Annotated in this window: 87 protein-coding genes and 1 pseudogene; 42 read left to right on the top strand and 46 right to left on the bottom strand. The window is 69.2% G+C overall.

Features of this window, described 5'->3' with window-relative positions:
* Window positions 1-180 precede the first annotated feature (180 nt).
* Both IEZ09_RS29245 and IEZ09_RS29240 read left to right on the top strand, forming a co-directional pair.
* On the top strand, window positions 181-1119 hold the full coding sequence (locus tag IEZ09_RS29245) for a C40 family peptidase (protein WP_189257006.1): 939 nt from the start codon (window positions 181-183) through the stop codon (window positions 1117-1119).
* Window positions 1120-1342: 223 nt separating this feature from the next.
* A complete protein-coding gene (locus IEZ09_RS29240) occupies window positions 1343-2329 on the top strand; it encodes a C40 family peptidase (protein ID WP_189257005.1) in 987 nt (328 codons plus the stop codon).
* A gap of 296 nt (window positions 2330-2625) precedes the next feature.
* Here the strand turns inward: IEZ09_RS29240 and IEZ09_RS29235 are convergent, their stop codons facing one another.
* From IEZ09_RS29235 to IEZ09_RS29225, 3 genes are all read right to left on the bottom strand, one after another.
* Entirely contained in the window at window positions 2626-2928 is a 303-nt protein-coding gene (locus IEZ09_RS29235; protein WP_189257004.1) for an iron-sulfur cluster biosynthesis protein, read from the bottom strand.
* A 93-nt stretch (window positions 2929-3021) separates the two neighbouring features.
* The gene (locus IEZ09_RS29230; RefSeq protein WP_189257003.1) at window positions 3022-3666 is read right to left on the bottom strand and encodes a hypothetical protein; all 645 of its coding nucleotides are present in this window, start codon (window positions 3664-3666) and stop codon (window positions 3022-3024) included.
* 93 nt (window positions 3667-3759) lie between these two features.
* Entirely contained in the window at window positions 3760-4719 is a 960-nt protein-coding gene (locus IEZ09_RS29225; protein WP_189257002.1) for a zinc-binding alcohol dehydrogenase family protein, read from the bottom strand.
* A 23-nt stretch (window positions 4720-4742) separates the two neighbouring features.
* Between IEZ09_RS29225 and IEZ09_RS29220 the strand changes: the two genes are divergently transcribed.
* From IEZ09_RS29220 to IEZ09_RS29205, 4 genes are read left to right on the top strand one after another with little or no spacing between them, the layout of a single operon-like run.
* Window positions 4743-5444: a VIT1/CCC1 transporter family protein gene (locus IEZ09_RS29220; protein WP_189257001.1), complete on the top strand. Its 702-nt coding sequence runs from the start codon at window positions 4743-4745 to the stop codon at window positions 5442-5444.
* Window positions 5445-5469: 25 nt separating this feature from the next.
* Window positions 5470-5697, top strand: a complete 228-nt coding sequence (locus IEZ09_RS29215; protein WP_189257000.1) for a hypothetical protein — start codon at window positions 5470-5472, stop codon at window positions 5695-5697.
* Between the two features lie 7 nt (window positions 5698-5704).
* On the top strand, window positions 5705-6382 hold the full coding sequence (locus tag IEZ09_RS29210) for an HAD family hydrolase (RefSeq protein WP_189256999.1): 678 nt from the start codon (window positions 5705-5707) through the stop codon (window positions 6380-6382).
* Complete coding sequence (locus IEZ09_RS29205; RefSeq protein ID WP_189256998.1) at window positions 6379-8703, top strand: glycoside hydrolase family 65 protein; 2325 nt, start codon at window positions 6379-6381, stop codon at window positions 8701-8703. The genes IEZ09_RS29210 and IEZ09_RS29205 overlap by 4 nt, the downstream gene beginning before the upstream one ends.
* On the opposite strand, the gene IEZ09_RS29200 is transcribed toward IEZ09_RS29205, so the two are convergent.
* From IEZ09_RS29200 to IEZ09_RS29185, 4 genes are all read right to left on the bottom strand, one after another.
* Window positions 8700-9035: a nuclear transport factor 2 family protein gene (locus IEZ09_RS29200; RefSeq protein WP_189256997.1), complete on the bottom strand. Its 336-nt coding sequence runs from the start codon at window positions 9033-9035 to the stop codon at window positions 8700-8702. The two genes, IEZ09_RS29205 and IEZ09_RS29200, sit on opposite strands and share 4 nt — an antisense overlap.
* A gap of 1 nt (window position 9036) precedes the next feature.
* Window positions 9037-9738 (bottom strand): SDR family NAD(P)-dependent oxidoreductase, encoded by a 702-nt coding sequence (locus IEZ09_RS29195; RefSeq protein ID WP_189256996.1) that lies wholly within the window; start codon window positions 9736-9738, stop codon window positions 9037-9039.
* Between the two features lie 108 nt (window positions 9739-9846).
* Window positions 9847-10770 (bottom strand): LysR family transcriptional regulator, encoded by a 924-nt coding sequence (locus IEZ09_RS29190; protein WP_189256995.1) that lies wholly within the window; start codon window positions 10768-10770, stop codon window positions 9847-9849.
* Window positions 10771-10808: 38 nt separating this feature from the next.
* Window positions 10809-11780, bottom strand: a complete 972-nt coding sequence (locus IEZ09_RS29185; RefSeq protein WP_189256994.1) for an alcohol dehydrogenase catalytic domain-containing protein — start codon at window positions 11778-11780, stop codon at window positions 10809-10811.
* An 85-nt stretch (window positions 11781-11865) separates the two neighbouring features.
* Here IEZ09_RS29185 and IEZ09_RS29180 point away from each other — a divergent pair, with 85 nt between their 5' ends.
* The 4 genes from IEZ09_RS29180 (at window position 11866) to IEZ09_RS29165 (ending at window position 16202) form a co-directional block, all read left to right on the top strand.
* On the top strand, window positions 11866-13032 hold the full coding sequence (locus IEZ09_RS29180; protein ID WP_189256993.1) for a beta-1,3-glucanase family protein: 1167 nt from the start codon (window positions 11866-11868) through the stop codon (window positions 13030-13032).
* Window positions 13033-13114: 82 nt separating this feature from the next.
* Window positions 13115-13786: a response regulator transcription factor gene (locus tag IEZ09_RS29175; protein ID WP_189256992.1), complete on the top strand. Its 672-nt coding sequence runs from the start codon at window positions 13115-13117 to the stop codon at window positions 13784-13786.
* The gene (locus IEZ09_RS29170) at window positions 13783-15108 is read left to right on the top strand and encodes a sensor histidine kinase (RefSeq protein WP_189256991.1); all 1326 of its coding nucleotides are present in this window, start codon (window positions 13783-13785) and stop codon (window positions 15106-15108) included. Before IEZ09_RS29175 ends, IEZ09_RS29170 begins: the two co-directional genes overlap by 4 nt.
* A gap of 53 nt (window positions 15109-15161) precedes the next feature.
* A complete protein-coding gene (locus tag IEZ09_RS29165; RefSeq protein WP_189256990.1) occupies window positions 15162-16202 on the top strand; it encodes an NAD-dependent epimerase/dehydratase family protein in 1041 nt (346 codons plus the stop codon).
* Here IEZ09_RS29165 and IEZ09_RS29160 read toward each other — a convergent pair.
* The gene (locus tag IEZ09_RS29160; RefSeq protein WP_189257015.1) at window positions 16189-17391 is read right to left on the bottom strand and encodes a hypothetical protein; all 1203 of its coding nucleotides are present in this window, start codon (window positions 17389-17391) and stop codon (window positions 16189-16191) included. The genes IEZ09_RS29165 and IEZ09_RS29160 overlap by 14 nt on opposite strands.
* A gap of 127 nt (window positions 17392-17518) precedes the next feature.
* Between IEZ09_RS29160 and IEZ09_RS29155 the strand changes: the two genes are divergently transcribed.
* The 4 genes from IEZ09_RS29155 to IEZ09_RS29140 all read left to right on the top strand — a co-directional run bounded on the left by IEZ09_RS29155 (window position 17519) and on the right by IEZ09_RS29140 (window position 20532).
* Entirely contained in the window at window positions 17519-18157 is a 639-nt protein-coding gene (locus IEZ09_RS29155; protein ID WP_189256989.1) for a glycosyltransferase family 2 protein, read from the top strand.
* Window positions 18154-18789 carry a TIGR04282 family arsenosugar biosynthesis glycosyltransferase gene (locus IEZ09_RS29150; RefSeq protein ID WP_189256988.1) on the top strand — a complete coding sequence of 212 codons (636 nt, stop codon included), beginning with the start codon at window positions 18154-18156 and terminating at the stop codon, window positions 18787-18789. The genes IEZ09_RS29155 and IEZ09_RS29150 overlap by 4 nt, the downstream gene beginning before the upstream one ends.
* A 109-nt stretch (window positions 18790-18898) precedes the next feature.
* A complete protein-coding gene (locus IEZ09_RS29145) occupies window positions 18899-19498 on the top strand; it encodes a class I SAM-dependent methyltransferase (RefSeq protein ID WP_189256987.1) in 600 nt (199 codons plus the stop codon).
* Entirely contained in the window at window positions 19495-20532 is a 1038-nt protein-coding gene (locus tag IEZ09_RS29140; protein WP_229813050.1) for a molybdopterin-dependent oxidoreductase, read from the top strand. The genes IEZ09_RS29145 and IEZ09_RS29140 overlap by 4 nt, the downstream gene beginning before the upstream one ends.
* 326 nt (window positions 20533-20858) lie before the next feature.
* On the opposite strand, the gene IEZ09_RS29135 is transcribed toward IEZ09_RS29140, so the two are convergent.
* Window positions 20859-21674 (bottom strand): ABC transporter permease subunit, encoded by an 816-nt coding sequence (locus tag IEZ09_RS29135; protein WP_189256986.1) that lies wholly within the window; start codon window positions 21672-21674, stop codon window positions 20859-20861.
* A complete protein-coding gene (locus IEZ09_RS29130; protein WP_229813049.1) occupies window positions 21674-22534 on the bottom strand; it encodes an ABC transporter ATP-binding protein in 861 nt (286 codons plus the stop codon). The genes IEZ09_RS29135 and IEZ09_RS29130 overlap by 1 nt, the downstream gene beginning before the upstream one ends.
* 99 nt (window positions 22535-22633) lie before the next feature.
* Between IEZ09_RS29130 and IEZ09_RS29125 the strand changes: the two genes are divergently transcribed.
* Both IEZ09_RS29125 and IEZ09_RS29120 read left to right on the top strand, forming a co-directional pair.
* Complete coding sequence (locus IEZ09_RS29125) at window positions 22634-23683, top strand: sensor histidine kinase (protein ID WP_189256985.1); 1050 nt, start codon at window positions 22634-22636, stop codon at window positions 23681-23683.
* Window positions 23680-24324 (top strand): response regulator, encoded by a 645-nt coding sequence (locus IEZ09_RS29120; protein ID WP_189256984.1) that lies wholly within the window; start codon window positions 23680-23682, stop codon window positions 24322-24324. Before IEZ09_RS29125 ends, IEZ09_RS29120 begins: the two co-directional genes overlap by 4 nt.
* On the opposite strand, the gene IEZ09_RS29115 is transcribed toward IEZ09_RS29120, so the two are convergent.
* A complete protein-coding gene (locus IEZ09_RS29115; protein ID WP_189256983.1) occupies window positions 24310-24930 on the bottom strand; it encodes a DJ-1/PfpI family protein in 621 nt (206 codons plus the stop codon). The genes IEZ09_RS29120 and IEZ09_RS29115 overlap by 15 nt on opposite strands.
* Window positions 24930-25892 carry a GlxA family transcriptional regulator gene (locus IEZ09_RS29110; protein ID WP_229813048.1) on the bottom strand — a complete coding sequence of 321 codons (963 nt, stop codon included), beginning with the start codon at window positions 25890-25892 and terminating at the stop codon, window positions 24930-24932. Before IEZ09_RS29110 ends, IEZ09_RS29115 begins: the two co-directional genes overlap by 1 nt.
* A 141-nt stretch (window positions 25893-26033) precedes the next feature.
* Between IEZ09_RS29110 and IEZ09_RS29105 the strand changes: the two genes are divergently transcribed.
* Window positions 26034-27032: a GDSL-type esterase/lipase family protein gene (locus tag IEZ09_RS29105; RefSeq protein ID WP_189256982.1), complete on the top strand. Its 999-nt coding sequence runs from the start codon at window positions 26034-26036 to the stop codon at window positions 27030-27032.
* An 86-nt stretch (window positions 27033-27118) separates the two neighbouring features.
* Here the strand turns inward: IEZ09_RS29105 and IEZ09_RS29100 are convergent, their stop codons facing one another.
* From IEZ09_RS29100 to IEZ09_RS29090, 3 genes are all read right to left on the bottom strand, one after another.
* Window positions 27119-29533, bottom strand: a complete 2415-nt coding sequence (locus tag IEZ09_RS29100; RefSeq protein ID WP_189256981.1) for a hypothetical protein — start codon at window positions 29531-29533, stop codon at window positions 27119-27121.
* A 119-nt stretch (window positions 29534-29652) separates the two neighbouring features.
* The gene (locus IEZ09_RS29095) at window positions 29653-30321 is read right to left on the bottom strand and encodes a hypothetical protein (RefSeq protein ID WP_189256980.1); all 669 of its coding nucleotides are present in this window, start codon (window positions 30319-30321) and stop codon (window positions 29653-29655) included.
* Window positions 30318-30683 carry a YchJ family protein gene (locus IEZ09_RS29090; protein WP_229813047.1) on the bottom strand — a complete coding sequence of 122 codons (366 nt, stop codon included), beginning with the start codon at window positions 30681-30683 and terminating at the stop codon, window positions 30318-30320. The genes IEZ09_RS29095 and IEZ09_RS29090 overlap by 4 nt, the downstream gene beginning before the upstream one ends.
* Window positions 30684-30779: 96 nt before the next feature.
* On the opposite strand from IEZ09_RS29090, the gene IEZ09_RS29085 reads away from it, so the two are divergent.
* Window positions 30780-31331, top strand: coding sequence for a DivIVA domain-containing protein (locus tag IEZ09_RS29085; RefSeq protein ID WP_189256979.1), 552 nt, complete (start codon window positions 30780-30782; stop codon window positions 31329-31331).
* A 103-nt stretch (window positions 31332-31434) separates the two neighbouring features.
* Here IEZ09_RS29085 and purU read toward each other — a convergent pair whose 3' ends face one another.
* Genes purU through IEZ09_RS29060 form a run of 5 tightly spaced genes read right to left on the bottom strand, consistent with a single transcriptional unit; the run spans window position 31435 to window position 37231 of the window.
* Window positions 31435-32313, bottom strand: a complete 879-nt coding sequence (gene purU / locus IEZ09_RS29080; protein WP_189256978.1) for a formyltetrahydrofolate deformylase — start codon at window positions 32311-32313, stop codon at window positions 31435-31437.
* A 7-nt stretch (window positions 32314-32320) separates the two neighbouring features.
* A complete protein-coding gene (locus IEZ09_RS29075; protein WP_189256977.1) occupies window positions 32321-32890 on the bottom strand; it encodes a sarcosine oxidase subunit gamma in 570 nt (189 codons plus the stop codon).
* On the bottom strand, window positions 32880-35696 hold the full coding sequence (locus tag IEZ09_RS29070) for a 2Fe-2S iron-sulfur cluster-binding protein (RefSeq protein WP_189256976.1): 2817 nt from the start codon (window positions 35694-35696) through the stop codon (window positions 32880-32882). The genes IEZ09_RS29075 and IEZ09_RS29070 overlap by 11 nt, the downstream gene beginning before the upstream one ends.
* The gene (locus IEZ09_RS29065) at window positions 35693-35974 is read right to left on the bottom strand and encodes a sarcosine oxidase subunit delta (protein ID WP_189256975.1); all 282 of its coding nucleotides are present in this window, start codon (window positions 35972-35974) and stop codon (window positions 35693-35695) included. Before IEZ09_RS29065 ends, IEZ09_RS29070 begins: the two co-directional genes overlap by 4 nt.
* Window positions 35975-36001: 27 nt before the next feature.
* Window positions 36002-37231, bottom strand: a complete 1230-nt coding sequence (locus IEZ09_RS29060) for a sarcosine oxidase subunit beta family protein (protein WP_189256974.1) — start codon at window positions 37229-37231, stop codon at window positions 36002-36004.
* 68 nt (window positions 37232-37299) lie between these two features.
* Between IEZ09_RS29060 and IEZ09_RS29055 the strand changes: the two genes are divergently transcribed.
* Window positions 37300-37959, top strand: a complete 660-nt coding sequence (locus IEZ09_RS29055) for a GntR family transcriptional regulator (protein ID WP_189256973.1) — start codon at window positions 37300-37302, stop codon at window positions 37957-37959.
* Window positions 37960-38049: 90 nt separating this feature from the next.
* On the opposite strand, the gene IEZ09_RS29050 is transcribed toward IEZ09_RS29055, so the two are convergent.
* From IEZ09_RS29050 to glyA, 4 genes are all read right to left on the bottom strand, one after another.
* Complete coding sequence (locus tag IEZ09_RS29050; protein WP_189256972.1) at window positions 38050-39180, bottom strand: aromatic ring-hydroxylating oxygenase subunit alpha; 1131 nt, start codon at window positions 39178-39180, stop codon at window positions 38050-38052.
* Between the two features lie 46 nt (window positions 39181-39226).
* On the bottom strand, window positions 39227-41677 hold the full coding sequence (locus tag IEZ09_RS29045) for a GcvT family protein (RefSeq protein WP_189256971.1): 2451 nt from the start codon (window positions 41675-41677) through the stop codon (window positions 39227-39229).
* A 115-nt stretch (window positions 41678-41792) separates the two neighbouring features.
* The gene (locus tag IEZ09_RS29040) at window positions 41793-42878 is read right to left on the bottom strand and encodes an S-(hydroxymethyl)mycothiol dehydrogenase (RefSeq protein ID WP_189256970.1); all 1086 of its coding nucleotides are present in this window, start codon (window positions 42876-42878) and stop codon (window positions 41793-41795) included.
* Between the two features lie 18 nt (window positions 42879-42896).
* A complete protein-coding gene (gene glyA, locus IEZ09_RS29035; RefSeq protein ID WP_301325897.1) occupies window positions 42897-44174 on the bottom strand; it encodes a serine hydroxymethyltransferase in 1278 nt (425 codons plus the stop codon).
* 172 nt (window positions 44175-44346) lie between these two features.
* Here glyA and IEZ09_RS29030 point away from each other — a divergent pair.
* Window positions 44347-44564: pseudogene (locus tag IEZ09_RS29030) on the top strand (bifunctional 3-phenylpropionate/cinnamic acid dioxygenase ferredoxin subunit); the annotation flags it as partial.
* Between the two features lie 220 nt (window positions 44565-44784).
* Here IEZ09_RS29030 and IEZ09_RS29025 read toward each other — a convergent pair.
* The 3 genes from IEZ09_RS29025 to IEZ09_RS29015 form a co-directional block, all read right to left on the bottom strand.
* Window positions 44785-46449, bottom strand: coding sequence for a pentapeptide repeat-containing protein (locus IEZ09_RS29025; RefSeq protein ID WP_189256969.1), 1665 nt, complete (start codon window positions 46447-46449; stop codon window positions 44785-44787).
* Window positions 46450-46596: 147 nt separating this feature from the next.
* The gene (locus tag IEZ09_RS29020) at window positions 46597-50373 is read right to left on the bottom strand and encodes a DNA topoisomerase (ATP-hydrolyzing) (RefSeq protein ID WP_189256968.1); all 3777 of its coding nucleotides are present in this window, start codon (window positions 50371-50373) and stop codon (window positions 46597-46599) included.
* Window positions 50374-50392: 19 nt separating this feature from the next.
* Window positions 50393-52444 carry a DNA gyrase/topoisomerase IV subunit B gene (locus tag IEZ09_RS29015; RefSeq protein ID WP_189256967.1) on the bottom strand — a complete coding sequence of 684 codons (2052 nt, stop codon included), beginning with the start codon at window positions 52442-52444 and terminating at the stop codon, window positions 50393-50395.
* 401 nt (window positions 52445-52845) lie between these two features.
* Between IEZ09_RS29015 and IEZ09_RS29010 the strand changes: the two genes are divergently transcribed.
* The 4 genes from IEZ09_RS29010 to IEZ09_RS28995 are packed head-to-tail and all read left to right on the top strand — an operon-like array spanning window position 52846 to window position 58356.
* The gene (locus IEZ09_RS29010; protein ID WP_189256966.1) at window positions 52846-54015 is read left to right on the top strand and encodes a pyridoxal phosphate-dependent aminotransferase; all 1170 of its coding nucleotides are present in this window, start codon (window positions 52846-52848) and stop codon (window positions 54013-54015) included.
* Between the two features lie 29 nt (window positions 54016-54044).
* Window positions 54045-55643, top strand: coding sequence for a DUF4331 domain-containing protein (locus IEZ09_RS29005; RefSeq protein ID WP_189256965.1), 1599 nt, complete (start codon window positions 54045-54047; stop codon window positions 55641-55643).
* A gap of 8 nt (window positions 55644-55651) precedes the next feature.
* Window positions 55652-56932, top strand: a complete 1281-nt coding sequence (locus IEZ09_RS29000; protein ID WP_189256964.1) for a tetratricopeptide repeat protein — start codon at window positions 55652-55654, stop codon at window positions 56930-56932.
* Window positions 56929-58356 carry a nickel/cobalt transporter gene (locus tag IEZ09_RS28995; RefSeq protein ID WP_229813046.1) on the top strand — a complete coding sequence of 476 codons (1428 nt, stop codon included), beginning with the start codon at window positions 56929-56931 and terminating at the stop codon, window positions 58354-58356. Before IEZ09_RS29000 ends, IEZ09_RS28995 begins: the two co-directional genes overlap by 4 nt.
* Window positions 58357-58423: 67 nt before the next feature.
* Here the strand turns inward: IEZ09_RS28995 and IEZ09_RS28990 are convergent, their stop codons facing one another.
* Window positions 58424-59194 (bottom strand): anti-sigma factor family protein, encoded by a 771-nt coding sequence (locus IEZ09_RS28990; protein ID WP_189256963.1) that lies wholly within the window; start codon window positions 59192-59194, stop codon window positions 58424-58426.
* A 206-nt stretch (window positions 59195-59400) separates the two neighbouring features.
* Window positions 59401-60153 (bottom strand): TetR/AcrR family transcriptional regulator, encoded by a 753-nt coding sequence (locus tag IEZ09_RS28985; RefSeq protein WP_189256962.1) that lies wholly within the window; start codon window positions 60151-60153, stop codon window positions 59401-59403.
* A 92-nt stretch (window positions 60154-60245) separates the two neighbouring features.
* On the opposite strand from IEZ09_RS28985, the gene IEZ09_RS28980 reads away from it, so the two are divergent.
* Both IEZ09_RS28980 and IEZ09_RS28975 read left to right on the top strand, forming a co-directional pair.
* On the top strand, window positions 60246-61184 hold the full coding sequence (locus IEZ09_RS28980) for an ATP-binding cassette domain-containing protein (RefSeq protein ID WP_189256961.1): 939 nt from the start codon (window positions 60246-60248) through the stop codon (window positions 61182-61184).
* Window positions 61181-61960: an ABC transporter permease gene (locus tag IEZ09_RS28975; protein WP_189256960.1), complete on the top strand. Its 780-nt coding sequence runs from the start codon at window positions 61181-61183 to the stop codon at window positions 61958-61960. The genes IEZ09_RS28980 and IEZ09_RS28975 overlap by 4 nt, the downstream gene beginning before the upstream one ends.
* Here the strand turns inward: IEZ09_RS28975 and IEZ09_RS28970 are convergent.
* Together IEZ09_RS28970 and IEZ09_RS28965 are read right to left on the bottom strand one after the other, a co-directional pair.
* Window positions 61877-62629: a lipopolysaccharide kinase InaA family protein gene (locus IEZ09_RS28970; RefSeq protein WP_189256959.1), complete on the bottom strand. Its 753-nt coding sequence runs from the start codon at window positions 62627-62629 to the stop codon at window positions 61877-61879. The genes IEZ09_RS28975 and IEZ09_RS28970 overlap by 84 nt on opposite strands.
* Window positions 62630-62657: 28 nt before the next feature.
* Window positions 62658-64100: a carboxylesterase/lipase family protein gene (locus IEZ09_RS28965; RefSeq protein WP_189256958.1), complete on the bottom strand. Its 1443-nt coding sequence runs from the start codon at window positions 64098-64100 to the stop codon at window positions 62658-62660.
* 83 nt (window positions 64101-64183) lie between these two features.
* On the opposite strand from IEZ09_RS28965, the gene IEZ09_RS28960 reads away from it, so the two are divergent.
* Both IEZ09_RS28960 and IEZ09_RS28955 read left to right on the top strand, forming a co-directional pair.
* A complete protein-coding gene (locus tag IEZ09_RS28960; RefSeq protein WP_189256957.1) occupies window positions 64184-65293 on the top strand; it encodes an MFS transporter in 1110 nt (369 codons plus the stop codon).
* A gap of 5 nt (window positions 65294-65298) precedes the next feature.
* Window positions 65299-65997: an LLM class flavin-dependent oxidoreductase gene (locus tag IEZ09_RS28955; protein WP_229813045.1), complete on the top strand. Its 699-nt coding sequence runs from the start codon at window positions 65299-65301 to the stop codon at window positions 65995-65997.
* Between the two features lie 27 nt (window positions 65998-66024).
* Here IEZ09_RS28955 and IEZ09_RS28950 read toward each other — a convergent pair whose 3' ends face one another.
* The 9 genes from IEZ09_RS28950 to IEZ09_RS28910 all read right to left on the bottom strand — a co-directional run bounded on the left by IEZ09_RS28950 (window position 66025) and on the right by IEZ09_RS28910 (window position 75686).
* Window positions 66025-67059: an MFS transporter gene (locus IEZ09_RS28950; RefSeq protein ID WP_189256955.1), complete on the bottom strand. Its 1035-nt coding sequence runs from the start codon at window positions 67057-67059 to the stop codon at window positions 66025-66027.
* Between the two features lie 129 nt (window positions 67060-67188).
* Entirely contained in the window at window positions 67189-68523 is a 1335-nt protein-coding gene (locus tag IEZ09_RS28945) for a cellulose binding domain-containing protein (RefSeq protein WP_189256954.1), read from the bottom strand.
* A gap of 112 nt (window positions 68524-68635) precedes the next feature.
* Complete coding sequence (locus IEZ09_RS28940) at window positions 68636-68944, bottom strand: hypothetical protein (RefSeq protein WP_189256953.1); 309 nt, start codon at window positions 68942-68944, stop codon at window positions 68636-68638.
* 4 nt (window positions 68945-68948) lie between these two features.
* A complete protein-coding gene (locus IEZ09_RS28935) occupies window positions 68949-70202 on the bottom strand; it encodes a choice-of-anchor P family protein (protein ID WP_189256952.1) in 1254 nt (417 codons plus the stop codon).
* Complete coding sequence (locus IEZ09_RS28930) at window positions 70199-70852, bottom strand: ABC transporter ATP-binding protein (RefSeq protein WP_189256951.1); 654 nt, start codon at window positions 70850-70852, stop codon at window positions 70199-70201. The genes IEZ09_RS28935 and IEZ09_RS28930 overlap by 4 nt, the downstream gene beginning before the upstream one ends.
* On the bottom strand, window positions 70849-71541 hold the full coding sequence (locus IEZ09_RS28925; protein ID WP_189256950.1) for an ABC transporter ATP-binding protein: 693 nt from the start codon (window positions 71539-71541) through the stop codon (window positions 70849-70851). Before IEZ09_RS28925 ends, IEZ09_RS28930 begins: the two co-directional genes overlap by 4 nt.
* On the bottom strand, window positions 71538-73355 hold the full coding sequence (locus IEZ09_RS28920; protein WP_189256949.1) for a branched-chain amino acid ABC transporter permease: 1818 nt from the start codon (window positions 73353-73355) through the stop codon (window positions 71538-71540). Before IEZ09_RS28920 ends, IEZ09_RS28925 begins: the two co-directional genes overlap by 4 nt.
* Window positions 73352-74752 carry an ABC transporter substrate-binding protein gene (locus IEZ09_RS28915; protein WP_189256948.1) on the bottom strand — a complete coding sequence of 467 codons (1401 nt, stop codon included), beginning with the start codon at window positions 74750-74752 and terminating at the stop codon, window positions 73352-73354. Before IEZ09_RS28915 ends, IEZ09_RS28920 begins: the two co-directional genes overlap by 4 nt.
* Before the next feature lie 175 nt (window positions 74753-74927).
* Complete coding sequence (locus IEZ09_RS28910) at window positions 74928-75686, bottom strand: SGNH/GDSL hydrolase family protein (RefSeq protein ID WP_189256947.1); 759 nt, start codon at window positions 75684-75686, stop codon at window positions 74928-74930.
* A 127-nt stretch (window positions 75687-75813) separates the two neighbouring features.
* Between IEZ09_RS28910 and IEZ09_RS28905 the strand changes: the two genes are divergently transcribed.
* From IEZ09_RS28905 to IEZ09_RS28880, 6 genes are all read left to right on the top strand, one after another.
* Complete coding sequence (locus IEZ09_RS28905; RefSeq protein ID WP_189256946.1) at window positions 75814-76716, top strand: DUF4142 domain-containing protein; 903 nt, start codon at window positions 75814-75816, stop codon at window positions 76714-76716.
* An 85-nt stretch (window positions 76717-76801) separates the two neighbouring features.
* Window positions 76802-78253 (top strand): DUF1996 domain-containing protein, encoded by a 1452-nt coding sequence (locus IEZ09_RS28900; protein WP_189256945.1) that lies wholly within the window; start codon window positions 76802-76804, stop codon window positions 78251-78253.
* 87 nt (window positions 78254-78340) lie between these two features.
* Window positions 78341-78937: a DUF7638 domain-containing protein gene (locus IEZ09_RS28895; RefSeq protein WP_189256944.1), complete on the top strand. Its 597-nt coding sequence runs from the start codon at window positions 78341-78343 to the stop codon at window positions 78935-78937.
* A 52-nt stretch (window positions 78938-78989) separates the two neighbouring features.
* Window positions 78990-80159 (top strand): alginate lyase family protein, encoded by a 1170-nt coding sequence (locus IEZ09_RS28890; RefSeq protein ID WP_189256943.1) that lies wholly within the window; start codon window positions 78990-78992, stop codon window positions 80157-80159.
* A 20-nt stretch (window positions 80160-80179) separates the two neighbouring features.
* Window positions 80180-81859, top strand: a complete 1680-nt coding sequence (ilvD, locus tag IEZ09_RS28885; RefSeq protein ID WP_189256942.1) for a dihydroxy-acid dehydratase — start codon at window positions 80180-80182, stop codon at window positions 81857-81859.
* A gap of 127 nt (window positions 81860-81986) precedes the next feature.
* Entirely contained in the window at window positions 81987-82712 is a 726-nt protein-coding gene (locus IEZ09_RS28880; protein WP_189256941.1) for a DUF2382 domain-containing protein, read from the top strand.
* Window positions 82713-82873: 161 nt separating this feature from the next.
* Here IEZ09_RS28880 and IEZ09_RS28875 read toward each other — a convergent pair whose 3' ends face one another.
* Window positions 82874-84472: an AMP-dependent synthetase/ligase gene (locus tag IEZ09_RS28875; protein WP_189256940.1), complete on the bottom strand. Its 1599-nt coding sequence runs from the start codon at window positions 84470-84472 to the stop codon at window positions 82874-82876.
* A gap of 50 nt (window positions 84473-84522) precedes the next feature.
* Between IEZ09_RS28875 and IEZ09_RS28870 the strand changes: the two genes are divergently transcribed.
* Window positions 84523-85062 (top strand): TetR/AcrR family transcriptional regulator, encoded by a 540-nt coding sequence (locus IEZ09_RS28870; protein WP_189256939.1) that lies wholly within the window; start codon window positions 84523-84525, stop codon window positions 85060-85062.
* Window positions 85063-85228: 166 nt separating this feature from the next.
* Complete coding sequence (locus IEZ09_RS28865) at window positions 85229-85837, top strand: alpha-ketoglutarate-dependent dioxygenase AlkB (RefSeq protein ID WP_229813044.1); 609 nt, start codon at window positions 85229-85231, stop codon at window positions 85835-85837.
* On the opposite strand, the gene IEZ09_RS28860 is transcribed toward IEZ09_RS28865, so the two are convergent.
* A complete protein-coding gene (locus tag IEZ09_RS28860) occupies window positions 85834-87399 on the bottom strand; it encodes a PHP domain-containing protein (RefSeq protein WP_189256937.1) in 1566 nt (521 codons plus the stop codon). The two genes, IEZ09_RS28865 and IEZ09_RS28860, sit on opposite strands and share 4 nt — an antisense overlap.
* 72 nt (window positions 87400-87471) lie before the next feature.
* A complete protein-coding gene (locus tag IEZ09_RS28855) occupies window positions 87472-88857 on the bottom strand; it encodes a PP2C family protein-serine/threonine phosphatase (protein WP_189256936.1) in 1386 nt (461 codons plus the stop codon).
* A gap of 191 nt (window positions 88858-89048) precedes the next feature.
* Here IEZ09_RS28855 and IEZ09_RS28850 point away from each other — a divergent pair, with 191 nt between their 5' ends.
* Entirely contained in the window at window positions 89049-93143 is a 4095-nt protein-coding gene (locus tag IEZ09_RS28850) for a hybrid sensor histidine kinase/response regulator (protein WP_229813043.1), read from the top strand.
* Between the two features lie 17 nt (window positions 93144-93160).
* Here IEZ09_RS28850 and IEZ09_RS28845 read toward each other — a convergent pair whose 3' ends face one another.
* Complete coding sequence (locus tag IEZ09_RS28845; RefSeq protein WP_229813042.1) at window positions 93161-93529, bottom strand: STAS domain-containing protein; 369 nt, start codon at window positions 93527-93529, stop codon at window positions 93161-93163.
* A 95-nt stretch (window positions 93530-93624) separates the two neighbouring features.
* On the opposite strand from IEZ09_RS28845, the gene IEZ09_RS28840 reads away from it, so the two are divergent.
* Together IEZ09_RS28840 and IEZ09_RS28835 are read left to right on the top strand one after the other, a co-directional pair.
* Window positions 93625-94020, top strand: a complete 396-nt coding sequence (locus IEZ09_RS28840) for an ATP-binding protein (protein WP_229813041.1) — start codon at window positions 93625-93627, stop codon at window positions 94018-94020.
* 19 nt (window positions 94021-94039) lie between these two features.
* Entirely contained in the window at window positions 94040-94270 is a 231-nt protein-coding gene (locus IEZ09_RS28835) for a DUF6480 family protein (protein ID WP_189256934.1), read from the top strand.
* 4 nt (window positions 94271-94274) lie between these two features.
* Here the strand turns inward: IEZ09_RS28835 and IEZ09_RS28830 are convergent, their stop codons facing one another.
* Window positions 94275-94505, bottom strand: coding sequence for a hypothetical protein (locus tag IEZ09_RS28830; RefSeq protein WP_189256933.1), 231 nt, complete (start codon window positions 94503-94505; stop codon window positions 94275-94277).
* Window positions 94506-94632: 127 nt separating this feature from the next.
* Here IEZ09_RS28830 and IEZ09_RS28825 point away from each other — a divergent pair, with 127 nt between their 5' ends.
* Complete coding sequence (locus tag IEZ09_RS28825) at window positions 94633-94983, top strand: STAS domain-containing protein (protein WP_189256932.1); 351 nt, start codon at window positions 94633-94635, stop codon at window positions 94981-94983.
* On the opposite strand, the gene IEZ09_RS28820 is transcribed toward IEZ09_RS28825, so the two are convergent.
* A complete protein-coding gene (locus tag IEZ09_RS28820) occupies window positions 94980-95864 on the bottom strand; it encodes a Ppx/GppA phosphatase family protein (protein WP_189256931.1) in 885 nt (294 codons plus the stop codon). The genes IEZ09_RS28825 and IEZ09_RS28820 overlap by 4 nt on opposite strands.
* A gap of 109 nt (window positions 95865-95973) precedes the next feature.
* On the opposite strand from IEZ09_RS28820, the gene IEZ09_RS28815 reads away from it, so the two are divergent.
* Together IEZ09_RS28815 and IEZ09_RS28810 are read left to right on the top strand one after the other, a co-directional pair.
* A complete protein-coding gene (locus tag IEZ09_RS28815) occupies window positions 95974-96948 on the top strand; it encodes a hypothetical protein (protein WP_189256930.1) in 975 nt (324 codons plus the stop codon).
* 131 nt (window positions 96949-97079) lie between these two features.
* Window positions 97080-98279: a YyaL domain-containing protein gene (locus IEZ09_RS28810; protein WP_189256929.1), complete on the top strand. Its 1200-nt coding sequence runs from the start codon at window positions 97080-97082 to the stop codon at window positions 98277-98279.
* Window positions 98280-98373: the final 94 nt, after the last annotated feature.

The following is a 98373-nucleotide window of genomic DNA, read 5'->3' as shown; positions in this document are numbered from 1 at the left end:
ATCAGGTGTTGCGAGGACCCCTAGAAACCGCCCCTGCCGCACGAAAGGGCCCCGCGTGCCGTCGAACAGGGTGGTTGGGCTGAACCCCGTCGGCTGTTCGGCCGTACGCCTCCTCAGAAGCTGTTCCCGACTCTCCGAGGAGGCCGCGTGCCCGGCCGACGTGCTGCAAGGACAACCGCTATGGCCGCCGTGGTCGCCGCGACCGTGGTGTCAATGCCAACGGCGCACGCGCAACCGGTCGACGAGGCCCTCAAGACCTACACCGAGCTCACGCACCACGCCGAGAAGCTCACCCAGGACCACCTCAAGGCCCAGGGAGACCTCGCGAAGGCCAAGGCGATCGTGGGCATCGCGACGGAGGCGGAGAAGAAGGCGCTCGCCGAGTCCGAGCAGTACCGCGGCCAGGTCGACGTGCTGACCACGGCGTCGTTCGAGGGTGCCAGGCTGAACAACCTGTCGGCGTTCCTGACGTCGACCTCCCAGCAGGACTTCCTGGAGCGGATGCAGGCGATGAACATCATCGCCACCGACCAGAACGAGGCCGTGGCGCGGATGAACGCCACCCTGAACGCCGCCCAGAAGGCCCGTGCCGACGCCACCGCCGCGGCCGCCGCGGCGGAGAAGCTCGTCGCGGACGTGTCCGCCCGCAAGGCGGAGATGGACCAGCAGGTGTCGGCCGCGCGCACCAAGTACCAGTCGTTGTCGGCGCCGCAGAAGCAGACGCTGGCCGCCACGGGCCCCAAGGTCACCGTGACGGCACCCGCGGGCGCGGCGGGCAAGGCGTTGGAGTTCGCGCTGAGCCAGCAGGGCAAGCCGTACGTGTTCGGTTCGAACGGGCCCGACTCGTGGGACTGCTCGTCGCTGACGCAGGCCTCCTACCGGGCCGCCGGCGTGTCCATCCCGCGCGTCACCTACGACCAGGCGAAGATCGGCCGGGCGGTGGGCCGCAACGAGGTCGCGCCGGGCGACCTGATCATCTACTACTCCGGCCAGTCGCACGTCGCAATGGCCGTGGACAGCGTCCGCGCGGTGCACGCGTCCACCGAGGGCATCCCGGTGAAAGTCGCGAACATCGACTCCATCGGTCCCATTTCGGTGATTCGCCGGGTCGTCGGGTGACGTTTCTCTCCCACCCCGCGATAAAGCGACGTAGACGACTGTGAGAGCGTGCGTGCCGGTGAACTGTTGAGGACCCGGTGGTGGACGAACACAAGGTCGTTCCGTAACCTGTCCGAGACCTTCGGCCCAGCAGTTAACCCACTCGGGGCACACGCCAAGGTTGCCGCCTCACGCGCAGTAGTTCTCGCGGAGGCAGCTGCCAGGAAGAAGGAGGACCCGCGACGTGGTGTCGCAACCCTCGCGCCGTACCGTGCGTGGAGCGTTCGTCGCGACGGCTGCTGTCGTCGCCGCCGCGCTGCCCACGACCCCGGCCACCGCACAGCCTTCTGCCGCCGACGCGCTCAAGAAGTACAACGAGCTGTCCGAGCAGGCATCCAAGCTCAACCAGGACCACCTGAAGGCCCAGGGCGACCTCGCGGCCAAGCAGGCTGAACTGGACAAGGCCAAGGCCGACCTGGCCAACGCCAAGAAGGCCGAGGAGTCCCTCCGCGGCCAGGTGGACGTCCTCACCGAGTCCACGTTCCAGGGCGCGCGCTTCAACCAGATCTCCGCGCTGCTCGTGAGCGACTCGCAGCAGGACTTCCTCAACCGCATGTCGGCCATCAACATCCTGGCGACCGACAACGCCGAGGCCCTGAAGGGCCTCACCGACGCCGTCAACGCCGCGGACGCCGCGACGAAGACCGCCAACGAGGCCACCGAGGCGTCCAAGAAGCTGCTCGACGAGATCCAGCAGAAGAAGGCCGACCTCGACAAGCAGCTCGCCGAGGCCAAGGCCCAGTACAACTCGCTGAGCCAGTCGGTGCGCAACCAGCTGGCGCAGAACGGCGACATGTCGAACATCTCGGTCCCGCCCGGCACCGCCGGCAAGGCCCTGGAGTTCGCCCTGGCGCAGCGCGGCAAGCCGTACGTCTACGGCTCCAACGGCCCGGACAGCTGGGACTGCTCGTCGCTGATCCAGGCCGCGTACCGCTACGCGGGCGTGTCCATCGGCCGCACGAGCTACGCCCAGGCGGCCGCCGGTCGCCAGGTGAGCCCGAGCGAGATCAAGGCCGGCGACATCATCGTCTACTACTCGAGCCAGTCCCACGTGGCGATGGCGGTGGACGGCATCCGCGCCGTGCACGCGTCGACCGAAGGTGTGCCGGTGAGGATCGCCGACATCACGTCGATCGGTCCGATCAGCGTCGTTCGTCGCATCGAGGGCTGATCACGCCGCTTTGCAGCGCCCTCTCCCCGGTTCGGGGAGGGGGCGTTTTGCGTGCCGCGGCCCGGCTCGGGAGGGGCTTTGCGTCCCGCAGTCCGGCTCGGGAGGCGTCATGCCTACCCCGCCCGGCTCGCGACAAGGCCGTCTTGCGTACGCCGGTCCGGTTCGGGGAGAAGGCCGTCCTGCGTCACACACACCACGGCCAACCCTTCCGGCGCGACCACACAGCCCGATAACCCGCGCGAACCACACAGGCAGGCAGGCGGAGGCGAAGGCCGCGCCGGAAGCGGCGCGGTGGGTTACGTCGTCGGGTCCTGGCGAGCGATCGCGAAGGCCGGGTTGCCCTCCGCGTCCTGGCGCACGTCGAGGACCTTGTCGTCCAGGTACTGCGCTGCGGCCGGTTCCATGATGACCTTGGCACCCGCGTCGGCCGTGACCACCTGGTCGCCGTCGACGGCTTCGCTGAGGGACAGTTCCAGGGCGGCCTGGCTGTTGTGGTCGGCGGCGAGTGCGAAGCGCAGGCCGACGCCGTCGTCGGTGGCGGCTGACTGCGACGTCAGCTCGTTGATGACCTCGGCAGCCATCGGCGTCACTTCGAGCATGTCGGGCCCTTCATCAGGCAACGGGAAACTCGTCTCGTGTTCCCAACCTGTGCCCGGTTCAATCACCGTTCACCGAAGATGCAGGTGAGAGCCCTATGCGACGCGATGAGCCGGACGCGCCACCTCGTTGCGCACGTGCCCGCACGCCGAACACACCCGCGGCACCGGGATCAGCTCGGCCACCAGCCGCCACGAGTCGGCGAACGACGGCGCCTCCTGCCCCGGCACCAGCAGGCTGTCGAGCACCTCCTGGCGGCGGCGGCCCTTCTCGCGGCTGCGTTCCACCGGGTCGCGGCGGTGGGCCAGGGCGCGCGACTCCGCCCGTGCACGCTCGCCCTCCGTGCCGAGGGCGCCGCCGCGGCGCGGGGCGTTCAGGGCGGCGTTGCGGCGGTTCACGCGGAACCACTCGCCCAGCGACATGCCCGTCAGGGGTGGGCGGGCGAGGCGGGCGCCGTCCGCCGTCCACACCATCAGGCGGGCCCGCAGGAACTCGTGGGCCACCTGAGCGCGGGAGCGCGGCCTGCCCTGGCGGGTGCCGTCCGGGCGGGTGTCGACGGCCACCAGCAGGGCGTCAACGCTCCAGCCCGCCTTGAACCACGGCTCGAGCAGGCGGCGGATCCACCGGCGGTCGGCGTCCGGCCACGAGGCTCGCACGCACAGGGATTCGACCGCGGTGTCCACGTCGGAGTCGGTCGACGGCACCACGCGGCCCGGCCAGCGACTCGGATCGATCTGCATCGGAACTGACCTCCCACAGCACGCACACGAACATCTGTTCGACATGGTGCCACGCAGGTCTGACAAAAACTGAGCATCTGGCCTCTGACCAGGTCAAACCACAAGAACCGCCGCGCCGGTCACGCGTCCGGAGCGGAGGTCCGACAGGGCCAGGTTCGCCTCGGCCAGCGGGTACGGCCGCACGGCCACCGACAGCCGGTGCGAGTCGCAGAACGACAGGAACTCGTGAGCGTCGGCCCGCGTGTTCGCCGTGACCGACCGGACCTGCCGCTCCTGGAACAGGTGCCGCGAGTACGACAGCCCCGGCACGTCGGACAGGTGGATCCCGGCGATCGCCAGCGTCCCGCCCCGTTCCAGCGCCTCCAGAGCAGCCGGCACCAGCGTCCCGGCCGGCGCGAACAGCACCGCCGAGTCCAGCGGCACCGGAGGGACGTCAGCGGAGGCCGAGGCCGCCCCCAGCGACAGGGCCAGCTCACGAGCGGCGGCAGAACGGGTCACCACGTGCACCTCGTACCCACGCGCGACCGCCACCTGCGCCGCCAGATGCGCAGACCCGCCGAACCCGTAGATCCCCAATCGCCCGCCGTCAGGAACACAGGCGCGCTTCAGCGCCCGATATCCGATGATCCCCGCGCACAACAACGGCGCCAGAGTCTCGTTCGAATACCCGGCCGGCAGCCGAAGCGCATAAGCAGCAGGTACGACCGCATAAGACGCATAACCACCGTCAGCGTCCCACCCGGTGTACAACGACGACGGGCACAGGTTCTCGTCACCGCGCAAACAGAACCGGCAAGACCCGCACGTGTGCCGCAACCAGGCGATTCCCACGCGCTCACCGACGACGAAGTCACCGGCGGCGATCACGACCTCCCCCACGACCTGATGGCCAGGTACGACCGATGGCCGGTGCACGGGCAGATCCCCGTCCACGACGTGCAGATCGGTCCGGCACACCCCGCAGGCGAGCACCCGCACGAGCAGCTCCCCCGGCGCCGGCGACGGCACCGGGACATCCACCAACCGCAGCGGCGTGGTCTGCCACGAAAGCATGATCTCCAGGTTAGCCTGCGGAAATGACGCACGACGAGCCCCACGACGAGGTCACCGGCGACCGGATGAACTGGCTGCGCGCGGGGGTTCTCGGCGCGAACGACGGCATCGTCTCCACGGCCAGCCTCGTCGTGGGTGTCGCCGGTGCCACCACGGACAAGGCCCAGATCCTCGTCGCGGGCCTCGCCGGGCTCTTCGCGGGCGCGATGTCCATGGCGTCGGGCGAGTACGTCTCCGTCAGCAGCCAGCGCGACGCCGAACGCGCCCTGCTCGCCAGGGAGCGCCGGGAGCTCAAGGAGATGCCGGAGGAGGAACTGGAGGAGCTCGCCGACATCTACCAGGAGAAGGGGCTCGACCCGGAAACCGCGCACGAGGTCGCCCAGCAGCTCACCCGGCACGACGCCCTGGCCGCCCACGCCGAGGCGGAGCTCGGCATCGACCCGGACGAGCTCACCAACCCGTGGGGTGCGGCCATCGCGAGCTTCATCTCGTTCACCGTCGGCGCCCTGCTGCCCCTCGCCGCGATCATCCTCAGCCCGACCAGCCTCCGCGTCCCGATCACCGTCGTGGCCGCGGTCGCCACCCTCGCGCTGACCGGTTACGTCAGCGCCAGGCTGAGCGGGGCGCCGCGGCAGCGCGCGATCGTCCGCAACGTCGTGGGTGGACTGATCGCCATGGGTGTCACGTACGGCATCGGCTCGCTCGTCGGCCAAAGCATCGGATAGGGCCGAACTGGGTATTGCCCAGGACATGAGCGAAGAACGTGGTGCGTACATCTCCGAGGACACCGAGGACTTCGAGGCCCTGGACGAGGACAACATCAAGCACGACCCGCTGGAGACCGAGCCGGAGGAGGGCTGGGCGGAGTCCGACAAGTACGGGATGACCGAGTACGAGCAGGCCCACCCGCGCCCCCTCGACGAGCGTCTCGCGGAGGAACGGCCGGAGAGCGGCGAGGACGACGAGACGGGTGCATGATCGAAGCATGAGCCTCGGCATCCCGGAGAAGATCACGGCGTTGCTGTTCGACCTCGACGGCGTGCTCACCAGCACGGCGGTCCTGCACCGCAAGGCGTGGAAGCAGACGTTCGAGAGCATGGGCCAGCCGTTCAGCGAGCAGGACTACCTCGCCTACGTCGACGGCAAGCCGCGCTACGACGGCGTCCGCAGCTTCCTCGCCTCCCGCGGCCTCACCCCGCAGGAGGACGAGATCCGCCGGATCGGCGACCAGAAGAACGACCTGGTCAACCAGATCATCGACGAGGAGGGCATCACGCCCTACCCCGGTTCGGTCCGTTACCTCCAGGCCGCGCGCGAGGCCGGTGTGCCCATCGGCGTGGTCACGTCGTCGGCCAACGCCATGCGCGTGCTGCGCGCGGGCAACCTTTTGGACTACGTCGACGCTTTGGTGGACGGCAACGTGATCGTCGCGTCGAACCTGCACGGCAAACCGGAACCGGACTCGTTCCTCGAAGGCGCCAGAAGGCTCAAAACGCCGCCGGAGAACGCCGCCGTCTACGAGGACGCGCTCGCCGGTGTCGCGGCGGGCCACAAGGGCGGCTTCGGGTTCGTCGTCGGCGTGAACCGCGGCAACCAGGCGGAGGCGCTCAAGACCAACGGCGCCGACGTGGTCGTCAACGAGCTCGACGAGCTGCTGTCATGAGCTACGCCATCGAACCGTGGCAGCTGCGCTGGCAGGGCCTCGCCGTGGACCAGCTGCACCGCACCGAGTCGACGTTCGCGTTGTCCAACGGCCACATCGGCATGCGCGGCACCCTCGACGAGGGCGAGCCGCGCGGCCTTCCCGGCACGTACCTCAACGGCTTCTACGAGGAACACCAGCTGCCGTACGGGGAAGCGGGCTACGGCTATCCCGAGGCCGGCCAGACCGTCGTGAACGTGACCGACGGCAAGATCATCCGGTTGCTGGTCGAGGACGAGCCGCTGGACATGCGCTACGGCAACGCGATCGAGCACGAACGCGTCCTCGACTTCCGCACCGGCACGCTGCGCCGCCGCACGCTCTGGGAGTCGCCGACCGGTCGCCGTGTGATCGTGCGCAGCGAACGGCTCGTGTCGTTCACGCAGCGCGCGGTCGCCGCCATCCGGTACGAGGTCGAGCCGATGGACGACGTGCAGCTCGTCGTGCAGTCCGACCTGCTGGCCAACGAGCCGACCATCCACCGGACCAACGATCCCCGCGTCGCGGCCGCGCTGGAGTCGCCGCTGGTCAACGACTTCACGATGGCCGAGAAGACGCGGGCGGTGCTGTGCCACCACACCAAGGTGTCCGGCCTGCGCATGGCCGCCGCGATGGACCACGAGATCGACGTCGCGGGAGGCGTCGACGTCCGCACGGACATCCGCGCCGAAGCCGATCTCGCCCGCTTCACCGCGGCCGTCGACGTCGCGGGGGGCTCCTGCCTGAAGCTGGCCAAGTACCTGGGCTACGGCTGGTCCGGCAAGCGCTCCACGCCCGCGCTGCGCGCGCAGGTCGAAGCGGCGCTCGCCGGGGCGCTGCAGACCGGCTGGGAGGGGCTTCTCCAGGAGCAGCGGGACTTCCTCGACGACTTCTGGCAGGTCGCCGACATCGAGATCGAGGGCGACGACGAGCTGCAGCAGGCGATCAGGTTCGCGCTGTTCCACATCCTGCAGGCCGGTGCCCGCGGTGAAACCCGTGCCATTCCCGGAAAAGGTCTCACCGGCCCCGGCTACGACGGCCACGCGTTCTGGGACACCGAGATGTTCGTGCTCCCGGTGCTCACCTACACGTTGCCCGACGCCGCCCGCGACGCGCTGCGGTGGCGTCACTCCACATTGGACAAGGCCCGCGACCGCGCGAAAGTGCTGGGGCTCAAGGGCGCCGCGTTCCCGTGGCGTTCGATCAACGGCGCCGAGTGCAGCGCGTACTGGCCGGCGGGGACGGCCGCGTTCCACGTCTCCGGTGACGTCGCCTACGCCACCCAGCAGTACCTCAACGCCACGAACGACGAGTGCTTCGACCGCGACGAGGCCACCGAGATCCTCACGGAGACCGCACGGCTGTGGTTGTCGCTCGGCCACCACGACCGGCACGACGGCTTCCGCATCGACGGCGTCACGGGCCCGGACGAGTACTCGGCGATCGTGGACAACAACGTCTACACCAACCTGATCGCCCAGCAGAACCTGCGCGCAGCCGCCGACGCCGCGGAACGCCACCCGGACAAGGCCAACGCCACCGAGGACGAGATCGCGGCCTGGCGCCGCGCCGCCGACGAGATGGCGGTTCCCTACGACGAGATGCTCGAGGTGCACCCGCAGGCGGACAACTGGACCAAGCACGCGGAGTGGGACTTCGAGAACACGCCGGAGGACAAGTATCCGCTGCTGCTGCATTACCCGTACTTCGACCTGTACCGCCGCCAGGTGGTGAAGCAGGCGGACCTCGTGCTCGCGATGCACGTGCGCGGCGACGTGTTCACGCCGGAGGAGAAGGCCCGCAACTTCGCCTACTACGAGGCCAGGACCGTGCGGGACTCGTCGTTGTCGGCGGGCACCCAGGCCGTGCTGGCCGCGGAGGTCGGCCACCTCGGGCTGGCGTTCGACTACCTCGTCGAGGCCGCGTTCACCGACCTGCACGACCTGCACGACAACGTCAACAACGGCCTGCACATGGCGTCGCTGGCGGGCGCCTGGATGGCGCTGGTGGCCGGGTTCGGCGGCATGCGCGACCACGGCGGCGAACTGACCTTCGCGCCCCGGCTCCCGGAGGCGCTCACCCGGTTCTCGTTCCGGATGGCGTTCCGGGGCACCAGGATCGCCATCGACGTGTGCGCGACCGAGGCCACCTACCGGATCGTGGACGGCACCGAGCTCAGGACGAAGCACCACGGCGAGCCGATCACCATCACGGCGGGCAACCCGGTGACCATGCCGATCCCGGCGGCTCCCGAACTCGAACGGCCGAGGTCGCCGTTCGGCCGGGAGCCGCGCAGGCACTAGCCGAGACGGGAGACCTGGTAGTGCGCTATCAGGTCTCCCTTGATCAGCACGCTCAGGTTCACGGTGATCGTCGGCCGGTCGACGAACGAGAAATCGACTTCCAGGTAGCCGAGGACCAAATCCTCGGCGAGCTGCCGCGTTTCGAGAACCTCGTACTCCGCTTTCAGTCCAAAAGGCTGAGAATCGTAGTACCGGGCGATTGCTTCCCGCCCGACTCCGTAGGGCTTGAGTCCCTGGAAAATCGCGTCCTCGGTGAAGTTCGCGGCCACGCGCTCCGGTTCGTGCGCGTCCACGGCGTCCTTCCACCGGTCCATGACGTCGGTGACGGCCATGTCAGTGCCCCGCGCTCTGGCCGCCGTCGACGTGCAGGATCTCGCCCGTCACGAAGCCGGCCTGCTCGAGGAACGTGATCGCGTCGACGACGTCGGAGATGTCGCCGATCCGCCCGACCGGGTGCAGCCCGGCCAGCGCCTCGTGGGTCTCCGGCGCGTGCATCGGGGTGCGGATGATGCCGAGCGCGACCGCGTTGAAGCGGATGTTCCTGGTGGCGTACTCGACCGCCAGCGACCTGGTGACGGCGTTCAGACCGCCCTTGGTCAGCGACGCCAGCGCGGACGGGACGGCCGACAACGCGTGGTCGACCAGTGCCGTGGACACGTTCACCACGTGCCCGCCGCTCTCCTGCATCGCCGCGACGGCGCTGCGGGTGATGTCGAAGAAGCCGACCAGGTTCGTGCCGGTGACGGCGGCGAAGTCCTCGTCGGTGTACTCGGTGAACGGCTTCGCGACGAAGATCCCCGCGTTGTTGACGAGCGTGTCGACCCGGCCGAACCGCGCGAGCGCCGCACGGACGACCCGCGCACCCTCCCCCGGCTGGGCCAGATCGGCCCGGATCGCCAGCACTTCCGGATCGTCGGAGGAATCGATGGACCTCGACACCGCCACGACCGAATACCCGAGCTTGCGATAGGCCGGGACGAGCGCCGCGCCGATTCCCTGCGACGCACCCGTGACGACGGCCACCTTGTTGCTCATTTCCTTGCTCGCTTTCGAAGGAGAAGTTGTGGAACTGACAGCCACAACCGCTCGCACTCCCGAGTTCATTTCACGGAATTGCGACCTGTTTTCTCCTTCGTGGGAGGCTCAGCCTCCCAGCGCGCGGTGCGGGTCGTCGGCGGGCAGCCAGACCCCGTCGCGGTGCAGCCCGAGATCGCCGACGTCCCGCGTGATCGCCTCGGCGGCCGCGATCACGTCCGCCCGACTCTCGTCCTTGCGCCACACCAGCGACCACGTCCACAGCACCTCGGGGTCGACGACGGGCCGCTGCACGAGATCGGGCGGCAACGGCGTCGTCTGGCCCTTCGGCGAGTTGAGCACCGGCGTCGTGCACACCCGCACGTGGTCGAAGAACGCCGGACCGGTGATGGCGCCGTTGTGGATGCGCCGGACGCGAGCGCCGGTGTCCGCGGCGAACTCCTCGGCGTAGTCGTTCCAGGACTGCCACGACGTGATGTCGTCGTCCACGAGCACCGCGATGTCCGCGGCCCGCACCGGGCTCGTGTCCGTGCCCACCGCCACCGCGTACAGCCGATCGACCCCGAGCAACCGCGTCGTCAGCCCCAGCTGGGCGGCGTCGGCCCTGCGGATCCAGCACACGGCCAGGTCGAGGCTGCCGTCGGCGACCCGCGCCGCCTGCTGGTGCGAGGGCACGACCCACGCGTCCACGTAGAGCTGCGCGATCCCGGCCGTGCGCGCGCTCAGGTCCGACGGCAGCCAGTTCACGTACCCGATCCGCACCGGCCGTGACCCGGACAGCTGGCGTGCGTGCCGTTGCAGCTCATCGGCCCGTTCCAGCAACGCCCGCACCTCGGGCACCAGCGCGGCACCGGCGGCGGTGAGGGCGACGGTGCGGCGGTCGCGGGCGAACAGCGCCACGCCGAGGTCCCGTTCGAGCGCCTTGATCTGCTGCGACAACGACGGTCCCGCGATCAGCAGGCGTGCCGCCGCCCGGCCGAAGTGCAGCTCGTCCGCGACCGCGAGGAAGTACCGGAGCTGGCGCAGTTCCACGCCTCGCATCCTAGGAGGCTGAGGCTCTCACGCCGTGCTCACAGCTCCAGCACCACTTTCACATCTCCCGGCCGCTGCTCGAAAGCCTCCACACAGGACTCCAGCGGAACTCGCCGAGTGATCATCGCCGACAGCCAGGCGTCGTCCGCCCGGTCCAGCACGGCCGACGCCTCCCGGTAGTGCCGCACGTTCGAGTTGACCGTCCCGAACACGATCCCGTTGCGCAGCACCAGATCCCGGTTCGCCTGCCCGAGATCCACCGGCACGACCTCGGTGGACGGAACGCCGGTGAGACACACCAGGTCCCGCCCGAGCAGCTGCGCGACCAGCGAGGGCGCGCCGGTCGCCTCGATCACCACCGGGTGATCGGGGAGCTTCCGGTGGTAGGTCGCGCCCAGCGACTCCACGAGGTCCGGCTTCGGGCCGGACTCGGCCAGGTCGAACACGTGCACGTCCAGCCCGCGCTGCACCCCGATCAACGCCGCCAGCAGCCCGATCGGCCCGGCACCGGTGACCAGCACGCTCTCGAACGGGAACAGCGCCAGCTGATCCAGCCGCTCCCACGCCTTGACGACCACCGAAGCCGGCTCCACGAGCACACCTGTCGCAGAGCTGACACCGACGGCATAAGCGGCAGGCACTGTCCACAACGTCGAGGCGTAGCCGTCGAGGCCGGTGATCCCTCGCTCGGTGTACTGACCGTTGCGGCACATGTCGAACTCCCCGCGCGCACACGCCACGCACGGCACCGGGTCCGGCCGCCGCACCACCCCTGCCACCAGCGAGCCGGGCTCGAACCCCGGTCCGCTGATCACCCTGCCCAGCGACTCGTGTCCGATCACGAGAGTCCCACCGGTACCGAACTCACCGCGCACGATCTCGCGGTCGGTTCCGCAGATACCGATGGCCAGTCCTTCCACCAGCAGCTCGTCCGGACCCGGCACGGGGTCGGGCAGTTCGGTCAACGACAAAGACCCGGCTCGTGCAAGATCCACCGTAAGCGCGCGCATGAGAACCATTCTTGACATATCTACGCGATCACGCTGACCATGGGAGCGCTCTCACGAACACCCTGTCTCAGTGAGGAGATAGTCGATGCGCAAGCTCCTGCTGCTCGCGACATCGGCCCTACTTGGGCTGACAACGTTGTCCCCACCAGTACAAGCCGCTCCACCCAGCCTGCTCCCGCTCACCGTCACGAACAACTCGGGCCGTGGCGACGCCGTCTACCTGTACATCACCGGCGAGATGAACGGCAGGCTCGGCTACGTCAACGCGAGCGGTCAGTTCACCCCCTGGTCCGGCGGGACGGTTCCTCCGTCACCCGCGCCGGACGTCTCGATCCCCGGCCCCGGCAACGGCGGCAGCCGGACCCTGCAGATCCCGATCAACCTCGCCGGCGGCCGGCTCTACATGTCCTTCCGGGACAAGCTGAAGTTCGGCCTGGTGCCGAACGGACTGGTGCAGCCCGCACCGTGGGCTGCGGGCGACCCCAACCGCGACATCCTGTTCGACTGGAGCGAGTTCACCTACAACGGCGGCGGGTTGTGGTTGAACAGCTCCCAGGTCGACATGTTCTCGGTCCCGCACGCGGTCGAGGCGACGTCCCAGGCGGGCGCCACCAAACGGACCGGCCAGCTCGTCGCGGGTGGCCGCAACCGCATCTTCGACCAGCACCAGCAGCTCGGCGGCGACTGGGCACGGCTGATCCACACGCGGTCCGACGGCACGAGGCTGCGCGTCCTGAACCCCAGCAAGGGGCTCGACGCGGGCGTGTTCTCGAGCACGTACTTCCAGAACTACGTCAGCAGCGCGTGGTCGACGTACGCGAACACGCCGCTGACCGTGGTCCCGTACCAGAACGAGCCGAACCGCAAGTTCACCGGCCGCACCAGCGGTGGGGTCCTCACCTTCACCAACACGGCGGGCCAGCAGGTCGCGTCGTTCCAGCAGCCGTCGACGCGGGACGTCTTCAACTGCGACGGCAGGCTCGCGGCCCCGAACAACGACGTCGGCGCGATCTCCCGGTCGCTGTGCGCCGCGCTCAACCGCTCGACGCTCGGGTACCTGCACACCCAGCCGACCTACGACGCGAGCCAGTTCTACACCCGCTCGACCACCAACCACTACTCGAAGATCGTGCACGCCAACATGGTCGACGGGAAGGCGTACGGGTTCGCGTTCGATGACGTCGGCGCCTTCGAGTCACTTGTCCACGAACCCAACCCGCGTTCGGCCAAAATCACGCTGACCGCATTCTGAACCGAAGCAATCTTGCTTTTGATCGACTTTCACTCCACTGTGTGAGGCGTCGTCGCCGCGGCTCTCACACAGTGGAGTCGTTGTGTGCGTACAGGTCCTGCTGGTCGAAGACGACGAGCGAATCCGGCAGGCGCTGAGCCTCGCGTTGTCCGACGAGGATTTCACCGTTGACGAGGCGGGTTCGGGTGAAGAGGCGTTGCGGCGTCTGGCGACCGAGCGGTTCGACGTGGTCCTGGTCGACCTCACGCTGCCCGGTATCGACGGGCTGGAGGTCGTGCGGACCCTCCGGTCCCGCGGTGACCTGCCCATCATCGTCGTGACAGCGCGGACGGACGCGCACGACGTGATCGCCGGGCTCGAGGCGGGAGCGGACGACTACGTCACGAAACCGTTGATGGCGAGCGTTCTCGCGGCACGGATCCGCGCGTTGTTGCGCAGGCGCGGTCCCGGCAGGGAGGCGGTTCGGATAGGCGATCTGGAAATCCGTCCGCAGGAAGGGCTCGTGCACCGAGCGGGCGAACGCGTTCATCTCACCCGCACCGAATTCCGGCTGCTGCTGGAACTCGCTGGTGCGGGCGGCCGAATCGTCACCAGGGAACAGTTGCTGCAAAAGGTTTGGGGATATGACTACTTTGGTGACACCCGGCTGCTCGACGTGCACATAAGGAGACTGCGCCGCAAGATAGAGGCCAATCCGGACGACCCGGCTCTGGTGCTCACCGTGCGCGGCACCGGGTATCGGATCCGCTCGTGAGACTCACGTTGCGCTGCCGGGTGACGCTGTCGTTCGGCTTCGGGCTGCTGGTCGTGACGAGCGTGCTGGCGATCGCGACGTGGAACCTCGCCTCCGGCTACATGCTGCGGCAGCGGGAGGCGAGCGCGACCCGGCAGGCCGAGGTCAACGTGCGGCTGGTCGAGAAGTCGCTGTCCTCGCCGGGACTCGACGAGCTGCTGACCGGTCTCACCACCGGCCCCGACTCGTCGATCCTCGTGCTGAGCCCCGCGGGCATGGTGACGGCGGGCCGTGCGGTCGAGCCGTCCCAGCTGCCGTCCGGCCTCGTGCAGCACCCACCTGGCCGGGAACGGATCACCGTGGACGGCCAGCCCGTCATCGCCGTGTCGCGGCCCGTGGTGGGTGATGCCGTCTACGTGGAGCTGTTCCCGTTGCAGCAGCTCGATCGCGCGTTCGGGTTCCTCAGCGGGGTGCTGATCGCGGGCACGATCGCGTCGGCGCTGCTCGGGGCCGCGCTGGGCTCGTGGGCGTCGAAACGCGCGCTGAAACCCCTGGCGGAGCTCAACTGCGCCGCGGGCAGGATCGCCGGCGGTGATCTCGGAGCACGGCTGCCCGACCAGGACGATCCGGACCTGGCCGCACTCGCGGCGAAGTTCAACTCGACGGCGCACGCCCTGGAGCAACGGGCGTTGCGGGACGCCCGGTTCGCCTCGGACGTGTCGCACGAGCTGCGCTCGCCGTTGACGACGATGGTCAACGCGGGTGCGGTGCTCCGCCGGCGTCGCGAGCACCTGCCGGGAACCGCCGGTACCGCCCTGGAACTGCTCACCTCGGAGGTCGACAGGTTCGCGCGGATGGTCGTGGACCTGCTGGAGATCTCCCGGGCCGACCAGACCGACGACTACGAACCCGAGGAGCTCGAGCTGAGCGCGTTGGTGCGCAACGTGATCGCCACGCGCTGGCGGGCGGTGCCGGTGTCGGCGACCCCGGTGCGGGTGCGCGGCGACCGCAGGCGGCTGGACCGGGTGCTCGCGAACCTGATGGAGAACGCCGAACGGCACGCGGGCGGCGCGATCTCCGTCGCGGTGCGCCAGGACGGCGACGTGGCGCGCGTCGAGGTCGAGGACAACGGGCCGGGCGTGCCGGAGGCGTTGCGGGAGCAGATCTTCGAACGGTTCGCGCGAGGCAAGCCCGGCAGCCGCGGTGACGACACGGGCAGCGGGCTCGGGCTCGCGCTCGTCCGCGAGCACGTGCACCGCCACCGCGGCCGGGTGTGGGTGGAGGACCGCTTCCCGCGCGGGGCGCGGTTCGTGGTCGAGCTGCCGGCTATTACGAAGTCCTGACGTCATCGGCCGCAGGAGCGCGCGGTCACGACGCGCGGCCCTACGGTCGAGAGATGCGAGTACTGATCACCGGCGGGGCCGGGTTCATCGGGTCGCACGTCGCGGACGAGCTGGCCGCGCAGGGCCACGACTGCGTGCTGCTCGACGCGTTGCTGCCCGAGGCGCACGGCATCGCACCGACGCTGGACCACGAACTTGTCATCGGCGACGTCACCTCTCCGGACGTGCTGCGCCCGCTGCTGTCCACTGTGGACGCGGTGTGTCATCAGGCCGCGATGGTCGGGCACGGCGTCGATCCGTTCGACGCGCCTTCCTACGCGCGGCACAACGACCTCGGGACGGCGGTGCTGCTGGCGGAGATGTACCGGGCAGGAGTGACCCGGCTGGTCCTGGCGTCGTCGATGGTCGTCTACGGCGAAGGGCGGTACCGGTGCCTCTCGCACGGCGTCGTGCGGGCCGAGCGGTCCGCGGGCGACCTGGCCGAGGGCATCTACGAGCCGCGGTGCTTCTGCGGCGACTTCGTCGTGCCGGAACTGGTGCCGGAGGACGCTCCGCTGGAGCCGCGCAGCACCTACGCCGCGACGAAGCTGGCGCAGGAGCACCTGGCGGCGGCCTGGGCGCGGCAGACCGGCGGCAGCGTGTGGGCGTTGCGGTACCACAACGTCTACGGCCCGCGGATGCCCCGCGACACCCCGTACGCCGGTGTCGCGTCGATCTTCCGCTCGGCGCTGCAGAACGGCGTGGCTCCACGCGTGATGGAGGACGGCAGGCAGCGGCGCGACTTCGTCCACGTGACGGACGTGGCGCGGGCCAACGTGCTGGCGCTCGCGTCACCGCGGCCGGGGTTCGAGGCGGTGAACGTGTGCTCCGGCTCGCCGCACACGATCGGCGAGCTGGCCTTCGCGCTGGCCGACGCGTGCGACGGGCCGACGCCGGAGATCGTCGGCGGGGCCCGGCCCGGCGACGTGCGGCACGTGGTCGCGTCACCGGCGAAAGCGTTGGACGTGCTGGGTTTCGAGGCTCAGGTCGGGTTCGCCGCGGGTGTGCGGGAGTTCGCCTTCTCCGCGCAGCGGGAGCCGGTCACCAGTTCGTGAGCACCAGGTGGTTCACCGCCAGGGCCGTGACGGCCTGGGCGGTGAGCCACCGCTTGTCGAGCCTGGCGGTGCCGGCGAGGAGCCAGACGGCGAACGGCAGCCAGATCCGTTCGGTCTCGGCCTTGCTGAGGCCGGACAGGTCGGCCGCGAGGATCGCGATCGCCGCCGCGACCACCCACTTGTCCTTGCGCAGGCCCCTGAGCCCGGCCGGGCCGATGACGAGCGCCAGTGCCGCGAGGTTCGCCCACACCCAGTACCAGTACGGCCTGATGTCGCCGATGCCCTGGTAGTAGCGCACTTTGACGAGCTCGTAGCCGTCGAGCCACCAGAACCCGCTCAGCGCGAACGCCACCACGACCGCGAGGGCGCCCGCGACCGCCCAGCCGATCCTCCTGCCCGCCGCGACGATCGCGAGCGGGGCGAGCAGCACCAGGCCGTACGACAGGAAGACGCACCAGCCCAGCACGACACCGCCCAGCAGCGGCCACCTGGTGAGCAGGTAGATCCCGACGGCCGCGACGCCCATGAACATGCCGTCCGCCGACGCCCCGACCCAGATCGCGCCGGGGAACAGCACGAGGAACGGCAGCACCGCGTTGGTGTTGACGGCCTTGGGGATCGCGACGACGGCGAGCGACCCGACCAGGACGCAGAAGATCGACGCCGCCGCTCCTCCGCCGAGCCCGATGCGGTCCAGCGCGACGAACGTGAGCAGCGCGCCCGGCGGATGCCCTGAGACGTGCGTCGTCCACGAGTCGGGCTGGAAGTCCAGGATGCGGTCGCTGAACCCGCGGAGCATCGCGGGGACGTCGGTGACGCCGGGAACCTCGTGCAGGTACTCGTCCACGGTCGTGAGCCTGGTGACGAACCTGTCCCAGCCGTCGATCATCGCAAGCGAGAACGTCCACAGCGTCGCCGTCACGTAGGCGATCGGCAGCGCGAACCGGTGCTGGGCGAGCTCGGGTCCCTTGGCGACGACGAGGAAGGCGATCAGGAGTGCCGCAGGTGTGCCGGGGCCGAAGTGCGGTTTCCAGTCGCCGAAGAGCGGTGCCGCGGAGGCGAACAGGAGGCCTGGGTGGTGGGCGTTGACGAGCAACCCCACGACGACGGCGGCCGTGACGAGCAGCCCCGCGACGGTCAGCGCCGCGACAGGGCGTCTCACGGCGGACTGCGGGGCAAGCGGCACCATGCGCACCGCGCCCAACCTAGGGGGTCTCGCGCTCGCCCGCAGACCACGCAAGACAATCGTAAGAACTCTTTCGTGCGTCACAATTCCGTAAGCACCACAACACTTTCCGATGGTCCAGGGTGGACGCATGGATGTCGTGCTCCCCTGCCTGGACGAGGCCGCCGCACTGCCGGCGGTCCTCGCTTCCCTGCCTCCCGGCTGTCGCGCGATCGTCGTGGACAACGGGTCCGTCGATGGTTCCCCCGGCGTGGCCGAGGCCTGCGGCGCCCTGGTCGTGCACGAGCCACGCCGCGGCTACGGTGCCGCCGTGCACACCGGCCTGCTCGCGGCCACGTCCGAGCTCGTGGCGTTCGCGGACGCCGACGGCTCGCTGAGCCTGGCCGAGCTGCCCGCGATGGTGGAGCTGCTGGCCGATGCCGATCTGGTGGTGGGCCGCCGGGTGCCGGTGAGGTCCGAGGTGTGGCCGTGGCACGCGCGGGCGGGCAACGCCGTGATCGCGCGTCTGTTGCGGCGCCGGGGCCTCGACGTGCACGACATCGCGCCCCTGCGGGTGTGCCGTCGCTCGGACCTGCTGGCGCTGGACGTGCGGGACCGCGCGTTCGGCTATCCGCTGGAGCTGCTCGTCCGCGCCGCGGCGGCGGGCTGGCGGGTGCGCGAGGTCGACGTGGCCTACGGGCCGCGGGCGGCGGGGACGCGGTCCAAGGTGTCGGGCTCGGTGCGCGGCACGCTGCGGGCGGCGCGCGACATGGCGGGAGTGCTGCGATGAGGTTCTGTCTGCTGATCATGGCCAAGTCACCGGTTCCCGGCCAGGTGAAGACGCGCCTGTGCCCGCCGCTGACGCCGGAGGAGGCCGCGGACGTGGCGGCGGCGTCGCTGCTCGACACGATCTCGGCCGCGGCGGCCACACCCGGTGCCGTGCCGGTGGTGGCGCTGGCCGGGGTGGTGCGGCGCGACGACGTGCGGGACGCGCTGGCGGAGTGCGTGGTGATCCCGCAGCGCGGCGAGACGTTCGCGGACCGGCTGGCGCACGCGCACGCCGATGTCGCGGGCTTCGGGATGCCGGTGCTGCAGATCGGGATGGACACGCCGCAGGTGACGCCGTCGCTGCTGGCGTCGTGCGCGCAGTTCGAGGAGGCGGCGCTCGGTCTCGCGCTCGACGGCGGGTGGTGGGCTTTGGGCTTGCGGGATCCGTTGCGCGCCGAGGTGTTGCGGGACGTGCCGATGTCGCGGGCGGACACGGGTGCGCGGACGTTGAACGCGTTGCAGGGCCTGAACGTGCGGAGGCTGCCGGTTCTGTCCGATGTGGACACGATGACGGACGCGCGCACGGTGGCGGCCCAGGTGCCGTGTGGCAGGTTCGCCGCGACGCTGACCGAGATCGCGGCGGTGCCCCGATGACGCCGGCACCGCACGCTCGCGCAAGGGTCCCCTCCGTAGGGGTCCCCTGGTTCTATTCTCCCAGACAGCACCGACAATTTTCGGCGCTCGGCTGCCGGGCGGTGGCCCGATGATGTTCGACCAGGCTCTCCAGGGCACCCCCAGCTGGCTCGACCTCTCCGGCACGACCCCGCGCGAGCTCTCCGTCGCTCGCTGGCAGGCCGACGCCGGCGGAGGCGACGAGATCCTCCTCGACGCCTGCACCGGCCCCACCCTCGACGTCGGCTGCGGCCCTGGCCGGCTCGTCGCCGCCCTCCTCGCCCGCGGCGTCCAGGCACTCGGCGTCGACGTCTCCCCGGTCGCGATCCGGCGCACCACCGAACGCGGCGGCGTCGCGATCCGGCGCAGTGTGTTCGACCTGCTGCCCGGCGAAGGTCGCTGGCACCACGTGCTGCTCGCCGACGGCAACATCGGCATCGGCGGCGACCCGGCCGCACTCCTGCGCCGCGTCCGGCAGCTGTTGCGCCCCAGCGGAACCGTCGTCGTCGAGGTCGAACAGCCGGGCTCCGGGCTCACCGTCGGCCAGGCCCGCGTGCGCACGGAAGGCACGTTGGGCACGTGGTTCCCGTGGGCGTGGAGCGACGCGGAGTCCGTGCCCGCGGACGGGTTCTTCCTGCTGTGGCAGGCCGAACGCGCCGGTCGCTGGTTCGCCTGCTGGGAGCGGCTGTGAGGACGTTCAGGGCGCCCGCCCATCACACGGGTGTGACCAGCCGGGTCGGCACGTGGCTCGGCATCGCGTTCGGCCTGTGCTTCGTCACCGGGCTGCTCAGCCACGGCGTGCAGCACGACTGGCCGTGGCCGACCCGCCCGGTCGACCTCTACCGCGTCACGCAGGGGGTGCACGTGATCTCCGGGGTCGCGTCGATCCCGTTGCTGCTGGCCAAGTTGTGGACCGTCTACCCCAAGCTGTTCGAGCGGCCGTTGGTCAAGAACGTGCCGCACGCGCTGGAACGCGGCTCGATCTTCGTGCTGATCGCGGCGTCGTTCTTCGAGCTCGTCACCGGGCTGTTCAACGCGGCGCAGAACTACCCGTGGTCGTTCTACTTCCCCACCGCGCACTACGCCGTGGCGTGGATCGCCATCGGTGCCCTGCTGCTGCACATCGCGGTGAAGATCCCGCTCATCCGGCGCTCGCTCGAACCCGAGTCGACCGAGAAGACCATCCTGTCGCGCCGGGCTTTCCTGCGCACGACCGCGTTGACGACGGGTGTCGCGATCGTCGCCACAGCGGGTGTCACGGTGCCGTGGCTGCGCAAGATCTCGGTGCTGGCGTGGCGATCGGACGGCGAGCTTCCGGTGAACCGGACGGCGAAAGCCGCGAACGTCGTGGTGCCACCGGACTGGCGGCTGAAGGTCGGAGCGAAGAGCTATTCGCTGGCAGAGCTCAGAGCCATGCCGCAGACGACCGTCGAGCTGCCCATCGCGTGCGTCGAGGGGTGGAGCCAGAACGCCACCTGGACCGGCGTGCGGATCTCCGAGCTGGTGACCGGAGGCGACGTGCGGGTCGAGTCGCTGGAGAAGGACGGGCTGTACCGGGCGACCACGCTGCCAGAGGCCTTCGCGCGGGATCCGCTGACGTTGCTCGCGTTGCGGCTCAACGGTGAGGAGCTCACCCCGGACCACGGGTATCCGTGCCGGCTGATCGCGCCGAACCGGCCGGGTGTGCTGCAGACCAAGTGGGTCACGTCCCTGGAGGTCCGGTGAGGATCCTGATCGGCATCGCGGGCGTGGCCCTCGCGGCGTGGGGCGCCTGGCTGCTCCTCCCCCAGATCACCATCGAGCTGCTGGCCTGGCTCGGCGGCGGTGTCGTCCTGCACGACTTCCTCATCGCGCCGCTCGTCGGAGCGTCCGGCCTCGTCGTCAAACGGGCCTCGATCGGCATCGGCCTGACGGTCTCCGGCATCGTCGTGCTGCTCGCGGTTCCGTTGCTGTGGCGCGCGCACAGCGGCCCGGTCAACCCGGGGCTGCACGACCGCGACTACCCCACCGGAGTCGCGGTCGTGCTCGCCCTCACCTGGGCCGCCGTGGCCCTATACGAGGTCGCGACGCACCTTCAGCGCCGTGGCCGCCCCCACGAACACCACGACGTAACCAACGAGGAACAGGGCGGCGGTGGTTCCGCTGAGGTCGGTCAGGACGCCGGGAGCACCGGATCCGCCGACCGCACCGGCCAAGTTGCCCGCCGAGCCGCCGGGCAGGACCTTGGTGAGGTCCTCCACCGGCCCGAGCAGCGAACCGACGCCGCGCAACAGGTTCTCGGTGACGATCGCCCACATCAGCCCGAGGCCGACGGAGAGCGCGGGACCCTTGGTGATCACGCCGAGGAACACGCCGAACGCCGTCCACATGGCGGCGATCAGCAGTGACGCGGAGAGCGGCTTCAGCACGCCGATGCCCGGCAGGCGGAAGGCCCAGCCCTCCAGCGACGCCACCGTGATCGCCGCGCCGAGGTTCACCACGAACGTCAGCGCGACCAGCAACACCACGACGACCGCGAGCGCCCCCAGCGTTCCCGCCATCGCGGAGATCCGGCGCGGGCCCGCGGTGAGCGTGGTCTTCCAGGTGCCCCAGCCGTAGCCGCTGCCGACCGCCAGCGCGGCCAGCACCAGGATGATCGCGCCACCGAACATCGGCAGGCCGCGCACGACGGCCGCGCCGACGTTCTCCGGCTGCATAGCGCTGATCAGCTGCTGCTGCGACGCGCCACGCGTGTTGGTGCCGCCGTTCAGCGCCAGGTAGTTGAACACGTAGCCGAACGTCAGCGTCATCACCAGCCAGACGCCGATCAGCACCCACGTCGCCGGCCACTTCCACAGCCGCAGGAGCTCCGCCTTGACGCTGCCCATCACGCCACTCCCGTCATCTCGAAGAAGACCTCTTCCAACGTCCGGCGCAGCGGCCGGACCTCCTGCACGTCCACGTCGGCGTGGACCAGCGTCCGCACCAACGACCCCGCGTCCGTCTCACGCACGTGCAGCACGTCGCCGTGCAACGAACTGCCCTCGATGAGCACGTGCGCCTTCTCGATCGGGTCGGCGCGAATCAGCAGCACGGTGTCGCCGCGCAGCTGCTCGACGGTGCTCTCCGCGACCAGCCGCCCCTGCGAGATCACACCGACCCGGTCGCAGATCTCCTCGACCTCGCCGAGCAGGTGGCTCGACAGCAGCACCGTCTGCCCCTGCGCCGCGAGCGCCCGCACCAGGTCGCGCATGTCGGCCATGCCCGCCGGGTCGAGGCCGTTGGTCGGCTCGTCCAGGATCAGCAGCTCCGGCTGGCCGAGCAGGGCCGCCGCGACACCAAGCCGCTGCTTCATGCCGAGCGAGTACCGGCGGAACTTCTCGTTCGCGGCGCCCGTGAGGTCGACCTGCTCCAGCGCGGCCTCGACGTGCGTCTTGCCCACACCGCGGCGGGCGGCGTGCACGCGCAGGTTGTCGCGGCCGGACAGGTACGGGTAGAAACCAGGCCCCTCGATCAGGGAACCGACCTTCAGCAACGCCCTGGGGGTGCCCGGTGCCTCACCGAGCACCCTGGCCGAGCCGCTCGTGGGCTGCACGAGCCCCAGCAGCATGCGGATCGTGGTCGTCTTGCCCGCGCCGTTGGGACCGAGGAACCCGTAGACCTCGCCCCGCCGCACGGACAGACTGACCTCGTCCACCACGGCGCGGTCGCCGTAGCGCTTCGTCAGCTTCTCCGTCGTCACGATCATGGGTCCAATCGTGTTCCCGCCGACCGGCCCGGTCGTCCGCCTCGGAGCGTCATGAAGATACGCACATCTGCGTACGTCCACGGTCGTATCGTCAGCAGCATGCGGATGAAATGGCAGGACGTGGCGCTGACGGTGGCGCTGCTGTTCTTCGGCCTCGTGGGCACGCGGTTCGCCGCACGCCTGCAAGGAGCGGAAGCCCTCGACGTGTTCGCCTACCTGCTCATCACGGTGGCGGCCGCCGGCCTGCTGTTCCGCTCGGTCCGTCCGCTGTGGACGTTCGGGATCACCACCGCCGCCATCGCCGTGTACCTGGCGATGGGCTATCCGTTCGGGCCGATCCTGATGAGCGGCGTCGCGGCCATGTACGCGATGGCCGTCTACTCGACCATCGAGCTGACCGCCGGGTGCGCCCTGCTGTACGCGCTGGCGATCCTGCCGTGGTGGAACGACTCGGTGACCTCGTGGATCACCTGGTCGGCCGGCTGGATCCTGCTGCCCGCCGCAGCCGGTGTGCTGATGAAGCTGCGCCGGCGGTCCGCTGTGGACGCTCGCGAGCACGCCGTCGTCTCCGAACGGCTGCGGCTCGCCCAGGAGGTGCACGACGTCGTGGGCCACGGCCTGTCCGTGATCGCGATGCAGGCGGGCGTCGCTCTCTACGTCCTGGAGAAGGACCCCGCCAAAGCGCGTGCTTCCCTGGAGGCGATCCGGGACACCAGCAAGGAGGCCCTGGAGGGTCTTCGGTCCGAATTGGACACTCTGCGCGGATCGGCGCCTCTGCGGCCGTCGATCTCGCTCGCCGACATCCCGGCGCTGGCGACGCGGATGCGCGAGGCGGGGCTGGAGGTGTCGGTCGAGGTCGACGAGGTGCAGCTGCCGGACAACTACCAGCTCGCCGTCTACCGGATCGTGCAGGAGTCGCTGACCAACGTGCTGCGCCACTCCTCCCCCGGCGTCACGGCGTCGGTCCGTGTCTACGCCGTGCGCGGTTCCCTGGTCGTCGAGGTCGCCGACACCGGCACACCAGGACGGTTCACCGAGGGCCACGGCATCACGGGCATGCGCTCACGGGCCGAGGCACTGGGCGGCACGCTCGAAGTCGACGGATCGCGCGGCTTCCACGTGATCGCCCGGATACCGTTGCCGGCATGATTCGCGTGGTGGTGGCCGACGACCAGCCGCTGGTCCGGATGGGGCTGCGGACGTTGATCGAGACCGAGGACGGCGTGCAGTTCGCCGGCGAGGCCGCCGACGGACGCGAGGCCCTGTCGCTGATCCAGTCCGTGAAGCCGGACGTGGTGTTCCTCGACATCCGCATGCCGCTGCTGGACGGCCTCGAGGTGCTGCGCCGCGTCTCGGCCGACCCCGCCTGCGCCGAGGTGAAGATCGTCATGCTCACGACGTTCGACCTCGACGAGTACGTGTTCGAGGCGCTGCGGACCGGCGCGTCCGGGTTCCTGGTGAAGGACTCCGACCCGACCGATCTGCTGCGCGCCGTGCACGTGGTCGCCGACGGCGGTTCGCTGCTCTCGCCGTCCGTGACGCGCCGGGTGATCGACCGGTTCGCGTCCGGGGCGTCGGCGAGGCCCGTGCCGCACCTGGACAAGCTCACCGAACGCGAGCGGGAGATCATGCGGCACGTCGCGTCCGGGGCGTCGAACGACGAGATCGCCGCGACGCTGGTGATCTCGCCCGCGACGGTGCGCACGCACGTGTCGCGGGCGATGGTGAAGCTGGGCGCCCGGGATCGCGCCCAGCTCGTCGTGTTCGCCGTCCAGTCAGGCCTGACGTGAGTCGAACGCGGCCTTGAGGCCCTGCGCGATCTCCGGCGGGATCGTGTCGTAGGACCGCGGCGGCTGCGGGTCGTACTCGATGCCGACCTGCACCGCCTGCGCGACCATCTCGCCGAACTCGGCCTCGACCAGCCGCAACGCCATGTCGATGCCCGCCGACACACCGGCCCCGCTGACGACCTTGCCGTCGAACACGACCCGGTCGGCCGACACCTCGACCCCGCGCACCTCCAGGTCCTCGCGCGCCGCCCAGTGCGTCGTCGCCTTCGAGACCAGCCCGGCCTCCGCGAGCAGCGTCGAGCCGGTGCACACCGACGTCGTCCACTTCGTCGTCGGGTGCACCTCCCGCAGCCACTCGACGACGCCGCCGGAGTCCTTCAGCAGCTCGCGCCAGTGCCCTGAGCCCGGCACCACCACGATGTCGGTCGACTTCAGCGTCGCGAACGTGTCGGTCGGCACCACGGACAGCCCGTTGTCCGACTTGACCGGGTCGAGCGTCGCGGCGACGAACCTCGTCGACACCACCGGCACCGAGCCGAGCACCTCGAACGGGCCGACGAAGTCGAGCGCCGTCATGTTCGGGTAGAGCACGAAAGTGGCTTCCATCAGGCAACCCCAGTTGTCCGGAATCGGGCGCGATAACTGCCCGGCGACACGCCGAGCACGCGCAGGAAGGCCCGCCGCAGGGTCTCGGCGGAGCCGAACCCCGACTGGCGGGCCACGAGGTCCAACGAGTCGCCGGTGCTCGCCAGCCGGTCGGCTGCGGCCTCGACGCGGGCTCGTTCGACGTACTGAGCGGGTGAGACGCCCACGTTGCGCGAGAAGACGCGGGCGAAGTGGCGCACGCTCATCATCGCCTTGCGCGCCATCACGGGCACCGTCCACTCACGGGCCGGATCGGCGTGGATGTCGTCCAGCAACGCGCGCAGCGAGCCGTCGGTGACCGGCTTCGACCGGGTGTGCACGCTGAACTGCGACTGACCGCCCGACCGCTGCAGGAAGACGACCAGGTACTGCGCGATCCTGCGGGCGAGCGCCGGACCGTGGTCCTGCTCGACCATCGCGAGCGAGAGGTCGATGCCCGCCGTCACGCCCGCGGACGTGGCGACCTGCCCGTCGCACACGAAGATCGCGTCCGGTTCGACCTCGACCCCGCGGTTCTCCAGCTCGCCGGTGAACGCCCAGTGCGTGGTCGCCTTCTTGCCCTCCAGCAACCCGGCGCCCGCCAGCACCACGGCACCCGTGCAGACGCCCGCGACGCGCCGCGACCGCAGTGCGAGCCGCCGCAGGTTGGTCGTGAGCACCGCGTCGGCCGCGGCCTCGTCGTACCCCCAGCCGCCGACGACCAGCAGTGTGTCGATCTCGCGGTCGAGCGTGCGCAGGTCCGCTCCTGCCTCGATCCGCACCCCAGCGGTCGCGGTGAACGGGCCGCCCCCGAGCGTGGCCAGCGTGACCCGGTACCGCTCCTGGCCGTAGTTCGCTGCCTGGAACACCTCGATCGGTCCCGCCAGATCCAGCAACGCCGTGCGGTCGTAACCGACCACAACTACTTCCCTCAGATTCCCCACACCTCCACTTTCCTCATCCGCGCTGGTGGCGGCAACGCCATATCCCCCTCGGATTCGGCCACCCGGTAGCAGCTCGCGTTGTGTGTGAGCGCCCACGCACGGGCCGCGAGCAGCATGGCCACCTCGGTAAACTGGCCCGCGATGCGAAAAGTGCTGCCCCTCGCGGTGATCGGACTGCTCGCGATCCTGCTGATCGTGAGCGACCACCCGTTCCCGCCACCGGCAGAGCCGGATCGGGAGACCAGGACCGCGGTCGTGGCGCTCGGCGACAGCACGATGTCCGGCGAGGGCGCCGGCAGCTACGAGCCCGGCACCAACGGCGAGGACGGCGGCAACTGGTGCCACCGCTCGACCGTGGCGTCGATCACGAAGACCCGGATCGAGGCCGACCAGAAGATCAACCTGGCGTGCTCTGGCGCGAACTCCGACAAGCTGCGCAACGAGCAGCTGCCCCAGCTGCGCAGGATCGCCGGGTCGAACCGGATCACGGCGGTCGTCGTGGCGATCGGCGCGAACGACGACCCGCGCTTCTCCGAGATCCTCAACAAGTGCTTCGAGGCGTGGGGCAGGCGCAACGACTGCACGTCGTCCGTCGCTCCCGAGTGGACCAAGCGCGTGCGGCGGATGATCCCCAAGGTCGAGAACACCCTCAACGCCATCCGCCAGACCATGCGCGACTCGAACTACCTCGACTCCGACTACCAGCTCGTCGTGCAGTCGTACGCGGCACCGGTCACGCCGAAGATGCCGCGCTCGCTGCAGAACCTCTCCGGCTGCCCGCTGCGCTCCACCGACCTGGAATGGGTCGTCGAGGAGGCGGTACCCGAGCTGTCGAACGGTCTTCGCACCGCGGCGGACAAGGTCAACGCCCGGTTCCTCGACCTGTCCCGCGCCGGTGAGGGCCACGAGGCGTGCGCGGGCAAGCCGGAGACCGAGTGGTTCACCCGGCTGACGGTCGACTGGGACGGCCTGCGGAACGAGAAGCGGTCCTCGCACGCGTTGCAGGAGTCGTTCCACCCCAACGCCCTCGGTCACGAGCAGATCGGGCGGTGCCTCACCGAGTTCCTGGCGACGGACGAGCGGGACGGCGCGTGCGTGCCGCGGCTGGACGGCACGCTGGGCCTCACGACGGAGAACTGACCCGGCGCCTCGCCTCGCCGCCGCCGTGGATCCACAGCGGAACCGGAGCACCGGATTCCACTGTGGACCACGCGTTCAGAGACAGCTCAAGCCTCGACCGTCACCTGGTGCGACGGCAGCACCCGCAGGTTCGCCGCCGCCCGTTCGAGCTGCGAGAGGACGCTCGGCCGCAACCCCGCGAGCTCCTGGTCCGCCGCGGCACCGGCCATCTCCTGCAGCAGCACCTGCTGCGGGTGATCACCCTCGGCCTCGGCGACCGCCAGCACGCGGAACGCCGTGCCGGGCGGGAAGACCACGCGTTCCTCGGTGGCCACGGCGACGCGGTCGGCCACCTCGACCCGGCGGCCGGTGACCGACCACAGCACGTACTCGGTGGCGCCCTCGACGCGCTGGGCCGGGTTGGCGACGGCGTCGAGCAGGCCGTGCTCCACCAGCACGTCGCCCGAGCGGTAGCGACGCGGACCCGTCGGGCCGCTGGCACCCCACACCGTGGCCACGCCGCTGTGCACGGGCAGGCGGTTCAGGCCCGACACGATGCACGCGACGTACGGGCGCAGGCGGCCGAGGCGGCCCATGCGCAGCGTTTCGACGACCATCTCCTCGTCCTGCGACACGCACGCCAGCAACGCCGTCAGGTCGGTGACCATGGCCTCGAACGCGGCCGGGTCCTCCTCGGCGTCGGGGCGCTGCGCGAGCAGGCGGCAGACGGTCGCCGCGTGCACGCCGTAGCGCTCGCCCAGTGCCCTGCGGACGGCGTCGCGTTCCAGGTCCGTGCTGCTGTGGTCCGGCAGGACGGTCTCGCGCTCGCCGTTGTTCTGAGCGGGGACCTCCCACGAGGCCAGCGGCTGCGCCGGCAACGGGCCGTCCACGCGGAACCGCACGGCCGCCGCGTCCGGGTCCGACGACGGGAACGCCGCCTCTTCTGCCTCCGCCACGACACTCGCGGACACCGTGACGGTGGCGGTCTCGGACGGCGGGATGGCGGTGTAGGCGGGCTCGGGCTCGACCGGGGTGACGGCGGTGAAGAAGCCGGTGCCGTTGTCGGACGAGTCGCGCGCCGACAACGCCTGCGCCGCCGCGCCCAGAGCGGCCGCGATCGCCGCCGGCTGGGTGCCGAACGACCCAGCGGCGGGCGCGGCGTGGGCGGGTGCCGCGTGCTGAGGAGCAGGAGGGGCGGGCGGCGCCACCTTGGCGTCGCAGAACACCACGCGCAGCAGCTTGCGCACCTCGGGCTCAAGGCGTTCCACGAGAGCAGCGCCGTGCACCGCGACCGCACCGGGTGTGGTGCGCCCAGGCGTGCCCACGGTCAGACGTGCCCATTCGGGGTCAACGGGCTGAGAGCGGACCTCGGCCGCGTTGTACGGCTCGTCGCGCTCGCGAACCCACAGACCTGAGGGCACGACCTCGAGCACAACACCGTCGCCGAGAGAGAACACACCGGGCTCGACCTCGGAAAGTCCCTGCACAGGCGCGCGATAGCCGGACACCGCGGGCACGGGTTCGTGCGGCGTGCACAGCACCTCGGTGACGAACGGCCGCCATGTCTGCTGCCCGCGCGGGTCGACGGCGACCACCGCGGGACCGCCGGAGCGCAGGTTGCCGACCGGCAGGCCGGTGAACATCGCGATGGGCTCGTTGAGCTCGTCGGCGACCAACCGGCCGAGAGCGGTGTCGATGCCGTAGGGCACGAGCCGCACCCGCGATCTGGCCGCCTGGGGCAGCGCCGTCAGCAGGCGGCACACCTCTTCGGTCGGGATCGCCGACTGGCCGGGGCCACCGACGACGACGGTCAGCACGTTCTCGCGGCACGGCAGCGCCACGATCGGACGCGCGTCCTGGGCGGCCGGGTCGAACGGCGGCTGCTGAGCCCGCAGCCACAACCCCGCCGGGATGGGCTCGGAGATGCCGATCTCGCCGGTCGGCCACGGCGAGTTCGGGTCCATCGCCTCCCACTGCGGCACCGGGAAGCGGCGGCCGAACGGCATCGGCGACGCGTTCGGCTGGAACCGCACCCAGCTGCCGTAACCCTGGGTGCCCACCACGAACGCGGCACCGGGCACGGTGGTCAGCACACCGTCCGGCGCGACGACCTCGGCCTGGAGCTGCTCGGCGAGCCACTGCGCGGGCGCGGTGGGACGCATGGTGCCCGCGTGCGACACCGCGAGCCGGATCGGGCCGCGGCCGCTCAGCGCGGTCACGACGTGCGGCCAGAAAGTGCTCTGGTCTCCGCCGGGGAAGTCGACCACGACCACGGTCCGGCCTCGGTCGACCGGAAGGGTGCGGGCGAGACCGGACGCGGCCTGGCTCGGCCCCTCCGGTGCGGACACAACGAGCGTCGCGCCGACGAAGTTCGCCGCGAACGGCGTCCTCTGCGGCAATGGCTCCGGCGGCGGCGCTGCTGCCGGGGGCTGCTCGACGGGGTACAGATCCGTGTTCGTGCCCTGGCTCGAACTGGGGGTCTGTGTTTGCTGGTCGCCATGGGCGGCGGCACGTCGGCCCATCAAGCGCCTGATCACCTCCGTGCCATCCCGTTCACTCGCCCTTTCGGCTTAATCGGGCAACGGTCGTGCACGCTATCAAGACGCGACGCACTCGTGTCACCCAGTCGGGTTATTTGGTCTCATCCGATCGATACCCACACGGCCTGCGCTCGTCCGCACACACCGTGAGGGCCGATGATCGCTGATGCCGAGTAGGCCTTGCGACCTTCCCGGCCAAGTTCCCACGCGAGGAGCAAGTGGTCCACGCCCAGTTCCACCGGCTGCTCCACTCGGGCGACAGAAGTGCCGAGCACGAACGCCGGACCGCCGTCGGGGGCTACGGGCTGTGCCGACGGGCAGTCCAGCGCCGCCCAGACGATCTCCGGCAGGACGTTCGTCCCGTCGTTCGGCAGCACGTCCGCCGGCCGCCAGACGCCCGCCCACTCCTTCCTGCCGGGAAGCGGGCCGAGCAGCGCCGCGATGCCGTCCTCACGGCCGGGACCGCACCCGAAGCACGTGGGGAACGGGTGCTTGTCGCGCCACGGCACCTTCGCGGCGGCCTTGCGCGCCTCGTCCAGCGTCGGAGCGGCGGGAACGTCGAGGTCGAGCGTGGCGGGCTCGGCGGACGCGATCAGCGTGTCGCCGTCGTAGAGGTCACCGCCGCGGACCTCCATCTCGCGGTCGAGCGGCACCGGCTTGCGCAAACGGACACTCACGACCGGCGAGTCGACGTGCGCGGCGAGCAGACCGGCCGAGTAGCCGCCGTTGCCCATCCCGGGCGGACCGTTGAACCGGCTCTCGACCTTCACAGCGCCTCCGCGTAGACCCATTGACCGTTCTCCCTGATGAACCGGCTCCGTTCGTGCACGACGCCCCCGACGTAGTGCGCGCGGAACTCCACGACGCCCTCGTTCTGGAGCAGCCCGCCGTTCTCGGTTGCCAGTATTTCGAGCTTCAACCAGCGGTCGGTCGCGTCGATTCCCGCGCTCGCGGGACGGTGTTTCGCGGCCCACGTCCGCAGCAGGTAGTCCTCATCGGACACGACGAAAGCGCTGTAGCGCGACCGCATCAGCTGCTCGGCGGTCGCCGCGGTGCGGGCGCCGGAGTGCAGCGCACCGCAACAGTCCACATAGGACTGACCGGTGCCACAGGGGCACAGTTTGTTGTTCACGCACACATTGTGCCTGGTGAACCCGTTAGAACCGATGCCGCACCTGGTACGTACACCCAGTCAAGACTGACTCGCGGGAGGCAGAGGAGACGGCAAGTGAGTGTCGAGAGCAGGACTGAGCTCGTACCGCTGCGCACGTGGTTCGGGTTGAGGTGGCGCGGCTACGACCGCGACGAGGTGGACGACTACGTCGCCGAACTGGAGGCCGAGCTTCGCCTGGTGACTGCGGACCGGGACGCGTCAGAAGCCCGTGCCGACGCCCTGGCCAGCAGATTGATGTCGGTCCAGGAGGAGAACGCCGCCCTGCAGGACGGCCTGCACCGCATCTGCCTGACCCCGATCGACCCCAAGGGCCTGCCAGAACGGCTCGCCCGCATGGTCGCCCTGGCCGAGGAGGAGCGCCGAGAGGTCATCAGGGACGCCCAGCTCAAGGCGTTGATGATCGTCGGCGAGGCGGAGCAGCGCGCCCGCAGGCTGGACGAGGAGGCGGCGGCCAAGCGCGAGGAGATCCGCGAGGACTTCCGGCTCGCCATGTCGGCCCGCCGCGCGGAGGCGATGCGAGCGCTCGCGGAACTGCGCAACGTCGCACTGGACGAGGCCGAGCGGATCATCGCGGAGGCCAAGGTGCAGGGCGCGAAAGTCGACTAGGACCACTGGGCAGCCACGTGGATGAAGGGTTCCTTCATCCACGCCAGGTGGAAGAAGGAGCCCTTCATCCCGCCCGCCGAACGCAGGCCCACGTGGTGAGTGGTCATCGGAACACGACGGTGCTGTTGCCGTTGAGGAGCACCCGGTGCTCGCAGTGCCAGCGCACGGCACGGGACAGGGCAAGCGCCTCGGCGTCACGCCCGGCGGCGGTGAGCGCACGCGGGTCGAACGAGTGGTCGACCCGCAGCACCTCCTGTTCGATGATCGGCCCCTCGTCGAGGTCGGGCGTGACGTAGTGCGCCGTGGCGCCCACGTACTTCACGCCGCGGTCGTAGGCCTGGTGGTACGGCTTCGCGCCCTTGAAGCCGGGCAGGAACGAGTGGTGGATGTTGATCACCCGGCCGGCGAGCTTGGCGCACAGGTCGTTGGAGAGCACCTGCATGTAGCGCGCCAGGACCACCAGGTCGGCCTGGTACTCCTCGACGAGTTCCAGCAGGCGCTGCTCGGCGATGTGCTTGGTGTCGGCGGTGTTGGGCACGTGCACGAAGTCGAGCCCGGCCGCTTCCGCCATCGGGCGCAGGTCCTCGTGGTTGGACACGACCGCGGTGATCTCCCCGCCCAGGCTTCCGGCGCGCCACCGGAAAAGCAGGTCGTTCAGGCAGTGCCCGGCCTTCGACACCATGACGAGGACGCGCGGCTGCCGCTCGTCCCACAGGTCGAAGTCCATCTCGAACTCGCTCGCCACGGCGGCGAACTCACGCTTCAGGTCGTCGACGTCGGCGGAGCCGCATTTGAAGGCGGTGCGCAGGAACAACCTGCTGCGCTCGGCGTCGTCGAACTGCTGGTGCTCCACGATGTCGCAGCCGTGGCCGACCAGGAACGAGGTCACCGCGTGCACGATGCCCGTCCTCTCCGGACAGTGCAGGGTCAGGGTGAAGTGTCGCGCCACGACGGTCTCCTCGTCCTGGTAGCCAACTGACATGGTGAACTCACTGCGTCCGGTACTCCACGCACGCGTCGCTCAGCCAGGCCGCGAGGTACTCGGCGAACGACGACCGCACCAGCAGCGTGACGCGGTCCGCGCCCGTCACCAGCAGAATGATTCCCGTCCTCGCGAGCAGCGTCTGCACGCAAGTGCCGGTGGGAGCCGCAGACGGGTGCAGGTCCACGGAACATCCGTGAGCGAGAACGTCCCGGACGTGCGGCCCTTCCAGGACCACGGTCGTCCGCTGAGCCGAAGTGTCCACAACGGACCCACGAGCAGAGCCGAGCGCGCCACGCAACGCCTCCTCGATCGGGATCTGCAGATCGGGAGCCGCCACGACGAGGAACTCGTCCGGCCCCAGCCACAACACCTGAACCTCCCCGAACGAGCCGGTGCCCGTGGTGAAGGTGCACGGAACTGAGGGGAACACGACACCGAGTGCCGCACCCATCGCCGCGATCGCCGCCGGGTCCGACGCGCGCACGGTGAGCTGCGAGAGGAACGGCCGCTCCGAGGCGTTCACCGGGAGCGCCGCCAGCCGGTCGGTCCAGGCGGACAGGGGGCTAACCGTCACGACGGGCTCCTTCCTTGTCGTACAGCACGGAGTCGGTGACGGTGACCGGCACGAGCTCGTCCTCGACCGGCACGTACAGGGTCTCGCCGATGCGTTCGCGTCCCGACCGCACCAGGGCGAGGGCGAACGTGCGGCCCAGCGCCGCGCTGGGGTAGCTGGACGTCACGTGGCCGAGCATCCGGACCGGCGGTTCGGGCAGGCGGTCGGTCTCGACGATCTGCGAACCTTCCGGCAGCAGCACGGTCGGGTCCACGGGCAGAAGTCCCACCAGCTGCTTGCGGTCCGTCCGCAGGTTTTCCACGCGGGCGAACGAGCGCTTGCCGATGAAGTCGGGCTTCTTCTTCGACACCGCCCACGCCATGCCGAGGTCCTGCGGCGTCACCGTGGCGTCGGTCTCCTGGCCGATGATCGGATAGCCCTTCTCGGCGCGGAGCACGTGCATGGTCTCGGTGCCGTACGGCGTGATCCCGTACGGCGATCCCGCCTCCATCAACGCCTCCCACACGGCGAGACCGTGCCAGGCGGTCACGTTGATCTCGTACGCCAGCTCACCGGAGAAGCTGATCCGGCAGACACGTGCGGGAACACCGGCGACGACCGCGTCCTGCCACGTCATGAACTCGAACGCCTCGTTGCTGACGTCGAGCGAGGGTGCGACCGCGGCGAGCACGTCGCGGGACTTCGGGCCCACCAGCGGAATCGTGGCCCAGTGCTCGGTGACCGAGGTGCAGTGCACGTCGAGGTGCGGCCACTCCGTCTGCAGCCACTCCTCCATCCAGTCGAGGATCCTGGCGGCGTTGCCGGTGGTCGTGGTGACCAGGAACCGCTCCTCACCGACCCGGATCACGGTGCCGTCGTCGATCACCATGCCGTCGACGCCGCACATCACGCCGTACCGGATCCGGCCGACCTTCACCGTGCTCATCATGTTGGTGTAGAGCATGTCCAGGAACTTGCCGGCATCGCCGCCCTGCACGTCGATCTTGCCCAGCGTCGAGCCGTCCATCATGCCGACGCTCTCCCGCGCGGCGCGGCATTCCCGCAGCACGGCCGCGTGCAGGTCCTCGCCGTCCCGCGGGTAGTACCAGGGCCGCTTCCACTGGCCGACGTTCTCGAACAACGCCCCGTGCGCCACGTGCCACGGGTGGATCGCCGTGACGCGCACCGGGTCGTGCAGCTCGCCGCGGTTCCGCCCGGCCAGCGCCGCGAACGACACCGACGTGTACGGCGGGCGGAACGTCGTGGGCCGCTGATCGGCCAGTTCGACGCCCAGAGCCTCGGCGACGATGCCCGCCGCGATCATGCCGGACGTCTTGCCCTGGTCGTGCGCGGTGCCGATGGTCGTGTAGCGCTTGATGTGCTCCAACGACCGCAGGCCCGCCCCCGTGGCTCGCAGCACGTCGGTGACGGTCGCATCCCGTTGCAGGTCGACGAAACTGACGTCCTCGTCACCCGGCACGCGCCACAGCACGAGGCCGGTTCGCTGGGTGCACCGCGAGTCGGACACCGGCAGCGGCACCTGACCGCCCGGCGTGAACCCGGCCGCGACGGCAGCGGCGGCACCGGCGTCCCGTCCCTGCCGCGCGCACGCGTTCAGGTCGAGCTCACCGGTGGCGGATCCGGCGACCCGGACCGACGCGAGCTCCTCGCCCGGCACGAACGCGCCGAGTTCCGAGTCGTAGCGCAGCTTTCCGCGTGCCTGGCTGAACAGGTTCACCACGGGGTTCCAGCCGCCCGACACCAGCAGGGTGTCGCACGGGACGGTCTGGCCCGCGACGTGCACTCCGGTCACGCGTGCGGACCCCTCGGTCCCGGTCACGACGTGCCCGGCGCGGACCTCGATGCCGCGAGCAGCGCACTCGGTCGCGAGCCTGGCGGGTGCCTCTAGCCGGGCGTCGACGATCAGCGGAATGTCCACACCGGACTCGGCGAGGTCGATCGCCGCGCAGTACGCGCTGTCGTTGGTGGTGAACACAACGGCCCGCCAGCCGGGCAGCACGCCGTAGCGGTGCAGGAACGTGCGAGCCGAGGACGCCAGCATGATCCCTGGCCGGTCGTTGTCCGCGAAGACCACGGGCCGTTCGTGCGCACCGGTGGCCAGCACCGTCTGCTTGGTCCTGATCCGCCAGACCCGCTGCCGGGCAACCGAAGCAGGCGCCGCGAAGCCCAGGTGGTCGGTGCGCTTCTGCAGCGCGAGCACGAACCCGTCCTGGTACATGCCGAACGCCGTGGTCCGTTCCAGCACCAGCACCCCCGGCGTGGTCCTGAGCTCCGCCACGATGTCGGCCACCCACTCCGCCGACGGCCGGTCGTCGAGGTACTCGTCCACGCCGAGCAACGCGCCGCCGGCCTGGTTCTGCTCGTCCACCAGCACGACGCGCGCACCGCTGCGAGCGGCCGTCAACGCGGCCACCAGACCAGCCGGCCCCGCACCGACGACCAGCACGTCGCAGTGCTCGTGCTTGGCGTCGTAGCGCGCCGGGTCCGGCTCGGGCGACAGCCGCCCCTGGCCGGCCAGGCCACGTGCCTGGAGACCGTCGAACAGCTCGACGGTCGTCGCGAGCAGCATGGGCTCGGAGAACGGCGTCTCGACCTGCACCAGCGACGTCGGGTCCTCGGAGCCCGCCGCGACGATGCCGCGCGGCCTGCCGAGCTTCACGCTGCTGCCGACCTCGTGAACCCCGTTGGCGAGCAACGCCGACGCGAGCGTGTCGCCGGGGTGCCCGGTCAGCGCCTGACCGTTGAAGGTGAAGCGCAGCACGGTGTTCCGGTCGATCGCGCCACCGGTGGGCGTGCGGAAGTTCACGAGATCACCTCGGGCATCGGCTCATCCGTGCGATAAACGGCGAGCAGGTCGTGGGTGCGGGTGTCGCGGACGGCGTTGAACCACCGCCGGCACCCGGCGCTGTGGCTCCAGCGCTCGGCGAACGGGCCGCTCGGGTTCTCCCGGAAGAACACGTACTGCGCCCATTCCTCGTCCGACAACGCCGACGGGTCCTGCGGGTACGCGACGTGGGCCTGGCCGCCGTAGTGGAACTCCGCTTCCTCGCGCGGCCCGCACCACGGACACGGGATGAGTTGCATCGCTGCTCCTACCCAGAACTCGAAATGTCAGTGGGCCACGGCGGCGGCGCCGTGCTCGTCGACGAGAGCGCCCGTGGTGAAGCGCTCGAGGGTGAACGGCTCGTTGAACGGGTGCGGTTTGTCGTGGGCGATCGTGTGCGCGAAGCAGTCCCCGACACCGGGCGTGGCCTTGAACCCGCCGGTTCCCCAGCCGCAGTTCAGGTACAGCCCGCCCACGGGGGTGAGGCCGACGATCGGCGAGGCGTCGGGGCTGACGTCGACGATGCCCGCCCACGTCCGCAGCAGGTGCGCCCGCGCGAAGATCGGGAACAGCTCCAGCGCCGCCGCCATCTGCTGCTCGATGATGTGGAACGAACCGCGCTGGCCGTAACCGTTGTAGCTGTCGATCCCGGCGCCCATCACGAGTTCTCCCTTGTGCGCCTGGGAGACGTAGACGTGCACGGCGTTGGACATCACGACGGTCGGGTGCACGGGCTCCAGCAGCTCGGAGACCAACGCCTGCAACGGGTGCGAGGCCAGAGGCAACCTGAGCCCGACCATCTTCGCGAGCACCGAGCTGTGCCCGGCCGCGCACAACGCGACCTTCCCCGCGGCGATGCGGCCGCGCGACGTCTCGACGGCCGTGATCCGGCCGCCGGACGTCTCCAGACCGGTGACCTCGCAGTTCTGGATCAGGTCGACGCCCATCGCGTGCGCGGCCCGCGCGTAGCCCCACGCCACGTAGTCGTGCTTGGCGATGCCCGCGCGCGGCTGGTACGTCGCCCCCAGCACGGGATAGCGGACGTCCGGCGAGATGTTGACGATCGGGCAGATCTCCTTGACACCGGCGGGATCCACCCATTCCGCGTCGATGCCGTTGAGCCGGTTGGCGTTGACCCGACGCACGCTGTCGCGCACGTCCTGCAGGCTGTGCGCGAGGTTCAGCACACCGCGCTGGTCGAACAGGATCGGGTAGCCGAGGTCCTCCTCCAGGCCCTCCCAGAGCTTCAGCGAGTGCTCGTAGATGCCTGAGCTCTCGTCCCACAGGTAGTTGGATCGGATGATCGTGGTGTTGCGCGCCATGTTGCCGCCGGCCAGCCAGCCCTTCTCCAGCACCGCGACGTTCGTGATGCCGTGGACCTTGGCGAGGTAGTAGGCGGTGGCGAGGCCGTGCCCGCCACCGCCGACGACCACGACGTCGTAGGAGGCCTTCGGTTCCGGGTTCTCCCAGAGGAAGTCCGGGTGCTCGGGCAGATGTGCTCCGGGCGGGCTGCTCATTGCGACGCCTCCAGCGAAATCACCTGGTCGACTACTGGTATATCAGTCTGCGTTGTACCGTAGGTCACATGAACACTCGGGTCAACGACGAGCCCGCGGCAGCCTCACTCACGGAGCGGGCGTACGCCGTGCTGCGGGATCGCCTGGTGATGCTGGAGATCAAGCCGGGCGAACCGATCAACGAGGACCGGCTGCGCACCGAGCTCGGCGTCGGCCGCACCCCGATCCGCGAGGCGTTGAAACGACTGGAGCAGGAACGGCTCGTCGTCGCCTTCCCGCGCCGCGGCACGTTCGCCACCGACGTGAACATCTCCGACCTCTCGCACATCTCCGAGGTGCGCAGGACCCTGGAGCCGCTCGCCGCCTCCGCGGCCGCCGAGCGGGCCACGGCAGAAGACCGCGCCGCGCTCACCGAGCTGCGCACCCGGCTCGACACGACGACGCCGTCGGGCGACAACACGGAACTGCTCCGCGTCGACGTCGGTGTGCACCGCGCGATCTACCGGTGCGTGCACAACCCGTTCCTCCAGGACACGCTGGTCTCCTACGACAACCTCGCCACGCGCATCTGGTGTGTGTTCCTGCCACGACTGTCCGGGATGGCCGGTCACGTCGACGAACACGTGCCCCTCCTGACCGCGATCATCGAAGGTGACGGCAAGAAGGCGAGCGAACTCGCCTCCCAGCACGTCATCGGGTTCGAACGGGCGATTCGGGCGCTGATCTGACCTGCCCGTTGCCCTCGGCGGACAGGGCGAACACGACGCGGTCCGTGCCCGTCCTCGTGGTGGGGAGGAACTTCGGTTCGGGCACGGCTGCTACCACCCCTTTGCCGATGTGACTTCCCGGACCCAGCGGTGGAACTCCCCGATGTGGTGCTCGGAGGGAACCAGCACACCCCCTTGCGCGTAGGCCCGCGACGACATCGCGGGCTGGCACCGTTCACACGCCTCGAAGTCCTGCTCGTTCACGCGGTGGAAGAGCTCGACGGACCGCGAGACGTCCTTGCCCGTCGCGACGACGTCCTTGGCGTAGAGCCAGTCGCACTCGACGATCGTGCGGTCGGCCGCCAGCGGGAACATCCGGTGGATGATCACGTGGTCCGGCACGAGGTTGATGAACACCTGCGGCCGCACGGTGATCGCGTAATAGCGGCGCTCTTGGTCAGCGCCCACTCCGGACAACGTGTCGAAGCCTTCGCTGCCGTCGATCGTGAAGCCCTTGATCTCCTCGCCGAACACCGCGCCGTGCCCGACGTAGTACTGCGCCGCGTAGCCGTCCGCGAACTCAGGCAGGACCTCGGTCAGCTCGGGGTGGATCGTCGCGCAGTGGTAGCACTCCATGAAGTTCTCGATGATGAGCTTCCAGTTGGCCTTCACGTCGTAGGTGATCCGCCTGCCGAGGTCGAGCTCGCTCACCTGGTAGTTGCCGATGGCGTCGAGGTTGCCGAGCCGCTCTCGGACGTCGCGCTGCACGGTCTCCTCGAACGACGGCGGCTCGTCGGCCAGGCACAGCCACGCGTAGCCGAGCCACTCGCGCAGGTGCACGGTCTTCAGGCCGTACTCGACGCGGTCGACGTCCGGCATCGAGGTGAGGTTCGGCGCGGCGACCAGCTTGCCGTCCAGGCCGTAGGTCCAGGCGTGGTACGGGCACTGGAAGTTGCGCTTGACCGTGCCGGTCTCCTCGACGCACAGCTTCGCGCCGCGGTGCCGGCAGATGTTGAGGAACGCGCGCAGCGCTCCGTCGCGCGAGCGGGCCACGAGCACGCTCTCGCGTCCGATTTGGACGGTGCGGAAGTTGCCCGCCTCGGGGAGGTCCGCGCTGCGGACGGCGCAGAACCACATCACCTCGAAGATCTTCTCCTGCTCCAGCTCGAAGATCGTCGGGTCGGTGTAGGTGTGGCCGGGCAGGGTGGGGATCAGGCTGGACGGGAGTTCAGTCGCAGTCATGGTCGCTCCGTGGTGGCGAGAAAGTCGGAGAGGCGGGGTTCGCGCGTCATGATCGGATTCGCTTCATCTCGGGGTCGAAGAGCGGTTCGGCGGCCACGACGGCCTGCACGCGCTCACCGAAGTACTCGATCTCGACCGGTGTTCCCACCACCGCGACCTCGGCGGGCAGCCAGGCGTAGGCGATGTTCTTGCCGATCGAGTACCCGCGCCCCGCACTCGTGACGTAGCCGACCGCGTTGCCACCGAAGAACACCGGCTCGGAACCCATCACGACCTGGTGGTCGTCGTCGATGGTCAGGCAGGTGAGCTTGCGCGTGGCCGTGTCCTCCGAGCGTCCCTCCAAAGCCTTGTGACCGTGGAAGTAGCCCTTGTTCATGCGGACCGCGAAGCCGAGCCCCGCCTCGAACGGGTCGTGCTCGGTGGTGACGTCGGCGCCCCACGAGCGGTAACCCTTCTCCAGCCGCATGCTGGTGAAGGCGCTGCGGCCGGCGGCGATGACGCCGTGCTGCTGCCCCGCTTCCCACAGCGTGTCCCACAACCGGCGACCCATGTCCGCCGTGGTGTAGAGCTCCCAGCCGAGTTCACCGACGTACGACAGGCGCATCGCGGTCACCGGCACGTCGCCGATGAAGGTCTGCTTGGCCTTGAAGTAGCCCATGGCCTCGTGCGAGAAGTCGTCCTTCGTGAGCGGCTGCAGCAGATTGCGCGCTTCCGGTCCCCACAGGCCGATGCAGCACGTGCCGGGCGTGATGTCCGCGATGTGCACACCACCGTTGGGCGGGAGGTGTCTGCGCAGCCAGTCGAGGTCGAGCGGGCCGTTAGCGCCGACCTGGAAGCGGTTCTCGCCGAGCCGGGCGATCGTGAGGTCGCTGCGCACTCCCCCGTCCTCGTTGAGCAGCAACGTGTAGACCACGGCGCCCGGCTTGCGGTCGAGCTGGTTGGTGGTCATGGTCTGCAGGAACGTCAACGCCTCCGGGCCGCTGACCTCCAGCCGCTTCAACGGGGTCATGTCGAACATGGCGACGCGCTTGCGGGCCACGAGCGCCTCGGCACCGGCGATCGGCGACCAGAACCGCGACGCCCACTCGTTGCGCTGCGGGATCTCCGCGACCTCCGGCAGATTCGCGTTGGCCTCGTACCAATGCGGCCGCTCCCAGCCCGACGCCTCCAGGAACACCGCGCCGAGTTCCTGCTGCCGCTCGTGGAACGGGCTGGTGCGCAACGGCCGGGGCCGTTCCGCGGGCTGCAACGGGTGCAGGATGTCGTAGACCTCGACGAAGCTCTGGCAGCTGCGCTCGTGGACGTAACCGGGCGAGCGCTGCACGTCCTCGAACCGGTTCAGGTCGCAGCCGTGCAGGTCGACGGCCGGCTGCCCGTTCACCAGCCACTCGGCCATCGCCTTGGCCACACCGGCGGAGTGCGTGATCCACACGGCTTCCGCCACCCAGAACCCGTCCAGTCCGGGATGTTCGCCGAGCAGCGGATTTCCGTCCGGGGTGAAGGAGAACAGGCCGTTGATGCCCTCCTCGACCTTCGAGTCGCCGAGCGCGGGCAACAGGTCGACGGCGGCCTCCCACGACGTCTCGAAGTCCTCAGGGGTGAACGCGATCTCGGACGGCATGGTCGGCGCCACGTCGAAGTCGAGGATGTCGTCCGCGGAGATCGGCATCGGCCGGTGGCCGTACGCGCCGATGCCGATGCGGTCGACGTGCTCGCGGAAGTAGAGGTCGGCGTCCTGGTGCCGCAGCAACGGCTTCGACATCTCGGACAGGTCGTCGTTGACGCCCTTGAGCGCTGGCAACGGCGCCGTCTTCGCGTACTGGTGCGCCATCGGGACCAGCGGGATGTCGAGGTCGACCATCCGCCCGATGCGCGGACCCCACATGCCGACGCACGACACGACGATGTCCGCGGCGAACGTGTCGTGCTCGGTGACGACGGCCTTCACCCGGCGGCCGGTGCGTTCGATGCCGGTGACCTTGTGGTGTGCCAGGAACTTCGCTCCGCGGTCCATCGCCCGGCGGGCCTGCGCCTCGGCCGCGCGCAACGGCTTGGCGAGGCCGTCGCCCGGGATGTGGAAACCGCCGACGATCTTGGCCGGGTCGAGCAGCGGGTGCAGCTCGGCGCACTCCTCCGGGTCGCGCAGGAAGGCCTCGACACCCCACGACGTCGCCCAGCCGTGCCGGCGCTTGAGGTCGGTCCAACGTTCCGGGGTGGTGGCGACCTCCAGGCCGCCGAGCTGCTGGAAGCACCACTTGTCGTCGAGCGTCAGGGCCGTGTACTTCTCGACGGTGTACTTGGCGAACGAGGTCATGGTCTTGCAGCCGGTGGTCTGGAAGACCAGGCCCGGTGCGTGCGAACTGGAGCCACCGGTCGCGAACAGCGGTCCCTGTTCGAGGACGGTGATGTCGGTCCACCCGCGCGCGGTCAGTTCGTCGGCCAGCGCACACCCGACGATGCCCGCTCCGATGAGCACAACGCGTGGTTGCGTTGCCATGGAAGTTCTCCTGCCGTGTGGTGGGGTGGGCTGTCAGTGACCGCGCTTGGCCCAGTCGTCGAGCCGGGGCGCCTCCGCGCCGTCCCGGACGTGACGAGGTGCTCGATCCGCGCGCTCACAGGACGACCACCGAACGCAGCACGCGGCCGTGGTGCATGTCGGCGAACGCCTTCTCGACGTCGCCCAGGCCGATCGTCTCCGAGACGAACGCCCCGAGGTCGAGCCTGCCCTGCAGGTAGAGGTCGATGAGCATCGGGAAGTCGCGGCTGGGCAGGCAGTCGCCGTACCAGGACGACTTCACCGCGCCACCGCGCGAGAACACGTCGATCAACGGCAGTTCGAGCAGCATGTCCGGCGTCGGCACGCCCACCAGCACGGCGGTTCCGGCGTGGTCGCGCGCGTAGAAGGCCTGCTTGAAGGTCTCCGGGCGGCCGACCGCGTCGATCACGACGTCGGCGCCGTTGCCCTCGGTGAGCTCGCGGATCGTCTCCACTACGTCCTGCTCGCGGGCGTTGACCGTGTGCGTGGCTCCGAACCGTTCCGCCCACTCGAGTTTCGCGGGGTCGAGGTCGACGGCGATGATCGTCCGCGCACCGGCCAGCCGCGCGCCCGCGACGGCCGCGTCACCGACACCACCGCAGCCGAGCACCGCCACGCTGTCGCCGCGGGTGACCCCGCCGGTGTTGATCGCGGCGCCGATGCCCGCCATGACACCGCAGCCGAGCAGGCCCGCGACCTCCGCCGGTGCCTTCGGGTCGACCTTGGTGCACTGTCCGCTGTGGACGAGCGTCTTCTCCGCGAACGCGCCGATGCCGAGCGCCGGGGACAGCGGGGTGCCGTCGGCCAGCGTCATGGGCTGGGAGGCGTTGTGGGTGTTGAAGCAGTACTGCGGCCGGCCGCGCAGGCACGAGCGGCACGAACCGCACACGGCGCGCCAGTTGAGGATCACGAAGTCACCGGGCTCCAGGTCGGTCACGCCGTCACCGACCGCCTCGACGATCCCCGCGGCCTCGTGCCCGAGCAGGAACGGGAACTCGTCGTTGATCCCGCCCTCCCGGTAGTGCAGGTCGGTGTGGCAGACCCCGCAGGCCTGCACTTTCACCAGCGCCTCGCCGGGTCCGGGGTCCGGCACGAGGACGGTCTCGACCGAGACCTCGGCTCCGCGCCCCGCCGCCACGACACCGTTCACCGCGTGTGCCACTCGCTTCTCCTGACTCGTTCAGAGGTGGGGGTAGAGGGGGTGCTTCTCGGCCAGCACCGCGACGCGCGCGGCCAGCTCGGTCTCGTCGAACACCGGCTTGAGCGCGGCGGCGATGATGTCGGCGACCTCGGTGAAGTCCTCGGCCGTGAAACCGCGGGCGGCCAGTGCGGGCGTGCCGACACGCAGGCCGGAGGTGACCATCGGCGGCCGCGGGTCGAACGGGACGGCGTTGCGGTTGACCGTGATCCCGATGCGGTGCAGGCGGTCCTCGGCCTGCTGTCCGTCCAATGAGGACTCGACCAGGTCGACCAGCACGAGGTGCACGTCGGTGCCTCCGGAGAGCACCTTCACCCCGGCTTCTGCGCAGTCGGGCCGCGTGAGCCGTTCGGCCAGAATCCGGGCGCCGTCGAGCACCCGCCGCTGCCGTTCGCGGAACTCCTCGCCGGCCGCGATCTTGAACGCCACCGCCTTGGCCGCGATGACGTGCTGCAACGGCCCGCCCTGCTGACCGGGGAACACCGTGGAGTCGATCTTCTTGGCCAGTTCCCGCGTGCAGAAGACCACTCCGCCGCGCGGGCCGCCGAGGGTCTTGTGCGTCGTGGTGGTGACGAGGTCGGCGTGCGGGATCGGGCTCGGGTGCAGGCCTGTCGCCACCAGCCCGGCGAAGTGCGCCATGTCCACCATGAGCTTCGCGCCGACCGCGTCGGCGACCCGGCGGAACGCGGCGAAGTCGAGCTGCCGCGGGTAGGCCGACCAGCCCGCGATGATCAGCTTCGGGTTGCTCTCGCGGGCCAGCCGCTCGACCTCGGCCATGTCGACGCGCCCGGACTCGCGGTCCACGTGGTAGGCGACGACGTTGTAGAGCCGGCCGGAGAAGTTGATCCGCATGCCGTGCGTCAGGTGACCGCCGTGCGCGAGGTCCAGCCCCATGATCGTGTCGCCGGGCTGGAGCACCGCCGCCATCGCCGCGGCGTTGGCCTGCGCACCCGAGTGGGGCTGCACGTTGGCGTGCTCGGCGCCGAACAGGGCCTTCACCCGCTCGATCGCGAGCGTCTCGATCACGTCAACGTGTTCGCACCCGCCGTAGTACCGGCGTCCCGGATAGCCCTCGGCGTACTTGTTCGTCAGCACCGAGCCCTGGGCCTGCAGCACGGAGACCGGCGCGAAGTTCTCGGACGCGATCATCTCGAGCGTCGACTGCTGGCGGAGCAGTTCGGCGCGGATCGCGGTGGCGACCTCGGGGTCGAGATCGTCGAGGTGCTGATCCAGGACAGAGGCGGAAACGGAGAGCGACAACGGGCCAACCCTTCCGAGCGAGTTCCGTAATACGCAACCTTGTTCGCATTATGCAACTGCGGCGCATCACAGTGAGTCTCGCGGCGAACCGTTGTCAAGCCCTTGTCGCACGGACGGAGTCATCCGAAACCGCCGAGTTCCGCGTGGTCACAGCCCTGAAACAGCGGCGAGCCTCTACGCCATCGACGACACCTGCAGCCACCAGGACGCTCCCTGTCCGAGGGCTGGCTGGAGGGCTGCTTCGTCGAATGCCCGCTGCACGCCGCGAGCTTCGACCTCCGCACCGGCATGCCGACGTGCCTGCCCGCCAAGAAGCCCGTCCGCACGTACCCGGTCGTGGTGCGGGACGGCATGATCTACGTCGACACCAGCCACGAGGCCGTCGCATGAGAACCGTCGTCGTGACAGGCGCCTCGCTGGCCGGGCTCCACTCCGTGCAGCAGGTCCGCAAAGGTCCGGCACCCTCGTCGGCGTCCTCGCCATGAACAACGCCAAGCTCTTCGGCCGGATGCGCCGGCAGCTCACGATCGCGTCCTAACTGACAACATGTGCAAGCCGCCCGCATTTGGCGTCTGCCTCGAAGAACGCAACCGGCACTGCTGACATCAGCTCAAGACCCTGCATCTTCCCCGGCTCGGGCGAGCCGATCATGGTCCACCGGTTCGTCACGTTCGATCCGCTCGAGGGCACGCCAGGAACCATCTGACCCCTCGACGGCGACGGGCTCGTCTGAGAGACGCCAACCCGGCGGCCACGTCGAAGGCCGTCCCCACGTTCGTTCGGACCACTTGGCCAGCGCACCGTCGAACCACGGTTCGCGGTCGAACGTCGCATCCCGGAACCACGTCGTCACCGCGAACCTGGTCTCATCGAACCGGGTTTCGCCGGAGAACCTCGCGCTGTCGAAGCTGGTCACGCCCTCGAACGTGGCCCGTTCAAACCCGGCGTGCCCGGCGAAGCTCGAGCGCGCGAAGACCGCTCCCTCGAACCTCGCTCCACTGAACGTGGTCGTCCAGCTGAACCTCGCTCCGAAGAACTTCGGAATCCCCGCGAAAACCACGTTCTCAAAGCTGGTGGCCCCAGTGAACGTTGCGTTGCTGAAGGTGGCCTCCGCAGTGAACCTCGCGTTCCGGAAACCGACGTCGAAGGGATGAAAGCGGTAGTCCCGGTTGAAGGTCGCGGGAGCGTTGGCGCCGAAGGTCACCCCGTCGAAATGGGCGGGGCCTGCGAATGTTGCGCCCTCGAAGTCGACGGGTCCGGTGAACGTCGCACCGGGAAACGTCACAAAGCCGGCGAACGCGGTTCCAGCGAAGCTGGTGGGTCCGATGAACCGAGCGCGATCAGCTTGGAAGGTCCGGACCGCACAACCGCTCAGGACGAAATCGATGAGGGTGGCGCCGGAGAGGTCGAGGTCGATGTCCGGCCAGAACGTGGCCAATGACCAGGTCGAACCGTTGTTCACGACCTGGGGAATCAGATGGGTTGCGAGCAGACGTTGAGCCGTGAGCCGTACCTCCCGCTCTTGAAGCTCCTCGTCGGCTCCTGGACGCGGTGTCGAGGCCGGCGCGATCGCCGAGAAACCGCGTGGCGAGGATTTGAACGGGGCTCGGAGCCCTCCGATTCGCCGAAGCGCCGGCCTGTCACCGGGCGCGGAGTAAGGCATGCGGAGGTAGGCGCACAGCACGTTGACCACCGTCTGCCGCTGGTGAGGGTTGTCTTGGGCGAGGCGTTCCAGGGCATACATTCCGCCCAACCGGACGGCTGCGCGGTCTGAGCCGAGCTGCCCGACCGACGTGCTGTAGAGCTCGGTCACGCGACGCGCGGCGGCGTCCCACTCCGTGTTGGTCGCGACGCGTTCGGCATGCAGGCGATTGGTCTCTGCGACTTGCTCGGTGTGAGCCTGGATCCGATCACGCTGATCCAGCTCGGACTGCCGGTGGCGGAGTTCGGCGTGGCGAGCTTCCAGCTCCAATTCCTGTGTTCGCTGCCGCCGCACCGCCAAATACAACGCGAACAGACCACCCCCAGCCACCACGATCGACGCGGCGATCTTCACCACGTCCAACTGTGCGGTGGCCTTCTTCTCCGGATCAGCCAAGGCCAATGTGTCGACCCAGTGCCACAACAGCCATCCCGCCACTCCTGCCGCGGCGAGCACGACCACCGCAACCGCCGGCACGATCCACTTCGGCAACAACGGCCGCGACGTGTGCGGAGGCGACACCAGCGATGATGCGGACCTCCGTGCGGAAGAATCAGACACGCTCTCGATCATCGCGCTGGACCGCGGGCTTGCCCCTGATATCAGCCAAGTTCAGCCATTCGGAGACGCCGCGTGCCGAGACGCCTACCGCTGGTCGACAGGGCCGACCGGCGAGGAAGGCTGTCAACGCCTCACCCTCGCCGGTCTCGAACCCGCGAACTAGTCCCGCTCGATCAAGTGCCCGATGACGTCCGGACCGGGATGCGCGTGACCGGAGCCGTCGCGCCGGTGGTCGACGTCGGGCAGCTCGACCGGCGAGCCCTTGTCGTCCGCGCCCGCGGGCCTGCTGCCGATCCACGCCAGCACCAGGTGCGACTCGCCCTTGAGGAACCGCTGCGACCGCACACCACCCGTGGCGCGGCCCTTCGCCGGGTACTCGCTGAACGGGGTGACCTTGACGCTCTGCCCCGAGGAGGTGACGACCATCGGCTCGCCGTGCTCGTCGTCGTCCGTGCGAATCGCCCCGAAGAACACCACGTGCGCGTCGCCGGACAGGTTGATGCCCGCCATGCCACCGCCCTTGAGACCCTGCGGCCGCACCAGCTTCGCGTCGTAGCGCAGCAACGACGAGTCGCTGCTGATGAACGCGAGCGTCTCGGTGCCGTCCGTGAGCCACGTGGCGCCGACGATCTCGTCGCCGTCCTTGAGCGTGATGACCTCGAACTCGTCCGACCGCACCGGCCACTCCGGCGCGCACACCTTCACGGTGCCCTGTCGCGTGCCCAGTGCGAGACCCGGCGAGTCCTTCGGGTCGAGCGGCGCGATGCCGACGACCTTCTCGCCCTTCTCCAGCGGCACCAGCTCACTCGCCGCCATACCACCGCGAAGGCTGACCGTTCCGCTCTGCTCCGGCAGCACCGGCAACGGCAACACGTCGGTCTTGAACGCCCGCCCGAGGTTCGTGATGAGCACGACCTGGCCGCGCGCGGTCGAGTGGACCACCGCCGCGACCGCGTCGTGCTTCACCCGACCGGCCCGGCGCTTGCCCTCCGACACCTCCTCCGACTCGGCCGCGGTGCGCGCGACCAGCCCGGTGGCGCTGAGGATGACCTGGCACGGGTCGTCCGCGACCTCCAGCGGACCGGCGGGCTTGGACGCCGCCAGCACCTCCTTGAGGTCACCGTCGATGAGGCTGGTCCTGCGGTCGCCACCCAGCTCCTTGGCGACGTTCGCGAGCTCGGTCGAGACGAGCTTCTTCAGCACGTCCTCGTCCTCGAGGATCGCGGTCAGCTCCGCGATCTCCTTGTTCAGCTTGTCCTGCTCGTTCTCGAGCTCGAGCTTGTCGTACTTGGTGAGACGGCGCAGCGGCGTGTCGAGGATGTAGGAGGCCTGGATCTCCGACAGCTTGAACTGCTTCATCAGGCCGTCCTTGGCGGCAGCGGCGTTCTCACTGCCCCGGATCAGCTTGATGACCTTGTCGATGTCGAGCAGGGCCTTGAGCAGACCCTCGACCAGGTGCAACCGCTCCTCGCGCTTGCGGCGGCGGAACTTCGTGCGCCGCGTGACGACCTCGTACCGGTGCTTGAGGAAGACCTCCAGCAACTCCTTGAGGCCGAGCGTCTGCGGCTGCCCGTCCACCAGCACCAGGTTGTTGATGCCGAACGACTGCTCCATCGGCGTGAGCCGGTAGAGGTCCGCGAGCAACGCCTGCGGGTTCACCCCGACCTTGCACTCGATGACGAGCCGGATGCCGTTCTCGCGGTCGGTGAGGTCCTTGACGTCGGCGATGCCGGTGAGCCGCTTGGACTTGTTGACCTCGTCGGTGATCTTCTCGACGATCCGCTCGGCCCCCACGCCGTACGGCAGCTCGGTGACCGTGATGGCCTGACGTCCCCTGCTGCCCTCCAGCGGGCCGATCTCGACCTTCGCCCGCATCCGGACCACGCCGCGGCCGGTCTCGTAGGCCTTCCTGACCTCGTCGAGGCCCAGCAGGATGCCGCCGGTCGGCAGGTCCGGGCCGGGCACGAACTCCATGAGCTTGTCCAGGCCGGCGTTGGGGTGCGTGATCAGCCACCGCGCCGCCCCGATCACCTCGCGCAGGTTGTGCGGGATCATGTTCGTCGCCATGCCGACCGCGATGCCCGACGTGCCGTTGACCAGCAGGTTCGGAAACGCCGCGGGGAGCACCGACGGCTCTTCGAGCGAGCCGTCGTAGTTCGGCCGGAAGTCGACCGTCTCCTCGTTCAGCTCGCTGACCAGCTGCATGGCGACCGGGGACATGCGGCACTCGGTGTACCGGCTCGCCGCCGGGCCGTCGTCAGGGGAACCGAAGTTGCCGTGACCGTCGATGAGCGGCTCGTTGAGGCTGAAGTCCTGCGCGAGGCGGACCAACGCGTCGTAGATCGCCGTGTCACCGTGCGGGTGGTACTTGCCCATGCAGTTGTGCACGACCTGGCCGTCGACCACGAACGCGTGTTCCTCGGTCGCGACCTGGATGTCGTAGGTCGTGTCGGGCGCGACCCGTTCAACCGACGTCACTTCGAGGAAGCTGAAGCCCGACAACGCTTCCAGGTGTGCGGCCAGCGGGGAGCCGATTCGGCGCAGCTTCTCGATCCAACCGTCCTCATGCGCGCGCCCGAGTTGGAAAAAGCGCTCGGCGAGCTCCTTGCCGTGGCGGTCCTTGCCATAGCGGACATCCGGGCCCAACGACGCCCGGAACGCCACGCCTTCGGTGTCGCGGAACCAGCCACCTCCCCGGTGAGCAGCGGAGAACTCCGCCATCACCGGTGCGCACGGCAGCCGGTCGTTGCCCTGCTTGCCGCCGTAGCGATAGCCGATGGACAGAACCTGACGCAGGCCGTCCTGCTTGTGGCCGATCTTCGTCCAGGGCAGCAACGCCAGAGCCAGAGCCGCAGCGTCACGCCCGGAGACCGAAAGCCCCAGCAGTGTCTTGTGACCGGTCGTGCTGGCCCGCGACCAGTGGTGCCCGTGGATGCCGGCGTCCGCGAGCATGCCGTGCAGCTGCCCGATCAACCTCTGGCTCGTGCTGACCAGCACGATCTCGCGGTTCTGCTTGCGCACGTAACCGTCGCCGTCGAAGAAGCCCGCGATGAACGGGGCCCACGCGGACCGGTCAGCCAGCACGCTCGGCGGCACGACCTTCTGGTCGCTGAGCGGCGTTCCGGCCTCCAGCAACGTCTCATGGCGCGCGAAGGTGAGGATGTGCTGATCCTTGTGCTTCGGGTTCTTCGCGACACGCTTGCCACGCGTGACGTTGACGCCGTTGAGGATCGCCCAACCGTGTGCGACGTCGAGCGGCTCGGCATCGCACATGTGAATGCGCACTCGCCCGTCGGCGGCACGCTTCCGATCGACGGCGAATCCCTCGGCGACGATGAGCCCTTGGACATACGCGGTGACGTCACCGGCGTCCGACGCAAGACCTGCCTGCCGGGCAGCGCCGTACCCGATCGTCTGCCGACCGGCCAGGTCCGTCGCCGCGGTCCAGCCGATCGACAGGTCGGACTCGACGGTCCGGAAACGCTGCCCGGGGGTGACGAGCATCGTGCGACCGTTCGACCAGGTGATCCGCACGAGATCGGAAACAGGGTTCTCGTAGACCTCGCTCACCCGCACCGGCGTACCGCCGCCGTCGAGCACGAGATCACCGACCTCGATCTGTTCGATCGGCCTCAGCCCCTCCGGTGTCGACACCAGAGCGCCCCGTACGAAGCAGTCACCGACCACGCGGGACGACTTCACGTACGGGGTGTTGGGGCGCTGACCGTTCTCCTGCATCGAGAACAGGATGCGGCGGTGCACCGGCTTGAGGCCGTCCCGCGCGTCCGGCAGTGCCCGCGAGTGGATGACCGAGTACGCGTACTCCAGGTACGAATCCTCGATCTCCGTCTTCAGCGAGTTGTCGAGAACCTTCGCGCCGGCCCGGTCGAACGCGGCGGGGTCGACCTTGGTCGTGGGTCCCTTGCGGCGTGCCACTGTCGTTGCTCTTTCTGTCTCAGAGGTCGATGGCCGACTGGTCGACCCGTGCGGCGGACTCGACGAGCCAGTTGCGGCGCGGCTCGACCTTCTCACCCATCAGCAGTTCCAGCGCCTCTTCCGCCGCTTCGGCGTCGTCCATGGTGATGCGCCGGACGCTGCGGGTCGCCGGGTTCATCGTGGTCTCCCACAACTCGTCCGCGTCCATCTCGCCCAGACCCTTGAACCGCGGCACCGGCGTGACGACCTGCTTGCCCGCCTTCTCCAGCTGCGCGACCTTCTGCTCCATCTCGCGCTGGGTGAAGGTGAAGTGCGTCTCGGGGTTGCGACCCCTCGTCATCACCTTGTGCAACGGGGGCATCGCGGCGTAGAGCCGGCCGTCCTCGATCACCGGGCGCATGTACTTGGCGAACAACGTGATCAGCAACGTCCGGATGTGGCTGCCGTCGACGTCCGCGTCGGCCATCAGGATGACGCGGCCGTACCGCATCTGCGAGATGTCGAACGTGCGGCCCGTGCCGGCGCCCAGGACCTGGACGATGGAAGCGATCTCGGCGTTGCGCAGTGTGTCGGCGAGCGAGGCCTTCTGGACGTTCAAGATCTTGCCGCGCAAGGGAAGCAGCGCCTGGTACTCGGAGACGCGCGCCATTCTGGCCGAGCCCAATGCGCTGTCGCCTTCCACGAGAAACAGCTCGCTGCGCGAAACACCGGTGGTCCGGCAGTCGACCAGCTTGGCGGGCATCGCCGCGCCTTCCAGTGCCGTCTTCCGCCGCGCCGCGTCCTTCTGCTGCTTCTGCGTCAGCCGGACGCGGGAGGCGTCGACGACCTTCTGCAGCACGGTCTTGGCCTCGACCTTGGTCTTGCGGTCCTCGGTCCAGGCTCGGATCTGCTGGTCGACGATGCCCTGCAGAACCTTGGTGATGCCCGCGGTGGACAGCTCGTCCTTGGTCTGCGAGGTGAACTGCGGCTCCGGGATGCGGACGTGGATGACGGCCGTCATGCCTTCGAGCACGTCGTCCAGGGTCGGCATCTCCTCCTTGGGCTTCAGCAGCCCTCGCGTCTTGGAGATCGCGTCCTGGATCGCCTTCAGCACCGCGCGGTCGAAGCCGCGGCGGTGGGTGCCGCCGTGCATGTTGCGGATGGTGTTGGTGAAGCACTCGACGGTGCGCTCGTAGCCGGTGCCCCAGCGGAGGGCCACCTCGACCTCGGCCTGACGCTCCACTTTGGACCGCATCACGCCGTTCTCGTCGGCGGCGTTCTCGAAGTAGGTGCCGGAGCCGGTGATCACGAGGGTGCCCGAGACGGCGCGGTCGCCAGAGGGCGCCAGGAACTCGACCATGTCGGTCAGGCCGTTGGGGTAGTGGAAGACCTCTTCGGAGATCGTGTCTTCCAGGGCCGTCCGCAGCACGTACGTGACGCCGGGCACGAGGAACGCCGTGTTGCGCAACTTCATGCGGACGGCTTCGACGTCCAGGGACGCGCCGTTCTCGAAGTAGCGGGCGTCGTACCAGTAGCGGATCGAGGTGCCGGTCGACTCGTTGCGCTTCATCTTGCCGACGACGTTCAAGCCGCCCTGGCGGGTGAACTTCGCCTTCGGGCCGGGGCCGTCGAAGACGCCGGGCACGCCGTGGGCGAACGACATCTCGTGCACCTTGCCGCCACGCCGCACTGTGACGTCGAAACGGTGGGAGAGCGCGTTCACGGCCGAGGCGCCGACGCCGTGCAGGCCGCCGGAGGTCTTGTAGCCGGAGCCGCCGAACTTGCCGCCGGCGTGCAGTTTGGTGAGGACGAGCTCCACACCGGACAGACCGGACTTCGCGTGCACGTCGGTCGGGATGCCCCTGCCGTCGTCGTCGACCTGGACGCTGCCGTCGGCGTGCAGCGTGACCACGATCTTCGAGGCGTGGCCGGCCACGCCCTCGTCGGTGGAGTTGTCGACGATCTCGCTGAAGAGGTGGTTGATGCCCCGGCTGTCGGTCGACCCGATGTACATGCCTGGCCGCTTGCGGACGGCCTCGAGACCCTCGAGATGCGTCAGGTCGTCGGCCCCGTACAGGGTCTCTGCGGTCACGGGTCTTTCTCCCTGGTTGTGTGCGGACTGCCTGCAGGGTATCCGGCCGCACCGACAATTATTTGCAGGACGCCGCTGTGGCGGCCGTCTCGAATCGCCCATTCGACCTTCACACCCCCGCTGACCAGCGGCAGCGTCCGAAAACAGGTGTTGAGGGCGAATTCACGTGTCCGGGCACCCCGCGGTGCCGTTCGACCGTGAACGACCGGCCGGGACCTGCGGAGGGGCCGTCCCGCCCAAAGAATCCTTTGTGGACAGTCGGGGTGCGGCGACGGGCGGACGAGCCCGAGGTTGCGCGCGTGACCTCGTCGAGACCTTCCCGAAATTGACCCGTGAACCGTGACGAACACCGGCACGTATGCCCCGTTGTCAACAACGGACCGAGGGGACGGAGTGATCGCGTGCGCCATGGTGTGGACTCGGCGGGTCTTTTCCAGCAGACCGCGCACAGCCCGTCCTACTTCGAGCTGACGCGGACCGGTGCCGGGGAACTCGTCGACTTCTGCATCCCGTGCAACCCGTACTTCCCGACCCCTGAGATGTTCGAGGAGCTCTCGAAGAACCTCGAATCGGTCCTCAAGTTCTACCCCAGCGACTCGTCCAAGATCGCGCAGCAGCTCTCGAACGTGCTCGGGCTCAACCCGGCCACGATCGCCATGTCGAACGGATCGACCGAGCTCATCACGTGGATGGACCACCTGTGGATCCACGAGAGCGTCGCCATCCCGATCCCCACTTTCGGCAGGTGGACCGACCAGCCGATGGAGAGCAACAAGCGCGTCGACATGTTCCTGCTCCAGGAGAGCAACAACTTCGAGCTCGACGTCGACGAGTACATCAAGTTCATCCGCACCCGCGGATCGCGCACGGCCGTGATCTGCAATCCGAACAACCCCGACGGCGGCTACCTGCCGCGCCGGGAGATCGTCCGGTTCATGGACGAGCTCTCCGACCTGGACCTGGTCGTGATCGACGAGTCGTTCATCGACTTCGTCGAGGTCGAGCGCAACCCGTCGGTCGCGGCAGAGGCGTCCATCCGGCCCAACGTGGTCGTGCTGAAGAGCCTCGGCAAGAACTTCGGCCTGCACGGCATCCGGTTCGGCTACCTGGTCGCGAACCCCGGTCTCGCCGGGAAGATGCGGCAGGCACTGCCGAAGTGGAATCTCAACTCTCTCGCGGAAACCGTCGTGTTCATGCTGGCCGAGCACGAGGCGGAGTACGCGGAGAGCCTGCGACTGCTCAGCCGCGACCGCTACCGCATGGGCATGGAGCTCTCGCGCATCCCGGATCTGACCGTGTACTCGTCGCAGGCCAACTTCCTGCTGGTCAAGCTCGGCGGCGGCACGGACGGCCGCGAGCTGCGCGACCACCTGCTGTCCCGGCACCAGGTCTTCATCCGCGAGTGCGGCAACAAGCTCGGCATGAGCAGCCGCTTCGCGCGCCTGGTGGTGCGGCCCGAGCGGGACGTCGACCGGCTGGTCGAGGGCATCCGCGACTTCACCCAAGCGAGGTGGACGACAGAACAACCAAGCCACTCCAGCGAACCGTCGCTGTTGATGCACAGCGCCTGAGTCCAAGAAACCGAAAGGCAGATCCGGAAATGTCATCACCGCACGTCCTCAGCGGTCGGCGCGGCCAGGTGGCTGCGGCCGCGCTGGTGGCCGCCACACTGCTCAACGCGGCCATGTTCGGCGGTACGAACGCCACCGCCTCGTCACACCGCGAGGCTCCGCTCATCGCGGGCGATCCGGCCGTGGACAACACGGACCTCTACGCGTTCGTCAGTCCTGACCACAAGGACACCGTGACGCTGGTCGGCAACTGGTCCGGGTTCCAGGAACCCAACGGCGGCCCCAACTTCTTCCCGTGGGCCGAGGACGCGCAGTACGACTTCAACGTCGACAACGACGGCGACGCGAAGCCTGACGTCATCCTGCGCTGGCAGTTCCGCAACGACGACCGGCGCAAGAACAACACGTTCCTCTACACCAACGGTGTCGTGGACTCGCTGGACGACGAGAACCTGTTGTTCCGCCAGCGCTACGACCTGGAGGCGATCTACCAGAACGGCCAGAAGGTCAAGCTGGTCAACAACGCCCCGGTCGCGCCGTCGCCCAACGGGCCCGCGTCGATGCCGGACTTCAGGAAGCTGCGGGACCAGGCGGTCGTGCAGATCCCAGGTGGCGGCAAGGTCTACGTCGGCCCGTCCGAGGACGCGTTCTTCGCGGACCTGCGGGTGTTCGACCTGCTCTACGGCGGCAACCTGAGCGAGGTCGGCCAGGACACGCTGCGCGGCTACAACGTCAACACCATCGCGATCCAGCTGCCCAAGCACGCGCTGGCGTTGCGCAACGACGTGCACCGCAACCCGAACATCGGCATCTGGAGCACCACGCAGCGCCGCAGCCTGAAGCTCTCGCCGGGCAAGGCGGAGCCGCAGGGCGACTTCGTGCAGGTCTCCCGCCTGGGCAACCCGCTGGTGAACGAGGTCGTGGCCCCGGCAGGTCTCAAGGACGCGTTCAACGGCCTGCGCCCCGACCAGGACGCCGGCGTGAAGGAGCTCGTCGACCGGGTGGTGAACCCGGAGCTGCCGAAGCTGATCGAGGCCATCTACAAGATCCCGGCGCCGAAGGGCCAGCGCGACGACCTGGCCGAGATCTTCCTGACCGGTGTCACGAAGAAGCTGGGCGGCCAGATCAACGCCGACCTGAACTCGCAGGTCAACAACGCCGACGTCGACCAGCGGCGGTTCCGCCCGGCGGAGATGCTGCGGCTGAACCTGATGATCGACCCGAACCCCAACCCGAACCGTCTCGGCCTGCTCGCCGGTGACACCCAGGGCTTCCCGAACGGCCGCCGGCTCGCCGACGACGTGGTCGACATCGCCGTGCAGGCGGTGGAGGGTGCCGCGGCGTCCGGCAAGATCGTCGAGGCGCTCGCCACAGGTGACAAGGTCGACGCGAACGACCAGCCGTTCGAGGCGAACTTCCCGTACGTGGCACTGCCCCGCAACGGCACCGCGGTCAACGCGTCCGGCACCACGGCGAACGTCGCGGTCAACCCGGTCGGCAAGATCGGCAGCCTGGACCCGATGGCGATGACCACCGCGGTGGGTTCGGCGTTCGTGTTCGGTGCGGGCTTCTGGTTGTGGCGCAAGCGTCAGCAGCAGATCCGCAAGTACGGGTCGCACTCGAAGTGAAGTACCAAATGAGGCAAGCGGTCGCGGTGGGTCTCCTGGCCACCGCGGCGCTTGTCCACCTCGCCGCCTCCGGTCCTGCCGACAGCAGGGCCGGAGGCGAGCAACCTGTTCCGGCCGTGGCGCAGCAGAACCGGATGCACCGCGTGGTGCACCAGCTGCAGCAGCGGCTGCACACCCTGCCGGAGGACAAGGCGTCCTGGGCCCAGCTCGGTGCGTCCTATGTGGAGCTGGCGCGCGTCACGGCCGATCCCGCGTACTACGCGAAGGCCGAGGGCGCGCTGAAGAACGCGGGCGACACGGGCCTCGCCGCCATCGGCATGGGCACGCTGGCCAATGCCCGCCACGACTTCCACACCGCCCGTGACTGGGCTTTGAAGGCACTCGCCGCCCTGCCCTCCTCCGCGGAGGCGTACGGCGTGCTGGCCGACGCGTTGACGCAGCTCGGCGACGACGCGGGCGCCCAGGACGCGGTGCAGAAGATGCTGGACCTCAAGCCCAGCACGGCATCGTTCGCCCGCGCTTCCTTCCACCTCGAGCTCCACGGCGACGTCAACGGCGCGCGCGACGCGATGACGCGCGCGCTGACCGCTGCCACGACCCCCGAGGAAATCGCGTTCTGCCGCTACCGGCTGGGCGAACTCGCGTTCGACCACAACCGGCTCGACGAAGCCGCGCAGCACTACGAGCAGGGACTGGCGGCGAGAGGAGACGACATGACTCTCACTCAGGGAATGGCGAAGGTCGCGGCGGCACGGGGTGACGCCCCGGTGGCGCTCGACTCCTACCGCAGGCTCGTGGCCCGCGCGCCGCTGCCCCAGTACCTGCAGGAGTACGCGGAGCTGCTGGAGGCCAACGGCAGGACCGAGGAAGCAGCCAGGCAGTACGACGTGCTGTCCGAGCAGCAACGGCTGATGGAGTCGCAGGGCGCCTCCGACGACCTCGCCGCGGCACTCGTGGCCGCCGACCGGGGTGACGGCATGCAGGCCCTGCGCCGGGCGGAGGCCGAGTGGAGCCGCAGGCAGAGCGTGTTCGTGGCCGACGCGATGGCGTGGGCGCTGCACATGAACGGCCGCGACGCCGAAGCGCTGGAGTACTCGGACAAGGCCAACGCGCTGGGCTGGCAGAACGCCACGTTCTCCTACCACCGCGGCATGATCCTCGCCGCGCTCGGCAGGGTCGCCGAGGCGCAGGAGGCGCTGGTGCAGGCGTTGCGGCTGAACGCGAACTTCTCCCCGCTGCACGCGCTGAAGGCGGGTCGCAAGCTCGCCGAGCTGCGAGGCGGCCGGTGAGCCTGTCGGGCTGGGTCGTGCGGCCCGTCCTGGTCGTCGCCCTGCTGCTGGCGGGCATCTTCTTCCTCAACGGCGAGGCGTCCGCGCACCCGCTGGGCAACTTCAGCGTCAACCACTACCACGGCCTGCACCTGCACCCGGACCGCGTCGACCTCAGATCCGTGGTCGACGTGGCGGAGATCCCGACGTTGCAGGAGAACCTGAAGACGCGGGACGCGAAGCAGTGGTGCGACGAGGTCTCCAGGACCGATCGATCCACAGTGGACGGCCGGCAGATCACCTGGACGCTCGCCGGCGCCACCAAGGAACACCCGACCGGCCAGGCCGACCTCAGCACGACCAGGCTGGTCTGCGAGTTCACCGCCAAGGTCGACCTCGGCCGCCCGGCCAGGCTGGAGTTCCGCGACGAGTCGAACGTCGACCGGGTCGGCTGGCGCGAGATCACCGCGGCAGGCACGGGCATCAGGCTGACCGGCTCGACGGTACCGACCGAGAGCATCAGCAACGAGCTCCGCACGTACCCGGAAGACCTGCTCAGCAACCCGATGGACGTCCGGTCGGTCACGTTCACCGCCGAGCCGGGCAGCGGCTCCGAACCGAAGCAGGCCTCCGGCTCCCCCGTCCAGTCGTTGAGCGTCACGGCATCCGCCCTGAACGACATCCTGGGCAGCGACGAGCTCACGCCGTGGCTGGGGTTCCTGGCTCTGCTGCTGTCGCTGGTGCTCGGCGCGTCGCACGCGGCGTTGCCCGGCCACGGCAAGACACTCATCGCCGCGTACCTCGCCGGTCGTCAGGGCAGGCCGAGGGACGCGTTCGTCGTCGGCGCCTCGGTGACCGCCACGCACACCGGTGGTGTGCTGGTGCTCGGCCTGGTCATCAGTGCTTCGTCCGCGCTGGCGGGCGAGCAGGTGCTGCGCTGGCTCGGACTGGTCAGCGGCGTGCTGATCACGGTGATCGGCGTGATGCTGCTGCGCTCGGCCACGACGAAGGAGCCCGCGCTCGCGGGCGTCGGTCACGGCCACGGTCATGGGCACGGCCACGGTCATGGGCATGGCCACGGTCATGGGCATGGCCACGGGCACGGACATGGGCACGAAACCGGGCACGGTCACGGGTACAGCCGGGCAAGCCTGATCGGCATGGGAGCGGCCAACGGGCTGGTTCCGTCACCCTCCGCGCTCGTCGTCCTCCTCGGGGCCATGGCGCTGGGCAGGACGTGGTTCGGTGTCCTGCTGGTCCTCGGTTACGGATTCGGCATGGCCGCGACCCTCACCGCCGTGGGATTGCTGCTGGTGAAAGCCAGGGAACGCGTCGAGAAAATCCTGGACGGCCGTGCCACCCGCGCTCTATCTCATTACGCGCCCGTCGGCACAGCCGCGATGGTGATCGTGGTGGGAGCATGGCTCACATTGCAGGCCGTCTGAATTACATCAATGTAAGCAAGGGGCCCGGATTCCAGTGGAATCCGGGCCCCTTTGTCCGTTCTGCCCCCTACTTCTTCTGCAGGTTCGCCGCCACGAACGTCTTGCCCTCGGCGTTCTCGACCACGACCGACTTCACCTTCTCCGGCGGGACACTCACCATGCCCGACCTGTTGGCGCCCTCGACCTTCGCCTTCTCGGACGAGATCCAGGAGTCGGCCTCGGTCTTCGAGCCGTCCACCCCGACCACGATCAGCTTGCACTTCTGCGCGGCCGGCAGGCCGATGACCTCGGCCTTGACCAGGTAGCGGTCCTGCGACGACTGCGTCATCTCCGCCACCATCCTGATCCCCCCGCTTGCCGTCGCCTCACCCGTGTAGGGAGTGGCCGTCGTGCTCGATCCAGGTGACTGGTTCTGCATGAACACGGCACCACCCCCGAACGCGACCACCGCGGCGACTGCCGCGGCGGCGAGGTAGCCCGGCCAGCGCCGGGACTTGGCGTGCTGCGGTTCGGGAAGCTCCTCCACCGCCGGCGGGCTGGCTCTCGGCTGCGGAGCCGCCACCCGCGGCTGCGGAATGGCGGACTCGTGCCGGATCTGCCGCAGCGCACGCTGCAGCACCAGGTCCGACGGCTTGGGCAGGTCGGCTTCGAGCTCGTGCAGGAACGCCTCGCGAGGCACCTCGTCGAGCACCATGCGGATCCGGTGGAAGTCGGCGACCTGCGCACGGCAGGGCGGACAGCCCTTCAGGTGCTGCTCCACGCCGAGACTCTCGTGCGCGTCCAGAACGCCGAGCGCGTAGCAGCCAAGGGTGACCGCGTCGTGCGCGCCAGCTGTCATACGACCTCCTCGTCGTCCCGATTCGACCCCCGCGGCGAAACGGTGTCATACGGGAAAACGCGGAGATAGGAGTGGTCGGTTCAGCTCGCGAACGAGTTCATTCTGTCCGCTCATAACAATGGCATTACGTAACCGCGCAACTACCGTTCATGGGCTGTCTGAGCTGGGCATTTCACTCGATCGGCGGCTCAAGTCGTCTCGTATGGCTACAGGCACGTCTCTCGACGAACTACCGGCCGATCCTCTGCGGAGATGAACACCTCGAGACCGTCCAGCACCCGAGCAAGGCCGAACTCGAACTCGTCCAACGGCCGTTCGTACCCGCCGGTGGTCCAGATGTGCGTCATCATCGGCAGCCGTTCCGGGGTGAAGTGCTCCCAGAGCTCGTCCCGGTCGTTCCACCAGTCCTCCTCGCTCACCCCGGTCTCCCGTTCGGCGAGGACCCGGTCGGCCATCGTCCTGCCGACGCCGGCGACGAACTGGCCGACCGTCGTCACGACGGCCACGATCTCCTCCGGCTTCAGCCCCAGCTCGGAAACCACCGCGAACGCCGCGTCCTGGCGGGTCATGGCGTTCGGGCCCGGCATCCGCCGCGCGTTGGTGAGCTGCAGCAACCACGGGTGAGCGCGGTACATCGACCACATCTGCCGCGCGTAGAACTCCAGGCCCGCGCGCCACGGACCCTTCGGCGTGTGCTCGGTCTCGCCCCACACGGCGTCGACCATGAGGTCGAGCAGCTCGGACTTGCCGGGGACGTGCCGGTACAGCGACATGGTGGTGAAGCCCAGGGTCTCGGCGACGCGGCGCATGGTCAGCGCCCCGATGCCCTCGGCGTCGGCGACCTTGATGGCGGCCTCGACCACGCGCGCCCTGCTCAGGGCGGCTTTCGGCTCCCGCGTCACCTGTGCGTCCGGCTCCCACAACAGGCGCACGCTGCGGTTCCGGTCGTCCTGCTTCACCCAGCCCCCTCGTTCACAGCTGCCTTGCGTGTGAATCCTAGTGCCGTGTACAACGTACACTCTGCTTACTTTGTACACACGGGGGTGAAGTCGTGGGGCACGCGGTGTTCGCGGAAGGCCTGCGCAAGAGGTTCGACCAGAAGGCGGCGCTGGACGGGTTCGACCTGGCCGTGCCGGCGGGAACGGTGTGCGGGCTGCTCGGCCCGAACGGCGCCGGCAAGACGACGGCGGTCCGCATCCTGGCCACGTTGCTGCGCCTGGACGGCGGCCGCGCGGAGGTGGCGGGCTTCGACGTGGCCCGCGAGGCGCCTCAGGTGCGCAGTCAGGTTGCGTTGAACGGACAGCAGTCCACCGTCGACGACGTGCTGACCGGCAAGGAGAACCTGGTGATGTGGGGGCGGCTCTACCACCTCTCGCGCCGCCAGGCCGAGGCGCGGGCGGACGAGCTGCTGGAGCAGTTCGGGCTCACCGACGCGGCGGACAAGCGCGCCAAGCACTACTCGGGCGGCATGCGGCGGCGCCTGGACCTGGCGTCGAGCTTCATCATGCGGCCGTCGGTGCTGTTCCTGGACGAGCCGACGACGGGCCTCGACCCGCGCAACCGCGGCGAGGTCTGGCGGGAGGTGAAGCGGGTCGTCGCCGAGGGCACCACGGTCCTGCTCACCACGCAGTACCTGGACGAGGCCGACCAGCTGGCGGACCAGATCGTCGTGCTGGACACCGGCCGCGTGGCCGCGCAGGGAACGCCGGACCAGCTCAAGTCCAGGCTCGGCGGCGACCGGATCGAGGTCGTGGTCAGAACGTCCGAGGAACTGCCGGTCGTGCGCGAGGTGCTCGGGCACGACGCCGAGGTGGACCCGGACGGCTTCCGGGTTAGCGCGGCGGTGACCGACCGGGTGGCCGCGCTGACGCGGGTGACGTCGGGGCTGGCGTCGCGGGGTGTCGAGGCGGAGGACATCGCGTTGCGCAGGCCCACTTTGGACGAGGTCTTCCTGGCCATCACCGGACACCGGGCGGAGGTGCGCGCATGAGGTACGCCGTGATCGACTCGTGGGTGGTCGCCAAGCGGGACCTCATCCACTGGCTGCGCGAACCGGTCAGGGTGTTCGCGAACCTCGCCTACCCGATCATCTCGGTGCTGATCTTCGGGCTGGTGTTCGGCAGCGCGATGAACGTCTTCGGCGGCGGTGACTACATCGAGTTCCTGCTGCCGGGCATGTTCGGCCAGACCATCGCGTTCGGCGTCGGCACCACGCTGATGATGGTCTCGATGGACGCCGACCGGGGCGTGACGGACCGGTTCCGCGCCTCGCCGATGTCGCAGACCGGGGTGGTGGCCGGGCGCAGCATCGCCGACCTGGTCAACTCGTCGCTCGAACTGCTGGTGCTCGCGTTGTGCGGCCTGGTGATCGGCTGGTCGTTCCACGACGGACTGCTCAATGCGCTGGCGGCGTTCGCGCTGTTCCTCTGGCTGCGGTTCGCGCTGGTGTGGGTCGGCATCTACCTGGGCCTGCTGGTCAAGCCGGAGGCGGCGCAGGCGTCGTGGATGTTCCTGTTCCCGCTGACGATGTTCGCGAACACGTTCGTCTCGCCGGAGCTGATGCCGGGCTGGCTGCGGGCCGTCTCCGAGTGGAACCCGCTGTCGTCGACGGTCGCGGCCGCACGGGAGCTGTTCGGCAACCCCGGCGTCGGCGGCGACTCGTGGGCGGCGCAGCACTCGCTGCTACTGGCCGTGCTGTGGCCCGCCGTGTTCGTGGCGATCTTCTGGCCGCTGTCGGTGCTGAAGTACCGCAACCTCAGCCGCTAGCCCGCTTTCCACGAAATCGGTCCGGAACTGGTCGGCGAGCCACCGCGCGAGCAGCTTCCGCCAGTTCCGGACCATCTCCTTCTTGCGCTCCGGCAACGTGCCGTCGTCCTCCCACTCCTGCCAGTCCTCGCTCGCGAGCCAGCCGATGCAGCCCGCGATGCGGTGGGTCCTCAGCAGGTTCAGGTCCGGCGTGTGGCCGTAGCCGGTCCAGAACGCCTGCGGCAGTGCGGTTCCGTGCAGGTAGAGGTGCTCCTCGAACGCGGCGAGCTCGTCGAGCGGGTTGCCCTGGCCAGGGTTGTCCCAGTCGATCAGCGTGGCCGTGTGCTCACCGACGATGATGTTGTGGAGGTTCACGTCGTTGTGCAGCAGGCCGATCTGGTGGATCACCCGGAACGCCCTGCCGATCCGCGCCCACACCTCGTCGGACACCGGTAACGCCTCGGCGAGCGTCCTGCCCTCGACGTACTCGACGAGCACGTCGCCGCGTGCGTTCTGGGCGAGGATCGCGGGCGCGCCGGGCACCACGAACTTCGGCAGGTCGCGGGCCACCTTCGGTCGCCGCAGCACGGCTTTGCGCCCGTCCGCCAGCGTCACGAGGTGCAGGACGTTGGTGAGCCCGGCGCCCTCCAGGGGCTCGATGCGGACGGCGGTCTCCAGCAACCGGAACAAACAACCACCTCCAGGAGCTCCAAATTACCTAGGAGCCCCAGAGGTCGCACCGGTGGTCCGCCGGTGCGACCGGCTCGCTCGCGAACAGCCGGACGTCGCGCCGTGCCCAGCCGGGATGTCCGGTCTGCGCGAACCGGGTCCACGCCCGCACCATCTCGTCCGACAGCGTCCGCTGCGCGTCGTTGAGCGTGACGTCGCCGTATCGCAGCACGAACGGCAGCTCCGACCCGTGGTACGCGCCGTAGTCGAACTCCGGCATGCCCGGAAAGATCATCGGCGGTTCGGGCTCGGCGAACTCGTAGCCGAACGCCCCGGTCAGGGTCCTGAGCTCGTCGGTCGTGCACGTCGACGTCATCGCGGTGAGGACGTTCGAGAGCTGTTTCCTCTCGTCGCCGCCCTTCGGCGGGTAGACGCCGAGGATCTGCTTCGCCTTGGCGGCCCCGAAGCTCTGCGTGAGAGCTTGCTCGTACCCTGCTGCGTCGAGCGGTGGGTAGAACATCGCCACGAACACCGTCAGCTCGTCACGCGTGGTGCCGGCGAGCACCGGGACGTGGTGGAAGCGGCCTTCCCTGAGCGCCATGATCGGGTTCTCCGGCAACGCCTCCGTGCCGTAGGCGGGAGAGGAGAACAGCGGTGTCAACGCCTTGACCTGCTGCACGCTCAGCTGCCGCAGACACTGCACGTCGGCGCACCCGTGCGGCGCCTTCGCCCCGGCCTGCTCGACGTCGGCGCGGCTCGCCCAGACGTGCTGGACCTGGTTCTCCCCCGCGGGCAGACCGAGCTGGCACGGTCCACTTTGGATGATCGCGCGGTGGAAGAGGTTCCTGGTGCGCGGCGAGGTCAGCTGCGCGCACGTCGACAGGCCGCCCGCGGACGCGCCGAACAACGTGACGTTGTGCGGGTTGCCGCCGAACTGCCTGATGTTGCGCCGCACCCACTCCAGCGCCTGCTGCTGGTCCTTCAGCCCGAACGCGCCGGAGCCCGGCAGCCCGGGGAACCCGAAGTACCCGAACGCGCCGAGCCGGTAGTTGACGGTGACGACGACAGAACCGTTGCGCACCAACTGGTCCACGCCGTAGTCCGACCCGGCGCCGCTGGTGAAGCTGCCGCCGTGGAGCCAGACCATGACCGGTCGGTTGACGGCACCCGCCGGTGTGGTGACGTTGAGGTACAGGCAGTCCTCGGCGTCGCTCGCCGGACTGCCGAGCCCGGCGTCCTGCGCGCAGCGGGGCCCTGGCCGTGTCGCGTCGCGAACGCCCTGCCAGGGCTGCACGGGCTGCGGGTCGCGCCAGCGGTTCTGCCCGGCCGGCGGCGCGGCGAACGGGATGCCCTGGAAGCTGCGCTGGGCGTGGATGACGGTTCCCGACACGAATCCGGTGTCGGTGCGGACGGTGGTTCCCGCGGCCTGGGCGGGAACAGCATTTGCGGCGACGAGAACGGCCGCGATCAGAATTGTCGAGGGTGAACGCATGTCGCCGATCAACCTAACGACGGGCGCAACCCCTTTTGGACAGTCGCCTGGCGAGACCGGCGGTCCGGGCGCACCCTGGTGCGATGGCGCGCCTGCTGACCCCGCGCTTCGCCCTGCTCACCGCCGCTGACCTGGGCTACTTCACCGCGATCGGCATCGCGGTCTACGCACTGCCCCTGTACGTCACGGGCCCGCTGCACGAGTCCGAAGCCGCGGCGGGCCTCGCGTTCGGCGCCTTCGCCGTCTCCGCGCTGCTGCTCCGCCCGTTCGCGGGTCGCCTGGCCGACCGCATCGGACGAAGACCGCTCCTGGTGGGCGGCGCCGCGCTGGCCGCACTCAGCCTCGCCCTCACCGCACTGGCGACCGGCCTCCCGATGATCATCGCGCTCAGACTCCTGCTGGGTGTCGCCGAGGCCGCGTTCTTCGTGGCCGGGTTCGCCGCCCTCGTCGACATCGCACCGCCCGACCGCCTCGGCGAGGCCCTCAGCCTCAACTCGCTCGGCCTCTACCTGGGCCTGGCCGCGGGCCCGCCGCTCGGCGAAGTCCTCGCGCAGCGGTCGTTCCCCACCGCCTGGCTCACCGCCGGGGCCCTCTGCGTGGCAGCCGCCGTCGCCTCGGTGTTCATCGGCGAAACCGGCACACCCACCACCACGAACACCAAGCTGATCCACCGCCCGGCCGTTCCGCCGAGCATCGCGCTGTGCACGTCGCTGGCGGCGATCGGCGGCTTTCTCGCGTTCGCGGCACTCAGAGCCCAGGACGAGGGGTTCGAGAACACCAGCCTGCCGCTGTTCCTCTACGGCGCCACGGTCGTCGTGTCGAGGGTGGTGTTCGCCAAGATCCCGGACCGCCTGCCACCGCTCACCCTCGGCGCGGCCGCCCTGGCGGTCATCGCGCTCGGCATGATCCTCACCGCCCTGCCGCACACCCTCGTCGCGGGCAGCGTCGTGCTGGGCATCGGCGTCACGTTCAGCACCCCGGCGTTCTTCGCCGCCGTCTTCGCCACCGCCGCACCACACCAGCGGGGCGCGGCGTCCGGCACCGCCAGCGCGTTCATCGACATCGGCCTCGGCGGCGGCCCGATCCTGCTCGGCCTGGTCGCGAACGCGAGCATCCCGGCCGCTCTCGTCACCGGCGGCGCGCTGGCCGCGGCGGGGTGCCTCTGGACGCTCGCGCTCAGACGAGCACACTGACCGTCGTGCAGATCGGCGTGTTCACCGCGGGAGACCTGGAACCGCTGGAGATCGTCGACCTGGCGGTGGCGGCCGAGCACGCGGGCTTCGACGTCTTCGCGGTCGGCGAGCACCACAACCCGCCCTACAACTCGTCCTCCCCCGCCACGCTGCTGGCCCACATCGCCGCGAGGACGACCCACCTGTGGCTGTCCACCGCCACCACGCTGATCACCACGAACGACCCGCGCCGGATCGCCGCCGAGTACGCGACGCTCGACCTGCTCGCCCCCGGCAGGACCGATCTGGTGCTCGGGCGCGGCACCACGGCGAGAGTGTTCGGCTGGTTCGGCAAGGAGATCGAGTACGGCCTGCCGCTGACCATCGAGAACTACGCGACCCTCAGAGCGTTGTGGCCCACCAGGCCCTACCTCTGGCACGCCTGCAGCCACTCCCCCGAGATCGCCGATCTCGCGGCGGAACACGACGACGGCCTGTTCGTGTTCGCCGACCGGACCGACCACGTCGCCAGGTACCGCGACCAGGCGGAGAACCCGAGGCTCGGCGTGCTCGCGACCAGTCTCGACGACGGGCTCGCGCTCGATCCCGACCGCCTGCTCGTGAAAGCCGGCAGCCCCGCGGACGTCGAAAAGCTGCTGTCGGACGTGTGTTCAGCCTTGCCCGACCGCCGCTCTTCGCGAGACTCCACAGTGCACGGAACGTGAGGCTGGCCCGCAACGTCCACTACCTGCTCACTGACGCCGGACCACGAACGCCACCACCAGGATCAGCGCACCGACCGCGAACGCGGACCCGAGCACCCACAGTCCGTAGAGCGCGAACGCCACGAACTCCGAGCCGATCGCGGCGACCGAGGTCACCGTGGCACGGGCCTCGGACTCGATCCGGTGCTGCAGCTCCGTCTCGATCTGCACCAGCACGAACCGGTACAGCCCGTAGAACAGTCCCAGCAGAACGATCGCCACCGGCACCGCCAGCGCGGCGGCGAGGATCAGCACGGCACCCGAGGCGAACAGCACCCAGCCGCGGAACGGCAACCGCCCGCCGAGCGACGCACCGGCCGCCCCCAGCAACGGCACCCCGATCGTCGCGAGCGGCACCCACACCGTCGGCACGGCCCAGTCCTTGGCCAGCAGTGTGAAGTACTCCTCGAACGCGTCGATCGCGTACACCAGCGCCACCGCGATCACAGCGCGTTTGATCGGCACCGCCTCGCGCAGACCCGTCCGCAGGGTCGCGAAGTAGCTCTGGTGCTCCGCGGATTCGCGCGGAGGTTCCGGGAACCGCAACGCGATCACCGACGACAGCAGGCACATCGCGACGGAGATCCAGCCGGCCAGCTGGTAGCCGCCGAACGAGAACAGCACCGTGGCCACCACGGCCACCGGAACCTGCGAGACCAGCTCGATGGTGTCGACACGGGCGTTGAGCCGCCCGTACTCCGCTTCGTCGCCGTTGGCCGCCAACCCGTCGTAGAGCAGGGCTTCGAACGCACCCGAGGTGAGCGTTCCGCCAAGACCCCACAGCACGAAGCCGATCGCGAAGCCCCAGAACGACGGGAAGAGCACCCAGGCGGCATACGCGAACGCCTGCAGCACACCGGAAGCGACCAGCGAGCTCCGCCGCGAGAACCGGTCGGCGATCGCGCCGGACGGCACCTCGAACACGACGGCCGTGGCCGACCAGATCGCGAGCAGCACGGAGATCGACGCGTCCGACAGCCCGCTGTCGGCGAAGAGCAACGCGTACAGCGCGTAGATCGGCACGAGGTGCGTGCACCACGCCCACGCCGTAGCGGTCCGGGAAAGATCAGTTGAAGATCAATGTCGTCGACGCATGGCACAAGGCTAAGCCGTCAGCGCCACCGATAAATGGCGCTGACGGCTCGTGGTCGATCAGAAACCGGCGGTGACGCGGGTGAACGCGAGATCGGCCTGCTGGATGCCCGAGCAGTTGGCCGCGACCTGTCCGTCGCAGCCGCCGCGGTCGCGGTTCACCGACCAGAAGGCGAGCCGCCCCAGGCCGTTGGACTTCGCCCAGTCGCGGATCGCGGTCCAGTCGTCCACGGTGGTGAGCTCGCGCTGGTCGGACAGACCGTTCATGCCGGAGATGCCGACGTGCTTGAACGCCTCGGCGTCACTCCAGCCGAAGGTCGACTTCAGCTTGTTCTTCAGCCCCGTGGCCGCGCCGATGGTGTCGGTGCGGATGTTGGAGCTGCCGAAGTCGAACGGCATGATCGTGAAGATGTCGATGTTCGCGCCCAGCGCCTTCGACTGGTCGATCAGCCGGGCACCGTAGAAGTTCGGGCCGGTGGTGCCGGTGCCGAACGTGACGATCGTCTGGATGCCGGGGTTGTTCTGCTTGACGATCTTCAACGCGGTGATGATCCGGTCCTGGACCGTCGTGTTCTCGAACTCGTCGGAGTTCTCGATGTCGATGTCGATCGCCTTGAGCCCGTAGGCGTTGATCACCTGCTGGTACGCCCCGGCCAGCGCTTCCGGCGTCGAGCAGTTCGGCCCGAGCTTGTTGCCGCTCCAGCCGCCGAACGACGGCACGATGTCACCGCCGGCCGCGCGGATCGAGTTGATCGTCTGCTGGTCGACGCCACCGGTGAGCGGACGCTGGCTGTCCCACGACGGCGTGCACCCACCGCCGGACAGCACGAACGCGAGGGTGAACCACTTGACGCCGGTCGAGCTCATGACCTGCGTGGCGCTCTGCGGGTTGCCCCAGCCCAGGTACAGGTAGGGCGCGCCGCGTCCGGTGCCGGGCACCGGCGGGTTCGAGGTGGTGGTCGTCGTCGTGGTGGTCGTGGTCGTCGGGGGCTGCCCGGTGCCGTCGCACGATCCGCCGTTGACCTTGCAGTTGGAGGGGCTGCCACCGGAACCGCTCACGGTGAAGCCGAAGCTGGCCGAGCCGCCCACCGGCACGTTGCCGTTCCAGGTGCTGCGGACCGTGATGTTCTGCCCGCTCGCGGTGTGGCTGCCGTCCCAGAGCGACCCGATCGACTGTCCGCTCGGGAGGGTGAACTCGACCGTCCACGAGGTGAGCGCGGACGAGCCGCCGTTGGAGATCGTGTACTTGGCCTCGTAGCCGCTGCTCCACTCCGACGTCTTGGTGAACGTCGCCGTCACGCCCGTCGCGCCGCTCGCTGGAGCGGCGACAACGCCTCCGACCACGGTCGCGATCGCCAGACCGAGGGTGAGGATTTGCCAGCGGAACCTCTTCATGGTGCTCCATTCACGTGCAGGGGGAACGTGATGGCGAGCACGCTAACTGGTCTGGACCACACGTTCAAGAGCGTGAACAGACCACGGGTTGTGGGAGCGTTCCCTCTTTCCGCTAGCCCAGATTCACCCGCTCCGCGTCGCGTTCCTCCAGCAGCTGAAGCAACGCGTACGTGGTCTGCCGCTGCTCCTCCAGCAGCTTCACCAGCCAAGACCCGAAGTACAGGAACCCGCCGACCCCGATCAGCCCGACCCCGAGAATCCCGCCCGAGACCACGTACGGGATCTGCTCCCACACGTACCCGGTGTGCGCGACACCCCACCACGCGAAGAGGATCGCCGCGATCCCCGCCGTCATCAGCATCGTGCCGATGAACCCGAGCCCGCTGCGCATCCGGGCGCGGCGCCGGTCCTGCATGGTCATGGCTTCACCCGTTGCGCAGGTCGGGGACACCGGTCGGGTGTCCTGAGGGACAAGGGGCGCCACCGAGCAGGAAGGCCCCGAACGACTTCATGCCGAACGCTCCGGCCGCGGCGACCCCGAGCCCGGCGAGCACCAGCAGTGCCGGCACGCCGGGGAAGTCCAGCAACGAGCGGGGTTTCGCGCGGGCGGACGCCACCGGTGTCACGGTCTTGGGCGGCACGACCCCGGCCACCGGCGGCGAGCCGGGCAGCGGGGACTGCCCCGCGCCCGCGGCGGGCGGCGGCGCGAGAGGTGCTTGCGGCGCGGGAGCATCAGGCGGCGTCAACGGCGCGGCGGCGGACGCGTTGGCGACCGCCTCGGTGTCGCCGACGATCACCACCATCTTGCGCAGCGGGTTCAGCAGCGGCACGAGTTCCTTGGGCAGCAACGGCGCCACGACGCCGTCCAGGATTCCGCCGAGGCCGAGCTTGGTGCGCAACGCCAGCACGTCGACGGTCAGGGTCAGCCCGGTGCTCCTGGAGGTGGCGGCCGTGCCTTCGAGCTTCGTCGACGACGTGGGCCACGTCAGCGTGATCCCCAGTGGTTCCAACGCCTTCAGCAGGCCGTCCGGTGGTGCCGCCGGCGATTTCACCGGGAACTTCTGGCCCAGCACCGTGAACTCGGCGACCGAGAACGTGCTGGTGCCGCTGCCCTTGCTGCCGTCGCTGACGGCGACCGACTCGAAGCGGACACCCGACAGCACGACCATGCCGGCGAGCAACGACAGCGTTTGCGCGGACGTCACGGCGGTGGAGCGCGCTTCGGTGCCCGACACTGAGCTCGCGCTGTTCGAGGAGAGACCGTCCGCGGTGAGCAGGAACGGCACCTCCTGCTTGGCGCCCGCCGAGGACTCGGCCTTCGAGGCTCCCGCCGACGCCCGCATGCCGGACTTCGACTCGTCGGCGGGGCCGCCCGGATGCGACGCGTTGGCCTGCACCGGATACGCGAAGCCGAGCAGCTGCGGCAGGCCGGTGCCGACGGCCGCGCCCGGCCACAGCGAGCTCGCGAGCGACCTGCCGATCGGGCCGGACCCGAGTTCGGTCTGGGTGTACGAGAGGTGCACCTCGCCCTGCGGTTCCGCGGGCACCGGGATCAGGTCGGTGTGCAGCAGGACGGACACGGGCGCCGCGCGGGCCGACAGCGTGAACCCGCCGATGTCGGCTGCCCTGGCCGGTGCCGGGGACAGCAGGATCAGCAGCACCACGAGCGCGTACCTCACGATGTCCCTCCGAAGTAGACGGATGCGAGGTCGTCGTCCGCGGCGATCTCGCCGTGCGCCATCACGACGACCTGGTCGGCCACGGCGGACGCGGTCTCCGCGAACTGCTCGACGATCAGCATCGTGACCCCGGTCGCGGCCAGTTCCTTCACGACCTCGTACAGCTCGGCGACGATCACCGGCGCGAGCCCCATGGAGAGCTCGTCGATCACCAGCACCGCGGGGTCGGTGATCAACGCGCGGGAGAACGCGAGCATCTGCTGCTCACCGCCGGACATCGAGCCCGCGAGCTGCCTGTGCCGCACCCGCAGCTTCGGAAACCGCTCGTAGACCACCTCGGGGTCGCCGCGCATCAGTCTCAGGTTCTCCGCGACCGTGAGGTTCGGGAAGATCGCGCGGCCTTCCGGGATCGTGCACAGGCCCGCGCGGGCCAGCTCGTCCGCAGCGGCGTCGTTGACGTGCACCCCGCCCAGGTGGACGTGCCCGCTGGAGGCGCGCAACTGTCCACTGAGGACTTTGACCAGCGTCGACTTGCCCGCGCCGTTCGGGCCGAGCAACGCCGTGACGGTGCCGCGCGGCACGTTCAGCGTGACCCCGCGCAGGACCTCGATCCTGCCGTACCCGGCGTGGACGTCCATCAGGTCGATCATCCGAGGTACGCCTCCCGAACGCCTTCGTGCGAGCGGATCTCGGCGGGAGTGCCGGACGTCAGGAGCCGCCCCAGGTTCAGCACGTGCACGTGGTCGCAGTAGTTCATGACGAGGTCCATGTCGTGCTCGACCAGCACGACCGCACGACCTTCGGCACTCAGCTGTTGCAGCAGCTCGCCGAACGCGTCGGTCTCGGCGCGGTCGAGTCCGGACGACGGCTCGTCGAGCAGCAGCAGCTGAGGGTCCGTCGCCAGCGCGCGGGCCAGCTCCAGCAACCGCGCGGCGCCCGTCGGCACGGTGTCGGCCTGGTTCGCGGCGAACTCCGCGATCCCGACGCGGTCCAGCAGTTCGGAAGCCAGCCGGGACGACCGGCGACGGCTTTCCAGCGCCACCACCACGTTCTCCCACACGGTCAGCGAGCCGAACACCTCGAGCCGCTGGAACGTCCGCGCGACACCCAGCCTCGACCTCTGGTGCGGCCCCTTCGCCGTGATGTCGGCGTCGTCCAGGAGCACGCGGCCGGCGGACGGCTTGCGCAGCCCGCTGATCACGTCGAACAACGTCGTCTTGCCCGCGCCGTTGGGCCCGATCAGCCCGGTGACACCGGGCGAGGCCGACAGCGTCACGTCGTTGACGGCGGTCACCTCGCCGAAGCGGACCGTCACGCCCTCCACCCGCAACGTGCTCATGCGCGCCGCCAGGACCACGCTCGGAAGAACCAGCTGACCAGGCCGTTGGGATCACGCGCGAGCCCGGCCGCCGCGACGCCGAGCAGCACGACCGCCGCCCCCGCGAACGCGGGGAAACCGCTCTGCAGCACCGGGAGCAGCATCAGCAGCAGCCCGCCGAGCGCCGCGCCGGACACCGACGTCACCCCGGCGATCACCGCGAACAGCAGCAGCGGCAGGTTGTTGAACAGCTGGAAGTCGCTCGCCGCCACGGTTTCCCGCAGCTGCGCGAAGAGCCCGCCGGCCAGTCCCGCGATCGCCGCCGACAGCGAGAACACCCAGACCCGGATCCAACGCACGTTCACGCCGAGCGTCGCGCACGCCGCCGAACTGTCCTTGACCGCGATCATGCGCCGCCCGAGCCGGCCACGGCGCACCGCCAGCACACCGGCCCCGACCACCGCGAACACCCCCGCGGCCAGCAGCAACTGCCCGGCAGGGGAATCGACCAGCTTCGGCACCTGCAGGCTGCCGCGCACCCCGAAGGCGATGGGCGACTGCAGCACGAGCTTGTCCATCAGCTGTGCGAACCCGAGCGTGGCCAACGCCAGGTACAGCCCGCTCACCCGCAACACCGTCAACGCGATCAACGCACCGATCGCGGCCGCGACCGCCGCACCCGCCAGCAACGCGAGCGGTGAGGAGCTTCCCAGCCGTGCCACCGTCACCGCGCCCACGCCGACGAACGTGAACTGCCCGAGCGACACCACCCCGCCGTACCCGGTGAGCAGCACCATCGACAGCAGGACGATTCCGAACACCAGTCCCAGCGCGAGCTGCCCGGCCACCACGCCGTCCACGAGCAACGCCAGCGCGAGGACCACTCCCAGGAAGATCGCGGCGCCGACGCCGGTGGCCAGACCGCTCGGAACCGCCACCCCGCGCGATCCCCGCACGCCACCGATCCGCAGCGGTGACTGGGGCATCGCGAGCAGCACGACGAACAACAGCAACGCCGGGATCGCCGCGCGGAACGCGATCCAGAACGGCGAGGACGGCAGGTACGCCACCGCGTAGGACTGCACCAGGCCGAGCCCGAGCGCGCCCACGAACGTCCACGGCAGACTGCGCAGCCGTCCGACCAGCGCCGCGGTGTACGCGGTGATCACGAGCAACGTCATCGTCACGTAGTCGAGCTGCACCACCGGCGTCAGCAGAATGCCGCCCAACGCCGCCAAGGCCGACCCGATGGCCCAGCTCAACGCGGACAACCGGTCGGGCCGTGTGCCGTACAACGCGGCCAGCTCCGGCGCGTCGACGCACGCCCGCATCGCGAGGCCGGTCCGCGTCCGGTTCAACAGGACGTACAGCCCTCCCGCGACGAGCACCGCGCACAGCAGCGTGACCAGGTCGTGCCCGCTGACGAACGACTGTCCGATGTGGATGCCGTACTGGTCGAGGAACGGCCGCACCGGCCGGGCCTGCGGCGGCCAGATCGCCTGCGCCGCGCCGATCAGCCCGACCAGCACACCGACACCCGCGACGAGCGTGATGCCGACCGGAGCGCCCGCGAGCCTGCGCATCACGAACCGTTCGACCAGCAGCCCGAACAGCGGCGCGCACCCGCCGACGACGATCAGCAGGGCGAGCCACTGCGGCAGGCCGCGGTTCTCGGCGAGCTCCCAGTAGAGGAACGCCATGACCATGCCGATCGCGCCGTGGCCGACGTTGAACACCTTGGAGGTGCTGTAGGTCAGCACGAGCCCGCCGGCGACGACGGCGTACGCGCCTCCCGTGACCAGGCCGAAAACGGTGTAGGCGAGGAGGGCGGTCATCCACCCACCCCCGTGTCGATCAGCGAACCGCACGAGTACCCGGACGCGGGCGCGAGCCGCGACCACGTCCCGCCCTTCAACCTGATCAGGGACATGCACGCCGACGTGCGCTTACCTCCGACGTCCTGCGGCGCGACCATGCCCTCCGCGGTGAAGTCGTGCACCCCGCGGACCTGGTCGAGCATCGCCTTGCGGGTCAGCTGCGGCCCGATCTTCGCGGCGAGCTGGACGAACAACCGCGCCGCCGCCCACGCGAACATCCCGAAGTAGGAGGGAGCCGCACCGGGCGCCACCCGCGCCAGCCACTGCTTGTACAGCGCCACCTGCGGGTTGTTCTCCTCGAACATCCCGCCGTTGGTGTAGACGACGGTGCCGTCGACCGCCGCCCCGCCCTGCCGCACGTACTGCGCGTCGTACGCGCTCGGGTCCGTGATGAACGCTTCCGGCGTGTAGCCCTGCTGCCGCATGGCCTGCTGCAACCGCACGGCGTACTGGGCCGACCCCATCCAGTACACGATCTTCGCGCCCGTCTCCTTGAGCTTCGCGACGTACGGCGCGTAGTTGACGTCGGCGATGTCGATCGCCTGCGTGTACACGAACTTCAAGCCGCGCTGCTCGGCCGCCTTCTGCATGCTGCGCGCGTTCTGCGAGCTCGCGTCGACGTTGAGGTAGAGGAACGACGCGGCGCCGGCGGCGTTCGGGAAGGTCGACTTGATCAGGTCCGGGTACGCCGACGACACCAGGTTCACGACGTTGGACGCGACGCCGAAGCTCACCGGGGTGCGCTGCCGCTGCACCGTGACCGTGGAGGCGCGCAGGTCGGGGATGCCGCACGCGGTGGCGGCCGGTCCACCGCCCTGGTCGAAGCCCGACATCGAACCGACCAGCGCGAACGCCTGCTCGCACGCCTGGGAGGTGGCCTGCTGGTCGCCGCCGCTGTCGGTGCGCGAGTCGAACGACACGAGCTTGAGCTTGCGGCCGCAGATCGCGCCCTGGGTGGCGTTGAAGTACTCGACGAACGCCTTCGTCCCCTGCTGCGCCGCCTGGAAGAGGCCGGGCACCGGGCCGCTGATGTCGGAGATGTTGGCGATGGTGATCTCGCCGGCGGTGACGCCCTTGTCCGTGGCACCGCCCGTGCCCTGGCAGCCGCCCGCGATGCTGCCGGGCGGGTTCGGCTGCCGGTTGGGTTGCTGCGGGTTGGTGGCACCGGGTTGCTCCGCGGTGCCGTCGGTGCCGGACACCGCGCCGTCCTCACCCTGCGCCGTGTCCTGCTGGGTGCCCGCTCCGCCGCCCAGCGGCACGGCGAGTGCCGCGCGTTGCTCGTCGGTGAGCCTGCTCCCGCACCCCGCGACCAACGCGCAGACCACGAACGCGATCAGCGCAACCCTGCGATGCATGCGGACGAACGCTAGGGCACTGCATCAATCCAGTCCGGGCCTGCTACCAGCGAATTCACCCAGGTGGCCGACACAATTTTTAGAACACGTTCTATCTGCAAAGGAAACCGTCGAACACCGTCACCAAAGCGCAGTTACGTCGTTTGTTCAGGCTTCGCCGAGGAACACGTTCTACTCACGACGGCGGCAGCAGCTCCGGCCGGCGCGGCCGGATCACGTCGCCGGACGACTCACCGCGCAGCCGCCTCATCACCCACGGCACGACGTGCTCGCGCGCCCACTTCCAGTCCTCCGCCCGCCTGACCTTCCTGTCGATCAGCGGAGCGGCGCCGAGCACCGTCCGCTCCAGCGAGTGCGGGACACCGAGAGCGTCGAGCACCGAGATGGCGACCTCGTTGTGCCCCAGCTCGTTCAGGTGCAGGCGGTCCGGGGACCACATCCGACGGTCACGCAGCTGCCGCATCGACCACATGTCGACGAGCACGCACGAGTGCTCGGCAGCGATCGCGCGCACGTGCTCGTTGTAGATAGCCACGCGACCGCGCATCTTGCGGAACACCGGGTCGTCGACGCCGTCGACACCCGTGAAAAGGATGACGCGCGCGCCTTGCGTCACCGTGCGTGCCACGGCGGCGCGGTAGCGGCGCATCAACGCGTCGATGTTCACCTTGGGCCGCATGAGGTCGTTCCCGCCCGCGTAGAGCGAGACGAGATCGGGCTTCATGTCGAGGGCGCGCTCGAGCTGCTCGTCGAGCACCTGCGGCAGCAACCGGCCGCGCACCGCGAGGTTGGCGTAGGTGAACTCCGGGTCGGCGGCACCCAGGACGTCGGCGACGCGATCGGCCCAGCCACGCACGCCGTTGGGACGACCAGCGTCCTCGTCACCGACCCCTTCGGTGAACGAGTCCCCCAACGCCACAAAACGCTTGCTCATGCTCAGGACTTTAGGTCGCGCGCGTGAGCCGAGGTTGCGCGGGGTTGGATAACGGTTCGATAACGCCGGGGTCTCGAACTGAGGCGCACTCCCTTTCCTGGCCGTAGTCCCGATCGTGCGACTCCCCATGGACTTGGCAACGCCGGCGCGACTCCTCGTCGCGCTGGTCGGCTGTGCGCTGGCCGTGCTGCTCAACACCGGGAGCGCGATCGGCCAGCCCTCCACCCCCTCGACCCCCATCTCGACCCCGCCGCCGGGTAGTGCCGGGACGGGCGACGAGGTCGTGCAGACCCAGTGGGGTCCGCTCGGCCCCGCCGACCGGGACTTCATGAACCGGGTCAAGCAGGCCGGGCTGTGGGAGAAACCCGCGGGAGACAAGGGCAAGGCCAAGCGGCCGGACCAGCCGAAGATCCAGGAAGCCTGCAAGCACCTCATCGAGGGGCACACGCTGCTGGACAACGTCGTGAACCGGGCGGGAGTCCTGCTCGGCCACACGTTGCCCACCGAGGCGACCGACGAGCAAAAGGGCTGGCTGGCCGAGATGGACGCGGCGAACGGTGACGAGTTCGACGCCGTCTTCGCCAACCGGCTCCGCGCGGCGCACGGCAAGGTCTACGCCTACGCCGCGCAGATCCGGGCGGGTACCAAGAACGAACTCATCCGCATTCTCTCCACGCAGGCGATGATCACCGTCTTCGACCACATGAAGGTGCTCGAGGAGACCGGTCGCGTCGACTTCGCCGGCCTGGAGTCCCCACAGCCGCTCGCTCCCCCGACGGCGGCGTCCGGGGCACCGGAACCGACGGGGGACAACAACGACAACGCGGACGCGTCCGCGAACCCGACCGACGGTGTGATCCCGACCGTGCCGGAGGGCACCAAGTTCACCCGGACCGCCGAACAGGGCGTGTTCGGCGAGAACAACGGTGTGTTCTTCGGCGCCATTGCGGTGCTCGCGCTCGCGCTGGTGGGAATGCGAATGATCTCCCGCTCAAAGCAGAAGACTCGACGGAAATCACGTTCGTACTAATCGCACACCGAGGTTCAACCCGAACAACACGGCTCACCGCCGTCAGCTTCACCATGCCGTTTTATCGGACTACACGAGGTGGCAAATGGCTTTTCACCGTAGGAAATCCACGATCTGGCTGACCGCCGCGGCAGCGGCGATGGCGCTGGTCGCTGGCGGTGCCGCGGTGGTGGCCATCAGTTCTTCTGATGGCGCCGCGCTCGCCGACGGGGCGGACAAATCGCAGTTCGTCGACATCACGAAGGTGAAGCCGAACGTCAAGAAACCAAAACAGCAACAAGGCGCCACCACGGGTACGTTCACGGTCGACTGCGGCCGCAACGAGAACGGGCACTTCAACCCGGACAACTTCATCGCGCAGCCCGGCGTCCGCAACGGTGCCCAGCACCTGCACGACTACGTCGGCAACCTGTCCACGAATGCGGACTCCAACAACAAGTCGCTGCAGAAGGCAGGCACGACCTGCAAGAACGGTGACAAGTCCGCGTACTTCTGGCCCGTCGTCCGCATCAACGACGGCGAGGAGGAAGAGGCCAAGGAGCAGCCGAAGAAGAAGGACGACAAGGCGCAGCAGGACAAGGACAAGGCAGACAAGGCCGCGGCCCGCCTGGACTGCCCCGACGTCGCCTCCGCGCTGCCGGAGGACGTTCCCGACAAGGCCCAGGCCGAGATCGACCGCGAGCTGCAGAACATCGACAAGGTGACCGAAGAGGCCGAGAAGAAGCTCGAGCAGACCAAGGCCCAGGACGTCAACAACGCGGTCGTCGGCCCGGTGAAGGACAAGCGCGCCGCGATCCTCGACCGGATGATGCTGGCGTTCAGCCGCCAGGGCAAGCAGGCCCCCGACCTGAACCCGCTCGCCGCCTGCAAGGTGAAGGACCAGAACAACGCGGGCGTCGACAACGGCGACGAGAACAGCGACAACGCCCAGGCAGAGGGCACCGAGAACAAGAAGAACCAGAACAACAAGGAAGAGAACGAGAACAACGAGCTCGAAGGCAACGAGGGCGAGATCCAGCGCCCCGAGGTCGTCGACCTCACCTTCCGCGGCAGCCCGGTCGGCAAGGTCGTCGCGATGCCCAAGTTCCTCCGCATCCTCTACGGCGACGCGAAGGTCTCGACCAACGGCACGAAGAACGCCAAGGACTCGTGGACCTGCACCGGCTTCGAGGACAAGGTGCTGATCAACAAGTACCCGATCTGCCCGCAGGGCTCGAAGGTCAAGCGCATCCACGACTTCCCGAGCTGCTGGGACGGCAAGAACATCGACTCCGCGAAGCACCGCGAGCACATCGTCTTCCCGGACGGGAACGGCAAGTGCCCCAAGGGCTTCAAGGCCGTTCCGCAGCTGCGGATCTCCCTGACCTACAACATCCCCCAGGAGATCCAGAAGGCGGGCCGCTACGCGGTCGACTCGTTCCCCGAGGAAGAGCACAACCCGTTCTCCGACCACGACGACTTCGCGAACGTGATGTCGCAGCAGATCATGAACCGCCTGGTCAACTGCGTGAACTCCGGCAAGAAGTGCAAGGAGTGACCCGGTTCTGACGAGCGAGAATCCCCCGGTGCACCTCCCGCGCACCGGGGGATTCTCGTTGTCCTGCTTGCCGATTACCCTTGCGCGATGGCGAAACGGCGCACCTGGCGCGAAGCCGACGGCGAGCGGGTCGAGGGCACCTGGCGACACGTCTTCATCCGCAACGGCGACAGGCACTTCCTCACCGACCTGTTCATCTACGCCGACGGGATGGTCGACTGCTGGGGACTCTGCACCCTGGACGAGTTCGCCGAGAAGCTCGCCTCGGGGAAGGTGGCGACCGTCGTCCCGGACGGCGCCGAGGCGTCGGCACTGCACCTCGGCGACTGGACGTTCGCCGAACCGCAGCGCTGGGTGACGGCCGACGCGCTGCTCGCCGAGGTTCACGACACCGTCGACCAGCTGAGCGGCAGGCCCGACTCCACGGCTCGCTGCCGTGCGGCGGTGGACGTCTTCCTCGCCGACCAGACCGAGGAGAACCGGGCGGCGCTGCACGCGGCGTACACGGCCATCCCCGAGCACATGAGGGTCTACGCGCTCGGTGACATGGACCGCCAGGACTGGCCGTTGCGGGTGCTCGCGGCCGGACCGGGCAACACCTACACCTGGTGGGACGACGACGAGATCGTCACCGACGAGGCCTACGCCGAGGCTCTCGCCTACTTCGGCTGTTCACCAGCCTGAACCTGTACCGGAAACATTGACCGCAAAGGTATAGACCACTGACACTGGCCGCATGGTCACCCGTTCCTGCGCGGTGCTGATCGCACTGCTGGCCTCGTTGCTAGTACCGGTCACCGGCCCTGCCTCGGCAGCACCGGTGACGTTCGTCCACCCGGGAGTCGTCGTGTCCCGGCCACAGCTGGACTTCATGCGCGCCAAGGTCCTGGCCGGCGCGCAACCGTGGAAGCTCGCCTACGACCGCATGATGACGTCCAAGTACGCGGACCTGAACCGCACACCGAAGCCCCGGTCCGTGGTGGAGTGCGGCCCCTACTCCAACCCGAACTACGGCTGCACCGACGAGCGCGAAGACGCCATCGCCGCCTACACCCTGTCGCTGGCCTGGTACGTGACGCGCGACAACAGGTACGCGGCCAAGGCCATCCAGATCATGGACGCCTGGTCCGCCACCATCACCGACCACACCAACTCGAACGCCCCGCTGCAGACGGCGTGGTCGGCGTCGAGCTGGCCCAAGGCGGCGGAGATCATCAAGCACGTCCACGGGAACTGGCCGAACAGCGCGAGGTTCGGCACGATGCTGCGCAACGTCTACCTGCCCGAGATCCAGAACGGCCGCGCGAACACCAACGGCAACTGGGAACTCAGCATGATGGAGGCCTCGATCGGCATCGCGGTCTTCCTGGAGGACCGCGCCGCCTACGACAAGGCGGTCAGCATCTTCCGCACCCGCATCCCCGCCTACATCTACCTCACCACCGACGGCGAGCTGCCGAAGACGCCGCCGGGCAGCGGGATCGACACCAGGTCCGAGATCATCTCGTACTGGCAGGGCCAGTCCACGTTCGTCGACGGCCTCACCCAGGAGACCTGCCGGGACTTCACGCACACCGGCTACGGGCTCGCGGCGGCGGCGCACCTCGCCGAGACCGCGCGGCACCAGGGCCAGGACATCTGGGGCGAGATCAAGGACCGCATGCGGCACGCGTGGGGCCTGCACACCAGGTACTCCAACGGCGAGCCGGTGCCGTCGTGGCTGTGCGGCGGGTCGTACAGCCAGAGCCTCGGCCCGACGTCGGAGGTGTCGTTCAACGCGCTGAACACCAGGCTGGGCATCGCGATGTCGAACACCCAGCGCTACACCGAGGCGCAGCGTCCACAGGGGACGAACAACCTGTTCGTCGCCTGGGAGACCCTGACTCACGCGGCCAATCCCGCCTAGGTGGGACTAGCGTGCGTGGCATGACAGACGTGAAGCCACGCAGCCGGGACGTGACCGACGGCCTGGAGCGCACCGCCGCGCGCGGGATGCTCCGGGCCGTCGGCATGGGTGACGAGGACTGGGAGAAGCCGCAGATCGGTGTCGCCTCGTCGTGGAACGAGATCACGCCGTGCAACCTGTCGCTGGACCGCCTCGCCAAGGCGTCGAAGGACGGGGTGCACGCGGCGGGCGGGTACCCGCTCGAGTTCGGCACGATCTCGGTGTCGGACGGCATCTCGATGGGCCACGAGGGCATGCACTTCTCGCTGGTCTCGCGTGAGGTGATCGCCGACAGCGTCGAGACGGTGATGCAGGCCGAGCGGCTCGACGGCTCGGTGCTGCTGGCCGGGTGCGACAAGTCGTTGCCCGGCATGCTGATGGCGGCGGCACGGCTCGACCTCGCGAGCGTGTTCCTCTACGCCGGGTCGATCCTGCCGGGCCGGGTCACGCTGACCGACGGCACTGAGAAGGAAGTCACGATCATCGACGCGTTCGAGGCGGTCGGGGCCTGCGCGCGCGGGCTCATGAGCCGCGAGGACGTCGACCTGATCGAACGCGCGATCTGCCCCGGCGAGGGCGCGTGCGGCGGCATGTACACCGCGAACACCATGGCCAGCGCGGCCGAGGCCCTGGGCATGTCGCTGCCGGGCAGCGCCGCTCCCCCTGCCACCGACCGCCGCCGCGACGGGTTCGCCCGCAGGTCCGGCCAGGCCGTGGTCGAGATGCTCCGCAAGGGCATCACCGCCCGCCAGATCATGACGCGCGAGGCGTTCGAGAACGCGATCGCCGTCGTCATGGCGTTCGGCGGCTCCACCAACGCCGTGCTGCACCTGCTCGCGATCGCGCACGAGGCCGGCGTCGAGCTGTCGCTGGACGACTTCAGCCGCATCGGCGCACGCGTGCCGCACCTCGCGGACGTGAAGCCGTTCGGGCGCCACGTGATGACGGACGTCGACCGCATCGGCGGCGTGCCCGTGGTGATGAAGGCGCTGCTGGACGCGGGCCTGCTGCACGGCGACTGCCTCACCGTCACCGGCCGCACCGTCGCCGAGAACCTCGCCGACATCGCCCCTCCCGACCCGGACGGCCTCGTCCTGCGCGCGCTGGACAAGCCGATCCACCGCACCGGCGGCATCACGATCCTGAAAGGCTCGCTCGCCCCGGAGGGTGCCGTGGTGAAGTCGGCGGGCTTCGACTCGGACGTCTTCACCGGCACCGCGCGGGTGTTCGACCGCGAACGCGCCGCGATGGACGCCCTGGAGGACGGCACGATCACCGCGGGTGACGTCGTGGTGATCCGCTACGAGGGCCCCAAGGGCGGGCCGGGCATGCGCGAGATGCTCGCCATCACCGCGGCGATCAAGGGCGCGGGCCTCGGCAAGGACGTCCTGCTGCTCACCGACGGCCGCTTCTCCGGCGGCACCACGGGGTTGTGCGTCGGCCACGTGGCACCGGAGGCGGTCGACGGCGGCCCCATCGCGTTCGTGCGCGACGGCGACCGGATCACGCTGAACGTCGCCGCGGGCACGCTCGACGTCGACGCGGACATCGACAGCCGTCGCGAGGGCTGGGCGCCGCTGCCCCCGCGCTACGAACGCGGTGTGCTCGCCAAGTACGCGAAGCTCGTCGGCTCGGCGTCGCGCGGTGCGGTGTGTGACTAGGGGTCACTCACTCGACTGAATTGCCGTGGGGCTGCGGTCACCTGGTCGGTGAGCCCAGGAGACCGGCCCCGCGGCCGCGGGTACCTCGCGAGGGCAAACCGACAGCCAACGCGGAGGGACCAACGCGATGATCGATCAGACGCACGTTGAGGCTCTGTACGACTGCGACGTGATCGACAACAAGGGTGAGAAGATCGGCTCGGTCAAACAGGTGTGGCTCGAGGACGGCACCGGCAGGCCCATGTGGGCCGAGGTCCACACCGGACTGTTCGGCATGAAGGAGAGCTTCGTCCCCATCCAGCAGGGACAGGTGGCGGGAGGCGCGATCACCGTTCCCGTCGCCAAGGAGCAGGTGAAGGACGCGCCGAGCGTGCACACCTCCGGCAACCACATGTCGGACGAGGAGCAGGAGGCGCTCTACCGGCACTACGGGATGATTCCGCAGGCCAAGACCGGTGAGCACGACCGGCTCGACGGCAGGCGCGGCAAGGGTGACCGGGCCGCCGAGGTCACGCTCTCGGAGGAGAAGCTCGACGTCGGCACCCGTGACGTCGAGGCCGGCCGGGTGCGGCTCGTCAAGCACACGGTCACCGAGCAGCGCAACGTCACCGTGCCGGTGACGCACGAGGAGGTCCGGGTGGTGCGCGAGCCCGCTAAGGGTGACGCGCGCCGGGCGTTCGCCGACGACCAGGCCGAGGTCACGCTGCACCGCGAGGAACCGGTGGTGCGCAAGCGCACGGAGGCCGTGGAGCGAGTCCGGCTGGAGAAGGACGCGGTCACCGAGCAGAAGGACGTCAAGGGCGAGGTCCGCAAGGAACGCGTCGAGGTCGAACGCGACGACGAACGGCGCTAGGGCCTGTATCGAAGTCCATGTTCGCGATAGCCGGGCCTGAGGCGGCCCCTGGCGGCACGGCCGGACGGCCCACATACAACACCGGTATGCGGGCCGTCCGGCCGCACCACCAGAAACCACCTCAGGCGCGACTCTCATCGAACGGGACTTCGATACAGGCCCTAGTACAGGCTGTCCAGCACGTCGGCGTAGCGCTTCTCGATCTCCCGGCGGCGCGGCTTCAGCGACGCGGTCAGCAACCCGTCCTCGACGCTGAAGTCGCGCTCCAGCACAGCGAACCGCTTGATCGTCTCGTGCCGCGCCAGCTGCGCGTTGACCGCCTTGATCGCGCTCTCGACCTCGGCCTGGGCGTCGTCCAGACCCGACGCGGTGTCCGGGTCGAGCGTCACGAGCGCCACGCAGTACTTGCGGCGGTCGCCGTGCACGATCACGTTGCTGATGTACGGCGACGCCGCGTTGATCATGCTCTCGATCCGGGCAGGCGCCACGTACTTGCCGCCCGAGGTCTTGATCAGTTCCTTCTTGCGGTCGGTGATCTTCAACCGCCCCGCGTCGTCGAGCTCGCCGATGTCGCCGGTGTGCAGCCAGCCGTCGACCAGCGTCTCGGCCGTGGCGTCGGGCCGGTTGTGGTAGCCGCGCATGACGCCGGGGCCCTTGAGCAGCACCTCGCCGTCGTCCGCGATCTTCACCGACATGCCGGGGATCGGCGGCCCCACCGTGCCGATCTTGATCATGCCCGGCCGGTTGAAGAACGTCGCCGCTGACGACTCGGTGAGCCCGTAGCCCTCGAGGATCGTGATGCCCGCCCGCTCGAAGAACTCCGCGATCTCGGGAGCGAGCGGCGCCGACCCCGACACGAAGTACCGGATCCGCCCGCCCACGCGCTCGCGCAACTTGCGGTACACCAGGCGATCCGCGAGCCAGCGCGTCGCGGGAGGGTGGTCGCGGTCGGCCCAGTTGAAGATCTTCTCGGTGAGCCCGCCCTTCTCCCGCGCCCCCGCGACGATCCGGCCGTGGATCTTCTCGAAGATGCGCGGCGCGGCGGCCACGATCGACGGCCGCAGCTCGCCGAGGTTGTCCACGATCCGCTCGACGCTGCCGTCGACGGCGGTCGGCACACCCGCGGCGATCATCGCCATCGTCAGCACCTTGCCGAACGCGTGCGACAGCGGCAGCCACAGGAAGTGCAGATCGGTGGGTTGCAGAATGCCCAGGGACGCAATGGCTTCCGACGTCGTCAGCCAGTTGTTGTGGGTGAGCTCGACGCCCTTGGGCGTGCCGGTCGTGCCCGAGGTGTAGATCAACGTCGCCAGGTCGTCCGGCCCGAGCTCGTCGATCAACGCGTCGTAGTCGCCGTTCTCCCGGGGAACCGCGCCGAACCGCAGCACCTCGACGTCGTCGGGCATGAGCTCCGCGTGCTCGTCCGTCGCCACGACCACCATCCGGCTGCCGGAGTCGCCGACGATGTGCGCGACCTCGCTCTTGGTGCTGTTCGGGTAGATCGTCGTGGTGGCGCCACCGGCGGCGAGCACGGCGAGGTCGGTGATGATCCACTCGATGCTCGTGCCGCCCATCAGAGCGACCCGGTCACCCTTCCCGAGCCCCTTCGCGCGCAGCCCGAACGCTTCCGCGGCCACACGTTCCTGCAGCTCAGACCACGTGAGCGAGGCCCAGCCACCGCCGTCGCGATACCGCATCGCCTCGGCGTCGGGCGTGCGGGCGACCCGGTCGCGCAGCAGGCCGGGAATCGACAGCGCCATTGCTTCTCCCCTTCTCTGGAGCGTCGCTCCAGAGCGGTACTCTAACCCTCATGGCTGACCGGAGACAGTCCCTCCTCGACGCGGCCCTGAAGCTCGTCGAAGAGGGCGGCCTGGACGCCGTGACGATCGCAGCACTGACCGAGCGATCCGGCATGTCGAACGGCAGCATCTACCACCACTTCGGCAGCCGCGCGGGCGTGTTCGCCCAGCTCTACGCCGACAGCTACGCCCGCTGCGTGGCCGCGATGCGCCCCGCCCTGGACTCACGCCCGGCCGGCTCCGTCGTGCGCGACCTGGTGCTGCGCTACCTGGACTGGGTCATGGCGAACCCGAGCAGGGCCCGCTTCCTCTACGCCGCCCCCGACCACGCCGACCCGTCGGTGAAGCAGGCGGAGTTCGCACCCGTGCTGGAGTGGTTCCTCGACCGGATGGCATCCGGCGAACTGCGCGCGATCCCGCCGTGGGCACTGGAGCCGGTGGTGATGGGACCAGCCCACGAGTCAGTGCGGCGGTTCCTGCTCGGGGTCTTCGACCTCGCCGAGGCCCGCGACATCATCGCGACCGCCGTCTGCGCCGTCCTCCGCCCGTAGCCCGTCATCGCCGAACACGACGTTGGCCGCCATGCCGACCTGGAAGACCGACCCGCTCACCGGCCCGGAGACGACATTGGTGACGTGCACGTCACCGTTTCCCCCACTCATGGTCGAATTATCACGTCGGTAGCAATAGAACACACGTTCGATTATGCTGCGGACCATGCGCCAGGGTTCCCTGTTCGACCTGGAGGCGGAGCCGGCACTGGCCCCGCTGGCCCCGCGCCGCACAGAGCTGGGCCACGGCGCGTGGATCGACGTCCAACCGGGCTGGCTCGCCGGCGCCGACACCCTGTTCGACCGGCTCGTGGCCGAGGTGCCGTGGCGCGCCGAACGCCGCCAGATGTACGACAACGTGGTCGACGTGCCACGCCTGCTCTGCTTCTACTCGGGGGCGCTGCCGTTCGACGTGCTGACCACGGCTCGCGACGTGTTGTCGGCCCACTACCTGCCCGAGCTGAAGGAGCCGTTCACCACCGCGGGGCTTTGCTACTACCGCGACGGGCGGGACAGCGTGGCCTGGCACGGGGACACGATCGGGCGCGGTCAGACCGAGGACACGATGGTCGCGATCCTGTCGGTGGGGACGCCTCGTGCGCTCTTGTTGCGGCCGCGTGGTGGTGGGGAGACGCACAAGTACGCGTTGGGGCACGGCGATCTGCTCGTGATGGGTGGGTCGTGTCAGCGGACCTGGGAGCACGCCGTTCCGAAGACCTCCAAGGCGGTCGGTCCCCGGATCAGCGTGCAGTTCCGCCCGCGCGGGGTTCGTTAGATCACGTCGACGAACACCGGGTTGGCGTAGAACCAGAGGTCCGACCAGGGATCGGAATTCGCGATCTCGTCGATCACCGGGTCGCCCGCCGAGGTCAACCGCTTGCCGTCGCTCCCCCGCAGCCGCAGGTAGAACGACCGCTCGACACCCGCGAACGTGTGCGTGAACCGGATCTTGCCCCGCCGCGGCACCTCGAACGTCCGAACCACGGAAGTCTCCGGCGCGAGAAACACGTCCCGGTCGACGCAGGGCCCGGTCACCGGGCCCGCGATCAGGTCGACCTTGGCGAGCACCGGCACCGAACCAGCCCAGTTCGGACCGGAGGCGCGGTCGATCTCGATCGTCACCTCGACGTCGCCGCCGCGGCGCACGAACGTCCGCCCGCCCAGGGTGACGCCGCGCAGGTCCTCGCGTGAGCGGACGCGCAGTCCCAGCCCGTCGATCAGGCGGCCGTGCACCGTCAGCACCTTGCCCGACTGCAGGCCCCGCATGATGTCCACATAGGACTTGGAGCGCGCGCCCACGACGTTCGCGCCGTACTGGCCGGGGAAGAAGTCGCCGTACCCGGTCTGCTGGACGCCCGAGTCGATCGGTGCGCCTTTCGAGCCGGTGGTGGCGTAGTCCTGCTTGCCCGGCGTCAGCGTGTCGCCGAGGACCTGGTGCACGTCCGAGTTCGCGGTGATCCACCACGGGCGCCCCTCGGCGAGCAGGGCGTCCCACAGGCCGCCGACGCGCGCGGTCATCCAGTCGAAGCCGCCGTGCGTGCGGTAGGACTCCATCGGGTAGCCGGGGAACGAGTCGGCCAGTGGTGCGGCCAGGTCGTAGTAGCCGCGGGCACGGCCGGGGCCGCCGGCGGACTTCGGGATGCCCGCCGCCTGGTGGCCGGGCGCGCCCTCCATGCCGACGGCGACCGAAGGAGCCGCGTCCCGCCAGCCGCGCAGTTCGTGCGGGCTGTCCAGGCCGCGCCGGGCCGGGTGGTTCGCGAACATCAGCGCGATCTCGGTCCGTCCGGAGAGGACCTGCGCCTCCAGGTAGCGCAACGCGGCCAGGGCTAGCGGCTCGGTGTTGCCGGCGATGCGGCCGTCGTAGGAGAGCTCGAACGCCTTGAGGATGGCGGCGGTGTGCTTGCCGGGCGGCAGGAACACGGTGGCGTGCTCCGCGCCCGGGATGTTCCACTCCAGCCCCTGGTAGACCAGCACGTCGCGCTGGGCACGGCGGGCGCGCTCGATGTCCGGCGTGACCTGGTCGATCGAGAACTTCTGGTGCGCGGGACCGCCGTGGTCGGTGATCACGACCCAGTCCAGGCCGAACTCGCGGGCCTTGCGCACCTGGTGCTCGATCGGGTACTGGCCGTCGTCCGAGTACTGCGTGTGGATGTGGTGGTCGCCCGCGTACCAGCGCTCACCACCGGCCCAGGGGTTCACGGGGACGAGCGCGGCGGCCTTGCCCGTGCCGACCGCGACGGCACCGGCCGCGATGCCCAGGCCGGCGAGGAACCTGCGGCGTTCGACCGACAACGGATGGTCGTCGTCGTGGTGCGGGTGATCGTGTGAGTGGGACATGTGCACGATCTCAACCGGTCGACCTGTCGAGGGCGATGAACGGTCGATGAATCCTGGTACCGGGAAATTCGTTCACACGGCCTGAACGGCCAGCAGCGCGAGGTCGTCGTGGTCGTCGCGGTCCAGCCACTTCAGCACGGCTTCCTCGCAGTGCCTGGCGATCTCCTCTGACGACAGGCCCTTGCACTCCTTCAGCACGGTCCGCAGGCGCTGTTCGCCGAACAGCTCGGTGCGGTCGGTGTGCGCGCGGGCCTCGGTGAAGCCGTCGGAGTACAGGACCAGCGTGTCGCCGGGCGCGAGCGTCACCTGCTCGCCGTGGAACCGGACGTCGGACAGGATGCCGACGATCGCTCCCGGCGCGCTGACGTCCTGCACCGTGCCGTCCGCGCGCAGGATCAGCGGTGCGGGGTGGCCGCCGGAGGCGAGTGAGATCCGGACGCCGCCGGACGACAACGGGACCAGCTCGCCCACGACGATCGTGGTGAAGAGCTTGGAACCGGTGGCGCGCAACGAGGTGTTCAGCAGGTGCAGCAGGCGCACCGGGTTCGTCTCGACGAGCGACAGGGCCTGCAGCGACTGGCGCACGCGTCCACTGTGGACCGCGGCCTCCAGGCCGTGACCGCAGACGTCGCCGAGCGCGAACGTCGCCGAGCCGTCGGTGCGCGGGTGCACGTCGTAGAAGTCGCCGCCGACGAGCGCGCGCTGGTGGGCGGGGACGAACACCGACGCGAGCGACACCCCGCGCACCTCGGGCAGCGGCAACGGCAGCAGCGCCGAGCGCAGCACCTCGATGGTCCGCTGCTGCTCGGTCAGCCGGGACGACGACTCCAGCGCCACGGCGGCGTGCTTGCCGAACAGCCGGACGCGCTCGACGTCGTTCGGCGCGAACTCGCCCCTGCGCAGCACGACCAGGGCCCCGCCGACGCCCAGCGGCACGGCCAGGGCGCAGCCGAAGTCGTCCGGCACGCCCCAGCTACCTTCACCCAAAGAGGTGATCCTGGTCAGCGTCGACGTGCCCGTCAGGACCTCCGTCAGCACGCTGGCCCGGCGCGGCGTGCGCACGAGGGTGGGCTCGCCGCCGTCGCAACGCCACCACTCCAGACGGTCACGCGTGGCGGGCACGACGGCGACGCAGTGCTCCCCCAGCAGCTCCGCGGCGAGTTGCACGATGGTCTTCAGCGTGTCCTGCCGCGACGTGCCGCTCGCGAGCCGCAGGTGGGCGTGATCGAGCGCGGAGTCCGTGAAGTACCAGGCGCTCCAGCCCTCGCCGAGGTCGTGGTGACGGCCGGCCACGTGCACGTCGAAGCGCTCGCCGAGGCACAGTCTGGGGAACCGCTCGGCGGCCGCGGCGTTGCGCACGCGCACCAGACCGGCCGGGTCCACGACGAGAACGGCTTCGCGCAGCCCGTCCACCAGGCGCTGCCAGCCGTCGAGGTCGATGCCCACGGCGCTGCTCATCCGCTGTTGTCCAGCGCAGCCGGCCGAATCATCACGGCCTCCTGCGGGTAGTTGGCGTGCATCGCGGCATCAAGTTACCTCGCTCCCAACCTAACGTGGCAGGCTTGGCTGCGACCACCGAGGCACGGAGGCTTGGAGTGACCACGGCCAACGAAGAGACGGACGCAACCCTCGAAAGGGTTCTCTCGGCGATGAGAGACCTGCGTGACGGCAACTTCCGCCGCAGGTTGGTGGTGCCGGGGAACGGGGCGTTGTCGGCGCTCGCCGACGTGTTCAACGAGATCGCGGAGCGCAACCAGTGGCTCGCCGGTGAGCTGGGCAGGGTCCGGCAGGCGGTCGGCCAGGAGGGCAGGCTCACCGAACGGGTGGCGCCCGCGGGTACCGCCGGCGGCTGGTCGCTGATGGCCGACTCGGTGAACGGCCTGGTCGAGGACCTGGTGCGGCCGACGAGCGAGCTGAGCCGCGTGCTCGCCGCCGTCGCCGAGGGCGACCTGACCAAGCGCATGTCGGACCAGACGCTGCGTGGTGAGTTCGCCACGCTCGGTTCGACGGTGAACGGCCTGGTGGACCAGCTGTCGTCGTTCGCCGACGAGGTCACCCGCGTCGCCCGCGAGGTCGGCACGGACGGCAGGCTGGGCGGCCAGGCGAAGGTCCCTGGTGTGGCCGGCACCTGGCGCGACCTGACCGACTCGGTGAACGTCATGGCGAACAACCTGACCAACCAGGTCCGCAACATCGCCCAGGTCGCGACCGCGGTGGCGAACGGCGACCTGACCCAGAAGATCACGGTCGACGTCTCCGGCGAGATGCTGGAGCTGAAGAACACGCTGAACACGATGGTCGACCAGCTGTCGTCGTTCGCCGACGAGGTCACCCGCGTCGCGCGCGAGGTCGGCACGGACGGCAAGCTCGGCGGCCAGGCGAAGGTCCCCGGCGTCGGCGGCACGTGGCGCGACCTCACCGACAACGTGAACTTCATGGCGGAGAACCTGACCACTCAGGTCCGCAACATCGCCCAGGTCACCACCGCCGTCGCGCAGGGCGACCTGACCCAGAAGATCACCGTCGACGCCCGCGGCGAGATCCTCGAACTCAAGTCCACGATCAACACGATGGTCGACCAGCTCTCGTCGTTCGCCGACGAGGTCACCCGCGTCGCCCGCGAGGTCGGTTCGGACGGCCGGCTGGGCGGTCAGGCCCAGGTGCCGGGTGTGGCGGGCACGTGGCGCGACCTGACCGAGTCGGTCAACGTCATGGCGAACAACCTGACGACCCAGGTCCGCAACATCGCCCAGGTCACCACCGCCGTCGCGCGCGGCGACCTGACCCAGAAGATCACCGTCGACGCCCGCGGCGAGATCCTCGAACTCAAGTCCACGATCAACACGATGGTCGACCAGCTCTCGTCGTTCGCCGACGAGGTCACCCGCGTCGCCCGCGAGGTCGGCACCGAGGGCCGCCTCGGTGGTCAGGCGCAGGTTCCCGGCGTCGCCGGCACCTGGCGCGACCTGACCGACAACGTCAACTTCATGGCGAACAACCTGACCAACCAGGTCCGCAACATCGCCCACGTCGCCACGGCCGTCGCGAACGGCGACCTGTCGCAGAAGATCACCGTCGACGCGCGCGGCGAGATCCTCGAGCTGAAGTCCACTTTGAACACAATGGTCGACCAGCTGTCGTCGTTCGCGGAGGAGGTCACCCGCGTCGCCCGCGAGGTCGGCACCGACGGCCGCCTGGGCGGTCAGGCCCGCGTGCAGGGCGTCGCCGGCACGTGGAAGGACCTCACCGACAACGTCAACCTGATGGCGGACAACCTGACCAACCAGGTCCGCAACATCGCCGCCGTCGCCACCGCGGTCGCGAACGGCGACCTATCGAAGAAGATCACCGTCGAGGCGAAGGGCGAGGTCGCCGCCCTCGCCGAGACCCTCAACGGCATGGTCGACACGCTGCGCGCGTTCGGTGACGAGGTCACCCGCGTCGCCCGCGAGGTCGGCACCGAGGGCATCCTCGGCGGCCAGGCCCGCGTGTCCGGCGTGGCGGGCACGTGGAAGGACCTCACCGACTCGGTGAACTTCATGGCGGACAACCTGACCAACCAGGTCCGCAACATCGCCCAGGTCACCACGGCGGTGGCCCAGGGCGACCTGACGAAGAAGATCGACGTCTCTGCCCGCGGCGAGATCCTCGAACTGAAGACCACGATCAACACGATGGTCGACCAGCTCTCGTCGTTCGCCGACGAGGTCACGCGCGTCGCCCGCGAGGTCGGCACCGAGGGCAAGCTCGGTGGTCAGGCCGAAGTGGACGGTGTGGCGGGCACGTGGCAGAAGCTGACCGACAACGTGAACCAGCTGGCCTCGAACCTGACCACGCAGGTCCGCGCGATCGCCGCCGTCGCCACCGCCGTGACCGCGGGCGACCTGACCAGGCAGATCACCGTCGACGCGTCCGGCGAGCTCGCCGAGCTGAAGGACAACGTCAACCAGATGATCGCCAACCTCAAGGAGACCACCAGGGCCAACCGCGAGCAGTACTGGCTCAAGACCAACCTGGCCCGCCTGTCGGGCCTCATGCAGGGCCACCGCGACCTGCGCGCCCTCGCCTCGCTGATCATGAGCGAGCTGACGCCGCTGGTCAGCGCCCACCACGGCGCCTTCTTCCAGGTCCAGGAGGACGACGACTCCAAGCAGACCCTGGAGCTCACCGCCTCCTACGGCTTCCGCCTGGACGACGCCCGCACCACCAAGGTGGCCATGGGCGAGTCGCTGGTGGGCCAGTCCGCGCTGGAGAAGAAGACCATCCTGGTCACCGACGTCCCGCCCGGTTACCTGACCGTCTCGTCCTCACTGGGCGAGTCGGCCCCGGTCAACCTGGTGATACTTCCGATCCTCTTCCAGGGCGAGACCCTGGGCGTGATCGAGCTGGCCTCGCTGAACGTCTTCTCCGACGTCCACCTGGACCTCCTCGACCAGCTCAAGGAGGCCATCGGCGTCAACGTGAACACGATGCTCGCCAACTCCCGCACCGACGCCCTGCTGGTCGAGTCCCAGCGCCTGACCGCGGAGCTCCGCGCGGGTTCCGAGGAGCTGGAGGACCGGGCCCGTCAGCTCCAGACGGCCTCGAAGTACAAGTCCGAGTTCATGGCCAACATGTCCCACGAGCTCCGCACCCCGCTGAACTCGCTGCTGATCCTGGCCAAGCTGCTCGCCGACAACCTCGACGGCAACCTCAACGCCAAGCAGGTCGAGTTCGCCCGCACGATCCACTCGTCCGGCTCCGACCTCCTCCAGCTGATCAACGACATCCTCGACCTCACCAAGGTCGAGGCGGGCCACATGACGCTGCACGAGGACCCGGTCCGCGTGGACGAGCTCGTCCGCTACGTCGAAACCCTCTGCCTGCCGCTGACCGCGGAGAAGAACCTCGAGTTCTCCGTCCGCGTCGACCCGAACGTCCCCGAGACCCTCCGCACCGACGAGCACCGCCTCCAGCAGATCCTGCGCAACCTGCTCTCGAACGCCGTCAAGTTCACCCACGACGGCGGCATCCGCCTGCACGTGCGCATGGACGATCCGTCCACAGTGGCCTTCGACGTGCACGACACGGGCATCGGCATCCCGGCCGAGAAACTGGCCGTCATCTTCGAGGCCTTCCAACAGGCCGACGGCACGACGTCCCGCAAGTACGGCGGCACGGGCCTGGGCCTCTCCATCAGCCGGGAACTGGCCCAGCTGCTCAACGGCGCGCTGCGAGTCCGCTCCGAACCGGGCATCGGCTCGACCTTCACCCTCTGCCTGCCGTTGGGCAAGGTCGTCTCCGACGCCGTCGTCCTGCCGGAACCCACCCCGATCGTCACCCCGGCCCCGGTGCTGGCCGCCTCGGGCTCGATCCGCTTCCACGGCGAAAAGGTGCTGGTGGTCGACGACGACCTGCGCAACGTCTTCGCCCTGACCAGCGTGCTCGAACTGCACGGCCTGGAGGCGATTTACGCGGACAACGGAATCACCGGCGTCCGGGCGCTCGAACAATACGACGACGTGGCCATCGTCCTGATGGACATCATGATGCCGGAATTGGACGGAAACGCGACCATTTCCGCCATCCGGGCCATGGAACGGTATGCCGATCTGCCCGTCATCGCCGTCACCGCGAAGGCGATGAAGGGCGACCGGGAGAAGTCACTGGCGTCCGGCGCGACCGACTACGTGACCAAGCCGGTGGACACCGAGCATCTGATCAGGTTGATCGCCTACTACCTGGGGGTGTCCGCGGAAGCGTGACCGGCCAGGGCACACCCTCAGTGAGCCGTGTCCACCGGCTCCTGAACAGCCGCGTCCACCGTCTCGTGCAAGCTCAGGACCCCGGCCACGTCGGCGAGCTCGAACAACCGCTGAACCGGTGCCTGGGTGGCGGCGATCCGCAGCTGCCCGCCGGCCTCGGTCAACCGCCGGTGCCAGTCGAGCACCAGCGCGAGCCCGGTCGAGTCCATGAACTGCAACCCGGACAAATCGAGCACGGCGTGCGCCCCGGTCACATCGGCGTCCAGCCGTGCCGACAGCACAGGGACGGTGTCGATGTCCAGCTCACCGGTGACGGCGAGCACTCGCCACCCCCGCTGGACCTCGCTGCCGACGTTGAGCTCCATCGTCGCCGTTCCTTCCGCCACGCCCGACTCGTGCGACCCAAATCGTGCAGCACGACGTCAAAGCATGCGACCACCGGGGGGCTGAAAGATCCGAACAACCCGCCGGATGTGCGACGATGCGCCTTGTGCTGAACGACCCACTGGCCGAGGTGCGGGTGACTCTGACCGCCGAGGGTGGATCGTGCGCTCGTGCACGTCAGGTGGTCCGCGACGCCGCCACCTCGTGGGGGCTGTCGGAGGACCTGACGGACGACGCGCAGCTCGTCGTCACCGAGCTCGTGTCGAACGGCATCGACCACGGTGAGGGACTGATCACACTCACCGTCAGCCGCAGGAACAGCGGCATGTTGGTCGAGGTGCACGACGAGTCGTCGAAGCAGCCTCAGCTGAGGCCGGTGGACCCGAGCTCGGCGCGGGGACGCGGGATGCAGCTCGTGCAGGCGCTGAGCGCGCGCTGGGGAACGAAGCCGGGCGTGCGGGGCAAAGTCGTGTGGGCCGAGTTGGAGTCCTGAGAACGGGTACTAAGCCCGTATGACAGCCACACCGCCTGATCCTGATCCGCAGCGCACGCCAGGGCTGGAGCCCGGTGGCGGGGTGCGACCAGGAGACACCCCGCCCGAATCCGGACAGACCTCAGGTCTGTCGCATCGCGAGCCGACTCCGCCGAAGGCGACCACGGCACGCGTTGTGATCGCGATCATCGTGGTCTTCGCCGTACTGGTGGCCGCGATGCTGCTGACCCAGGCCTTTCTGCTGAGCTGACGACTCAGCCGGACAGACGCGACGCGAGCAGGCGCTTGCCCTGCTCGGCGCCCTTGCGGCTGTCGGTCTGCGCCTTCTTGAAGAACTCCGCCAGCTCGTTGTCGCCCTCGCGCTCCGCGTCCTGGATGAACGTCTCCAGCCGCAGCGCGTTGTCGAGGCACGCCTCGGTGAACCAGAGGATGTTGTAGTCCTTGTCCTTGGTTCCTGTGACGTGACCGGTTTCCGTGGTCGACACGGTTCCCTCCTCGCCTATCAGGGGATTTGTGGTCACTGGGCGTGTACCCGCCATGGCCGTTGGAAAACCGTCCCGGCTTGTGGTCGTCACCCGAAGGCGCGTACGGTCGGTGCGGACGGGAGTCCTAATGAACCAGCTTCGACAGAGAACGACCTACGTCCAGTCCATTCCGATCGTCTCGCTCACCGGCGAGATCGACATGATGTCGTCCGCCCCGGTGACCAGCAGGCTCGCCGAGCTGCTCGACCGCAAGCCGCCCGCCCTGGTCGTCGACCTGCGGGAGGTCCAGTTCTTCGGGTCGGAGGGGATCCGCGCTCTGGTGGAGACCCAGCACCAGGCCGACGAGCTCGGCGTCAAGTTCGGCGTCGTCAGCGACACGAGAGTTGTGTTGCGTCCCTTGGAAATGACGGCCGTCGATCAGCTGCTGCTGTTGTTCAACGACGTCGACGACGCCGTCACGGCCCTCAGCGCCTGCTAGGCGGCTGACTCTCGCCGGCCGCGCGACCGCTCCACCAGGTCGAGCAGCAGACCTTCCTTGGTGGACCACGGCGAGATGTCCACGATTTCGTGTCCGGAGACCCTCATCAACGCTTCCGCGACCACCGCGCCCGCCAACGACTGCTGGGCCCGGTGGCGGGAAATCCCCGGCAGCGCCGCCCGTTCCCGCACCGACAGCTTCGCGAGCCGCGGAATCCACTTCTCCAGGTCCTTGAGCCGCAACTGACGCGGCGCGTACGTTCCGCTGCGCGCTCCCGCGAGCCGGGCCAGTTGCTCGAACACCTTCGAGCAACCGACGGCGCGAGCGCTCTCATCGCGCGGAAAGACCTCGGCGATCCGTTCCTGGACCTCGGCGCGCATGTCCTGCACCGTCAGCCCGGCGCGCGTCAAAGTCCTTGCCCCCAAAGGCAACGACACCGCGCGCTCGGGTTCGGCCCCCGAACCCGCCGCCAGCTCGACGGTGCCGCCACCGACGTCCAACACGACCATCGGACCGGCGCTCCAGCCGAACCAGTGCCGGGCCGCCGTGTACGAAAGGCGTGCTTCTTCCTTGCCCGACAACACTTTCAGCTCGACGCCGGTGCGTCTGTACACCTTGCGCATCACCTCGTCGGCGTTCGCACTGTCGCGGACGGAGGACGTCGCGAACGGGAGGAAGGGCGTGTCACCGGCCTTCTTGCGGGCGGCCAGCACGGCGGCGCACACCGACGCGATGCCGTCGGAGCTGATCGCTCCCTCGGAGTCGAGCTCGCGGTCCAGGCGCAGCCTGACCTTGTGGGACACCAGCGGACGCAGCAGGTCTCGTTCCACGACCACCAGGTGTGCGCTGAAGCACCCGACGTCCAGAACACCGACCGACATCCGCCACCTTCCTTCTACCAAGAGTCCTTTACCTCATCGGCCACCATTGTGGGAGTCTTGGCACCCGATCAGGGCATCTTCGCCGGATGAGATGCGTTACAGTGCCCCGATGTCCTTGGCAGAGATCCCTTCCCGGCTCGACGACGCCCTGAGCTCCACAGATCGCGGCGTCATCGTCCTGGCGGTGGACGGCCTGTCCTCGGACGTGGCCAAACAATCCTGGCTGTCGGCCTCCCTCTCCACGCTCTCCTCCACCGTGCCGTCCACCTCGGCGACGGCCTTGCTGACCGCGCTGACCGGTGTTCCGGCTGACGTCCACCGCGTGCCGGGAACGGTGTACCGCAACGGATCCGGTCTCGTGCACGCCATCAACGGCGCGCCCGCGATCCCGGATCTGCCGACCGTGCTGGAACGGCACGGCGCCACCGTCCTCGCCCGCGAACTCGACCTGCTGGAAGGGACCTGGGCCCAGGCACTCCTGCGAGGTTGCACCCGGATACCCGCGCCCCCTCGGCACAAACTCACCGCCCAGGCGGAGGATCCGCCGCTGCTCGTCGCCAACGTCGTGGCCGATCTCGACAAGGCGTTGCCCGACGCGCGGTTCCTCTGGACGTACGTGAACGTCGACGACCACGTGCGCGCACACGGTTACGACGAATCGGTGCACGAGGCGATGCTCCGGCTCGACGCGCACGCGTCCCGTTGGGCGGCACAGGGCTGGACCGTCGTGGCGCATTCGGATCACGGCCAGGTGCCCGTCGATCCCGACCCGGCGCTCGTGGCAGCCTGGGACGAGATCGTGCGCGAGGAGTGCGTGATCCCGTCCGGTGGCGCAGGCCGGATGCGCTGGCTCTACCCGGCCGAGGACCGCACGGAGGCCGTTTTCGACCGCGTGGCAACGACTCTGGGCTCCACGGCGACCGTGCACCACGCCGCCGACCTCGGGCTGCCGCAGCCGGAGACGGGTCCCGTCGTGGCCGTGGCGGCGTCGCCGAGGTTCCCGATCGCGGACCCGTCCGCGAAGTTCGAACACGGCGGCACGAGCCGCGACGAGATCGACGTGCCCTTCGCAATCTGGAAGTAGCGATGTGCCGGGTCCCGAATTGTTCATCCTCGTGAATCGCGAAAACCGTTTTTGACTTCTCTTTACAGGCCTTGATCGGATCTGGCAGGGTGTCGCCGGGCGCAAGGACACGAAAGGGACTGGACGGTCTCGTGAATCTGTCTCGACGCACCCTTCTGGCGTCTGCCGCTGCCACTCCCCTGCTCACCGGAGCGGGAATCGGTGTTGGCGAAGCCGCGGCCTCCCCCGCGAAACTGCGCGGCGCGCTGGACTACGGCCTCGCGAAACTGAAGGCGGTCGCACCGGGCATCACGTCGTTCCCGGAGATCACCCGGTTCGAGAAGTGGACCTACGTCGCCGACGGCGGCTGGATCGGCGGGTTCTGGCCGGGCACGCTGTGGCTCGCACACCTCGACAGCGGCGACGCCCGGTTCCGCGCGCTGGCCGAGGCCGCGAACGACAGGCTGGCGCCACGCCGGCTCGAGCCGCGCGACCACGACCTGGGGTTCCTCTTCTACCCCTCCTGGGTCACCGCGTACCGGCTCACCGGCGACACCAGGTGGCGTGACGGCGCGATCGACGCCGCGAACACCCTGATCCTGCGCTGGAACGCCGCCGGCAGGTTCATCCGCGCCTGGGGCAAGCTCGGCACTCCTGGCAACGCGGGCCGCGTCATCATGGACACGATGATGAACCTGGACCTGCTCGCGTTCGCCACCGAGCAGACCGGCGACCGCAAGTTCATCGACATCGCGATCGCCCACGCCAGAACGACGCAGGCGAACTTCCTGCGCTCCGACGGCTCGACCCCGCACGTGTTCGACTTCAACCCGGACACCGGCGCGCCGATCGGCCAGAACACCGTGCAGGGCTACAGCCCGACGTCGTGCTGGTCGCGCGGCCAGTCGTGGGGCATCTACGGCTTCACGACGATGTACCGCCGCACGGGCCTGCGCGAGTTCCGCGACACGGCCCGCAAGATGGCCGACTTCGCGCTGAGCGCTCTCACGCCGGACCACGTGCCGGTGTGGGACTACCGCTCCCCGTTGGGCGCCAACGACATCAAGGACTCGTCGGCGGGCGCGATCCTGGCGTGCGGCCTGCTCGACCTGGCCAAGGTCACTGGCAACGGCCGCTACCGCGAGCGCGCGCTGAGGATCCTCGACGGCCTGGTGAGCACCTGCCTCACCACGAACTCGGCGCGCGCCGAGGCGATCATGGCCCGCGGCACCCGCAACCGCCCGTCCGAGGACGGCGTCGAGGTCTCCCTCCCCTACGGCGACTACTACCTCTTCGAGGCCATCCTCCGCGTCCTCAAACCCACCCAGCTCGCCAAGGCCATCGGCCTCTGAGGCCCCGTGAGCTCAATGAAGGGCTCCTTCATCCACTGAACCGCTCCCCGGAAGTTGGACTGGGAATCCAGTTCCGACTCTCGGGGAGCGGTTG

The organism is Lentzea flava, from assembly GCF_014648475.1.
GTDB classification, from domain to species: Bacteria; Actinomycetota; Actinomycetes; order Mycobacteriales; family Pseudonocardiaceae; genus Lentzea; species Lentzea flava.
This window is presented reverse-complemented; position numbering and strand designations above follow the sequence as displayed.

Bases quoted from the DNA above. Each gene is read 5' to 3' on its own strand.
- IEZ09_RS29245 (WP_189257006.1), top strand. From the start codon at position 181: ATGGCCGCCGTGGTCGCCGCGACCGTGGTGTCAATGCCAACGGCGCAC.
- IEZ09_RS29235 (WP_189257004.1), bottom strand. From the start codon at position 2,928: ATGCTCGAAGTGACGCCGATGGCTGCCGAGGTCATCAACGAGCTGACG.
- IEZ09_RS29230 (WP_189257003.1), bottom strand. From the start codon at position 3,666: ATGCAGATCGATCCGAGTCGCTGGCCGGGCCGCGTGGTGCCGTCGACC.
- IEZ09_RS29225 (WP_189257002.1), bottom strand. From the start codon at position 4,719: ATGCTTTCGTGGCAGACCACGCCGCTGCGGTTGGTGGATGTCCCGGTG.
- IEZ09_RS29220 (WP_189257001.1), top strand. From the start codon at position 4,743: ATGACGCACGACGAGCCCCACGACGAGGTCACCGGCGACCGGATGAAC.
- IEZ09_RS29215 (WP_189257000.1), top strand. From the start codon at position 5,470: ATGAGCGAAGAACGTGGTGCGTACATCTCCGAGGACACCGAGGACTTC.
- IEZ09_RS29210 (WP_189256999.1), top strand. From the start codon at position 5,705: ATGAGCCTCGGCATCCCGGAGAAGATCACGGCGTTGCTGTTCGACCTC.
- IEZ09_RS29205 (WP_189256998.1), top strand. From the start codon at position 6,379: ATGAGCTACGCCATCGAACCGTGGCAGCTGCGCTGGCAGGGCCTCGCC.
- IEZ09_RS29200 (WP_189256997.1), bottom strand. From the start codon at position 9,035: ATGGCCGTCACCGACGTCATGGACCGGTGGAAGGACGCCGTGGACGCG.
- IEZ09_RS29195 (WP_189256996.1), bottom strand. From the start codon at position 9,738: ATGAGCAACAAGGTGGCCGTCGTCACGGGTGCGTCGCAGGGAATCGGC.
- IEZ09_RS29185 (WP_189256994.1), bottom strand. From the start codon at position 11,780: ATGCGCGCGCTTACGGTGGATCTTGCACGAGCCGGGTCTTTGTCGTTG.
- IEZ09_RS29180 (WP_189256993.1), top strand. From the start codon at position 11,866: ATGCGCAAGCTCCTGCTGCTCGCGACATCGGCCCTACTTGGGCTGACA.
- IEZ09_RS29165 (WP_189256990.1), top strand. From the start codon at position 15,162: ATGCGAGTACTGATCACCGGCGGGGCCGGGTTCATCGGGTCGCACGTC.
- IEZ09_RS29160 (WP_189257015.1), bottom strand. From the start codon at position 17,391: ATGGTGCCGCTTGCCCCGCAGTCCGCCGTGAGACGCCCTGTCGCGGCG.
- IEZ09_RS29155 (WP_189256989.1), top strand. From the start codon at position 17,519: ATGGATGTCGTGCTCCCCTGCCTGGACGAGGCCGCCGCACTGCCGGCG.
- IEZ09_RS29150 (WP_189256988.1), top strand. From the start codon at position 18,154: ATGAGGTTCTGTCTGCTGATCATGGCCAAGTCACCGGTTCCCGGCCAG.
- IEZ09_RS29145 (WP_189256987.1), top strand. From the start codon at position 18,899: ATGATGTTCGACCAGGCTCTCCAGGGCACCCCCAGCTGGCTCGACCTC.
- IEZ09_RS29135 (WP_189256986.1), bottom strand. From the start codon at position 21,674: ATGGGCAGCGTCAAGGCGGAGCTCCTGCGGCTGTGGAAGTGGCCGGCG.
- IEZ09_RS29130 (WP_229813049.1), bottom strand. From the start codon at position 22,534: ATGATCGTGACGACGGAGAAGCTGACGAAGCGCTACGGCGACCGCGCC.
- IEZ09_RS29125 (WP_189256985.1), top strand. From the start codon at position 22,634: ATGCGGATGAAATGGCAGGACGTGGCGCTGACGGTGGCGCTGCTGTTC.
- IEZ09_RS29120 (WP_189256984.1), top strand. From the start codon at position 23,680: ATGATTCGCGTGGTGGTGGCCGACGACCAGCCGCTGGTCCGGATGGGG.
- IEZ09_RS29115 (WP_189256983.1), bottom strand. From the start codon at position 24,930: ATGGAAGCCACTTTCGTGCTCTACCCGAACATGACGGCGCTCGACTTC.
- IEZ09_RS29105 (WP_189256982.1), top strand. From the start codon at position 26,034: ATGCGAAAAGTGCTGCCCCTCGCGGTGATCGGACTGCTCGCGATCCTG.
- IEZ09_RS29100 (WP_189256981.1), bottom strand. From the start codon at position 29,533: ATGGGCCGACGTGCCGCCGCCCATGGCGACCAGCAAACACAGACCCCC.
- purU (WP_189256978.1), bottom strand. From the start codon at position 32,313: ATGTCAGTTGGCTACCAGGACGAGGAGACCGTCGTGGCGCGACACTTC.
- IEZ09_RS29065 (WP_189256975.1), bottom strand. From the start codon at position 35,974: ATGCAACTCATCCCGTGTCCGTGGTGCGGGCCGCGCGAGGAAGCGGAG.
- IEZ09_RS29060 (WP_189256974.1), bottom strand. From the start codon at position 37,231: ATGAGCAGCCCGCCCGGAGCACATCTGCCCGAGCACCCGGACTTCCTC.
- IEZ09_RS29055 (WP_189256973.1), top strand. From the start codon at position 37,300: ATGAACACTCGGGTCAACGACGAGCCCGCGGCAGCCTCACTCACGGAG.
- IEZ09_RS29050 (WP_189256972.1), bottom strand. From the start codon at position 39,180: ATGACTGCGACTGAACTCCCGTCCAGCCTGATCCCCACCCTGCCCGGC.
- IEZ09_RS29045 (WP_189256971.1), bottom strand. From the start codon at position 41,677: ATGGCAACGCAACCACGCGTTGTGCTCATCGGAGCGGGCATCGTCGGG.
- IEZ09_RS29025 (WP_189256969.1), bottom strand. From the start codon at position 46,449: ATGATCGAGAGCGTGTCTGATTCTTCCGCACGGAGGTCCGCATCATCG.
- IEZ09_RS29005 (WP_189256965.1), top strand. From the start codon at position 54,045: ATGTCATCACCGCACGTCCTCAGCGGTCGGCGCGGCCAGGTGGCTGCG.
- IEZ09_RS29000 (WP_189256964.1), top strand. From the start codon at position 55,652: ATGAGGCAAGCGGTCGCGGTGGGTCTCCTGGCCACCGCGGCGCTTGTC.
- IEZ09_RS28990 (WP_189256963.1), bottom strand. From the start codon at position 59,194: ATGACAGCTGGCGCGCACGACGCGGTCACCCTTGGCTGCTACGCGCTC.
- IEZ09_RS28975 (WP_189256960.1), top strand. From the start codon at position 61,181: ATGAGGTACGCCGTGATCGACTCGTGGGTGGTCGCCAAGCGGGACCTC.
- IEZ09_RS28965 (WP_189256958.1), bottom strand. From the start codon at position 64,100: ATGCGTTCACCCTCGACAATTCTGATCGCGGCCGTTCTCGTCGCCGCA.
- IEZ09_RS28960 (WP_189256957.1), top strand. From the start codon at position 64,184: ATGGCGCGCCTGCTGACCCCGCGCTTCGCCCTGCTCACCGCCGCTGAC.
- IEZ09_RS28945 (WP_189256954.1), bottom strand. From the start codon at position 68,523: ATGAAGAGGTTCCGCTGGCAAATCCTCACCCTCGGTCTGGCGATCGCG.
- IEZ09_RS28940 (WP_189256953.1), bottom strand. From the start codon at position 68,944: ATGACCATGCAGGACCGGCGCCGCGCCCGGATGCGCAGCGGGCTCGGG.
- IEZ09_RS28930 (WP_189256951.1), bottom strand. From the start codon at position 70,852: ATGATCGACCTGATGGACGTCCACGCCGGGTACGGCAGGATCGAGGTC.
- IEZ09_RS28925 (WP_189256950.1), bottom strand. From the start codon at position 71,541: ATGAGCACGTTGCGGGTGGAGGGCGTGACGGTCCGCTTCGGCGAGGTG.
- IEZ09_RS28920 (WP_189256949.1), bottom strand. From the start codon at position 73,355: ATGACCGCCCTCCTCGCCTACACCGTTTTCGGCCTGGTCACGGGAGGC.
- IEZ09_RS28915 (WP_189256948.1), bottom strand. From the start codon at position 74,752: ATGCATCGCAGGGTTGCGCTGATCGCGTTCGTGGTCTGCGCGTTGGTC.
- IEZ09_RS28910 (WP_189256947.1), bottom strand. From the start codon at position 75,686: ATGAGCAAGCGTTTTGTGGCGTTGGGGGACTCGTTCACCGAAGGGGTC.
- IEZ09_RS28905 (WP_189256946.1), top strand. From the start codon at position 75,814: ATGGACTTGGCAACGCCGGCGCGACTCCTCGTCGCGCTGGTCGGCTGT.
- IEZ09_RS28900 (WP_189256945.1), top strand. From the start codon at position 76,802: ATGGCTTTTCACCGTAGGAAATCCACGATCTGGCTGACCGCCGCGGCA.
- IEZ09_RS28895 (WP_189256944.1), top strand. From the start codon at position 78,341: ATGGCGAAACGGCGCACCTGGCGCGAAGCCGACGGCGAGCGGGTCGAG.
- IEZ09_RS28890 (WP_189256943.1), top strand. From the start codon at position 78,990: ATGGTCACCCGTTCCTGCGCGGTGCTGATCGCACTGCTGGCCTCGTTG.
- ilvD (WP_189256942.1), top strand. From the start codon at position 80,180: ATGACAGACGTGAAGCCACGCAGCCGGGACGTGACCGACGGCCTGGAG.
- IEZ09_RS28880 (WP_189256941.1), top strand. From the start codon at position 81,987: ATGATCGATCAGACGCACGTTGAGGCTCTGTACGACTGCGACGTGATC.
- IEZ09_RS28875 (WP_189256940.1), bottom strand. From the start codon at position 84,472: ATGGCGCTGTCGATTCCCGGCCTGCTGCGCGACCGGGTCGCCCGCACG.
- IEZ09_RS28870 (WP_189256939.1), top strand. From the start codon at position 84,523: ATGGCTGACCGGAGACAGTCCCTCCTCGACGCGGCCCTGAAGCTCGTC.
- IEZ09_RS28865 (WP_229813044.1), top strand. From the start codon at position 85,229: ATGCGCCAGGGTTCCCTGTTCGACCTGGAGGCGGAGCCGGCACTGGCC.
- IEZ09_RS28860 (WP_189256937.1), bottom strand. From the start codon at position 87,399: ATGTCCCACTCACACGATCACCCGCACCACGACGACGACCATCCGTTG.
- IEZ09_RS28855 (WP_189256936.1), bottom strand. From the start codon at position 88,857: ATGAGCAGCGCCGTGGGCATCGACCTCGACGGCTGGCAGCGCCTGGTG.
- IEZ09_RS28850 (WP_229813043.1), top strand. From the start codon at position 89,049: ATGAGAGACCTGCGTGACGGCAACTTCCGCCGCAGGTTGGTGGTGCCG.
- IEZ09_RS28840 (WP_229813041.1), top strand. From the start codon at position 93,625: ATGCGCCTTGTGCTGAACGACCCACTGGCCGAGGTGCGGGTGACTCTG.
- IEZ09_RS28835 (WP_189256934.1), top strand. From the start codon at position 94,040: ATGACAGCCACACCGCCTGATCCTGATCCGCAGCGCACGCCAGGGCTG.
- IEZ09_RS28825 (WP_189256932.1), top strand. From the start codon at position 94,633: ATGAACCAGCTTCGACAGAGAACGACCTACGTCCAGTCCATTCCGATC.
- IEZ09_RS28820 (WP_189256931.1), bottom strand. From the start codon at position 95,864: ATGTCGGTCGGTGTTCTGGACGTCGGGTGCTTCAGCGCACACCTGGTG.
- IEZ09_RS28815 (WP_189256930.1), top strand. From the start codon at position 95,974: ATGTCCTTGGCAGAGATCCCTTCCCGGCTCGACGACGCCCTGAGCTCC.